Source organism: Flavobacteriales bacterium (genome assembly GCA_016124845.1).
Classification (GTDB): Bacteria; Bacteroidota; Bacteroidia; order UBA10329; family UBA10329; genus UBA10329.
The window spans coordinates 1-108,778 of sequence record WGMW01000010.1; the positions used below are offsets into that span (position 1 = coordinate 1).

Genomic DNA, 108,778 nt, shown 5'->3' on the forward strand with positions numbered 1-108,778 from the left:
AGAAAGGAAAATCACTCAGGATGACCCGCGCACTCCTTTGCGCCCCTGCGTCTTCACGAGCAACCCACGTGAGCGAAGCGAACCTCCATCTCTCTGCGTCTCCGCGTGAATAAAATCTGTGAGCGAAGCGAACCCTGTCTCGAATTCCTCCCCTTGGGGGAGAGCCTGCCCTGAGCTTTGTCGAAGGGTCAGGAGGGGTCAATTCCTTTGCGTCTTGGCGGCTTTGCGAGAACCGACCGTGAGCGTAGCGAACCAAATCTGCTTCTCTGCGGCTCTGTGTGAAAAATCCTTCGATACAATTTTCCCGAGAAAGGAAAATCACTCAGGATGACCCGCGCACCCCTTTGCGCCCCTGCGCCTTTGCGAGACCTAAACGTGAGCGCAGCGAACCAAATCTGCTTCTCTGCGGCTCTGTGTGAATAAAACCCATTCGCGCAGCGAACTCTTTGCGTCTTGGCGGCTTCGCGAGAACCGACCGTGAGCGAAGCGAACCCTCTCCGTGCATCTCCCATCCTCCATTCCCCTCCGTGCAACAACACCGTGAGCGAAGCGAACCCTTTGCGTCCTTGCAACTTTGCGAGACCTAAACGTAAGCGAAGCGAACCTCCATCTCTCTGCGTCTCCGCGTGAATAAAATCTGTGAGCAAAGCGAACCCTTTGCGTCTTGGCGGCTTTGCGAGAACCGACCGTGAGCATAGCGAACCCCTATCTCGAATTCCTCCCCTTAGGGGAGAGCCTGCCCTGAGCTTTGTCGAAGGGTCAGGAGGTGTCAATCCCCATTATTTCATCGCAAGACACAATTATTCCCATGCAGACCCCGACAATTTTACCGCAACCCACGATAATTTCCGTGCAGATGGCCATCATTTCACTGTAGCAACCGACAATTCCAGTACAAATGCCAACAATTCCAATGTAAATGGTCATCATTACATAGTAGAGACCGATAATCCCCGTGCAGCAGCCGACCGTTCCAACGCAACTCCAGACAATTTCCCTGTAAGACCCATAAATACAGCCGCGTCCCGCAATAATGCAGCCGCCAGTCCAAATAATGAAACCCCGCATGTTTTAACATTCATTCACGCAACTCATTAAATCTTGCGACCTTCGGCTCGTTAGCCAACGACCAATACACCAGCATTGTCCGTTCTAAAGAAACTCGCAGGCCAGACCGCCATCTATGGATTGAGTTCCATTGTGGCGCGGTTTCTCAACTACCTGTTGGTACCGTTGCATACCGCTGTCTTTGTGCCGCAGCAATATGGCATCATCACCGAGATGTATGCCTACGTGGCCTTCCTCATCATCCTGCTCACCTACGGAATGGAAACGGCTTTCTTCCGTTTTAACTCAAAGGAAGGGCAAGAGCCGAAAACCGTATTCTCCACCATCCTGAGTTCGCTGCTCGGAACCACTTCCATGTTCATTCTGATGGCCGTGGTATTTGCCCAACCCATTGCCGATTGGTTGCTGTATCCCGACAATAAGGAATACGTGGTGTGGTTCGCCATCATCGTTGGTCTGGATGCCGTTTCGTCAATCCCATTGGCGCGACTCCGTTCGCAGAACAAGGCCAAGACATTCGCTGGGGTCAATATTGCCAATGTGGCCGTAAATGTTGGGCTGAACCTGTTCTTCCTCAAATACTGTCTGCCCTTGGTGAAAAGTGGTGGCGGCAACTGGCTTACCGACACGTTCTACGACCCGAACACAGGGGTCGGCTACGTGTTCATTGCCAACCTTTTGGCAAGTATCGTCAAGTTCCTGCTGCTGTCGCCAACCATGATCAGCGGGTTTGTCCGCCCTCATTTCCAACTGCTCAAACCCATGCTCATTTATGCCTTGCCATTACTGGTGGCAGGTTTGGCAGGGATGATGAATGAGATGTTCGACCGTGTAATGCTGAAGCGGCTGCTTATCCCGACCAAAGGAATGGATGCGGCCATGTTTCAATTGGGCATTTATGGGGCGTGCTACAAACTTTCCATCATCATTTCGTTGATGATACAGGCGTTCCGCTACGCGGCAGAACCGTTCTTCTTTTCGCAAGAGAAGGAAGCTGGCAGCAGACAGCTCTACGCCAAGGTCATGACCTATTTCGTGTGGGTATTGGCGGGCACCTTCCTGTTCGTGATGCTCTATCTCGACCTCTTCAAACACTTTATTCCGAACAAGATATACTGGGAAGGGCTCAAGGTCGTTCCGATATTGCTCATGGCAAACATTTTCCTCGGCATCTATTATAATCAGTCGGTGTGGTACAAGCTCACCGACAAGACCAGCTATGGCGCGGGGTTGGCCATCTTCGGGGCCATCATCACCTTGGTTTTGAACCTCCTCTTCATCCCCAAATACGGGTACATGGCATCGGCCTGGGCCACATTTGCCTGTTACGGTTCCATGATGGTGGTGTCTTATCTGCTTGGCAGGAAGTTCTACCCCGTTCCGTACGAGTTGGGCAAACTGACGCTGATGGTCGGTGGGGCCGTGGTTTTATACTGGGCAAGTGTCGTTCTTCGCGTTTCCGAAATGCCGTACGCCTTGGCCATCAACGTGATATTTTTACTGAGTTATGCGGCACTTTCGTGGTTCTTGCTCCGCCCCAATTTCAAGCTGAACAGGTGAGGTTCATTGCAGTCAAAAACCGTTTTAAACCAATGAGATGCAAGACATGATTTTTTGTAATAGCCCAAGCTCTTTCAACAAAATCATAACGAAGTCAGATCGTTGGTTTTGGGAGGTTCCGAAAGGGTTTCCACAGTCTAACGCATTCTTCCTCAAAATTTTTTGCATTATCTCGATAGTGCTTCAAAATTTTGAGTTGACTTCGAAAAGCCTGTGGAAATTTTGACGCTAATGAACCCCATCTGTTCAGCTTCCGTAGCTTTGCACGGCTTTTCACGAACCGAAACTGAATGGAAGTAGAAGTAGTCAATCGTTCAACCCACCATCTGCCCAATTACGAAACGGAGCTTTCGGCAGGCATGGATCTGCGGGCGAACATTGAAGTGGACATCGAACTGAAAAGCCTGGAACGCGCATTGGTACCAACGGGGCTGTTCATCGCGTTGCCCAAAGGAACAGAAGCGCAGATACGTCCGCGAAGCGGTATGGCCTACAAGCACGGTCTGACGGTTTTGAATTCGCCCGGAACCATTGATGCAGACTACCGTGGCGAGGTGAAAGTGCTGCTTGTCAACCTTTCGAACGAACCGTTTGTTATCAAGAACGGTGAGCGCATTGCCCAGATGGTGGTGGCAAAACACGAGCAGGTAGCTTGGAAAGAAGTGGAAACATTGAACGAAACGGTCCGCGGTGCAGGCGGATTCGGACACACAGGAAAGCATTGAGGAGACTGTTGCACATAGTACCGTTGGTGGTGTTGATGTTGGCCGTAAGTGTCGCATCCGCACAGCGGAGAAAGAAGAAGGAGAAAGGCCCCAGCTACGAGGAGCAGCGGCAGATAACCGAACTGTTCTTTGATGCCAGCAAGGAGAAGATGCTCGGCAACTACGAGGAGGCGGCCGCGCTGTACCACGAATGCATCAAGATCTATCCGAAACATGCTGCCTCGTACTACGAGTTGGGAAACCTGCTCACCATGAGCCAGCATGTAGACGAAGCGCTGCCCTTTGCCAAACGCGCGCTGGAACTCGACCCCGACAATGAGTGGTATGCGCTTTTTGCCGCAGAGATCCTTATGAATCTGAATGATTTTGAGCTTGCCGCCAAGATCTATGAAAGGCTGGTGGAACAGCATCCCGAAAAGGTGGAATACATGTACGAGCTGGCCACCACGTACATCTACATGAACAAGCCTGAAAAGGCGATTGACGCTTACAACAAGATCGAGGAACAATTGGGTGTGAGCGAGGAGATCTCGGTTCAAAAAGAGAAGATCTATTTGCAACTTGACCGTTTGGATGACGCGGTGAAAGAGCTGGAAAACCTGATCGCGAACTTCCCTGGCGAGCAACGCTATTTGGGTATGCTGGCGGAAGTTTACACCGCCAACGACATGCTGGATAAGGCATACGAAGTGTATGAGCGCATGATCAAAAACGATCCTGATGACCCGATCCTGCATCTGAATCTGGCGGAGTATTTCAAGAAGAAAGATGATTACGACCGTTCGTTCGAGGAACTGAAAGAAGCTTTCGGAAGCCCTGCGCTGGACATTGATCAGAAGATTCAGGTGATGATGTCCTATTACAATCTCACCGAAGGGAACGACAAGTTGCTTTCACAGGCCTATGAACTGCTTGACCTTCTGACCGCAGCACACCCGAAAGACGCCAAGGCATTTGCCATGAAGGCCGATTTTCTGCAACGCGATGGCAGGATCAAAGAAGCACGTGAGTCATTCTACAAGACCGTTGCCTTGGACAGCAGCCGATTCATGATCTGGAGTTCATTGGTGAACACGAGCTATGAGTTGGGCGATTATGACGCCATGGAACGCGACAGTCGCAAGGCGCTGGAACTGTTCCCAAACCAAGGTTTGATGTACCTGATGAACGGCATTGCCAACAACAGCCTGAAGCGGTATAAGGAAGCCACAGACATTTTGAATGAAGGTGAGGTTTTCACCCGTTCGGACACGTACCTGAATGTACAATTGCTTTCTGTTCTGGCGGATGCCTACAACAACTTGAAGCAGTATCAGGAATCGGACGAGGCATTTGATAAGGCGCTTAAAAAAGACCCTGTGAATGCGCTCATTCTGAACAATTACGCCTACTTCCTTTCGCTGCGCGCAGAGAAATTGGATAAGGCCGAAGAGATGTCGCGCAGGTCGAATGTGTTGCAATCGCGGCAGCCATCTTATCAGGACACGTATGCGTGGATCCTTTATCAGGAACAGAAGTACGAAGAGGCTTTGGAATGGATTCTGAAAGCGATGGAGAACGGAGGTTCCACAAGCGGCACCATCGTGGAGCATTATGGCGACATTCTATACAAATTGGGCGAGACCGAAAAGGCGATGGAAGAATGGAAAGCGGCCTTGGAACTGGGCGACCATAGCGATGAACTTCCCGAAAAAGTAAACGGCAACAAATTGCCATAGTTCTGGAATGAAGTTTCGTCTGTACCTTTTTCTGTCCGCACTTTCATTTTCCGCACTTGTGGGTTGCAAAACCACGCAAATGGCCACGCGACCTTCTGGTCTGCCGAGCATTACCACAGCCGCGTTGCTTGATTCGGTAAGGACCAACAGTCCAGAGACGATCGCTGCCAAATTGAGTGTGAATCACTCCACGGAGAAAGGCACACAATCGTTCGGAGCACGCATCCGCGCCAAGCGCGATAGTGTCATTTGGCTTTCCATCACGCCTGCATTGGGCATTGAAGTGGTACGTCTGGTGATCACACCCGACAGCATCAAAATGCTGAACCGCATCGACCAGAAATATTTTGTGGAGAGTTTTGAGAAGACGAACGAACTGCTGAAACTGGAGATCAACTTCCAAGTATTGCAATCGGTGCTCACGGGAGACTTCGTTTCGCTCTATCCCGAAGACCTGTATTTTCTCACACCGCTCGTAGATCTCTACACGCTCGAGGCCGACACGAACAAGGTCAATCACTCCGAATATCCACTCAAATTGAAACAGTACACGGAAGTGGATCCGAGTATATGGCGCGTTACACGATCGGTGCTAAACAATCCTGCACGCGATGAGCGCATATTGGCCGAGTACAACGATTTCCAGCAGTTGGGAACCATTGTTTTTCCGACCACGATGCGTTTCCGTACACAAGGAAAAGAGAATATTGCCGTTGATGTGAACTGGTCAAAGATCGAGGAGAAAACTACCTTGCGATTCCCTTTCAGCATTCCGAACAAGTATGTTCCGTACTAAACTCAGTCTTCTTTCTTTCGCGCTCATTTTCAGCTCGTTGCTGCTATTCGGGCAGAACAAGGACGAACTGAGCAAGCAGAAAGACCAGCTGCTGAAGGACATCGAGTTCACGAACAAACTACTGAGTGAGACCGAGCAGAACAAGAAGGCCACACTGGGCGAACTGAACCTGATCAACGCCAAGATCAATAAGCGGCAGGAGCTCATCAATACCATGCTTCGCGAAGCCGAGATCATCGGACGACAGATCGATGAGACCAAAGGCATTATTGAGTCGTTGGAGAACGACCTTGTCCGACTGAAGGAAGAGTACGCCAAAATGCTGTACTACACGTACAAGAATCAGAGCCAGTACGACCGTTTGATGTTCATTCTGTCTTCGGAGGATTTCAATCAGGCGTACAAACGCATCAAGTATTTCCAGCAGTACGCCAAGCACCGACAGGAGCAGGCTGCAGCCATTGAAACCACACGGAAAGTGCTGGAATCGCGAACGGAAGAACTGGCCGAGAAGAAAAAGAAAATGGCCTTCCTCTTGGAAGACAAGGAGCGAGAGAAATTGCAACTCTCCACCGAAAAAGAAGAACAGGACAAGGTGGTTCAGTCGCTTAAGTCGAAGGAAAGCCAACTGCGCAAGGACCTGAAGCAGAAGGAACGCGACCGCAAAAAGCTGGAAAGCGCCATTGCAAGGATCATTGAGGAAGAGATCCGAAAGGCCAAGGCCAAAGCCGAGAAAACAGGCGCCAAGGTTACAAAATCAGGTTTTGCGCTTACGCCAACTGAAATGGCGCTTTCAGGGAAATTCAACGAGAATGAAGGGAAACTTCCATGGCCGTCAGAACGTGGGGTCATCACTTCGTTGTTCGGTGTGCAGCCGCATCCAACGCTTCGCGACATTAAGATCGAGAACAACGGAATCGACATCACTACGGACAAAGATTCGAAAGCACGTGCTGTTTTTGAAGGCGTGGTAAGTATTGTAATGTCCGTTCCTGGAGCGCACAAGGCCGTAATGGTAAAGCACGGTGAGTTCATTTCGGTGTATTCCAATTTGGAGAATGTAGTTGTGCAGTCTGGTGACAAGGTCTCCGTAAAACAAGAACTCGGCACCATTGTGACCAACCGCGAGGACGGCAAAACCGTACTCCATTTCGAGATATGGAAAGGTGCCACCAAACTCAATCCGAGCAAATGGCTTGTGAGTAAAAAGTAATACCTTTGTCGTATGAATTTCGCATCGATAATCCTTGGTTTTTTCGGCCCTCAGGAGATCATCATCGTCCTGATCATCGTATTGCTTCTTTTCGGTGGCAGAAAAATTCCTGAACTCATGAAAGGTCTTGGAAAAGGCATCAAGGAATTCAAGGATGCCAGCAAAGCCGATGAACCCGATCAAATCTCTGAAAAGAAGGACTGATCTTCGGCCATTGTTGAATGGGCACCATTGCTTCCTACCATCAGGCACTCAAAAACGGCTCGACCACAGTAAGAAAAACGGTTGAAGACTTCTTGGCTCGTATCGAAGCCGAGAAGCATCTGAACGCATTTCTTGAAGTTTATGCGGATGAGGCATTGGCTGCTGCCGATGCGGCCGATCAGAAACTGAAAACAGGCTCAGCAGGAAGGCTCGCTGGTGTGGTCATCGGCATCAAAGACAATATCTGCTACGCGGATCATCACGTTTACGGGTCCAGCAAGATCCTTGGTGGGTTCGAATCACTTTACAGTTCCACGGCAGTTGAAAAACTGCTTGCCGAAGATGCCATCATCATTGGCCGTTTGAACTGTGATGAGTTCGCCATGGGAAGTTCCAATGAGAACTCAGCCTACGGAAATGTGCTCAATCCGCTGGACAACGCGCGTGTACCTGGCGGTTCATCGGGCGGTTCTGCCGTTGCGGTTGCCGCTGGTCTCTGCCATGTTTCGCTTGGTTCGGAAACTGGAGGTTCAGTACGTCAACCAGCATCTTTCTGCGGCATTGTGGGCGTAAAACCGACCTACGGGCGTGTTTCGCGCCACGGGCTTTTGGCATTCGCTTCAAGTTTTGACCAGATCGGTCCATTCGCCAAAAATGTAGAAGATGCAGCGTTGGTTCTGGAAGTGATCGCGGGAAGCGATGCGTTTGACAGCACGGTGTCGAGCAAACCCGTTCCGAGTTACACACCATCGGCCGAAGGCAAAAAGAAGTTCGCTTACCTGAAAGAGTGTGTGGACAATGAGGCCATTGCGCCAGCCATCAAACACCACTTTTTGGAGGTCGTTGAAAAGCTGAAAGCAGACGGCCACATGGTGGAAGCTGTCGATTTCCCTGTGTTGGATTACCTGATCCCGACCTATTACGTGCTTACAACAGCCGAAGCTTCATCCAACCTTTCGCGGTATGATGGCATGCGCTACGGTTATCGCAGTCCGCGCGCCACCGATCTGGAAAGCACCTACAAGCTTTCGCGTTCGGAAGGTTTCGGAACTGAAGTGAAACGCAGGATCATGCTCGGAACGTTCGTTCTTTCAGCAGGATATTACGATGCTTATTACGGCAAGGCGCAGAAAGTGAGACGCCTGCTGAAGAATACGACTGACGAACTCTTCGCCAAGTACGATATGCTGCTCTCTCCCACCACGCCAGATGTAGCGTTCAAATTTGGAGAGAATGCAGATGACCCGATCAAGATGTATCTGGAAGACATTTACACGGTTTTCGCCAACTTGGTGGGCATTCCTGCCATTTCGGTTCCAATGGGCGAAAAAGACGGCCTTCCGTTCGGAATTCAAGTAATGGCCGATCAGTTTGAAGAGGCGCAAATGTTCAGCTACGCCAAATACATAATGGACGATTGTTGTGAGCAACTCGTCTAAAACTCAAGCATCTTGCTGCGCAGAAATTCTGCATCTCGCTCTGGCTTGGATAATTTTGTTAGAACATGCTGCGTTATAAAATCACAAAAGTGGAAATGATGAGGCGCGCGGGATTATCGGTTCTTTTGGTGTTGGCAACGGCTTTCAGTTCGTTTGCTGGCGGTTCGGATACATCAAAGGTCGAGCTACCGAAAGACGACCCGATCCTGGCCGCGTTAGACAGCATGGCCACGGCCCGATTCTTCTTGGCGAGTGAGTTTACTACGGACACGGTTCTGCTGAATAAGCGCAAATGGAAAAAGGATGAAATTCCTGTGTTTGATGACGCGCATTACAGGGAAGCCTTCAAAAAAATGGACCGTGAAAGTCCGTTCAACTTGGTTTACAACGCACCTGTAAAAGCCTACATCGATGCGTATCTGGGCAAGAATCGCGACAAGGTCGGACGCCTTTTAGGATTGGCAGAACTGTACTTTCCGATGTTCGAAGAAACGCTGGACCGTTACGACCTTCCGCTCGAACTGAAATACTTGGCCATTGTAGAATCTGCGCTGAATCCGGATGCACGTTCGCGCTCAGGTGCCATGGGACTTTGGCAGTTCATGTACCGCACAGGTAAAATCTATAACCTGAACTCCACTTCGTATGTGGACGAGCGCAGAGACCCGTACAAATCAACACAGGCAGCATGCGAGTATTTCCGCTTTCTGTATGATATGTTCGGAGATTGGCAGTTGGTTTTGGCGGCTTACAATGGTGGTCCAGGAAACTTGCTCAAGGCCATCAGACGTTCTGGTGGAAAACGCGATTACTGGGAACTCCGTCCGTTCCTGCGTCAGGAAACGCAAGGTTACGTTCCTGCCTTCATGGCGGTGAACTACGTGATGCAGTATGCGGCCGAGAATAACGTTTATCCCGTCCAGCCCAAGTTCTTCAGCTATGAGTTGGACACGGTTGTGGTGCATAAGCACACCGATCTGGTAACGCTTTCGGCTGTCTTACAGATCCCGTATGCCGAGGTAGCTTTTTTGAATCCGATGTACCGCCACAATATTGTTCCAGAGACGGACGAGGGAATGTCGTTGATTCTTCCGAAGGATAAGATCGGAGTGTTTCTCACAAATCAGGCTGATATCTACCAGCTTGGAAAAGAACCGCTGAACATGGCCTTTGCCAACCAGGGCGAGATCATGAAGGAGACCCGAAAGACCCATAAAGTGAAGTATGGCGAAACGCTTGGCGGCATTGCAGCTCGTTATCGCGTCAGCGTTTCGGATCTCCGCGATTGGAATGGCATCCGCGGTAACCTCATTCGTGAAGGACAGACATTGGTGCTTTATACCCAAACGGCAAGCCCATCGCAATCGAGTTCTACCGCAACGGTTTCAGAATCTTCGGACAAAGGTGGCCGCTACCACGTGGTGCAGGCGGGTGACACACTCTGGGGAATTGCCAAGAACAATGGCATTTCAGTGGAGAAACTCCGAGAACTGAACAACATTTCCAATCATTATCAGTTGAAGATCGGTACAAAACTGAAGATCGGCTGATATGGGAATCTTTCAACGCAGAGAAATTGAAAAACTAAGAAATAGGGTCTTCCTGTTTCTGCTTCCATTGTTGCTTTTTGCCTGCAACCCTCCTGAAATGCCTCTTCCGGGCATTACCGGGAAAGCCGGTGAATTGGTGGTTGTGATGGACGAGAAGGAATGGAAAGGTCTACCTGGCGATACGGTTTTCAACACACTTTCGCAGCACGTTTACGGACTGCCTCAACCAGAACCGATGTTCAATGTGGTGCACATCAAATCGGATGCCTTTACCAAGATATTCCAAACACATCGGAATCTGCTGATAACCAGCATCGGGCCTGAATACAAGAAGCGCATTGAACTGAAAACGGACGTTTGGTCCACACCTCAGGTGGTCATTGAAATTGCCGCACCCACAGAAGAGGAGTTCATTGAGCTTTTTTCGGCCAACGCCTCACGCATTATTGGTCACGTGCTGAAAAAAGAAGAAGCGCGCGTCATCAAAAGCTACGCTTCGCAACTGAACAAAGAAGCTGCTGGGAAGATCAAATCCAAGTTCGGTGTCTCACTCAGCCTCCCGTATGGCTACAATATTGCAACCGATGAAGACGATTTCATTTGGGCGCGCTATGAGGACAAGGATATCACGCAAAGCGTTCTTATTTATTCAGAACCTTACGAAAAGGAGAATACGTTCACCAAGGAAGGAATGGTCGAGGCGATGGACCGCTTCTCCAAGAACTATGTTCCCGGGCCTGAAAATGGAACGTTCATGAGCGTTTACACGGATTATCCACCATTGTTTGAGGAAACCTCCATCGGTGGCCGATATGCCTCCAAACTGACGGGAATGTGGACGGTGGAAGGTGCTTTGATGGGCGGTCCGTTCGTCAGTTACGCCACCCTTAACCCCACAGAAACCCGCGTAATCTATCTGCATGGCTTTGTTTATGCCCCAGGCAAGAACAAACGCAACTACATGCGGCAGGTGGATGCCATTCTGAACAGCGCATCGCTGAACTGAGGATTTGTCGTGTAAAGGTTAGTTGAGACCCAGATGAAGAATTTACCTTTATCTGACTAACCAAACGACACATACGATCATGAAACACATTTTACTTTTTGCTGCCGTACTGTTCTCTTTCGGCAGTTTCGCCCAAACATGTACACCAGATGCCAATTATTCGGGTGCACCTGCTGGCCTGTATCCGAGCGGCCCCTTGGGCCCAACATGCGAGCTGATCGCCCCAAAGACCATTGTGAGCCTTACCGACACCACGATGTACAACGCTACAATTTCGCAGAATGTAACGCTCTACATCACGCGGATGCGCATCAATTCGGTGTCCGGTCTCCCAAGCGGACTCGCGTTAAGTACGGATGTGATGGCCTCGGCCGATGCCAACGGGCCTTGGGGTTATTGGGACAACACCGGTTCGGTGCCCAACCAGACCGCAGCTTTCGGATGCGCATACGTTTATGGAACAGGTGGAGATTGGGATGCCGCCATCGGTGGCGGACCGAACAACGATGGTGCTTATCCATTGGTCTTTGAAGTGGATGCTTACATTCAATCCACCAATCCGGCTGGCATTGCAGCATTCATCGGTGCTCCTACCTGGGTAAGTGCGGTGTCTCCAAGTTTAGGAGGCGGAGCGTTTTTCATCTACGATACGCTGGTCGTAGCTTCCGATTATGCCAACATCAGCACCACCATTTCTGGAAGTACGAATGTTGACCCGGTAACCCAATACATGTATTCTGTTCCGCAGGACCCGAATGTGACCTATGCTTGGACAGCAACCAACGGAACGATTGTTTCCGGACAGGGAACAAACCAAGTAACGGTTGAATGGAACGGTAGCGGAAACATTCAGGTTGACCTGACAGATGGCGGCTGCCAAGGAACAGACAACATGGATGTAACGGCCAACCCAACAGGTTTGGATGAGGTTGCAGGCATAAGCGCAAGCATTTACCCAAATCCGAACAACGGTGTTTTCACGCTACGCATAGGAGCTACGGATGCTATTTCTGTACGCGTAATGGATGTTTCTGGTAAGATCATCAGCTCCAAACAGTTCAACGGCAGTGCGCTTTACAGTTTCGACCTGCAGGATGCTCCGGCAGGGGTTTACCTGATGGAGATCGAAACGGAGCAGGGAAGAACCTTCAAACGATTGGTGAAGAACTGATTCATTCCGCTTCTTGAAATTGGAAAGGCGCTCTGAAAATTCAGAGTGCCTTTTTTGTCTTAACGGTGTTGGAAGTGTAATTTATCACAAAAAATTGTTTAGTCATTTGGAATATTGATTATACCTTGTGTCATACTTAACTAAATGACCATGAAAAACAAGACTTTACTCCTACTATTTTCCATGTTGACCATACTTGGTACGGTCCGTTCCAAGGCACAAGGATGTTTTCCCGACCCTAATTTTGCAAGTGAAGGGTATGGCGCATATCCTGCCGGCCCTATGCTAACCGACTGTAGCGGGTCGAATTCTTATAAGACCATTATTTCTGTGACAGATACGGTAATGCCCAACCCTATAAATCCATCTCAACCCATTTCCACTTACATAGATGCCATGCGCATCGTTGGTGATACGGGGCTTCCTGCCGGCCTGATCATCGAAACGGATGTATTGAGCAGCGCAACGGCCCAATCTCCATACGGCACATGGGTCAATGGCGGTTCTGTTGGGCAGGGATTGATCGCTGCTATCGGATGTCTCAATATTACCGGAGATCCCACTGATTGGGCAGCTGCCTCATCAGGAGGCCCCAACAATGATGGGGTTTATCCGGTCACACTATCGATTGATTTGAGAATTGCTGGAACCGTGCCTGATATTTCGTTCCTGATTGCCAATGGCAGTTGGGCTTCTGAAACAGGTGGGCTGGTGGGACCAATCACTTTGGAGCTTGAACTACATGTGAACGACACCGACTGCAACGGAACCCTGTTTGCCTTTCCCGAAGTTGTGGCGGACAATGACACGACCCAAAACTGCGATGGAGAAGTCAACGTGGAGGTGTACAACGGGGTTCCGCCTTACTCATTCACTTTCTCAACAGGTGCAACCGGAAGCTCTTCGCTGACGGGACTCTGCCCGGGACTCTATTCCGTGTCCATAACTGATGCAAACGGAGCTTCTGCGATAACGGATTTTGTGATCGGTTCATCACAGAATGTCTATTCAAACGTTGGTAGTGGCGGTGTTTGGCCTCCTGCTGGTGCTGACACACTTTTCAGTTCTTACGCTACATGTGATATTGATTACAACCTGCCGCTCGATTCATTTGAAATTGTGAGTGCCGTAACCTCTGGACCTGATACATGCTTGGTCACCTGGGTCGTTTGGCAGCAGGGTGCTCCTTATACAGTTACGTCCATCTATCCATTCTTAGGGTCGAACCCAACGGTTTTTTCGTTGATGCTTTGGTGCGAAAACGGTCGCTCCACATTGGGTGAGTTTGAGATCTATGAATTCATGGATCTCTCGGTAGGAATTCAGGAACATGCATCCTCCATCAACGCTGAGGTCTTCCCAAATCCAAGCTCAGGACTTTTCAATTTGAGATTGGAAACGACAAAATGGGCAGCCGTTCGGATATCTGACCTGTCCGGAAGATTGATCGCAAACCGACAGTTCAACGGCAGCACGCTTTACAGTTTCGACCTGCAGGGTGCTCCGGCAGGGGTTTACTTGATGGAGATCGAAACGGAGCAGGGAAGAACCTTCAAACGATTGGTGAAGAACTGATCTTACAAGGTAAGGGCTTCATTGACATGGTTATAGCGATAAATATCCTGAACCTGCTGTTTCCGTGAAATCATTGTTAATTTAGTCCTTCATTTATCGTGATCCAAGGCCATGAAACAAGTAGTTCTTTTAGTGTTCTCTATAATCCTGTACTGTAAAGGATACGGTCAAACATGTGCTGATTCATTGTATGCGCCTAATGGTTTCGGTTTGTACCCAGGCGGATACTTCATGCGCGCATGTAACGAACTGTCAGATGACAAAACCTTCATTGGAAAGGTTCGGCACCTTGCATTATCCCCTTCTTTAGACTCCCAGATAGTTTACTTTGACGCGGTTAAAATCGATACGGTTTATTATTTACCTCCTGGCTTTGAACTCACCACAGATGTTATGTCTTCCGCAACACCGGATGCCCCATACGGAATATGGGAAAGTCCAGACCCAATGAATAATGTTCCTTCCATTGGGTGTATTTCCATCTCCGCGTCCCAATCAGCATGGGATAGTGCCTCAACTTACAGTGGGATATGGAGTTTAACTCCGGGAATAAACACCTTTGCGTTAAGACTGGGTTATAGGGTTTTATCCACCGACCCTGATATTTCCTTTCTTTATCCTCCGGGCGTATGGACCTCTGAATCAGACCCTTTTCTTCTATCAAATGGTATTGATCGACTTGATACGGCAATCAATGCAACAATCTGCGGAGATATTTGGGCTTACCCTGAAGTCACTCCTGACAACTTTTTCTCATCTGCATGTGAAGGCACGGTTGATGTTACAGGGCTGAATGGAACTCCTCCATATTCTTATCAGTTTTCCAATGGCATTACGAACAGTACAGGACAACTTGATTCTCTATGTGTTGGGGTCTATACTGTAGAGGTGACAGATGCCAACGGCTATACAGCGACAGCCACTTTTGCAATCCCTGCCGACTCCAGTATCTACTCCAATATTGCTGCTTCTCAGATATGGATTCCATCGGACACATCCTACGCATATGCTCAGACGTGCGATCTTGACTACACTCTTCCTGTTGATTCTTTTCTATTGGTTGATTCTGTTCAGATAACTGCGGATACTATGATTGCGACTTGGATTGTTTACCAGTTAGGCGATACATTTACTATAACTGGTTTCTACCCATTTCAAGGCTATGGTCCTTCTACCTTGGCATTAGTGGTCTTTTGTATGAATGGCCGATCTCAGCCTGGCGTATTTGCGTTTTTCGATTTCGTAAACATTGGAACAGGTATTTTACCGGAAGAGCCCAGAATTGTTTCTCAGGTCTTCCCAAATCCAAGCTCAGGACTTTTCAATTTGAGATTGGAAACGACAAAATGGGCAGCCGTTCGGATATCTGACCTGTCCGGAAGATTGATCGCAAACCGACAGTTCAACGGCAGCACACTTTACAGTTTCGACCTGCAGGATGCTCCGGCAGGGGTTTACCTGATGGAGATCGAAACGGAGCAGGGAAGAACCTTCAAACGATTGGTGAGGAACTGATCTTTCCGCTTCTTGAAATTGGAAAGGCGCTCTGAAAATTCAGAGTGCCTTTTTCATATCAATCCTCTCGATTTGAGTTCCAAGTACTTATTGACCGTGTTGGTGGTCAGGTCTTCCGGTCGGGTCTTAATGGCCTGAATTCCCGCAGTTCGCAATTCATAGACGATCTGCGTAAGCTCCTCACTCAACTTATCGGCCATGACCTTCGATGCCATATCAAGGGTTGTTTGTATCGGCTCTTGCCGGAATGTCTCAAGCTCCGTGTTCTCAAAGAATGTGACCACCAACAGATGGTCGCGATTCAACCGTTTCAATTGCGGCAACACCCTTTTCAGCGCATTCAAACTCTGAAAATTGGTGAACAGAAACAGCAGCGAACGGTTGCGGATGCGGGTTTTAATGGACGTGAAAAGCTCTGCGTAATTGGCTTCGTTTGTGCTGCTTTCCTGATTGTAAAGCGCATCCATAATACGGCTCAGTTGGTTGTTCTTTCGCTGCGCGGGAACATAAACACCGAGAGTCTTTGAGAATGACATGAGCCCAGAATGGTCCTGGTTCTTCAACGCAATATTGAGAATGGCCAAGCTGGTATTGATGGCGTAATCCATCAGGCTCATTCCATTGAACGGCATGCGCATGGTGCGGCTCTGGTCGATGATCGCATACACTTTCTGCGAGCGCTCATCTTCATAGTTGTTCACCATCAGTTCGCCCATACGACTGCTTGCCTTCCAGTTCACGCTTCGCGGATCGTCCCCGATAACGTAATGACGGATGTCGCTGAACTCATATCCGTGTCCGATCCTTCGAAGCCTTCTGATTCCTTCATCCTGCCGCACAGAGTTGAAAGCCATCATCTCGAACTTCTGCATCTGTTCAAACGAAGGGTACACTTTCACCCGCTGCTGCTGCTCAATGGTCTTCCGGTATTCCACCAATCCCAATGGTGCTTCAAACAGGATATTGATGGAATTGAAGATGAACTCGCCCCGCTTTGCAGGAGTTAGTTGGTATTGAATGCTTCGTTCGTCATTGGCAGGCAGCTCTTCTCTCAACAGAAAATCCCGAACCTGAAACTGAACCGGAATCTCATCAATGATCCGCACCTGTATTGGCCGACCATTCCCATTTTTCATATACAGCTTTACAGAATTGGAATCGCTCAGAGAAAAATGTGGAGCTACTTTTCGTTCTACTTCTATGTTCTGTGCCAGTTGTTGGGCTGAGCGAATATCGACCGCTACGGCAACCAAGATCATCGCCAAAAGCAGAAATCCCGCATAAACCAGCCCGCTGAACGAAAAGCCCAATGCGAACACCGTTATGCAGAATCCGAGCAGATAGAACACCCGGTTGGTAAGGAAGATCGGTCTGAGCAGCCTCATCTCGGCACCTCGATCTCTTCTAAGATACCGTCCAGAATATCAACCGAAGTAAAGCCTTCCATCTCTGCCGTTGCACTCGGAATAAGACGATGGTTCAATACCGGAACGCAAGCGCGCTGCACATCGTCCGGTTTCACGTAATTGCGCCCCGCCAATGCTGCAAATGCTTTGGCCGTGCGCATAATGGCCAAAGACGCCCGCGGGGAGGCTCCCAAATAGATGGAGGCGTGATTGCGCGTGGCATTCACCACCTGCGTGATGTAGCGCAGGATGAGAGGTTCGATATGTACGCTCTCGATGAACCGTTCGCATTCCTTCATTTTATCGGCATTCATTACCGCATTCACCGTTTGGGAGATCGTCTGGTCAAAATCGCTCTGGAAACGTTCCAAAATGGCCATTTCCTCTTCTTCCGAAGGATAAGGAACCTTGATCTTGAACACGAAACGATCCAGTTGTGCCTCTGGCAGTCGGTAGGTTCCTTCCTGATCGATCGGGTTTTGCGTTCCGATAACGAGAAATGGATACTGCAACGCGTGCGTTTCTCCTTCCATGGTCACCTGTCGCTCCTCCATCACCTCAAAAAGCGCGGCCTGTGTTTTGGCCGGGGAACGGTTGATCTCGTCAATAAGCACGAAATTGGAGAAGATAGGCCCTTTGTGGAATGAGAAATTCCCTTTCTTCTGATCGAAAACCATGGTTCCCAACACATCCGAAGGCATGAGGTCCGGTGTAAACTGAATGCGTTTGAAATCCACGCTCAAGGTTCGGGCAATGAGTTTCACCAGCAGGGTTTTGGCCACGCCTGGAAATCCTTCGAGCAACACGTGCCCGTTGGTGAAAAGTGCTGCCAGCGTTTCCTCAATGGCGCTGTCCATACCCACGATCACCTTTTGCACTTCCGTTCTTATCTGACCCAGACTTTCTGATACCGGGTTATAGATCTTGGCCTGTTGCGCCAGCGTTTCTTCTACCGCAGTTACCTGTGGTTGTTCCTTATCCGTAGCTGCTGCTTCTTGCGGAGTTGGCGCGTTTTCGGGCGTTTCCTGTCCGTCTGTTGCGGGCTTTTCTTCTTCTGTCATCTTTTTGCCTGTTTGTAGTAATCTTCTAATCGGTTGTAGAGTTTGACCACTTCCTTCACCTTGGAAATGGGATTGTAAACAATGGTTCGCTCCAAGCGGAGAATGTCTTCTACCAACGCCAGATCGACCCGTGCCTTCTTAGAAATATGAAGGGCCGTTTGCTCGTCTTTCTTGTTGCGATTGTACCGGTAATGCCTACGGTTGAAATTATCGAACATCCGCATCAGTTCCACCGCCAGAAACCGGCCGCTGGTGGCGTTGTGGTACAGCACGCCAAGCGACTTTGCAAATGCAATGGACGTATTCTCCACCGCTGGAATGATCGGTATGGGTTTCTGCTCGCGCTTGCTTCTGAACATCAGAAACAGAATGACCGAGGCAACCAACGTCAACCACGCATATTTGAGCGGAGGATGTGCAAAAATGAATCGCAACGGGGTCCGTGCCTCATAGGTCTCTTCTCCGGGTTTGGGCCGATAGACCAAGTGATAGTCATCCCAAACAGATGGGCGGCTGCCCAAACTGGAAAGCACTTCGTTGGTGTACTCAAAACCGTCCTTCTTCATCAGGAAAAAGTTAGAGAACATGATGGGATTGGTGTGCAGGTACAGTCGTCCTTTGCCAATATCTGTGGCCAAAAAGTTGATGAACATGGTGTCTTTTCCTGTTTCGGTGCGGAAAAAACCCATCACCTCCATGTATTCCCAATCTTGGGTCTCGGTTGTAAGGCTGTCTGAGGTTTCGGCCAAATATGTGCTGTCCTGTACCTGTCCGAGTGAATCGATGATCAGGTCAGCAACATAGGCCGTGTCTTCTTCAACCGATTCCGACACTTCCTCTTCCGAGTATTCCTCATCATATTCTTCGTCATCGTACTCATCATCAAAAACGTAATTGGGGTCGGTGTTGATGAAACTCCACCATTTGTCGTCTATTCCAAACGGACCTTTATAACCATACTGGTGCGTATTGCCGAAGTTGGATGCCACCGGAAACACCGTTGAGCCTTCCGCCCAGTCCTCACCTCCAATGAAAATATTTCGGTCCGATGCCTCATCGAACAATTCTTGGGGCATTCGATTTGCGGCAATGAAAACGTTGTTTCCGCGTTCCATGAAATGGAAAAGGGCGGCCACCTCCGCAGAATCGAAATAGGCATTGTTTCCGAACAGGAAATAGTTGCAGCCCTGTGCCGTATCGAGCCAATCGGTTATCGGAATATCGGTGGTTATGAGTTCGCCTGTTGTTGATGAATCGAGCAACGCCTTGAACAGCGTCAGGTCGTAGGGTTCATCAGCATGCGTACTGAGGGTTTCATTCCAGTTGTGTTTGGGCATGAGGAAATACACCAAGGCGATCATGCCTACCACCACCAACACAACAAGCACTATGATGCCGATATTACTTCGGTTCCCCATTGGCAATTGTTGAGTTGAGTTGATCGAGAGAGGCAATGATGCCACTGTACTGCGAAGCATCGATCAGCAATTCTCCATACCACACATCATCAAAGGTCTGCACCGCGCTTCTGAACATCCTAAAAATGTTCTCGTCCTGTAATTCGTGCAGATACTGTTCGTTGGTCTTCCGCTTTTTCCAAACGATCATGCGCGCATCGATCAAACTCTGTAGCACCATCAGAAACTTGATGCGCAGCGCCTTTTTAAAATCGGACATGGCCATGGCCTCCTCGTAGATCCTATTGAGCGTGACCATGGGCAAATTCTCTTCAGCCTCCTCCAACGTCTGCGCTTCTATGCGCTCATGTTTCACTTCCTCCACGGGTCGCGCGTTGCGCAGAATAAGCACAAGCAAAACCACCACTATGAGCACGACCATTCCATAGGCCACATACTTGAATCCGGAAAGATCAGGAAGCGTGGTCTCCTCAGCCTCACGGGGTTTGCGTTCCCTTTTCTTATCCGGCTCATAGTTCATGTTCTTGATGCTTTTCTCCCAGGCCGTCCTATCAAGTTGAAGCCCATCATCCTCCGCCTTTCCAACGGAAGCCAGCAACAGAAAAAACACACATAAAACCACGACCCTTTGCATCAGCTGAACACGTCTTTTCTGAGAATCGTTACCGAATGCCGAGCGTCATCATCTCTTACAGGGAACAGCGCATCGATGCGCTGGCTCAATGAGGTTGCGGAGCGGATCTCCTTCAGGCTGTAGTAGCTCAAATGCATGGCGATATGCACAAGTGCGCTGAAAAGGAACAGCGTTGCCGCTGCGATCATTGCGGGCATCAGATAAAGTGCCAGAACATCGCTATCTGGCACCACGAAATAAGAGATGAACTCTACCAGTAGATCGCCTACAAATTCGCGCGTAAGCAGGGCTACCAGCATTATGGCAAAGCCATAGAACGCCACCAGCGCAAGCAACTTGCCGTAGTTTCTGCCAAGCATCTGTCGGGTTATCGTCCACGGACTTTCACCTTTGCCGGTATGGAAGACAAGCACCAGTAGCAGCCCGATAACGGGATACAGGAACGCGAACAGGAACGTCACTCCCAAGTTGATAAGAACGGCCGTTTCAATGACCGCCAACAGAATGGAGATCAGTATCACATTCCTCCAATTGAATGTGAACGTTGATGCTGCGCCTTCGGAACGGACGCGGTTCCAAACCGCCCAATGCGCAACCAGGAGCGAAGACAGAATGACGAGGAAACTACAGGCCATCCGTATCACATTTCCATCGGTGTGCAGGTACCAAATAGACGCATTCATGGCATACGCGGTGCTGTTCATCTTACCCTCGGCATTCACTCCCAAAACCCACCAGACCACGGTAAGCAATATGCCGAGACCTGACATGACCAACATGAGCAATCGTTTCTGGGCAAACAGAACCCGAATGGATTCCCAAAAAATGGCCGCGTTGGTCCGAATGCCTGTCAGTGAAAACTCGGAAGTGACCATGGGTTGTGCCGCCACGGATGGTGTCTCTTCTTCCCGTGTTTTGGCAACCATTCTCGGATAGACCACGAAGTAGGTAAGGATGAACGTGAGCGAAATAAGAATGGACAACAACCGAATGCTCCAATGTGCATCGGTAAATCTTGTCACGTAAGCCTCAATGGCTCCCGAGAGCACCAACAGCGGCATAAGTCCGAGCATGATCATCAGGCTTTTGCGACCGTTGATTCTGAAGGAATCCAGCCGTGAATACGAACCGGGAAACAGAATTCCTTTGGCAAGCACAAGACCAGCTGCACCGGCCAGCACGATGCACGAAATTTCAATCACCCCGTGCTGCCAAATGGTTAGAAACGACTCGAAGAACAGCCCTCGCTCAATGAAGAAATACTGGAAAACTCCCAGCATTACTCCGTTGTAGACGATGATAATGATGGTGCCGAACCCGATGAACAAACTGAGCACAAAGGTTCGGGCAGAGACCAAAATGTTGTTCAAGGTGATCTGAAAGAACATCTGCCCCATCTCGGGTCTCTTGTAAATGGCAAGCGGATCGCCTTTTTCAATGTTTTCCAGCGTGGTCTCTATGTATTCGGGGCCAAGAATGTAGGTGGCGAACGTCTTATCGTGCATACTGGAGAATATGCCGATGCCAATGGACACACATAGAATGATGAATGAAAGCAGAAACTGGCGCCTCCCTTCATAGATGGCCAATGGCAGATCGGTTTTCCAGAAGGCCACGATGTTCTTCCGGTAATTGCGCTGCGAGCGTTGCACCATAAGCGACAGGACCTCCACCACACCGTTGAGGTAGGCGCGCACCATCCGGTTCGGGTAGGTGGTGCGCGCAAACGAAAGGTCATCCACCGAGTCGATATACAGATGCGTAATGCTGTCGGGCCTTGCTTCCGTGCCTCGTTGCAGTTCCGCTTCCAGATTCTGCCACTTCTCCTTATTTTGCTCGATGAACTCGGTCTCCTTCATTTAGCTAAGCGAACGATAAAAAAACATCTTTAAGCACTAACTTGCAACAATGAGTGTACTTGAATTTGAGAATACACAGGGCATTATGCTCACTTACAGCACGGCCTCTGTTCTCCATCGGCTTGCAAGTTATTTCATTGACATGGTAATACTTGGTGTTACATTGGCTTTTCTGAGCATTTTCATTGCCGCGTCTCAAACATTCGGTTTCGCCATCATGGCCTTGGTATTCATTTTCTACACGCTTTTAATGGAGATATTCAATGATGGGCGGTCGTTGGGAAAAATGGCATTGGGGCTGAAAGTGGTGCGGATCGATGGCAGACCCGTAACAGGTTATGACTGCCTCATGCGTTGGATGTTCCGTTGGGTGGACATTTACATGAGTTTGGGAAGTATGGCGGCAGTTCTTGTTTCGGCCACACCACGAAGCCAACGCATAGGTGACCTCTTGGCCGATACCACGGTCATCCACACCAAAAATCTCCGTATTCCGCTAAAACGCTTGATGGACCTCAACAGGCTTTCTTCTTACAAACCTGTTTACAATGGCGCGGCCCAACTGAGCGAGGAGCAAGTACTGCTTGCCAAAGAAACCATGCAGCGCAGCCTCAAATACAAGAATCAATCTCACAAGGAGGCATTGCACACGGTTGCCGATCGGATTGCGGACATTCTTGGCGCTCCAAGACCTGAAAATGCACAGCAGTTTCTCCAAACGGTCATTAAAGATTATATCGCGCTTACGCGGTAACCCTATTTAGGAACCCTGATCACGTAAGTATCGGTCCACTTGTCATGCCACATGATACCGGAAGAGGAAAACCCGGAAAAGAATTCGAACGGCTCCGCTCCGGAAAGACTTCGCCTTAAAGCCGTTCTGGAGCTTGCAAAGGCGGGGATTTTTAGCACAAAATCCAGTGGAATTACTGCTGTTGAACCTTTCACAAATGTTCAATCTAAGCTCTTAAGCCCCGCTTTTGGCAAACCCTTGTTACCTGCTGGCTTTTCGTAATTCATCGTTTTTAATCAACAAAATTTTCCCGGTTCCAATTACTTTGTCACCTTCTAAAAATTCAAAATTGCTTCCTTCTATCAATTTTCCATTCAAATGGGCCTTGGTCGCCAACTTAATTAAAGCATTTAAATTGTCGCCTGGAAAAGCCATTTTATTGTCTACGTATGTTTGTTGCCCCGAAGTTTGCATTTCTGTAAAGCCGAATTTCACTTGAGGTCTATATCCACTTATAGCAAAACTTGTCCTTCCTCCATCTTCTGTTTTCTTAAAACAAAGCCGAGCAACAAAGTCACAGTCATTCTCTTCACATTCAAGTCTATTAGCACAAAATATTTCATACGCTTCGCCTTCAATTTCGCCACATTCAGAAATTATTTTACCATCCTCCCCTGTTATTGTAAAGGTCTCTTGTCTTTCACCAATAGAAGCAGAACCGTCAAGCCCTAACAAAACTCCATAAAATGTGTCCGTCAATAGTGCTGAAATAATATGTCTTAGTTTTTCGGTTTGTTGTTCGTCTAAGTTTAGGTCTTGAGTCTTAGTTGAAACATAGCTTCGTAAATCCTGCCCGAAGTCAAGCGAACTTTCAATAATTCGCTTTCTTTCATTGTAGAAATTCTTTACAAATTCTTCTGATGTCATATTCTCTGTTGTATCGTTCTGTTGTGCTGGCAGGCAACTGTGGCGTTTACTACCATCGTTCCTGTAACGTACTTGCCAAGACTTCTGCTGGTCAGACCTTCCCAAACAGTAAAGTAGGTTACAAGAGAAAATATTCCGATCAGTCTGTCCACCAGGGATTATCATCAAGATCTATGATCTCTTCACTCATAGCTTCGAATTTTCAGGCAAAATAATAAAGTCATTGACGTTTTCAACAAGGCCACATCGAATGCCTCCGTTCAACTATTGCACTCAAATAATACCCAACCTTTAACTTTACGTGCTTCAATCTAAATCCAAGTTCCATGAAAAAACTGTTACTCCTTATCATCACTGCTCTGTCGTTCAGCTACAGCCAAGCACAGGTCTGTAACCCGGATATGACCTATGCTTCATCTGGTCCGGGCGTTTATCCCTTCACCATTGCAACGCCCGATTGCAGCGATACGCTCGGTTTCAAGACCATCGTAAGCATTTCAGACACTACGGTTCATGTTACCAGCCCTATAACACTTGATGTTTCCATCTACTACGACTCTACACGGGTGGTAAGTGTATCTGGGCTTCCTACCGGCCTGTATTTTGGAACGGACGTGGACGGCATGGCCAACTCATTTGCGCCTTATGGAGCTTGGGTCAACAGCGGTACGGTTCCGAATGTGACCCCTGCGATTGGTTGCGTTTATGTGCATGGAAGTCCAGCAGCATGGCAAGCTGCGCAGTTGGGAGGAGATACCGGTGTTTACGTACTGCAAGTTGAGTATGATGCACGCATTGTACAGACCGTTCCAGATGTAAGTGCATTCGGTATTCCTAATGGAACATGGCTTTCGGATGTGGATCCGCAGTATGGTGGTGGTTCCATCATAATCCAAGTTCCAATGGACACAGATCCGATCACCGACCTTCAGGTACCGACCGTTTCAGGAAATGCCTCTGCTTTTTTGAACACTTCCGAGACGTACACCGCTTCATCTGGCGCAGCATCTTACAACTGGACGGTTGATGGCGGCACCATTCAAAGTGGCCAGGGAACAGAATCCGTGACCGTGATCTGGGACGGTGGCGTTTCTGATGGCAGCGTAACGGTTGAAGTTGGCGATGGCGAAGGCTGCACCAAATCTCAGACCTACGATGTGGCTGTTGCCGGAGTTGGGATTTCCGAAGCCGATATTCTCAACACACATATTTTCCCAAACCCAAGCACCGGTATTTTCAATGTAGGTGTTGAAACCAACGGAGCAGTTCAACTGACCGTTTTCGACCTATCTGGCAAACTGATCCGTACCGAACAGTTCAGCGGTTCGGTTTATCGAATGGATGCCTCCGAACTTCCTGCTGGAGCATATCTGTTGAAACTGCAAACCGAAGAAGGCACTTCCGTCAGCAGGATCATCATCGAGTAATTCAATTGAATTCTAAGGGAAAGTCCCGCCAGTTTTTGGCGGGACTTTTTTTATTCCACCAAAGGAATTTTCAGTTGTTTTCGGAATGTCGTTCCTTCAACGGAAAGAACATACAATCCTCGTGATAGGCCAACGGTTGGCAGAGTCGTCCTCAAGGTCTGTTGAACGAAGGTTTTTCGCATGATCTCTTTTCCATCCACCGAACGAAGAACCAGATCGAACCGTTCGTTTGTGGGAAAACCGACCTCAACGGTCAGTTGGTCTTTGGCCGGAACGGGATATGCTTTGAATGTTATTTGGGTTGTACCAAAATCTTTTGAGACACCAGTTCCGATATCCGATGTATTGAAAGAATATAAAGGATGTGTCAGATTTTGAATGGTGTCCAGACATCGGTAGTCGACAAACGGCTTACGGACACGAAGCTTGATCACAACATCCGATTCCAACAAATTATGTCCATCCTCCAGCAAAGGTATTGCAACCCACATGGCATCTTTATAGACCCTCCGCTTGGCCGGATCGCCTGGATTAAAACCATTCTCCGACAATTTGGAATAGATGAATGAACCCTCATCGTAAAGTGGAACATCATCATTTGGGGAATCTCCATTGTGACCGAAAACATAGATATAATGACCACCTCCGAGAATCGGGTCTCCCGTGGGCGTGCCCACAGTTGATGTCGGATTCCAAACCATGTCTGCGCCATTGTCGGCCTGTAACCATGAATTCTCCCCGAAAGCCATGTTTAAGCGTTCCCCAGTTTCGAGGTTTACCGCATATCCTGGAAACCAACTCATGCCCATAGTACCAGAGCCATCTGGAAGGCCATCCTTGCCAACCGAAGGAGACATACGAAGGTTGAATCTGTCGGTATTGCCAACCGAAGGCAAGTAACTGTCGGCAATTTCCAGTACTGGACATCTCGTCCATTTATTCTGATCGGAAGTTATTACAACATCTACGGAACTAAGATTATCGAGCTTATTCAAGGATTTGAATTTGTTCCACGAAGGGGAGGCTACACTATCAGCGTCACTTGCCAATCTCCATGGGGCCCAAGTCCCGTCAAGGATTCGTTCCAGGCAACTTGCCGTATCAGCATCGTAATCTACCAGCCCACTGGATGGGGGCCATATCCAATTAGAATACTGCAATGATGTACCCGAATCACTAAGAAAGCCCAACCAGGGAGTTCCACTAAATTCCAACGAACAGTCCAGCATATAGTCGCATTCCTCATTCCATCCTTCAACCTGCTTTACCTGAACAAGAAGACCCCATTGCGAGATGATCTGCTCGGCACCAACACCAATGGTTGTGTTTGAGTAAACGGTATCATTCCCACCTGCCACATACATTTTCCACCCACAAGAATCCGCTACACCATCAAGTGAAATGAACATCTCCGCATTCGGAACAACGGAAGGGTCTATAATTTCAACTCTAACCGGGCCTTTGTTAAAGTCGTATGTAGGTTGAAAAACCCTATCCCCTGTCGTTTGGAACAACGAATCATGAACTCCTGAGACAAAATCAAGCGTTCTTCCCATGTTCCCCGAACCTTCGATTCGTTTGATTTTGAAGGTGGATTGTGCACTTGTTACAGCGGTTAGGAACAACAGAAAGAGGAGGTTCAAAAGTTTCATGATTTCAAGTTCATGGATGCCCGTGTCTTATCCAAACAACTGACTGCCAGTTTACTCCAATAAATTACACTCCTAACCAAAATTTTACATTGACCGTTTGGTCAGTTAAAAAATTTACCATTCCTTTGACTGACCGTTTGGTCAACCAATAACAATGATTGAAACCACAACCAGCACCACCATCCAAGCTGAGGAACTCAAAAACATTTTGATACAGGAAACCGAAACGGGATTCTCCGTTTCGTTAATCGATAATGAAGGGGATGAGATCGTAAGAGGTTTCGGGACCTCGGTAACGGAAGCATTGAACGACCTGCACAGCAATCTGATATAATGACGCCACGCTCACCAGAACAGTTTGCACAGATACGCGAAGAGCGCAGGAAACAGATATTGGATGCAGCCCTGAACGTTTTCGGTGAGGACAGTTACCACTTGGCCAGCATGGCAAGTGTTGCCAAGCGCGCCAACGTCAGCAAAGGGCTCATTTACAACTACTTTGAAGGGAAAGAGCAGATTCTCGTCACATTGGTGGAAGGACTTTTTGATGAGGTTTTCGATAGCCTCGAACTGAGCATGGACGTACCGCTGACGCGGGAAAAATTCGTTCACATTCTCGAAAAGACCATTGAGATCGTGCTTGCCAACCCCAAGCGTTGGAAGCTTTACATGGCGCTTTCATTTCAACCGGATGTAACGCCTGTGTTGATGGAGCGCATGATGCCAAGGATCCAACCGTTCATGATGCTGATGTACAATTACTTTTCTGAACGCGGCCACAAAGACCCGATGACCATGATGCGGTATTATTCGGCCATATTGGATGGCGTACAGTTCCATATTCTCCTCGACCCCGAGAATTTTCCGATTGAAAAAGTGAAACAAATGATGATCGACCAATTTGCTTAAGGTTACCAATTACGAATACACACGAATATGACGAACAAGAGAACATTGATGGCACAAAAGGAACCGACAACTAAGGACGTTTTGCAGAACGCAGTTCCCCCTTTAAAAGGGGGTGCCGAGGAACGAGGTGGGGGATTTTTTCACGTTGCGTCCTTGCGTCTTTGCGTGATATTCTTATTTCTATTTCCCCTTGCGGGAAATGCCCAAACTGCCAAGGAGATCATTGAAAAGGCTGATGAGTTGACCCGCGGACTGTCCTCGCAAGGATCCATGACCATTCAGATCGTGCGCCCCAAATGGAGCCGCGAAATGACCATGAAGAGTTGGACGCTCGGAACGGAATACAGCCTTATTCTCATCACTTCTCCCGCCAAGGAAAAAGGCACCGTTTTCCTGAAGCGCGAGAAGGAGATATGGAACTGGGTTCCGTCCATTGAACGCACGGTTAAACTCCCGCCAAGCATGATGATGCAAAGCTGGATGGGCACCGACCTCACCAATGACGACCTCGTGAAAGAATCATCCATTGTGGTGGATTACACCCACAAACTCGAAAAAGACACCACCATGGATGGCCGCAACTGCTGGAAATTGGTGCTTACTGCCAAGCCAGATGCACCCGTAGTTTGGGGTAGTATCATTACCTACGTGGACAAAGACACCTACATCCAGATGCGTAGTGAATTCTACGATGAGGATGGTTTTCTTGTGAATGTATTCTCCGCCTCGGACATCAAAGAAATGGGGGGCAGAACCTTGGCGGGAAGAATAGAGATCGACCCCGTGGACAAACCCGGTCAGAAGACCGTCATCATCCAAAACGACATCAAGTTCAACACAGGCATTCAGGAGGATTTCTTCACTACGAACAATATGAAACGTGTGAAATGAAAGCCCGCCAAAGGAGGGGAAACCGACAACGATACAGAAATGAGGGTAACTGAATCACATACAACTCATAGAACTTCCCCCTTTGGGGGATCAAGGGGGCTGCCATGTTGCTAAAACTCGCGTGGCGGAACATTTGGCGCAACAAGCGCAGAACGGCCATCACCGTGGCATCGGTGTTCTTTGCCGTATTCTTTGCCGTATTCCTGCGCAGCATGCAATTGGGCACGTACGCCAAAATGATCGACAGCGTGGTGCGGTTCTACTCGGGTCACATCCAAGTACACGCCAAAGGGTATTATGACGACCAGACCCTTGACAATTCCTTTAACCTGACTGACGCGCCCATTGAACAGATTCGAAACACCGAAAATGTAGAACTGGTGGCCGAGCGGTTGGAAGGTTTTGCGCTTTCCTCGTTCAACGAAGTGACAAAGGGAGTGCTGATGGTGGGAGTTCAGCCTGCGGTTGAGAGCCAACTGATGGAGCTTGATTCCAAGATCATTGCGGGTTCGCTGTTCTCTGCTGATGACCGCTCCGTACTGGTGGCCGAAAAGGTGGCCGAGTTCTACAAGCTGAATGTGGGTGATACATTGGTCTTCCTCTCGCAAGGTTATCATGGCGTGAGTGCCGCAGGGAAATATCCTGTAGCGGGTGTTGCCAAATTCACAGCCGTGATGCTCAACGAAAGTGCGGTATTGCTGCCGCTTAAAGAGGCGCAATATTTCTACGGAGCCGATAATATGGCCACATCATTGGCTGTCATTCTTCGGAACCAGAACCGACTGAAGCATTCCATGAAACAGATCGAGGCCGAGGTTGATACTTCGCAGTTTGAAGTGATCGATTGGCAGACTTCCATGCCCGAACTGGTGCAGGCCATTCAGGCAGATAGTGCAGGCGGCATCATCATGCTTTTGGTGCTTTACATGGTCGTGACCTTCGGGATGTTCGGCACCATTCTGATGTTGATCCAGGAACGGACGTACGAGTTCGGAGTGCTGGTCTCCATCGGCATGTCGCGGTTACGCATCTGGACGGTTGTGTTCCTTGAAAGTCTGATGACAACCTTAATGGGCGCGGTTCTGGGCGTGCTTGGAGTTTTTCCATTGGTGCTCTATTTCAACCATCATCCTTACGAATTCACGGGAAAAGCGGCCGATGCCATGACCGAACAAGGTTGGGAACCCGTAATGCCCGCTTCGCTCGACCCTTCTATTGCAATGACACACATGCTGCTCATCATCGTCATTTCCATTCTGATCACCGCGTATCCTGCGTATGTGATCCGTAAACTGAAACCCGTAGAAGCACGAAGATGACAGCGGCAAATGTCATACGAACCGATGCGGTGACCAAACACTTTGGCGCAACCAAGGCGCTGGACAACATTTCCATTGAAGTGCCGCAAGGCGAGGTGTACGGTTTCATCGGGCTGAACGGGGCAGGAAAGACCACGCTCATCCGCATTCTGCTGGGAATGATCTGGCCAGATGGAGGAAATGTTTCGCTATACGGAAAGCAGCTTACGCGCTCGTTCGACCGATGGAACGATGTGGGTTATTTGGTGGAAACGCCTCATTCGTATCCCAACCTGACAGTACGTGATAATCTGAGGATATTTTATCATCTGCGCAAGCTGACCGAGCCGAAACTGCTGGACACCATCATTGAAAAGCTCAAGTTGAATGCTTATGCGAGCGTGAAAGCTGGGCATCTTTCGTTGGGAAACCAGCAGCGACTGGGAATTGCCAAGGCGCTGATGCACCGCCCGAAACTGATTATTCTGGACGAACCGATCAACGGCCTCGATCCCGAAGGAATTGTGGAAGTACGCGAACTGCTGAAGGAACTGGCTGCCAACGGTTCTACTATTTTTCTTTCGAGCCACATTTTGGGCGAAATGTCGAAGGTGGCAGACCGATTGGCAATCATCCACCAAGGCAAGCTAAGAACGGAACTGACACAGGCTGAACTGTCCCAGCGACTCATCCGAAAAATCGTTGTCAGCACGTTGGACAATTCGCAAGCGTTGAGCCATCTGAAAGATGCCGAAATCCTTGGTTCATTGAGTGAAGATGGAGAAATTGAGATCATGGATGAAGAGTTGATCTCCAGACCCGAAACGGTAACGCAACTTCTAACGGAAAAAGGCCTTCCGCCCAAGCTGCTTTTCACCTTTACCGAAGACCTTGAAAAGTTCTTCCTACGAACCATCAAGAACTGAGAGATGAGCACGCAGATAGGAGCACTTCGGGCAGAATTCATCAAAAACACGCATGAGAATATCCTGTGGCTAACGTTTGTTGCCTTCGGAATTGCGCCTGTTATCGGTGGCGTTTTCATGGTCATTATGCGAAACCCCGATGCGCTGGCAAATGCGGGTGCGCTAAGCGCCAAGGCCGCAGCCATGAACTTTACAGACAATTGGGGTTCTTACTTCGGTATTCTGACCCAGGCCGTTGGCGTGGGCGGTGTAATGGTTTTCGGGTTTGTTGCCAGTTGGGTGTTTGGCCGCGAATACACGGACGGAACCGCCAAAGACCTGCTCTCGCTTCCCACATCGCGCACCCATATTATCCACTCCAAGTTCTTTGTGTATGTGTTCTGGTGCTTGGCGCTTGTTGTTTCCAACCTGCTGATCGGGTTCATCATTGGCACGGTACTGCATATTCAGACAGATTCAGGGTTTTCGCTGTCCGAACTGTTATCAACTTATTTCATTACGGGTGTGCTTACGCTTATGTTGGGAACGCCCATCGCGTTCTTTGCTATGTGGGGCAAGGGTTACCTCGCGCCCTTGGCGTTTGTGGCACTTACGTTAGTGTTCAGCCAGATCATTGCTGCCGTTGGCTTCGGGGCTTACTTCCCGTGGGCCATACCAGGATTATACAGCGGGGCGGCTGGAGAATATCGCGATCAGCTTGATTTTATCAGTTACTCCTCAGTGGTTTTGACCTTCGTCATTGGCTATGCACTCACGGTCAGGTACTGGAAATACGCAGATCAAACGATATGAAAAATAGACAGGACGGACGATGACCCTAAAGCTCGCATGGCGGAACATATGGCGTAATAAGAGGCGAACGGCCATCACGCTCACATCCGTGATGATGGCGGTTTTCCTGTCCAATTTTATGATCAGCCTCAACGAAGGTATTTTCGGGAACATGCTGGATAACATGACACGGGCATTCCTCGGTCATGTTCAGATACATGAGAAGGGATTTTGGGACGAACCTGTTCTCGACAATTCGATGGAAGCGAGTCCCGACATTGTCCAAATCGCCTTGGCATCAAAACACGTGACAGCGATCACGCCACGGCTGCAATCGTTCGGGTTGGCCGCGTTTGGAACACAGACGCGTGCCACACAGGTGATCGGTGTCGATCCCATTAAGGAAGAACAATTGATGAACCTGCAGAAACACCTTTTTTCTGGCAGCGCCATCACGGAGAATGACAACGGCATCATGCTCGGATACAAATTGGCCGAGTATCTGAAACTCAGCATTGGCGATACGTTGGTAATCATCGGCCAAGGGTATCATGGTATCAGCGCAGCTGGAAAATATGAGGTTGTCGGACTGCTGAAGTTGCCATCGCCCGCGCTGAACCAAAGCGTGGTAGTGATGACACTCGAAAATGCGCAATACCTCTACTCTGCCGAAAACCGCCTGACGGGCTACACACTTGTGGTGGATGACAGCGACCGACCCGAAAAGGCCGCAGCCGACATCATTCCGAATATCGACACAAGCAAATATGAAGTGATGACCTGGCCAGAACTGCTTCCAGAGATCATCCAGATGCGTACGACCAAGGTGGCAGGTTCGTACATCTACATTGGCATTCTGTATCTCATTGCGGGCTTCGGCATCTTCGCAACCATTCTGATGATGATGGCTGAGCGCTCGTACGAGTTCGGTGTGATGCTTTCCGTTGGGATGGCCCGCACGCGCCTCATGGTAATGATGGTGGCCGAAACCTTCATGATCACAGTACTGGGAATTCTACTCGGAACGATCATTTCGTACCCTGTGATGTACTGGATGAAAGTCAGCCCATTTCCGCTCACAGGCGATGCGGTGGAGATCTACGAGCAAATGGGAATTGAACCTTTGATCATGACCTCCACAGACCCGAGCATTTTCATCAACAATGCCGTAATCCTGTTCGTCATATCAATCCTCATTGCATTTTACCCGGTACACGTGATCCGAAAAATGAACCCCGTGAAAGCGATGCATAAATAAGATGGAACTCAACGAAACAAACATTAAGACCTCATTGCCATGTTAACGAAGATCGCTTGGAGAAACGTTTGGCGGAACACGCTCAGAAGTGGCGTAGTTATCGCGTCCATTGCGCTGGGAATTTGGGCCGGGCTGTTCGTCATCAGCATTTCTGCCGGACTGAACGAGCAGCGGACCAAGGACGCGCTGGACACGTACATCTCGCATATCCAGATCCACAACCCCGATTTTGTGAAGGACAATAATGTAGAATATCGCATTGACAACATCGATGCGGTGCGGGAAGACCTCAAAAATGACCCTGATGTGCGTGCGTTCTCTGAACGCGTGGTGCTCAGCGGCATGGTGTCTTCATCAACCGGAGGTTATGGCGCGCGCATTACAGGTGTGATTCCTGAGCACGAGAGGCAGGTTTCCATCATGTACGAGAAAATCGTGGACGGAGCGTATTTCGAAGGCATCAGTAAGAATCCTATCGTCATCGGTAGAAAACTGGCAGAAAAACTCAATGTGGACGTCCGCAAAAAAGTGGTTCTCACCTTTCAGAAAGACAATGGCGACATCGTGGCGGGAGCGTTCCGCGTAGCGGGAATTTACAAGACAAGCAACTCCAAGGCCGATGAGATGAATGTGTTCATCCGTGCGTCAGACGCCAACCGATTGTTGGAGGGAAGCGCAGGTTTCCACGAAGTGGCCGTGATGGTGAACAACTTGGAAAACGTGGATGCCATTGCCGACACCTTGGCTGCGGAACTTCCCAACCTGAAAGTGCAGAGCTGGCGCGAAGTTTCGCCCGACCTCGGCTACGCGGATGAGATGATGATGCAGATGCTGTACATCATCATCGGCATTATTCTGATGGCGCTTTCATTCGGAATTGTGAACACCATGCTGATGGCCGTTCTGGAGCGCAAACGCGAACTCGGCATGCTCATGTCGGTGGGCATGAACAAGACCAAAGTGTTCTTTATGATCGTCATCGAAACCGTGTTCATCTCGCTGGTCGGTGGACCGATCGGTGTACTGCTCGGATATGTCACCGTCACCTATTTCGGACATCGCGGTATCGACCTTTCCATTGTTGGAAAGGGGTTGGAATCGTTCGGCATCTCAGCCATCATCTACCCCAGTCTCGAACCGAATTTTTATCTCAATGTGTCCGTGATGGTCATTGTGGCGGCCATTCTTTCATCCATTTATCCCGCGCGGAAAGCGTTACAACTGAAACCGGCCGAAGCGGTTCGGGCACTCTAAATTGATGTGAGTTGAAAAGATGACGAGAGAAGTAATGCACAGAATCGAATCAGCGCGGATCCTCCTTTGTAAAGGAGGTGTCTCAGCAAGTAATATGATTACCTCCCCCAACCCCTCCTTTCCAGGAGGGGAGTTGCTGCTTTTCTCTAAGGTTGGAGGAGCACCAATTCTCCCCCTTGAAAGGGGGAGTGTCCGCCTGAGGCGGACGAGGGGGTCAGTCTCCGCAATCACCAACACAATCACCCCAAAAACCATGAACCAGATACAACTGTGAGTCTCTCGCAGTTCGAATCATAAAAAGAAAGAACATGACAGCAGTAATAAAGACAAACGACCTCAAGAAATATTACAATCCAGGCGAGGAGATCGAGGTTCGCGCTTTGGATGGCGTTTCCATCGAAATTGAGCGTGGCGAGTTCACGGCCATTGTCGGGCCTTCAGGTTCGGGAAAGACCACGCTTCTTAACATCATCGGTGGGCTGGACCATCAGACCGAAGGTTCTGTCCATATCGGTGAAACCGAGATAACGGCTCTGAGCGACAATCAACTCATCGATTTCCGATTGAACAACATCGGGTTCGTATTTCAGGCGTATAACCTCATCCCTGTTCTTACGGCCGAAGAGAACGTAGAGTTCATCATGCTTTTGCAGGACCGCCCGAAGGAGGAACGCCACCAACGCGCTTTGGAACTTCTTACCGCTGTGGGTCTTCAGGATAAGATCGATAATCGCCCCGGTGAGATGAGCGGTGGCCAGCAGCAGCGCGTGGCCGTAGCGCGGGCATTGGCTTCCAAGCCACAGTTCGTTCTGGCCGATGAACCTACTGCCAACCTCGACAGCCAGTCAACGGCAGACCTGCTTGACATCATGGCAGAATTGAACAGAAAAGAGAACATCACATTCCTGTTTTCAACGCATGATCAACGAGTAATTGACCGCGCGCGCAGAATCATCACGTTGGAGGATGGAAAAGTGATCTCTGACGAACTGCACGACCGTTGAGGTTTCTTCGAACGATCCGTTGAAAATTGTGAGTATGAACGCTCGTGAAACAAATCCCCCGTCTTCTCCCTGCGGTCGAAGCCACCCCCTTTCTAAGGGGGAATTCACGCTTCGAAACCTCAGTTCCCCCTTTCAAAGGGGGTGCCGAGGAACGAGGCGGGGGATTGTGATTCTGCTTTTGTTGAATATGGTCCTCTGTGGTAAAATATTCGCCCAGCAGGACAGTACCCAGACCAAACCGAAGCGAAAATTCAAAGACATTGTTCAAATCTATGGCTACATCAAGAACCTGAACATCGTTTCGCTTTCCAGCAATCCGCTTATCGGCAACTCCAACGAGAACTTCATTCACAACAGGATCAACCTGCGCATTTATCCTGTGAAAGGGCTGACCGTGGGAGCCGAGTTCCGAAACCGTTTCTTCTATGCGGGAAGAACGGCCACAACGCCTGCTTTGAAACAGAATGTGGGCAGCGATGCGGGGCTGATCGACATGAGTTGGAACATTGGTAATGATGTCAACCCGTTTCTGCTCAACTGCACGGCCGATCGTCTTTGGGTCGCTTATGGAAACGACAAGATCGACCTGCGGGTTGGACGGCAGCGCATCAATTGGGGCATCAATACGGCTTGGAATCCCAACGATATTTTCAACGCATACAGCTTTGTGAACTTCGATTATGAGGAACGACCTGGGTCAGACGCGGTGCGGTTCCAGTATTTCGGTAAGAACATGAGCGGGTTCGAGGTGGCCGTGGCCCCGCGAAAAGACTGGAAGCAGTCCACGGCCGCGATCATGTACAAGTTCAACGCCAAGCAGTATGACTTTCAGTTCATTGCTGGTCAGTACCGAACCGACCTTACCGCTGGTTTCGGCTTTGCCGGAAATGCAGGGAATGCAGGACTCAAAGGCGAGATCCAATGGTTTGGACCATACCAAGGTTTTACGGATAGCACGCATACGGTAACCGGTTCCGTTTCGGCCGATTATTCTTTCTCGAACTCGCTTTACATCAATGGAGCCGTTCTCTTCAACAGCAACGGAATTGACAACAGCGATCCGACAAAACTCGCCAAGTTTTTCTCAGGCACCGCACTTACAGCCAAAACGCTGATGCCCACGAAATACAACGCCTTTCTGATGATGAGTTACCCGATCACACCATTGCTCGGTAGCAGCTTTGCCGTCATCTATGGTTATGGCCCGAACCTTCTGCTGCTCAACCCAGGTCTCACCTATTCGCTTGCAGCTAATTGCGAGATCCTGCTTGCAGGACAGCTCTTCTTCACCGAATTCCCCGAAGTGAAAGATGGCACACTCACAAGCAGCTATCAGAACATTTCAAACAGCGTTTTTCTGAGGTTGAAGTACAGCTATTGACCTACGCGCATTACCTGACGTAAGTATTTCTTCCGTCTGACATGTGTCATATTCCTTCAAGAAGGGAACGTTCAACTTCGATGAACTGAACTGACCATTCCATGAGACGACTTTTTACCATCAGCTTTTTATGCCTTCTTGTGCTGAACGCATTCGGTCAGGCTCCAGAAAAATTCAATTATCAGGGCGTTGCCCGAGATGCCAATTCAAACATCCTTGCCAATCAGAACATATCGCTTCGGTTCAGCATCATCAACGGCTCCAATGCCAATGTAGAATACCAGGAAGATTGGTATGTGCAGACGAATGACCTCGGTCTCTTCAATGTAGAGATCGGAGGTGGGCTTTGGGTTCAAGGCTCGATAAGCGGAATTGATTGGGGCGCAACCACCTACGGCCTCAAGGTTGAAATGGATCCAGCAGGCGGTACCAACTTTCAAAATATGGGTGCCTCGCAATTACTGTCCGTTCCTTACGCACTTTATGCTCAGAACACTCCGCCTGACGAAGGCTATCATCCTGGCGATTTTGCGCAGGGTGGCATTGTCTTTTGGGTGGACAATTCGGGACAGCACGGATTGGTATGCGACAAACAGGATCTTGGTGTAGGTCCGCGCTGGTACTTGGGAACTTATGGAAACACCTACGCAACTGGTGACGGCCCATTTTCTGGCGAGATGAACACCATGCTGATGATCGCAGGTCAGATGGCCATTGGAAATGATGGCGGTGGCAACGCAGCTACTTACTGCACAGATCTTGAAGTAACCCAGGGAAGCGTTTCTTATGCCGATTGGTACTTGCCATCTAAAGATGAACTCGCCAAAATGTATCAGAATCGGGTATTGATAAACTCTGTGGCGCAGGCCAACAGCGGCAATGCCTTCAGCACAACTGATGCTTACTGGACCTCCACGGAATACAGCAACACCGATGCGTACATCCAGAATTTTGGAACAGGTGCTTCAAGCCACGCTAACAAATCGGGATTCTATGCTGTAAGGGCTATTCGCTCGTTTTGATAATTCAGAGCGCATCGCCCTGAACCTATGGATCAGTCCTTCACACAACGGATAGAATGCCCTTCAAACTTCCCTGCCGAACCGGTCCAAACTCCGTTGGATGTGTAATAGAGTATGCGATGATTCAGCACAGAACTGTTCCCCGTTGAGGTCCACCAATAACCGGAACCATAGATCTCTTGGAAATCGCCACCACCCAATCGCTCTCCTCCAGGAAGCGCGGTGAATCCGCTTGAGTTGGTGGCTCCTGTATTTGGCGATAACCAAATGGTGATTCCCGTTGCTTTCAATGCACCGCCTCCATATGAATATCCTCCGTTTACGGCATGAAGCGCATCCCACTCAGTTGAGCTGGGGACATGCCAACCATCTGGACAAACGTTACGTGAATCCTCCACAGCCCAACCATTATAGAGTTTCCCGAATACATCCATGTTCTGCGGGTTATTGTTGTAAGCACACCAAGCACCATCTGAAGATGATGCCCAGTCCACGTTTGTTTCAAGGTTCAGAATGGAATCACCATTCGCATATCGACACACCTTGAGGTTCTCAGCCATCCATGTCTGTCCTGAACTGGCAAGGATGGTCGGATAGACATTCCCGTCAATATCCACCAAACTGTCTGCTGGCTGATAAGGGTCGTTGGTCACCTGAAAAACGATTTCATTTCCGTAGGCCGTACCGGCATTGTTGATGGCATAGGCCCGCGCATGATAGACAGAATCAACCGAAAGACCGGTCAGCATGCTTTGGAACGTTCCGGTACCTTGTCCATCCTGAGTCGTATTGTCGGCAGTTGTGGGATTGGAATTTGTACTCCAGCAAACACCTCTCTGAGTTACGGAAGTCCCTCCATTGGCATCTACAAAACCTCCCAATTCGGCAGTTGAGGCCGTAAACGCGCCAAGCGGAAGCGTGGTAACCAAAGGCAATGCTCCCGGATCACCTACTGCTGTATAGGTAATGCTGTCTATATCATTGATCGGGATCTGGATAAGCGGCTCATTCGCCTGATAAATGTTCATCAATGCCTGACCTTGCGCATCAAGCACCATTAGAACAACCGAAAGAATTGAGATCAGTTTTTTCATGTTACCTGTTTATGATCAGTAATTTGTTGAACTGTGCATTGCCAATTGCCACACGCACCAAATACGTTCCGTTCGAGATCGAGCCGATATCGGATTCATTGCATGACCAGTTGAAATTCTGAATTCCCGCCTGTCTGGTCCCGGCAAAAACGGTCTTGACCAGCGCACCGCTTATGGAGTAAATGTTTATTTGCAAAGGTGTGTCCTGCAGCAGGTTGAAACGAATATTCACCTCATCCGATGCCGGATTTGGAAAAACATTCAATCCTTGATCATCAACCACCAATCCGTCTGGAACAGACAGATACCATTGATCATACTCATAGAATTTAACTACCGAGATGTTCCAACTGACCGTATCGTCAGTGATCAGGTTCAAGTTCATCACATTGTCCGAGAATGTGATACTGCTAACGTCTATCAACGGATAGGTGTGTGTGGCTCCATCGGTGGTATGAACATAGATGTTCTGACCAAAACCAACATGAAAAGAGAGGAGGCTAAAAACCCAACAGACCAACTTTTTCTTCATCTGCCATCGAGTTTAGAAATGCACGTTCAAAGATAAATGATATTGTTTTTTTGCAAAAACGTCTTTGGAACAAACAATTGTTGATCCCTGGATATCAAAGTACGTCCTCTCCACAACGGGTTTTTGACCCATCTTTGACCCGATGAAATCGGCCCGCATCGCTTCGCTTACTCTTTTCCTACTTGCATTCGCATTCAATGAATGGGCGTTCCGGTTCATTTTTCCACTGGAGCCGATAGACAGTTTCCTGCGGCTGATGACCCTTGTGTTGGACGGGTTTGTGCTTGTGGCCGTTATTGCTCTTGGTTGGAAGAATCAGAACTTCATGATGCGTGTGAAGGAAATTGCCAACTCCTTCCCGCGTAGCGTATCCATTTACTTCGGATTGTTTGTGGCCTACTGCTGCGTGATGGCATTGGAATTCGGCTGCCGCTACTATTTCAAGCATGGTTACAAGGCTCCTTATACCGAAGCAACATATTGGGAGCCAAGTGCGGTGGTTCCCGATTCGATTCTTGGTTCGGCTCTGCTCAAAGATTCGGTCATCAGCCATGCGTATGTGGTCAACGATTCGCTCATCTACAAGCAGTATTATCATACAGATGAATTTGGAAGGCTCATCAATCCTGCTACGCATGCAGACTCAACTTATCGTGAGTTTGTGATGGTTACCGGCTGTTCCTTCGCGTTCGGTTATGGATTGAACGACCATCAAACACTGAGCTACTTTTTGGATAGCATCAGCAACATGCGCGGCTATAACTATGGCATTGCTGGCCACGGAACGCAACAGACACTGGCGTTGCTCCGATCGCGAAACCTCCACCAAGAAATCTCTGAACCCAACGGCACATTGATCCATCTTTTCATTGACGACCACATTGCACGGCTCATTGGTTCGCGCAGACTCATTAAGCTTTGGGCGATAAAATATCCATACTACCGACTGGAAGATGGAACGCCTGTACGCCACGGCAACTTTTGGACGGGGCGACATCTTCTTACACGCTTCTACCGTGCCATCAGCCAAAGTGCCATTATCGATCTGTTCGACATTGACATTCCCTGGTATGTGAGCGATGAACATTTGAAGCTGTTTGCTTCCGTGCTGAAGGAATCGCAAAGTGAATTCAAAAAGCAATATCCCGATGGGACCTTTCTGGTAGTGATCGGTCCTGGAAGTAAATATGGCAAAAGGGCTGTGGCTGCGTTGGTGGAGGCAAACGTTCCCGTTCTTGACCTCTCAGAACTCCTCGACCCGAAGACAAAGCGATACCGGATCCATTGGACGGAAGGACACCCGAACGGGAATTACTACCGCGAACTGGCGGACACGATCACGAAAGCACTTCCTCCAGCACCTTATGCGCATTGATCTCTTTGATGCCGTGCAAATGCAAGCGGTAGTAATCGATCAATTTCTGAAGTAGCTGACGCCTGATGTCATTGGTCATCCTCACTGTGGAATGTGCTGACATTTCAATTTCTACCAGTTCGTGGAACCGTTGGGTGACCAAACCTTCCATGAAATACGGATGTATCGGTTCGAAGGCGGAGAACTCACCTTCCATCAGGTCGAAATAGCTTTCGGTTGCTGAACGCTGGTGCGGATAGAAACCGAGGTAACGGGAGAATTCGACCAGAAACTTCAGATGGAAATTATTCACGGAACCTTCCGTGTGGTCAAGCAACAGAATCGCGTTTTTCAGAAAGGAGAACATACCTGCATTTCCTTCCTCTTCCGCAATGGCGCGGCCAATGACCTCTGCCATGAAGAGGGCAATGCAGGTCTTCATCGTATCGAACGGAATGCCGTTCAGCGCCACCTCTCGTTCCATTGAGCGCAGATTCTTCAGCGACTTCCGGTCATCGTTCGTAAAACTGACCTCCACCAGACTGAGCGGCTGCAGCATGGCCAATTTGGGCAGCGCGTTCTTTCCTTTTCCGGTACGCACCATGCACGATTGCAGCCCGGCCTTTTCCGTATAAATCTTGGCTATGACCGAACTGTCTGAATACCGAATGGTACTCAGAACAATGCCGCTGGTCTTGATGATCATGGGTTATTTAATGAACAGGATCTTGGTAACGATGGTCTGTTTGCCGTCACTATTGGTGGCAAAGACCATGTAAACTCCGCTTTGCGCGCGTTCGCCATTCAAATTGTTCCCGTTCCAAATGGCCTGGCCACCGTAGGCAGTTGTGGCAAAAACAACCCTTCCGGACGCATCGGTGATCTTCACATCCGCATTGCGCGTGAGGCCTTTAATGGCGATCGGCCCCTCGTAATTCGCCTCTACCGGATTCGGATAAGCATATACATCGTCTTTCGTTATTGTTTCCACTCCCCAAGTGGCCGTACTCTTGTATGATATGAGTCCCTTGTCTGTTCCGATAAAAACCTCTCCGCTGAGATGGTCTATACCAAGTGACGTGATCTGATTGCTGAAAAGCGGACTGTTCTCCTCCGTAAAATGATAGATCTGCTGCGTGCCATCGGCCGACATCAGGAAAACCCCAGCGTTTCCGGTTCCGATCCATTTTCGGTTGGCACCATCAATGGCAATGGCCGTTACGCTTTCGTTGGCCAACAGATACTGCACGTAACCGTCCTGCTCCACAAGAATCTGCTGAGAATCGAAATTACCACCGGAGAAAACACTCTCCGGAGAGTAGAAGACCGATATTCCATTGTCGGTACCCACCCATATTTCACCGTCAAAATCAGAGGCAATGCAGAAAACGTTATTGCTTGCCAGATTCCCGTTTCCGGTACTCTGGTTCAACTTTTTCGACTGATCGTCACTTGTGTAAGCCAGCGTGCCACCATCATTGAAAACAACCACACCGGTACCTCGTGGAGCTACCATCCATTTCTGACCGCTGTTGTCAATGGCAATATCCCCAATGGTGATGGCACCGACACCTTGAACATGAAAACCGTACCAGTTGCCTTCTCGGTCTTTGGCATGTAGCAGCTTGTCCGTCTCAGATTGGGTCATCCAGAGCGTTCCTGTATTACGGTCTATTTCCAACCCGCAAACCCTTACCAAACCAGGAACAACTTCAAGTGTTTCCAAACTGCTGTTCGTAGAATCATAATGCGCAGCAAACTGGTTGTCGTAGTATTCGATAACACCCGAACCCCAAGTACTTGCATACACCCTTTTGCTGTCGAAAGGATCGACCAGCACACGGATGAAGTCACCCATTCCGGCTGTTTGAGGCATGGAGCTCGGCAGCAGATTCACCCATTCATTGTCGATGTATGAAAAGACCCCATTGGGATTATATCCTGCACCCCACAATGAGGTCAAACTTCCAGAGGCCACGTAGCATCTGCCATCCCAAATACTGATGTCGGAATTTAGAATTGAGGCGGGTCCATTGACCGATACGATCTGGAAACTGAGATCCAACGGATGCCTCACCAGTCCAACGTTCCTGTCGGCTATCCAGATGATGCCATTAGAATCGATGATCGCATGATTGGGATATGCGTCAATTCCGTTGTAGGAGTAAGCAAGCCGCTGTCTTACCTGATTCACGTCATACTCGGCCACATTGCTTACTCCGATAACGAGCAATCGGTCGTCCGTGCTCTCAAGTGCTTTGACCATTGTAGGGTCTGTCAGCTGAAATGTGCTCCACTGACCATTGTGATACCAAAAGACCGTGTCGCTGGTCCCGTCCGTCCAGTTGGCATACAGCCCATTGTTGAACCATGCACAGGTATTGTAGCTTCCTGCCGGAAGGCCACTGAAAAGATTCCAATTCTCGTAATTGGCCAGATTCGGGCTATTGAGAGGTGCGTGGTAGATGCCCTCTTCTGTGCAGGCAAAGATCTCATTGGCGGAAGTTGACACATCCTGAATGTCCAAACTGGTTCCATTGGGACCGATGTAATACGTGTCCTTTATCTCATGCTTTACGATATCCAGCACAACCACACCGAAACCGCATGCCAGATATGCATAATCGCCATTCACGTGCATATTATTGATGGTCTTCAACCCGAGAATCGATTTATCCTTAATGTCAGGAATATTGATGACCTGCCCATCCTGAAGAAGGTCAATGTTTGTATTGGAGTAAGCAATGATCAGCGTTTGGTTGTCATCGCTCCAAGCAATGGATGAGAAACCGATATCTGAAAGACCGCTCACCTTCGACCATCGTATAATGTCTCCTTCGGTTTTGTGATGCTGGAAAAGGCCACTTCCCGAAGCTGCGAAGATCCAGTCTCCGGCATCTGCCACCTGCACACCATCATTGTATGGAAGATGGTCGCGCCATTGCCCAATGGCTATCTGCGCAAAGAGCGGACAGTTGATCAGAAAGACCAACGAAACAAGGAAGAAGCTTCGCGACATGAGTCTGGTGACGGTTTCTATCATCAAGGAACAAGTATAGTTGTTGCGTGGCGAATTAACTGCAAATGCCGCGATATATTGTGCCGAGCGGGTACACCTTTTCCCATAGCTTTGCCTTGAAGCATGAATCACCTGCGGCAAATAGGCGTTCTGGCCATTCTGGTTCTCGTTTGTGTTGGAGCTTATTGGGAGATCGCCACCTTTCAGAATTCCCTCAAATGGGACATGCTCGACTGCTACTTCCCGTGGCGATTTATTGTGGGAGAAAGCATTCAGCACCGCATTTTCCCTTTCTGGAACCCGTACCAACATCTCGGTTACCCGATCCATGCCGATATGCGTTCGGTCTTTTATCCCGAAGCCATCTTGGTCGGACTGTTCGGTGGCTACAACCTCAAGGTCCTCCATTTCCTGTTCATCTTTTACATCAGCATGGCGGGGCTGGGCATTTACACACTGGCGGGGCTGTTCTTAAAACGTGAGTTCCCCAAGTTGCTGGCGGCCATCTCGTACGTGCTTTGCGGCTTTTTTGTGGGGCACGGACAGGAGATGTTCGGCATTATTGCCGCCACGTGGATTCCGTGGGTGCTGCATTACTTCATCCGGTTTCAGAGACATGGTATGTGGGCCGACCTTTGGAAACTGCTCTTCTTCCTGTTCCTGCAATTGACGGGCGGATATCAGGCGCTCAGCCTCATGCTTTTCTACCTGCTTCTCGCGTTGGGCTTGGCCGAGTTCATCCCCCAAGTAAGAACAGGCCAATGGAAAAACCTGCTGTTCAAGAATCTGGCGTTGGCCAGCGTGCTGTTGGTATCGCTTTCCGTTCTTATTGTCACCTACGTTCAGGTTTCCCCCAATGTGGACCGCCTGACCGGCATGTCGCTTCAGGACACCTATTTCGGTTCGCTCACACCCCAGTCGTTGCTATCGCTGATCGCCCCGTTCTCGGTGGCGGCCGATGGCTCGTTTCTCGGTACCGACAGCACCATGGCCAATGTCTATGTTGGGTTGTTGGTGATGGCGCTTTTCCTCGTTGGGCTGTTCCAACGAAAGGGACTGCTGCTGAACATCATCCTGATCTTTGGAATCGTGTGCCTACTGGCAAGTTTGGGGCCGAGCACACCTATGCGGGCATTCCTGTACCACTATGTTCCCGGCATGAACCTCTTCCGCATGTCGAGTTTCTTCTCATATTTCAGCCAGTTGGCGTTCATTCTTGTTGCCGCGCATGGCTTTGAACAGATGCTGAAAAAACCAGAGACCCGCTCAAAATGGCTCTTGCGCAGTTCGGTGGTCGTGCTTCTGGCAACGCTCGTCATTGCCGTCACCACTTACTTCGATCAGGCATCGGGAGCCAATGTTTCGCTCGATCTGCTTTTGGGGCCTTTCCGCTTTACGCAAGACATGAGCTACCACCAACGCCTGTTCATGCACACAGCGTTGCAGGTGATGCTTCTGTTGCTCTTTATCGGTTCGCTGCTGGTTATCCGAAGGAGACCAACGGCCATCGCCCCCACCATCTTGGTGTTTGTCCTGGTGGAAATGTTCATCTCTGCCCGACTGAACTTTCCCGCCACGGTGGGCGACCACACGCCTCCGGCCCAAACGCAGGCCAAACTCGACCGCCAGCCAAAAGGTTTTCCGTTCCCAAGTTTGGATGGGTCCATCGCACAGAACACGGAGTACAAACCCGAGATCAGTCCGCTCTACCACAACACCAATACGTTCACCAAGACCAATTCGTGGGACGGGTTCAACAGCTTTCAATTGGCGCGGTTCCAGAATTTTACCGGGAAGCAGGAAGCAGATTATCTGAACGACATCAAAAACCCCTTCCTGTTCAGTACTGCTGAGAACACTTCCATCGAATTCCTGGAGTATGGGCCTGATGAAATGCTTTGCGAGATAAATGCGCATTCGGCCATGGAGATTGTCCTCCAGCAGATCTTCTATCCGGGTTGGGAAGTTCGGGTAGATGGGAATCCTGCGGAGTTGAACATCTATCATGATGCCTATTCATCGGTGCGAGTGGAAGAAGGAAAACATACGGTCACGTTCCGATACGTGAATGCACCCGTCAAGTACGGCTTCTTCATCTCCTACCTCCTCTTCGGGCTCATCGTGGCGGCCAGCATCTTTCATCTGCTGAGAACTTATACAGGTTTCGGACAGGCCATGGGTGGAACCGTGGTAATCGTACTTGTTTCGATCGGATTGCTGGGTTTCGAGTGGTCGAGAACAGCTACGATGGCCTCTCACAGAATGGAGGGTTACCATCGTCTTTCGTCTTTGCTTAGTGAGCAGCTATCATCTGGCGACAGGCTTTTCCTACAGGTGGAGAGACCAGAAGTGATGGACAGCGTGCTGAGATCATTGGGCGTTTCCGCCAAGGCCACGTTCATTAACGGCCGAACACGTGTCGGACAGGCGGAACTTTTGACCGCGTTGGGTACGGATTCCTCCGCATCGCGGCTCATCTATGCGGGCAGCATGCTTCCAACGGATGAGACCACTTTGGCCTACCTCCGCGCCCATTTTGCGTTGGAATCAACCACGGAGGTCGGTCGCGAGTTCATCCATGTCTTCAGCAAGAACCCTCCATCCGAAATGGTGTTCCATGCCTTGAATGATTTCGAGGGACCGAACGCTGCGTGGAACTACGATCTCATACGTGTTGACTCTGCTGCACAGGCTTTCTCGGGCCGGTTCGGGTGGCGCATCCGTTCGGAGCAACCGGGAAGTCCTGGCCTCACGATTCGAGTGGGAGATGTGACCGATGACCCCAAACCGACCTTGCTTTTCGGACTGAAGGCATTGGTACCATCCGATAGCGTAAGCAATGCGGGCCTATGGATGGTTGTGGAACGTGATGGCAAGCAGCATTGGAGCCGTGCCAAGGACATTAAACCGAGTGCGCCTGATGCGGAACATTGGTTCGAGACCGTGTTGATGGTAAAGCCGGATAGCGAACTGAAACCCGATGACACCATTAAGGTGTTTGTGTGGGGTGGCGAGGGCGATGCCTTGCACATAGACGACACGTGGTTCGCCCTTTTCCCAGCCAAATAACCTTTCGGTGTCGCTCCTCCAGAGCTCTGGTCAACCTTGATCATCCGTTGCTACCAAAATAAACGTCCCGATGGGACTATCAGAGTTCCGTAGGAACAGGATTATGGTAGAAAAATGTCAGACAGGCCCAAGTCCCGTAGGGACGACACCTACCTGTAGCCGTTCAAGTCACTTCCGCTTGCGGATGATGTAGGTCGGTCTGCGCTTGCCTTCCATAAACCCTTTGCCCACGTATTCGCCCAGTATACCGAGCATCACCAGCTGAACCCCGCCAATGAAAAGCACGCTGGCGGTGGTACTTGCCCAACCCGTTACGGCCTGGTCGGTAAAGGCGAAGATGTAGATGACGTAAATGCCGTACAATCCCGCAAGGGAGGCAATGATAAGCCCCAGCAGGATGGAAAGTTGCAGCGGACGGATGCTGAAGGACGTGATGCCCGAAAGCGCCAGCGAGAACATCTTGCGGTACGTGTAATTGGACTTTCCCGCGAAGCGGTCGCTGGCCTTGTAGCTGATGGCGGCCTGCCGGAATCCGACCCAGCTTACCAACCCTCTGAAGAAGAGGTACGACTCATCCATTTCCTTCAATACGTCCACCACTTGCCTGTCGAGCAGGCGGTAGTCGGCTGTGCCGGGATGTATCTGCACGGAGGAGAGGCGTTGCGCCAAACGATAGAACATGCGGGAGGTGGTGCGCTTGAGCCACGAGAGGTTCTTGTCCTCTTCGCGCTGCGTGAACACCACTTCGTAGCCTTCCTGCCATTTGGAAACCAACTGCGGAATGAGCGCGGGCGGGTGCTGCAGGTCTGCATCCATGCTGATGACGCAATCGCCATCCGCGTTATCGAGCCCTGCTTTAAGGGCGGCCTGATGACCGAAGTTTCGGGAGAGTTGCAGCAGCTTCACATTCGCATTCTGCTGCGCGATGCCGTCTATCAGCCCAACGGTGTTGTCTGCGCTTCCATCATCCACAAAAAGGACCTCATACCTGCTGAACTTCGCGAGTTCGGGAAGCAATTGGTCGTAGAGCGCTTGGATGTTGCCTTCTTCGTTGTAACACGGAATGACAATGGAAACAAACGGCTGGTCGCTCATGTGGCTAAAGGTAAAAGTCTCGTTCGTTTGAGATGCACACTCACCCAAACTTGCTGTCATGCTGAATACTTCGACCATGCTCAGCACAGGCTTGTTTCAGGGTCTGTTCACAGTAGCATTAGATGCTGAAACAAGTTCAGCATGACGGAGGTGATTCCGACAATCGAACTTCTTATTCCCCGTAACCGGTTACGGCAAGGTCTATCTGGCGTTTCTCCAATGATACGCGTAGCACCTTCACTTTCACCGCATCTCCCAAGCGAAATGCGTTGCCGGTGGTGGAACCTATCACACTCATCGAGTCCTCATCAAAATCGTAGAAATCGTCTGGGAGGTCTTTGAGGCGAATCATGCCCTCGCACTTGTTCTCCTTTATCTCCACAAAGATTCCCCATTCGGTAACACCTGATACCAGCCCATCGAACTCCTCTCCGATGTGGTCTTGCAGGTACTTGGCCTGCATGTACTTGGTAGATGCTCTTTCGGCTTCCGTTGCCTTCTTCTCCATGTCGGAACTATGGATGCAGAGGTCTTCGTAATCTTTCTTGTAGGCCGATTTGCCGCCATCGAGGTAGCGCTGCAACAGGCGGTGCACCATCACATCCGGATATCTACGGATGGGTGATGTAAAGTGCGTGTAGTAATCGAACCCGAGGCCGAAGTGCCCGATGTTGTCGGTGGTGTATTCGGCCTTGGCCATGCTGCGGATGGCAAGGGTGCTGAGCATGGTCTCCTCTCCCTTTCCTTTAACGTCATTGAGGAGTTTGTTCAGCGAATCGGTGAGGATTCTGCGTGGACCGAGCTGCACCTTATAGCCCAACTGGCCGGCAATGGTGACGAGCATTTCCAGTTTTTCCTGCTGTGGGTCGTCATGCACACGGTACACGAAGGTCTTTGCCTGCCCCTGCTTCGGCTTGCCGATAAAGGCGGCCACCTGACGGTTGGCCAGTAGCATGAACTCTTCAATGAGCTTGTTGCTGTCCTTGTACTGCTTGAGGTAGAGTTCGATGGGGTTGCCCTTGTCATCCAATCGGAACTTCACTTCCTCCTTCTCGAAGGCGATGGCCCCGTTTTCGAAACGCTTGGCGCGCAACTGCTGCGCCAGTGCATGCATGGTAAGCACCTCATCCTTCAACGGACCGTTGCCTCCTTCGATAATGGCCTGTGCCTCATCGTACGTAAAGCGTTGGTCGGAGTTGATGATGCAGCGTCCGAACCACTCCTCTACCACGTTGGCCTTCCCGTCCATTTCGAACACGGCCGAGAAGACGAGTTTCTCCTCATTGGGACGCAAGGAACAGACCTTGTTCGAGAGTTTTTCGGGAAGCATGGGAATGACGCGGTCCACGAGGTAAACGGATGTGGCGCGGCTGATGGCCTCATCGTCCAAGGCGGTGCCGGGCTGCACGTAGTGCGAAACATCGGCTATATGCACACCTATTTCCCAGTTGCCGTTCTCGAGTTTTCGGATGCTGAGAGCATCGTCAAAGTCCTTGGCATCATCCGGATCGATGGTGAAGGTGGTTATCTCGCGGAAGTCTCGCCTCATGGCTATCTCATCCTTGCTTATCACTTCGGGTATCTCCTCTGCCTCGCGCTCCACAGCTTCTGGGAAGTAAAGCGGGAAATCGAACTCTGCCAAGATGGAGTGCATCTCGGTATCCATGTTGCCCGGACGGCCCAGCACGGTGATCACATGCCCAAAGGGGTTGTGTGCACGCTCCGGCCAGTCGATCATCTTTACAATGACCTTGTCTCCATCCTTGGCACCCTTGAGTTCGTGCATGGGGATGAAGAAATCGATAGGCATGTTGCGGTTGTCGGGCACCATAAAGGCCACTTTGCTTTTGGTGTTGATGGTGAGGGTTCCGACAAATGTTTCGCGGGCGCGCTCCAGCACTTCCACTATTTCGCCCTCCACGCGGTGGCCCTTGTGGTTGGCATATACGTGCACCTTCACGGTGTCTCCGGGCAGTGCCTGCCGCACCTTGCGCGGTGAGATGTAGACATCGCGGTCGAACTCTTCTACGGTTACGTAGGCGGCCCCGGTGCTGGTCATATCGACCTTGCCTACCAACTTAGGTGCTGGCAGGTGTTTGAGCTGGTATTTGCCTCTTTCGGTTTCGCGCAGCAGGCCCTCTCCCTTCATTTGGTTGAGTTCCTGCGCCAGGCGGGTGCGGTCCTGAATATCGTTAACGCCAATACGCTTGGCTATCTGTTTGTAATTGAGTGCCCGGTCCGGACTTTTGCGTAGGACCTCTAAGATTGGTTCTTGGTAGATCGCTTGGGAACGGCCTTTTTTCTTTCCGCTTCCTTTCTTCTTCTTTTTCAATGAGTTGTATTCAAATTATGGTGGCAAAGGTAGGGAAATGCGGGGTGGAGTGAAGAGTGGGATTTCTTGAAGCAGGAATTGTTCATCGTGGATAGTTGCTTTTTAATTCCGTAAATAGTTTACGGTCTGATGTCCCTGATTTGCGATGCGATCATAATGACAAATCACCTTGGGTTCAACTTCTGTGGACAAAGACAAGCCTAAGCAGATGCTAACAGTCCAACGTGTAGAAGTGTTATACTTGGAGAATTTAAGCCGCATGGGAATCATACATTTGTTTAAGAGAATGTTGAACAACTGCAATTCGGGTTCAGCCGTGCAGATTACATAGTCTCATCGGTCAATTTAGATGATGGAACACAGGAAATTCTTTCAGGCCTTAGGGTTCATCCCAAAGGAGAATACTGCGGAAATCTATACCAAGCGGTATGCTGGAGATTACACGATAGATATCGATTTTGCCAAGGAACAGATTCTTTACGGAGATAAGATCGTGTGCGAGAGTAAGACCACACAGAACTTCTCGCAGCCTGAGAATTTTGTGGTGTTGGAGTGTGTGAACCGTCTGCTGGAGAAAGGATACAGACCAGAGAACATCATACTTGAGAAAACATGGGGCGCAGGGCATGGTACAAGTGGCAGACTCGACATCTGCGTGACCCGCGATGACGGCTCGGAATATCTACTTATCGAGTGCAAGACGCGTGGAAAGGAATTCGAGAAGGAACTGAAGCGGATGGCGAAGGACGGTGGGCAGCTTTTCACCTACTTCAAGTTCAGCAACAAAGCCGATTTGCTGATGCTCTACGCCTCTGAGGTAAAGAGTAAGGAGGTGACTTATCAGAATGAGATTGTCAAGGTGGAGGACGATTATCGGGTGGGTGATGTCAAGGACTTCTACGATAAATGGAACAAGCTGACGAAGGATAATGGAGTGTTCGACTTATGGGTGAACCCCTACCAATTTGTCAGCAAGGCACTGACCCCGAAGCAACTCAAACCCATACAGCAGGAGGACAGTGGCTTTATCTTCAACCGTTTCCTGGAGATACTTCGGCACAATGTGGTATCTGACAAGCCCAATGCCTTCAATAAGATATTCACCCTCTTTCTGTGCAAGGTGTATGACGAGAAGAGTACCAAGCCGAATGAGGAACTGAAATTCCAGTGGCTGGAGGGTGTGGATGATGATGTGAGCTTCCAGATACGCTTGACTGATCTCTACAAGAATGGGATGATGGAATTCTTGGAGAAGGAGGTGACTGACTTCTCAGTAGAGGAATTCGAACGGGAATACGTGGACTTGGATGAAGTGCTGAAAAAGCGTCTATTGACCAAGATCAACAAACTGCGGTTGGAGAAGAACAACGAATTCGCCATCAAGGAGGTGTTTGATGAGAAATCATTCAACGAGAACGCCAAGGTGGTGAAGGAGATCGTGGAACTGCTACAAGGTTACCGTCTACGCTACAACAAGCGGCAACAATACCTGAGCGATTTCTTTGAACTGCTACTGACCACGGGACTGAAACAGGAATCGGGTCAGTTCTTCACGCCTGTGCCCATTGCCCAGTTCATTATCAAGAGCCTGCCTATCGACACCATGGTGGACGAGAAACTGGAAAAAGGCGAACGGAATAACCTGCTGCCCTATATCATTGACTACGCGGCAGGCAGCGGACATTTTCTGACCGAAAGCATGCACGAGGTGCAACGACTGGTGGATGCAAAGAACCCATCCGACTATATTGAAGACACCCGCAAAAAGGTGGACAACTGGCATGGCAATCATTTCGACTGGGCCACGCAATACGTCTATGGCATTGAGAAGGATTACCGACTGGTGAAGGTGGGCAAGGTGGGCTGCTACCTGCACGGTGACGGCCTTGCCAATGTGATATTGAGCGATGGGCTGGGCAGTTTCAGGAACAACACGGAATATAAGGAACTGCTGCGGAAGACCGACCCCGACTTTCCGCAGGACAACCGCCAGTTCGATATGCTCGTTTCCAACCCGCCTTATTCGGTGGCGGCATTCAAGAATGCGGCAAGGCAGTATTACCGCGATGAAGACTTCGCCTTGTATGACAGGCTCACAGACAACAGTTCGGAGATTGAATGCCTCTTTGTGGAGCGCACCAAGCAACTGCTGCGTGACGGTGGCGTGGCGGGGGTTATCCTGCCCAGTAGCATCCTAAGCAACTCAGGTATTTACACCCGTGCAAGGGAGGTGATATTGAACTACTTCGACATCATTGCCATTGCCGAGTTGGGCAGCAATACCTTCATGGCAACAGGCACCAACACGGTGACCCTGTTCCTGCGCAGGCGCAACAATTATATCCACATCAATCTGCGCAAGGCCGTGGAACGCTTCTTTGGCAATGGGCAGGAGGTGACCATGAACGGGGTGGAGCATCCTGTACAGAAATACGTGACCCACGTGTGGGAAGGGCTATCTGTGTCCGATTACCTCACCCTCTTGCAGCAGAAGCCCAACGGACAGGCAGCCGTCCATGAGCTCTATAAGGACTATTGCAGGAAGATAAAGGCCAAGACCGACAAGGAGTTTTGGGAGAAGTTGCTACGGACGGAGCAGGAGAAGCTGTGTACCTTCCTCTTGGTTTGGGCACAGCACACCGTAGTGATAAAAAGCGGTGAGAAGGCCGCTGAAAAACGCTTTCTCGGCTATGAGTTTAGCTTCCGTAGGGGCAGCGAGGGCATTCACCCCATACAGCGGGGCAAGAGCATTTCCGAATGCACCCAACTCTTTGATGAGGACAGCTTTGACAACCCTGAGAAGGCCGCCACATACATCCATCGCGCCTACAAGGGCGACTACACCTCTGAGGTGCATGATAGCCTTAAAGCGAACATCACCCGACACCGTCTGGTGGATATGATAACCTTTGACCGTGCCGATTTTGAGAAAAGCATCTCGTTGGCGGTTAAAAAAAAAGTCACGATTGAAAGTAGATGGACCCTTGTCAGAATTGGAGATGTATGCGAAACCGGTTCAGGAGGAACCCCATTATCAGGCACCACTGAGTATTATTTGAATGGCTCCATCCTTTGGATAAATAGTAGTGAGGTCAGGCAAGGTGTGATATTGGACTCAGAGAACAAAATCACCGAAGCTGGGCTTATTAACTCTTCCGCTAAAATTTTCCCTAAGAATACTGTTCTGCTGGCCATGTACGGAGCAACTGCGGGACAGGTAGGGATTCTTGGAGTTGAAGCGTCTACAAATCAGGCCGTTTGCGGCATTATGCCAAGTGAGCGGATCCTTCCCTACTATCTGTACTATGTCTTACGAGAACAGTATGAGAATATACTCAGCCTAAGAAGCGGTGTTGCAAGATTGAACATCTCTCAGGAGATTGTAAAAGATATGAGAGTGCCTCTACCTCCTCTGTCGGTGCAACAGCAGGTTGTGGGTGAAGTGGAGAAGATCGAGAAGCGTGAAGAGGAGTTGAGGGAGGAAGTCGGTAAGTTGCAAGTTAAGATTGATACCATTGTTACAGCGATGGATCATCCTACATCTACTTTAGGTCAAATAGCGTCATTTAAAAACGGCCTTAACTATTCAAGAAATAGTTCTGGAGAGTTGGTCAGTATTGTTGGGGTCGGAGAGTTCCAAGAGAATTTTTCGCCTGATATGGGTAAGCTGGAAAAAGTACAGGTCGAGGGCAAGTTAAGCGAGGAATATGAACTGCGCGCAGGTGATATATTGGTGGTGAGGTCAAACGGATCTGCAAATCTTGTTGGAAGGTTTCTCTTCATCTCCAAAGTGCTTGAGAAGACCTCATATTCGGGATTTACCATTCGCATACGTACCAATCCCGAAGAGGTAAACTCTAAATTTCTCTGTCATTGTTTACGCACCAGTGCGGTCAGAGAGAAAATGACCACAGACAGTAAAGGGTCTAATATCAAGAGCCTGAACCAGACCCTACTTGCCTCAATCCAAGTGCCTTTGCCTCCTCTCTCAGAACAGCAGCGTATCCTATCTGAGATAGAAGCGATAGAAACCCGTATCCAAAATTTGGAGGAGGAACTTGCGGCACTTCCCCCCCAGAAGCAAGCAGTACTGAAGAAGTACCTCTGAACCAAAACATTTTTTTGAAGGCAGGGCAGACCATAAATAGGTTATGGTCTTCGGCTGGATTTTTGATATGTTGAATCAACTCTCAAAACATGGCTATTAGAAAAGAATTCACGTTGGAGGAGCTTTACTTCAATGGCTTCTCAGAAAGGGAAGTGGCAATCATGGACTACATACTTCTTGCGGGAACAGATGACGTAGGTCGCTGTGCCGCGTGTTTCAGACGAGGGCAGTCCTTAACGATAGATGGCGTGCCGACCCCATCAGTCCTTACCGAAAAGTGTCTTCAACTGCTTATTGATGTCGGATTGGTGCACGACACTCACGAGAGAGGCAATGATGGAACCAATCACGTGTCAATTCATGGGGATCACTATCTAACGATCAAAGGCCGTACTTTCTCCTGCCTTGGGGGCATGAGGCATTACATTACAGAGATGAACAAGGATCGCGAGGAGAATGAGCGGGCACGTGCGGCTTCGATAGAGGCAGTGGAATATTCAAAACGAGCGAACGTCATCTCCGTGGTTTCTGCTGCTGTTTCCGCAGTATCCGTTTTAATTGTAATTCTAACGTCTGTTTTTTGAGACGCCCCCCGCCCGAGCAACGGTTCTGAAGGGTCTCTTGCTCATAATCAGCACGATCAGCTTATAATTGATCTATAAACTCGCTTCTCCAAACTCACTTCTCGCAGCTCACCCACCCCTCTCAATCCTCCTCAGAATCTCCTCAATTTCCTGAGGCGATTTACCAGCAAGCAGCCGCGCCAATTCAGGAAAATCAGATTTCTTCAACGCATTCAGGTGGCTCTTACGGTCGCCAATCCAAGTAAATAGATCATTCGGTTGGCAATGGAAGGTGTTGCACAACCGCTCCATGGTTACCAGCCGTACCTCTTTGGCCTCCGTGTGCAACAGACCCCGTGCCTCGCTCGGTGTAAAACCATGGTTGATCAGAAAAGAACGGCCATAACGGATGTTGTTCAGGGCTAATAGTCGGTGAATGTCAAGACGTATCATCGCAGATAGATTTATTCCATCACAACGTCTTGCAAGTTGAGTTTCGTATATCACTACCCACTCTTTTTGTTAAAAAATGCCTCACATTGGTATTTCAATCGCCAACAGGTGCTTTTCAACCACCAACAAGTGTCGTTGAATCACCAACCATGCATTTTCAACAACCAACTCCAGTTGTTCAATAACCAACCTTGGTTGTGCAATCGCAAACAGAAATCGTTCAATCGCCATCCGTGCGTTTGCAATAACCAACAGTAATCGTGCAACAGCCATCCACAAGTGTGCAATCACCAACCAGTGGTTATTCAGCACACCATAAGTTTCGGCCAATGCAATGCCCGCTTTTTCACCATCGTTAATGGAGCAGAGGGCGCAAGCTTCCTAAAATGCAAAAGCAGCCCTCCCAAAAGAAAGACCATGAATCATTAAAAACTGGAAATCATGACAGACGATCAATCAAATCAACTCGACATGCTCCTTATTCTTAAGGACTTCTACACCGCCAATCAAGTGACCATAGACGCAGTACCCATCCTCGCGCTCAACTTTCCCAAGCTCGCCACCAACATTGCCGTTATCAACAGCAACTTGGCGGGGCAATCGGCCAATATCAAGGGGGTTGCACAGACCAAGACCAACCTCCGCACAAACCTCAACGAACTCACATTCAACATCCTTGGTATCGCACGCGCTTGGGCCGTGGCCGAGGGAAATGCAACGCTGGCCGAAGAGTTCAAGGTCACAGAATCGGGCCTCGAGAAAATAAAGGACGACACCGTTGCCGCCTACTGCACCCATCGCTACATCTTGGTCAACGATAACTTGGCCTCCATGGCCGATTACGGCATTACCGCAGCCACCATGACCACATGGCAGGACGCCATCACCGATTATGAAAGTGCCGTGGCAACGCCCCGCGAGGCCGTAAACACACGAAGTACGCACACAAGCAATCTCAAGACCGTCTTCGATGATACCATGAAGCTCCTCAAAGAGAACATCGACCCCGTCATGCTCAACTTCAAAACCTCCGACCCCGACCTCTACAACGGGTACACAAAAGCCCGAATCGTCATCGATCGCAAAGGACCTGGAGGTGGCACCGATCCTTCTTCAACAGATGCCAAGCTCTCAGGACAGATAACCGATGCCAACACGCTTACTCCGATCGTTGAGGTGGCCGTTACGCTAACTTCCTCTACCTCGGGTACGGCTACGCCTCCCGTAACCGTGCTTACGGATGTCAATGGAAATTACGTGTTTGAGGGCATTACGCCCGGTGGGTTCTCCTTTTTGGCTGAGAAGGTCGGGTATGAGTCGGTGAGCAATTCGGGTACGCTGGGGGATGGCGAAAGTGCTGTTTATGACTTTCAGATGACGCCTGTGGTGGTGCCTTGATGTTTCTCTTATTCTTTTGGCTTGATGCTTCGATAAACTCAGCACAGGTGCTACAGGAACAAAAGATCAAGACTGGCCAAAATCAATTAGGGAAATGCTACGGCTCCCGCCAACCACAGATGAAAAGAACTCGCTTCGCTCAGACAGCTTTTCATCTAAAGCCCCTCCCTGCAGCCTTGATTTCTAAATTGATTTTGGCAGGTCGGTTGGTGGGCGAGCAATTGCGTTTGCTATGGTCGAGGGCAATAGTTCTCTGGAGTAAGCACTTCCAACTTCGTGCAAACTGATTATCTTAGTCTGTACCAATTCCAACATCATGGACCTGAACCATTATCCAAACATTTGGCCTGACCTGCTTCCTGTCTTGGAGGCTGCCCTACAGAAGCATGAAGAGGCCACGGCCAAAATGGCCGATTTCAGAAAGAAGTACACCTCCGTTAAGAATAAAGCGAAGCGGGTAGAGAAGTATCTGGTAACCATGGATGAGGAGATGAGAAAATACCACGAGCTCTACATGCTTGACTGTTTGCGTTTGGCCGAGAACAAATTCGCACTCATTGACAAGAAACTGAAGCGTTTCAAGCAGCACGAGCAACTGTATTGCAATCAATCGCTCAAGCTGCTCAAGGGTTCAAGGGCCATGGAACCCAATACCACACATTGGCACATACAAAGGATATCGACTTACCTCTATAGATCAAATGAACTTATCAGAGATGTTTCCGATATGCTCCGTATTGCCAAAGGACATCTGGACAAAGTAGACCACATAAAGAAGTATTGGGCTCAGATCCGTAAACGAAGAAGACCATCATAGCCGTCACCAACTAATTGTAGACACCGGACAGACGAAGAGGATGGGCAATGGTAGGTGAATTTATTTGAAGCCGCAGGGTGTTTGATTGTTTCTTTACCTTTAACAGACAAAACCTTCCTCATGAGCCGCTCGTCCTCCCGTCTTTCCAAAAGACTGTTGTTTCTTTTTTCAAATCTCTTGGTTTCTTCCCATGCTTTCTCTCAGATAGGACCGGAGCATGTTCTTACCGACCCGATATTGGAATATCCGCGAGTAATGCATGTTGCCGATCTGGATGGAGATGGGCTGGAGGACATTATTGCTGCAGGAGGCGACAATTACTATGGGGCAGCCACGGTGATGGTTTGGTGGCGAAATACGGGGAACAACGAATTTACCGATATGGACACCGTGGCCATCAACACGCAGCAGGTAAGTGATATCCATGCGGCCGATCTGGATGGGGATGAGGACATCGATATCATCTGTACCTACAACAAGTATTACTGCAACCCGGACAGCTTGATGGGAGAAGAGAACAGAAATTCCCACATTCCACCGCCACCTCCGCCACCAGTGGAGGGTCGCTTAGTTTGGTTTGAAAATTTGGGGAACGGACACTTCGGGCCAAAGAACTTCATTGAAGACACCATACCTATTGCTGCTTCCGCTTACGCGGCCGACCTGAATGGTGATAGTTTGGTAGATGTGCTGCTCGGGGCCAGAAGCGCAACAGAGTTTGACTGTCATCCGGATGTTGGCTTTGCCGCCTGGTACGAGAACCTTGGTAGCGGTCAGTTTGGAGCAAGGCAATTGTTTTCTCCCTTATCGGATGAGTTTTCGGTATCCGTTGTCCGCAGTGCCGACCTTGATGGGGATGGGGACATGGATGTGGTTGCCACGCAGAACAGGGACGGGCAGGTGGTGTGGTATGAGAATCTCGGTTCTGGGGCATTCGGAACGCAGCAACCGATCGATAGTTCTCTTGCCTTCAACTGTAATCTATTGGAGATCTCGGATATTAATAATGACCACCGACCCGACCTTCTGTTGGGGGAATACGGCAAGGTCTTCTGGCTGCAGAATGACTCCGCCAGCTTCAGTAGCGTGCCGCAATCCATCATCAGCACCGAGGTGGATTATCTAAAATCCATTTACCCGGCCGACTTGGACAATGACGGGGATATTGACGCCATCTCGGCCTCCAAGTTTGACTCGAAAGTGGCCTGGTACCCGAACCTTGGTCAAGGTATATTCGGGCCGCAGTTGGTCGTTGATTCGGTGGTTAGAGGTGCCAATCAGGTCATGTCCGTCAATGCGAACACGGATGGAAATCTCGAAATCGTAAGCTTGGATTCCTATGGTGATAATGAGGTCTCTTGGTACAAGAACTTGGGTTATTGGACGTTTGACCGGGAAAACATCATTACACCGGACCTTTACAGGCCGCTCGATTTTCTTTCCGCTGATATTGACAGTGACTCTGATAAGGACATCTTCGTGGTGTCTTACAACAGCGACAGGCTGAGCCTTTTCGAAAACTTGGGTGGAGGTCTCTTTTCAGACCCCAAGATCATTCTGAAAGGTATTGATGGTGCAAGCAAGGTCAGGGTTGCCGACCTTGACCTTGATGCTGATCTTGACTTCGTTGTTTACAGCTCCGCTCAACGCAAAATTGACCGGATAGAGAATCTTGGAAATGGCACGTTCAGCTCCTTGGAGTCAATCGATGGGTATGCCAATGTTACTGACATGACCGTAGCCGACATTGATAATGATAATTATCCGGATCTGGTTACGAGCATCAGCGGGGCTGTTTATTTGAATATGACGCCTGATAAGGTCGGATGGTACAAAAACCTCGGTAACGGAACGTTCGGGACGTTGCAACTGTTGACCGATTCCATTGACGGCCCCAGAGGCGTGCTTGCAGCTGACATCGATAACGATCTGGATATGGATCTTCTGGTGGCCGGACACGATGACGACAGAATCTACTGGTTTGAGAACAATGGTGGAAGCCTTGGCGCCCAACAGGTTTTTGCCGATAGCCTGAACAATGTCGCTCGTGTTTTCTCAACAGACCTGGACCATGATGGCGATGTGGACATCATTTCTGACGGCAACGCTCATCTTTACTGGTTCGAAAATCTCGGAGGCGGAACCTTTGCGCCACTGGTCATTTCTACCTTGGAAATCAGCGATATGGACATTGCCGACATCAATGTGGATTCAGCATCAGATATTCTGGTTGCCAATGATCTTGGAGTGTATCTGGAGAATGATGGCACCACCCAGTTCGACTCGATACAGAGTTTCGGTCAAATTCCAGGCATGAGCTACCTCCTTGCTTCCGATGCAGATGAAGACGGGGATGAGGATGTCTTTACACTATGGACCAATGCCAACCGATTGAGTTGGTTTGAGAACACTACTCTGAATGTTGGTGTTGCTGAACATTTTGAGCCTCAGATCAACCTATACCCGAATCCGACAACAGGCCAAGCCGTCATCAAAACCAACGAACCGACCCAATTGACCATCTACAACGCTTTGGGCGAACTTGTGGTGACAAAACGATGCAATGGCTGGGCTTCGATCCACTTGGAAGATCATCCCAACGGAGTTTACCTCGTCAACCTTGAAACTTCTGCCGGCATCATCACCAAGAAGCTGATCAAAATGAAGTAGCGGCTTACTCCGCTTTAAAGAAGCGCTGCGTGCCAACCCGTTCGCCCTGTCCGATTCGCAGGAGGTAGCTTCCTGCCCCAAGGCGTGAAACATCAAGCTGATTACCCACACAGTTGGTGCGCCTTAGAACCTCCCTACCAGCAACATCCAGTATGCTCACATCAAAAGGCGCAGCGTTGGGTAGTTGAATATAGACCCTGTCTCGCACAGGATTCGGGTAGAGATGTATTTCAGGGGGTTCCTCCAAGTGATCATCCACCCCTACATACATGCAATTATGCTCGGGATGAACCGTAGTTGTGTCTACCAGAATCTGCTCATCACCGGGTTCATAAGCCACATAACTGAACAGAATGAGCATCATCTCCTGATCCGAATCATTGCCTGCGCTTACGGTTTGCGGAGGATTGTTCGGGTTATCAGAATTGTTGGATGTGTTGTCATAGGTCGCCTCACCATGGAAAACCGTTCCTCCAGGTATTCTTATCGGTTGGCGGAAGTCATAGAATCCCTGCCAATGAAAATTCCAATGATCGATCTCCATCAGCGGAACCGTTTCGTTATTTGGCAGAACGGCCCACGTTCTGGCATTGTTTCCCAACAGGTGCATATGAATGTTTACGTCCAGCAGCGTAATGTCCTGTTGAAGGGGTAGCGTGTACTGCCCCGTGAATGTCCTGACCTCACTGGCCGGAATGGTCAACGTTCCTTCATTCAAATGGAAATGGTCGATAAATGAATGGATCTGAATCTCACGAAGCGGCTCGGTAGTATAGATCATATTGATCTTCGACTGATCCGTCTGACCGTTTGAGGTTGCCGGGTAGTGAACCTGCATTACGATGGAAGCACCAGCTGGAATCCGCACGCCCATACCATCTGGAAAAACCCTTTTGCCCTGCCCCGGCCCCCAACCTGCTACTGGAACGGATGCTTCGCTATTGGTAGAGCCGAAGCTTGTATATCCAGGTCCTGGTTCGGCCTCATCAAACTGTTGGGGTAGATCTGTCTCGTCATAATAGATCATGACATGATGAACTGCCGCGCGATTGCCTGGTACTACTTCAAGTGCGGTGACATAAATATCCTGCGGAAACGAGGTGGGCACAACGAAACATCGGAACACGTCCTCTCCACTTGTATTGACGATGTATTCCGGCATTGTCAGCACAAGGTCTGGTGAGGATATCTCCTCATCTCCCGAATAAACAGGCTGAACAGGCGGCAACCCATTGCCTTCCGGTGTTCCTGCATTCACCCATTCGGTTATCGTCTGTATCTCCTCATCCGTTAGCATACGCTCATGGGCCAAATGGTTATAATCCGGATTGGGAGGCCAAGGCGGCATGGTGCCCGCATTTACCGATTGCATGACGCCATAAGCTGCGGCCGATGCATCATCATAGCTCATCAATGAAAAAGGAGCGATTCCACCTACATGGTGGCATGTTGTACAATGCTCGAATAAGATACAGGCCACATCTGAATTGTAAGTCACCGATTGCGCAGAACCATGAATCGGACCGACAAACGCGCTCATTAACAATATTATTTGGACAACCTGTCTCATGTGACAACTGAACGAAGTTACGGTATAAATACGCTTTCGCTGATGAGATGCGGTTCATCCACCCAGACACACTGAATACCGGCACCGGCCATACCAGATGCTGACCGCTAATACCTAAAAGCTAACAGCTCTCAGTAAGCCCTCACATTCTTGCCCTCCATGTAGTTGATGAAGGCGCGATGCCCATAAGATTCTATCAATCTCTCGGTGAGTTGAGAAGCCTTATCTTGTAACAGTCGTTTCCGAGTGGTGTGCCTTTTTCAGGGTTCTCTGATAATTCATCGATCAACGCACCCAGATCGCTTTTTAGGGAACGGTGTTTTTTAAGAAGACGTTTGAGTTTTCGCTTGAACGGCTCGGTGGCAACAACCTCAAAGCTCATCCAACAGGTCTTTGGCAGACTGGGGTGTCTTCTTGCCACTCAGATGGGCATTCACATCCTCGAAAGCCTCTTTCAGATCCTGCACTTGCTTTAGTTTTTTCTTCTCTTCAATGGTTGACTCAACCTTTACAAAATCGAAGCTCTTCAGCAACTCCATGAAAAATGAACTGCGACTGTCCTTTATGTCAAGAATGACTTTCATTACGCTAAGATAATCAATACGCTCTCACGTTCTTGCCCTCCATGTAGTTGATGAAGGCACGGTTCACCACGCGGTTACCGCCTGGTGTGGGATAGTTTCCGGTGAAGTACCAATCTCCCAAATGCTCGGGGCAGGCAGAATGCAGCCCTTCAATGGATTGGAAGATGAGTTTCACCTCGGCCTTGATGCTCGGAGGCGAAATGATCTGGGCTGATTTGTCAGACAACTGCTCGGCTGTGAACGGCTTGTAGATCTCTTTCACCACGTTGACGGTGTGTTCCAACGGAAGCTCCATCTGTGCTTTCGCCTTCTCGTACACATCGTCCAGAATGTTCTCCTGCTTGGTCTCCTTAAGGAGTTCCACCGCTGCCTTGAATACCATGAAATCGCCCAACTTGGCCATGTCGATACCGTAGCAATCGGGGTAGCGGATCTGAGGCGCGCTCGAAACGATCACGATCTTCTTCGGTCCCAGTCGGTCCACAATTCTCAGAATGGATTGCTTCAGCGTGGTTCCGCGCACAATGGAATCATCGATCAGCACCACGTTGTCTTCTCCTCTTCGCACCGCACCATAGGTGATGTCGTACACGTGCGAAACGAGGTCGTCTCGGTGCACATCGTCCGTAATAAAGGTGCGCAGCTTGGCATCCTTGATGGTGAGTTTCTCCACACGTGCGCGCATGCTCAGAATCTCACGCACCTGCTTTGCATCCAACGAACGTTTCCCTTGCAGGATCATATCGGTCTTCAGCACGTTCACGTAATCCTCCACTCCTTTCACCATACCATAGAATGCGGTTTCGGCCGTATTGGGGATGTAACTGAAAACGGTGTTCTTGATGTCGTAATCGATCTCGCGCAGCACAGGCGCCACCACCAAGCGGCCCAGTTCCTTGCGCTCTTCGTAAATGTCCTTATCGCTACCGCGAGAGAAATAGATGCGCTCGAACGAACATGACTTCCGTTCCAGCGGCTCCCGAAATGGTTTCTCGGAAACGCTTCCATCCTTCTTGATGATGAGTGCGTGCGCGGGTTGGATCTCCTTTACATCTTCCCACTTCACATTGAAGGCCGTCTGAATGGCAGGACGCTCACTCGCCACCACAATCACCTCATCATCCATATACCAGTGCGCGGGGCGGATACCTGCCGGGTCGCGCATCACGAATGCATCTCCATGTCCGATCATGCCCGCAATGGCATATCCTCCATCCCACTTCTTGGCAGATTCTACCAGAATCCTCTGGATGTCCATGTTCTCCGCAATAAGCGGTGTGGCCATCAGTTTGCTGATGCCCTGCTTCTTGTACTCGTAGTAAAGTCGGTCGTTCTCCTCATCAATGAAGTGCCCGATCTTCTCCAACACGGTAATGGTATCGGCCATCTCCTTCGGATGCTGACCGATCTCCACCAACTGCTGGAAAAGCTCATCCACGTTGGTCATGTTGAAGTTGCCTGCCAACACAAGGTTCCGTGTCATCCAGTTGTTCTGGCGTAGGAACGGATGGCAATGCTCAATGCTGTTTCCACCGAAGGTGCCGTAACGCAAATGTCCGAGGAAGATCTCTCCAGTAAAGCCCAAGTTCTGCTTCAACCATTCGGGGTCCTGAATGTGTTCGGGATGCTTCTCAAACTCATCCGCGAAGCGCTGATTGATGTACGCAAACACATCTTTAATGGGTGTGGATGAGTTGGAACGATGGCGGCTGATGTACCGCTTTCCGGGTGGCATATCGAACTTGATGTTGGCCAACCCCGCGCCATCCTGCCCGCGGTTGTGCTGTTTCTCCATCAGGAGATACATCTTGTTCAGGGCATAGAAACTCGTACCGTATTTTTCCTTGTAGTAGCTGAGAGGTTTCAGCAAGCGGACCATTGCAATTCCGCACTCGTGCTTTATAGCGTCACTCATGGTGGATTCTAAGGCGCAAAGTTACGGTTTTGGAAAAAGCCACTATCGTTTTGCGGACTGTTTTACCTTTAGCATGAAATGAGGCTCAGAACGATTCCGCTCATCCTTCTCTGTTGTTCGGCATGGTTGGTCGCGCATGGGCAAACTCCGCTTGCCGACAGTCTTAAACGTGAGTTGAGTACGGCTCAGGCTGCCGCTGTGCAGATGGAGCTTTTGGGAAAGATATCTGATGAACTGTTGGAGGCTCATGCTGATTCTGCCCTTGCCTATGCCGAAAAACAGCTGGAACTGGCGCAACGGTCGGGCAATGACGTGCAAAACGCGAAGGCGCTGGCGAGCAAGGCGGCTGCCATTGCCCGAAATGGAAACGACTCGCTGGCCATTGTCATTTACAGAAAGGCATTGGCGCTCCGCATTCCTGCATCTGAAGTACGCCTGAAGGCCACGTTGAACAAGGAACTCGGAAGAGCATATTACCACTTGGCGCTTTACGAAAAAGCCACCGAGGCATTCTTCGAAGCCCTTTCTTTTCTCAAAGGCGATTCGTTGAAAACAGAGCGTGCGTCCGTGCTGAACAGCATTGGCAACGTCTTCTACTTCACAAACATGCCCGAGGCGCTTCCGTATTACCGTCAATCGTTAGAGATCCATCAAAGCATGAACAACCTGGATGGCATCGCCTCGCAATTGGGCAATCTGGGCCTGGTCTATATCAAAATGAATGACTATGACAAGGGAATTGATTACTCCGAAAGGTCGTTGGCCTTTTACAAGCAGCTTGGTTACGAGCGCAGTATCGCCCGTTCGGAAGTGAACCTGGCGCAGGCCTATAAAAACGTATCAAAGACCGCGCAGGCATTGGCCCATGCAAAAGAGGCGCTACGCATCACACAGGAACTGAACGATCCACGGGGCATTGCCACGGCCACTATCACGTTGGGAAGTATCTACTTTGAACAGGAAGACTTTGGTGAAGCCATCAGGTATTATGAGCGCGGACTGGAAATGGTAAAACAACTGGGAATGCGTTCTTACGTGTGGGAGGCCATGTACTTTCTGGCCAAATGCTACGAGAAACTGGGGTTGAACGAAAAGGCCATGAGCCTGTACGCGAAGGTCATTGAGCTGCGAGACAGCATTTACAAGCAAGAGATGCAGTCGATGCTGACCGAAAAGGATGCACGCTACCAAACGCTTGAAAAGGAGAACCAGATCGAGCTTCTGACCGCCCAGGCAGAAGTTGCGGACCTGCAACTGCGCAAACGTGAAACTTACCTGACCACCGCTGTCATTGTCACCTTTCTGCTTGGAATCATCTCATTGATCCTCTTCTTTTTCTACCGCACCAGAACCAAGGCCAACCTTGTCCTGGAAAGAAAAAATGCAGAGATCTCGGAGCAGAAGTCCATTATTGAAGAGAAGAACGAACACATTACGGACAGCATCCGCTATGCCGAACGCTTGCAGGCGGCCATCCTTCCCAAAAAAGAGATGTTTGCCAAGCACTTCTCCGAATTCCACATCCTTTATAACCCAAAGGATATTGTTTCGGGCGATTTCTACTGGATGGAAAGCCTCCCCCAAACCTCCCAAGAAGGGGGAACCACCATCTATTTGGCCGTGGCTGATTGTACCGGTCATGGTGTTCCTGGGGCGATGGTGAGCATGGTCGGGTTTCAGGGATTGAACAAGGCGGTGCTGGAGGAAAAGTTGACCTCGCCTGCGGCCATCCTTCAGCAGTTGAGCGACCACGTGGAGGACGCTTTCGGCAAAAGTGGGGGAAGCGTGAAGGACGGAATGGACATCTGCTTGGTGGCCATCGACCCTAAAAAACGGACCGTTTCGTACGCTGGTGCCCACAACGCGCTTTGGATACTTACATCGAAAGACGATCTGCCAAGTGGCAATCTTCGGGAAGAGGAAAAAGGGATGCGCATGTTTGAGTTGAAAGCCGACAGACGCTCCATCGGTGGTTTCATGGATGCTGGAACTTTCTCCGAATCAACTGTTGAACTGAACGAAGGCGACCGCCTGTTCCTGTTCTCTGATGGTTTTGCCGACCAGTTCGGAGGACCGCAGGGCAAGAAACTTGGCAGTAAGCGCATGCGTGAAATAATCCGCCAGATGGCCCTTTCGGGAAATCTCTTAGCCCTGAATGTCATCTTCGAAGATTGGAAGGGAAAAGAGGAACAGGTGGATGACGTAACCGTTATCTCAGTTACTGTTTAGACCAGTACCTCCTCTTCCAGCAGGGCTTCCACCTCGGTGTAAGGAAGATTGAATGCTTCGGAAACGCCTTTGTACACCACTTCCCCATTCACCACGTTGAGGCCTTTTTTCAGTTCCTCATTCTCGGCACAGGCTTTCTTCCAGCCTTTATCTGCCAATTGAAGCGCGTATGGAAGCGTGGAATTTGTCAACGCAATGGTAGATGTTGCAGGAACCGCGCCTGGCATGTTGGCCACGCAGTAGTGCACCACATCATCAATAATGAAGGCAGGGTCTTGGTGCGTGGTCGGTGTGCAGGTCTCCACACAACCTCCCTGATCCACCGCTACATCCACGATCACAGTCCCGGGTCTCATCAATTTCAACATGTCTTTCGTTATCAGCCTTGGTGCCTTCGCTCCTGGAATAAGCACCGCCCCAACAATCAGGTCATGTGTTTGTATATGCTTACGGATGTTGTACTCGCTGCTGAACTCCGTTACCACATGGTGTGGCATGATGTCGTTGATGTAGCGCAAGCGCGGAAGGCTCACATCCAGAATGGTCACGTGCGCTCCCAATCCGGCCGCCATCTTGGCTGCCTGCACCCCAACGATACCTCCACCAAGGATCAACACTTTGCCTGGTGCCACTCCCGGAACACCTCCGAGCAACACCCCACGACCTTTCACTGGCTTCTGCAAATAGCGCGCGCCTTCCTGAATGGCCATTCTTCCTGCCACTTCCGACATCGGCACCAACAATGGCAATGAGCCAGTTGCAGTTTCCACGGTCTCATATGCCAAACACACCACCTCACTTGCGATCATAGCGTGCGTCAACGGTTCGCTGGATGCAAAATGGAAATACGTGAAGATGAGTTGGTCCTTTCTACAACGAGCGTACTCCTCTGCGATCGGCTCTTTTACTTTCATGATCATTTCGGCTGAGGCCCAAACCTCATCAGCCGTAGCAAAGATCTCAGCACCAACCTCACGGTAATCCTCATCTGGGAAACCGCTTCCGTGACCTGCGAAGGTTTCAATGATGACCTTGTGGCCTCTCTTAATGAATTCATGTGCGCCAGATGGCGTAAGTGCCACACGGCTCTCATTATTCTTAATTTCTTTTGGAACCCCTATTACCATGATGTTGATTTTTGAAATTTTTACAAATTTTCAATCATTATGCCCAATAATAATGGGGGTATTGCGAATTATTTTCACAAATTTCCGTGCATAACCCCTCTTTACATGTCAAATCAACCTTTTCCTGATTTTTCTCAGGATGCACAACGCGGTAAAACGTTCTAACTTGCCGCGGATTCAAAAGTGAAAAAGAGATGTCTGAAGAACTGAAGCCCTGCCCAGAATGCAAGTCGCCCTACGGTTATGCGATGAGCGATGCCCTCTACGCGTGTCCGGAATGCGGCCACGAGTGGAATCCGGAAGAACAAGCCGCTGAAGACACGCTTGTTGTGAAAGATTCTAATGGTAACCTTTTGCAGGACGGTGATTCGGTTGTGGTGATCAAAGACCTACCAGTAAAAGGAGCCAAAGGACCTATCAAGGCTGGCACCAAGGTGAAGAGCATTCGTCTGGTAGATGGCGACCACAATATCGATTGTAAGATCGATGGCTTCGGAGCCATGGCGCTGAAGTCGGAGTTTGTGAAGAAGGCTTAGGCTTAGGCTTCGACTGCGCTCAGCCTACACTCAGCCTACGGGTCATCCCAAATGCTTCCAGCCCTGAGCTTTCAGCTCGATCATCTGTTCGCCTGAAACAAGGTTGTAGCCATCGCTCTTCTCGGTGATATGACCAATGATTCGGATAGCGGGATTGGAACTGATCTTGTCGTGGTCCTTGATATCTACCGTGAACAGTAGTTCGTAGTCTTCGCCACCATTCAATGCACACGTGGTTGGGTCGAGATTGAGTTCTTCCGCTGCCAATCCTGAAGTGTGGTCCACTGGGATCTTATCCAGATAGATGCGGCACCCCACTTCGCTTTGGGTGCAGATGTGCAAAAGGTCGGAGCTGAGACCATCAGAGATGTCGAGCATCGCAGTTGGAATCACCTTTTCAAGTTCCAGAATGTCGATGATGTCGGCACGCGGTTCTGGTTTCAGTTGGCGTTCGAGCACGTAATCGTGTCCGCTCAAGTCGGGCTGCACGCCTGGATTCTCTTGAAAGATTCGCTTCTCGCGCTCCAACAATTGAAGTCCGAGATAGGCCGCGCCCAGATCGCCTGTAATACAGATGAGGTCGGTTTCCTTGGCCCCGCTGCGATACACCACTTTTTCCTCATCCACCTCACCAATAGCGGTGATGCTGATGGCCAATCCGCTTTGCGAACTGGTAGTATCGCCACCTACAAGATCCACATTGTATTTCTCGCAAGCGAGTAGAATTCCCGTGTAAAGTTCATCAATAGCCTCTACCGAAAACCGACTTGATAGCCCGATGGAAACCGTGATCTGTGTGGGCTTTCCGTTCATGGCATAGATGTCGGAAAGGTTGACGGCCACCGCTTTGTAGCCCAAGTGTTTGAGCGGTACATAGCTGAGGTCGAAGTGAATTCCTTCCATCAGCATGTCGGTAGTGACGAGGGTTTTCATTTTGCCCGTTCCGAGAACGGCCGCATCATCGCCAATTCCTTTGATGGAACTCTTCTGACGGAGCTCCACACTTTCCTTGATCTTCTCAATAAGTCCGAACTCTCCGAGTTCGCTCAATTCGGTTCTATCCGTGTCTTCAAACATGGGGCAAAGGTAAGTTAGGGTTTGATGCATCAAACCCTAACTTACTGGATTAAACCTTACCCAGTTTCTTGCGCTCGTGCTCTTTTAGGAATGTCTTTCTCAAACGGATAGACTGTGGAGTTACCTCCACGTATTCGTCCGACTGAATGTATTCCAAGGCTTCCTCCAACGAGAATTTGATGGCCGGAGCGATTCTGATCTTATCATCCGCACCAGAAGAGCGCATGTTGCTCATCTTCTTGGTCTTGGTAAGGTTTACGATCATATCGCCAGCGCGGGTGTTCTCGCCAACCACCTGACCTTCGTAGATCGGTGTTCCCGGATCGACAAAGAACTTACCTCTGTCCTGAAGGTTGCTCAATGTATAAGGAATAGCCTCGCCCGGTTCCATTGAGATCAATGAACCGTTCTGACGACCAGGAATAACTCCTTTATATGGTTGATATTCTTTGAAACGGTGGCTCATGATGGCCTCTCCAGCGGTAGCTGTCAGCAACTGGTTTCGAAGACCGATGATGCCGCGTGATGGAATAACGAATTCGAGCAGCATGCGGTCGCCTTTCGGACCCATGTTCACGATCTCTCCTTTACGGTTCGTTACCATTTCCACCGCTTTTCCATGCACTTCTTCTGGAAGGTCGATGGTCAGATCTTCTACCGGCTCGCACTTCACGCCATCGATCTCTTTGATGATAACCTGCGGCTGTCCGATCTGAAGTTCGTAGCCTTCTCTTCGCATGGTTTCGATAAGAACCGAAAGGTGCAACACACCACGACCGAACACTTGGAAACTATCTGCTGAACCTGTTTCATGCAGTCTAAGCGCAAGGTTCTTCTCCAACTCCTTTTCCAACCGCTCGCGCACGTGACGTGACGTGACGAACTTGCCTTCCTTACCGAAGAACGGAGAATCGTTGATGGTGAAAAGCATGCTCATGGTCGGCTCATCGATGCTGATCGGTGGCATTGCCTCTGGATTTTCCACATCGGCAACCGTGTCTCCGATCTCAAATCCTTCAAGACCAACAAGCGCGCAGATCTCTCCGGCCTTCACCTCCTGTACTTTGATCTTACCCATTCCTTCGAACAGGTAAAGTTCCTTCAGTTTTCCTTTCACTACGGTTCCATCGCGCTTGATCATGGCCACTTGCTGCCCCTCTTTCAGCGTACCGCGATACAGACGCCCGATGGCGATTCGACCGATGTACGGAGAGTGATCCAACGATGTGATCTGCATTTGCGAAGTTCCCTCGGCCACTTTCGGCTCTGGGATGTGCTCGATCACCTGCTCCATCAAGTAATCGATGTTTCCAGTTGGCTCGAATGGCTCTGGACCCATCCAACCCTGCTTGGCAGAACCGAAAACGGTTGGGAAATCCAACTGTTCCTCCGTGGCGCCCAAGTTGAACATGAGGTCGAAAACTGCTTCCTGCGCCTCATCTGGCGTACAGTTCGGCTTATCTACTTTATTGACAACCACGATCGGTTTCAAGCCAAGTTCAATGGCTTTCTGCAACACGAAACGTGTCTGTGGCATCGGCCCTTCGAAGGCATCCACCAACAGCAGCACGCCATCGGCCATGTTCAATACTCGCTCCACTTCGCCACCGAAATCGCTGTGTCCAGGAGTGTCGATGATGTTGATCTTGGTGTCTTTCCATTTCACCGCCACGTTTTTGGCGAGAATGGTAATTCCGCGCTCCCGTTCGAGGTCGTTGCTGTCCATAACGAGCTCGCCCATGGTCTCGTGTTCCTTAAAAACTTTCGCTGCCTCCAGCATACGATCGACCAACGAGGTCTTTCCGTGGTCAACGTGTGCGATGATGGCAATATTCCGTAGTGATGTCATACCCTTTTTGAAAAACGCGCGCAAAGGTACGCTTATGTTTGTAGCGAACTTCAGATTATCTCAATGAAAAACCCATCACCCATTCTCAGGGGTCTTTTTATCTGTGGCGTTGGTGCGCTACTGGTAAGTGTACAGTTCTCAATTGTCGGTTGGCCCGCTGCGGATATCTTCTCATGTTTAGGTGGCATTTCCACGCTGGTGTTCTATTTCCTGTTTGATCGCGTAGCCGTGGTGAAACGGAAAAGTCGATTTCCCCGACATGTAACGGTTGTGGCGTTGATCACGGCCATTGTCTTGAAATCATTTGAAATAGCAATCGGTTCGTGGTTTTTCCTGATCGCCTTCATGGCGTTTTTGGTGTGGTTGGCGTGGTCCGTTTTAGAGGAGCTTCCGCCCTCGTCCGATTAAACCTTCGAGGTTTTCGAAACCTCGAAGGTTTCGCTTTTATCTTCGCGGCATGAGCGCAGGCAAACTCATCATTTTCTCTGCTCCGAGCGGATCGGGCAAAACCACCATCGTACATCATCTTCTTTCCAAACCTGAACTGAAACTGGCCTTCTCCGTTTCGGCCACGAGCCGCGCCAAGCGCCCGAACGAAGTAGACGGAAAAGATTACTATTTCCTTTCGGCAGATGAGTTCAAAACTCGCATTGCTGCAGATGATTTTCTGGAGTGGGAAGAGGTTTACGAGAACCAGTTCTACGGAACGCTGCGTTCGGAGATCGATCGCATTCATGCAGAAGGAAAGCATGTGGTTTTTGATGTGGATGTGGTCGGAGGGCTGAACATTAAGAAGCAGTTCGGTGATGCTGCATTGGCCGTATTCGTTCAACCGCCATCATTGGAAGAACTGGAACGAAGACTTCGAAGCCGATCCACCGAAAGTGAGGAAAGCTTGGCAAAACGGGTTGGCAAAGCGGCCGAAGAATTGGAATATGCTGAACAGTTTGATGTGATCCTTGTGAATGATGATCTGGAAGTTGCAAAGCGAAAGGCGGAAAGGCTTGTGATGGATTTTATTGGTAAATAAACACACCCCTTACCCCTCTCAAGAGGGGAATTTAATGATGAAAAAAGTAGGTCTGTTCTTCGGTTCGTTCAACCCGATACACATCGGGCACATGATCATTGCCAGCTACGTGGCCGACAACACCGAGCTGAAAGAGATCTGGTTCGTGGTCTCCCCACATAATCCATTAAAGAAGAAGAGTTCGCTTCTGGAAGACCACCACCGTTTGGCCTTGGTGAGGCGTGCCATTGAAGATGATATGCGTTTCAAAGCATCCGACATCGAATTCCATCTGGAGCAACCGAGTTATACCACCGTTACGCTTGCGCATTTGAAGGAAAAACACCCGAATGTGGCGTTCACGCTGCTGATGGGTGGCGACAATCTTGCATCGCTCACCAAGTGGAAGAACTACGAGACCATTTTGGAGAATTATCCCATTATCGTCTATTCGCGACCGAATTTTGACACCACCGAAATGGCGCAGAAAGGAAATATCTCTGTTCTGGACGCACCGCAGATGAACATCTCATCAAGCCTCATCCGCCAGTTGATCACCGAAGGAAAGACCGTGAAGTATCTGATGCCAACAAAGGCGTGGGAATATTTAGACGAAATGAACTTCTACAAATAGGCCAGATAGTTTTACATTTAATGCGCTAATGACCTCTACCGTTGACCTGATACATTGGGGTGTCCCGATCATATCCATCTTCATTCTGTTGGTGGCCTGGTGGCTGCTGAATGGACGTTTGAAACGCCAGCGTCTGAACGATGAACTGGCATTGGAGAAATTGGAAGCCGAGCGCTTGAAGCAGCTTGACCTTGTAAAATCTGACTTCTTTTCGAACGTTACGCATGAGTTCCGCACGCCTCTGACGCTTATTCTCGGCCACTTGGACCAAGTGATTCCTACCATTGCAGACGAGCGTGCCAAGAAGGAACTGGTGGTTGTGAAGCGCAACGCCAAATTGCTCGAAAAGCTCATCAACCAACTGTTGGACATCGCCAAAATTGAGGCTGACCGCATGGATCTCGACCTCCGCAAAGGCAATATTGTTCCGTTGCTGAATGAGATTCAAAAATCGTTCTCATCCCTTGCGGAGCGGAAAGGAATCGGTTTGAAGTTTGAAGTGGAGGAAGAGACCATCAACATGGATTTCGACCCAGACAAAATTGAGCTTGTGTTTTACAACCTGCTCTCCAACGCTTTCAAGTTTACCGATCGCGGTGAGGTAGGCCTCAAGGTCGGACGGATAGAGAAGAATGGGAAACAGTACTGTAAACTGGTGGTTCAAGACACAGGAATCGGCATTGTGGAAGAACAGATTCCGAAGGTGTTCGACCGTTTCTATCAATCTGAGAATTCGCGCTGGCGCAAGAACAAAGGAACAGGCATCGGCCTCGCGCTGGTCAAAGACCTTGTAGAACTGCACAGCGGCAGCATCGACCTGAAAAGTATTTCGGGGGTTGGAACGGAGATAACGATTCTTCTGCCCATCGATCAGGTCATGGTAAATACCGATTCAGGCCTGGAGATCCCCGCATTGGACACCATCGATCCTGAATTGGAGATGTCATTCGATTTCCCCGCAGAAAAGCAAACGCTTTCAGAAGAGGAAATGAACGCACAGAATATTGTGCTGGTCATTGAGGACAATGACGATATCCGCAACTTCCTGCGATTGACATTGGAGCCTAATTTCCGTGTGTTTGATGCCATTGATGGCGAAACAGGAATTGAAAAGGCCTTGGAGATTGTTCCTGATGTAATCGTGTGTGATGTAATGATGCCTGGAAAGGACGGTTTTGAGGTGACCAAGATCCTGAAGAAGCAGGAAAAGACCAGCCACGTGCCCATCATTCTACTTACAGCAAAGGCCGGGGTCGAGAACCGTATTACTGGACTTGAGACGGGCGCAGATGCGTATGTTCCGAAGCCGTTCAGTTCGGATGAGTTGCATGCGCGCATCAACAACCTGATTGACAACCGCAAGAAGCTGAAGGAAAAGTATTCCCGTTCATTGCTTGTCAAACCAGAGGTGACAGCAGAGCCATCGATGGAGGAGAAATTCCTGCTACGGGTGAAAAACGTGGTGGATGCGCATTTGGATGATGAGAACTTTAGTGTGGAAGAACTGAGCAAGGAAGTAGGCATGAGCCGTGCCCAGTTGCACCGTAAACTCATTGCGCTTACAGGAAAGAGCGCCAGTCGCTTTGTACGCAATTACCGATTGGAGCACGCCTATCAATTGTTGGAGAACAGGGTTGGAACGGTTTCCGAGATCGCTTACCGTGTCGGATATAGCAGTCCGGCCTATTTTACCAAGTGTTTTACCGAAGATTTCGGCATCTCGCCAAGCCAGGTAAAGAAGGAGGTTTGAACCCCTATCAATTTTGTCTCTATCAGGGTTTTGCAACCAATTTATACTCCCGTTGCAACATTTTTCGCATAAAATCGGGCAAACGACATGGTTATCATCTATGTCACCCATTTGTATGAAACGCCCGTCTTAGCTCTTGGCACCAAACTCGTGATCGATGTTGAGGTAGTTGCTGACATTTGAATCAGTCACTCACTTAATACTGACGGTCATGAAAAAGCAAACGATCAACTCAGGACAGCAACCGGCCAAAATGGGGCTGGGAAAAGACAATTTCTCGCGCGTACTATTAATAGCAGCCGTTATCCTCTACTCCATCTCGTTGGTGCTTTTGGCCAACTTGGCAATGGCAGAAGGGGCCACGGAAGTGTCTGGGGCGTTAATAAAGGTGAACAATCGCTTGGACGGTAATGCGCTGGACGGGCTGAACCTTTCAGTTAAGTCGGTACATGGCAACGTTCTTTCAATAGACATCAGCATGGCGGATTACGTAAAGCTGAATGATATGAAAGGGGTCTGTAGTGCGCAATTGGATCACAACGGTGGTTCCGCTCCCGCAACGGCAAACGACCTTATCCGAGTAAAATATGCCAATGCCAGTGTAGTGGTAGGTGTTCTCGACAACCAGGGCGTGATGAGCGAGGCCGACCGTGCCGATCTTAAAAAAGTGGAGCCGAATGCCAACGTGGGATTCATCTCCTACCGCTCGGACGACCCATCATCTACTGTCATCATCCGCAACTTGAAAGGAGGAGAAAGCAACTTGGTTCAGGCTTTGGCCTACATGCAGGAATATGCCGCAACTGTAAATAAGCCGTTGGTGATAGAAATCGCATTGAGCGGAGCAGAGCTTCAGAACCCACTATTTGTACAAGTTTGCCAACGAGTGGCAGAAAGCGGTGTTCAGTTCTTGGGTGCACCAGACTTCGCTACGGGTTATGCGCAAGAAAATGCACCTATGCAACTGGCGTTCAGCATGTTCAATTCCGAAACAGGGCAGATCACCGACCAGTCCGATTTCTGGGCTATCAGCGAAGTAAAAGGCCAAGAAGTGATGATGCTGGGTTCAGACAACCAAACCTGTAGTATCCGTTTTGAAAAGGAGGCAGAGATGGGCAAGGTTTACCTGAGCAATGCCTCAAACGATCTGGTAATGGTCTCGGTACTTACATCTGATGGCGATGTGAACTACTACCACGTGGAGAACAAGGAAACAGCCCTCATTCCACGAGAACTGTTGAATGGTACCCCCGTTCTGGAAGACGGTTTGGCCGGCATCTACCCGTTCCACACCAAGAAGGCGTTGTACAACAATGCTGTTGCCGAGAACCAGTTCGTAGCATTGAGCCAAAACCGTAGAGAGGTGCAATTGGGAAACAATAGTGGCATGGCCCTGAACGTGGCTGCTCCTGCACCCCGTACATTGGCGATGGCCCTGAGCAATATGGACCGCCCCGTGAATATTGAGATACGCGATGAGGACGGCAATGTGGTTTACAAGAATCAGCCGGATGCTGACACGCAAAGCATCCAAACGAAGATCGATCTATCAGAAGGCGCGGAAGGTCTGTATTTCCTTGACCTGACATCCCCGCACTACCACCAGACCTTTGCGCTGCTGATGGATTGACAGCAAAGCCCCGACAGGAAACTGATCGGGGCTTTTTAGTTAGAATAATTACCGCGCTGTTAACAGCGTTAGAATTAACACTACTTTTGGGCTTTATTTTTTAATTATTACCCATTATGAAAAAAGGAACAGTAAAGTTCTTTAATGACTCCAAAGGCTATGGATTTATTATTGACACCGAAACAAAAACAGAATACTTTGTCCATGTCTCTGGATTGGTAAGCGAAATCCGCGAAGATGACGAAGTAGAGTTCGAACTGAAAGAAGGCCGTAAAGGACTGAATGCAGTAAACGTGAAGGTTGTCTAACGCCTACGAGTGAACTGAAAAAGACAAAGCCCCGCAATTGCGGGGCTTTTTTGTACCCCCTCCCCGCTTCGCGGTACTCCCCCTATCATAGGGGGAGAGTTGGTGCATTTTACAAACGTTTGCAAATGACAACCGCTCCGCTTCCTTCGACAGGCTCAGGACAGGCTCTTGTAATAAAGAGTTGGTTGAGGTAGGTCAAGTTCCTTCCTTCGCCCAGAAGACAAAAAATACGTTAGGCGGTAATGCCTGCCAAGATGGATTCGAACAGGGCCTTGCCGTCCTCATTGGCGAGGTTGGCATCGGCAGCACGCTCAGGGTGCGGCATCATACCGAACACATTGCGGTTCTTGTTGGTGACGCCTGCAATGCTTTGCAACGCCCCGTTCGGGTTGGCCGCATCATCCAGTTTGCCGTCCGCATCGCAATAGCGGAACAGCACCTGATCATTGGTGTTGATTTCGGCCAAGTTGGTCTCATCGGCATAGAAACGACCTTCGCCATGCGCAATAGGCACTTTCAGCACCGCTCCTTTCTGTATCTGGTTGGTGACCATTGAATCGGTGGTCTCACAACGGATGTTCACATTCTTGCAAATGAACTTCTGGTTGTCGTTGTGTAAAAGAGCACCTGGTAGCAGACCTGCTTCGCACAGCACTTGAAAACCGTTGCACACCCCGAACACGTAGCCGCCCTTGTTCGCAAACTCGATCACTTCGGTCATAATGGGCGAAAAGCGCGCAATGGCGCCAGACCGCAGGTAATCTCCGAAGGAAAAACCTCCAGGAAGCACTACAAAATCAACGCCTTGCAGGTCGTGGTCCTTGTGCCAAAGCTCCACCACCTCTTGGCCCATGATGTTGCGCAGCACATAGATCATATCCTGATCGCAGTTGGAACCTGGGAAAACGACTACACCGAATTTCATTGTCTTGGGAATTTGCCTGCAAAATTAGGCCTTTCGTTTCCTTGTCACCGCCCATAGAAAGGTATTTTTGAACTGTTGTAAACAGGATGGTCCATAGTCGATGGTCAACGGTCGAAAAAAAAAGCCTTTGAATGGAACTGTGGACTGTTGACCATGGACTGATAACTGAAAAAATATGAACAGACGCGAAGCGATACGAAGAAGCCTGATGAGTGGTGCCGGATTGGCCATGATGCCTTATGCATCAGCCCTTGCAAAGGAGTACGGCCTCGGATTTACGGCCGATGATTTCGGAAAGGACTTTCTGTGGGGCGTGGCCACAGCGGCCTACCAGATTGAAGGTGCGTGGAATGAAGACGGCAAAGGACCTTCCATTTGGGACACGTTCACGCATAAGGGCAATCACATCAAACACCACGATACGGGCGATGTGGCCTGCGACTTCTACAATCGCTATGCGTCCGACATCGGGCTCATCAAAGAAATGAACATGGATGTGTTCCGATTCTCTACGGCTTGGTCGCGCGTGCTGCCCAACGGAACGGGACAGGTGAACCAGAAGGGCATCGACTTTTACCACCGCGTGATCGATTCGTGCTTGGAGCAGGGCGTGCAACCTTGGCTTACGCTTTACCATTGGGACCTTCCGCAAGCATTGGAAGACAAAGGCGGCTGGGAGAACCGCGATGTGGTGGGCGCATTTGAGGAATACGCCAACCTCATTACCAAAACCTATGGCGATAAGGTGAAGAACTGGATGGTGCTCAACGAACCCATGGCGTTTACGGCCATCGGTTACCTGTTGGGCATTCACGCGCCAGGGAAAGCCTGGCCAAGGAATTTCGTTCCAACTGTGCATCATGCCTCGCTTTGTCAGGCTGAGGGCGGAAGAATCGTCCGCGCCAATGTACCCGATGCCAACATCGGCAGCACCTTCAGTTGTTCGCCTGTGGAACCGATCAACGAAAAAGGAAGGCACGATGAGACCTTGAAACGTTTCGATGTGCTGATCAACCGCCTCTACATAGAACCTCCACAAGGCTTGGGCTATCCCACAGATGACCTGCCAATGATCCGCAAGATCGAAGATTACATGCAGGAAGGCGATGAGAAGCGTTTGGCCTTCGATTTCGATTTCTATGGCTTGCAGAACTACTCACGAATGATCGTGCGGGGCAACGGCATCATCCCTTATGTTGTCGGAACGCCTTTGAACCCGAAGAAGATGAAACCGAAACCAGAGATCACCGACATGGGCTGGGAGGTTCATCCCGAAGGGATCTACAAAATGCTGAAGTACTTTGATAAGTATGATGGCATCAAGAAGATCATTGTAACGGAGAACGGGGCTGCCTTCCCCGATGTGGTGGAAAACGGCCAAGTGCATGACGCCAAGCGCAAAGAGTTCTATCAGGATTACCTGCGTCAGGTGCTGCGCGCCAAGCGCGAAGGCGTGAATGTGGGCGGATACTTCTGCTGGTCGCTGATGGACAATTTCGAGTGGGCCGAAGGTTACGATCCGCGCTTCGGACTGGTGCATGTTGACTTCGAAACGCAGGAACGGATCATCAAGGATTCTGGCCTTTGGTTCAAGGAGTTCCTCGCTCATCGATAGTTTGGAACTATTCTACGTTTTACACGTAGCATCCACCACTTGGTCAATTCCAAGTAGTGGACGCGTTTGAGAAGAGGGCTACTAAGTTTATGTTTTCTGTTGTTGGTCGTTGGCTGTTTGAACACAGTTTATGGCCAGTCCTACGACCTGGAGATTCTTGACTCCGAGAGCGGCATTGTGGGTTCTCAGATCAACGGACTTACACAGGACAGTCATGGTTATGTGTGGATCGCCACCAACTCAGGCGTAAGCCGTTTTGACGGCAAACATTTCAAAAACTATCACAAAAAAGATGGAATGGCTGAGAATCACAGTTCGGCCATCCTGTGCGATAGCGATGACCATATTTGGGTCGGCCACCAATCTGGGGGCATCTCCATCTTTTACGGAGATTCCATTGTTTCCATAACCGAAAAGTCGGGTCTTGCGAACAACGAGGTACACGACATTTTTCAGGACAGAAGCGGCAATATTTGGATCGCCACATTCGGGGGACTTTCCAAGTTTGATGGGACAAATTGGAGTTCGATGACCACTTCTGACGGTCTTTCCTCGAACAATGCGCGATGCATTGCAGAGGATGCCAACGGAAACATCTGGGTGGGAACGTATGGCGCGGGCATCAACATTCTGGAAAACGGCCAAGTGAAAAGTCTTTCCGTTGTGAACGGGCTGGTGAACAACTACGTGACGGACATCTGCGCTTACCGCGATCAGATGATGATCGGTACGCTGAACGGACTGAGCACGTGGCGTTCGGGCAGATTCCATGAACCATCATTCTCAAACAAGCTGATCAACAGCCAGATCAACCGAATTTCGTGCAACAAGAACGGAGACCTCTGGCTTGGAACATTCAATGGGGCAACCCGTGTGCGCAACGAAACCGTTTTCAATCTGACGGAGGCAAATGGCCTCACAAGCAATGAAGTGCTGAGCATACTGAATGACCGCGAGGGAAATACGTGGCTTGGTACCCGAAAAGGATTGGTGCGCATTAAAAACCTGGCCTTTGCCCACTTCTTTTCCTCAGACGATGAGGAGATTGAACCGACCTGCATCTTTAAGGACAGCAAGGGAACCATCTGGGTAGGGAATGAAAGCGGTGGCGTGCTGAAATTTGACGGCAGTCGGTTTGTAAAGGCGTTTGCCGACCCCGACATCAACGACCGACAGATAAGTTCTATTGGCGAAGACGGTGACGGAAACCTATGGTTCGGCACCATGGATTTTGGAGGTATTTTCCAATGGAACGGGAAGAAACTCTACATATATTCTGACGAGTTCGGTTTGGCAGACAACAACATCAATTGCCTGGCGCGGGATGCTGACGGGAACCTCATAATCGGCACCCCGAGCGGCCTGAGCATTTATGATGGGATGGATTTCAGCATGATCCCGATAAGTGATGATCCTGCAGAAAACCATATTACCACGCTTCAGACCACTTCCAACGGCACGGTGGCCATCGGAACTTCGGACGGGAGCGTGTTCGTTCTGGACGGCATGTCGGCAGAAAAGATCGAAGGCATCAGCGCCAGCTCGCCCATTACCGATATATGTGAGAGCAGCTACGGCCTGACCATTGCCTCACAAGTGGACGGGATCTATTTTGTCAAAGACGGAAAGATCCGTCACTTGGATGAAGGAAGTGGCCTTCGCGGTTCTTCGCTACGATCGGTGGCCCAGCTGGGTAAGAATCTCTATGTAGGAACAACCCAAGGCCTGCAACAGCTTTGGTTCATAGGCGATTCGCTCATTGTCCGAACCTTCGATTATTCGCACGGTTTTTTGGGAAAGACATGTAAACGTGGCTCCATTCTCTCCGAAGGAGACAATCTGTGGGTTGGAACCACAAAAGGGGTTACCCGATTTACCACCAAAGAGCGTGGAGACGACCTGAACGAACCATTGACCTTCCTTACAAACATTCAACTTGAACAGCAGGACGTGAATTGGGAAGAACTCGGGTTTGAAACAGACAGCGAGGGTCTTCCAAAAAATCTGGTGCTCGATTACACGCAGAATTCGTTGACCTTCATCTTTAAGGGAATCAATCATCGCCAACCAGAAGACGTTACCTACCGCTGTATCTTGGAAGGGAACGAGCACACCTGGAACCCACCAAGCTCACAGGCGTTCGTTAGCTATCCCAATCTACAGCCAGGAAAATACACCTTTAAGCTTGTAGCCTGCAACAGCGCAAACATCTGTAATCAGAATCCGATCACCTTCTCGTTCGAGATCACACCACCTTTCTGGAGAACTTGGACATTCTACATCATCTTCAGTCTGATTCTTCTGATTGCAACCTACCTGTACATTCTGCTGCGCGAACGAAGACTGAAGGAGGAAAAGCGTCTTCTCGAATCAACGGTGGAGGAACGCACCAAAGAACTTCGTGAGCAGAAGGAAATTGTAGAAGGTCAGAACAAGCACATTACAGAGAGTATCGATTACGCGCGGAACATTCAGATGGCGGTGCTGCCTTCTGAAGATGAATTGAACCGTGCGTTTGATGACCATTTCGTTTTCTACCGTCCGAAAGATGTTGTCGGTGGAGATTTCTATTGGGTTTTCGTGGATGGCGATATCACATGGGCCGCTGCTGTGGATTGTACAGGCCATGGTGTGGCGGGTGCATTCATGAGCATGATCGGAACCGACCTGTTGAATCAGATCATCATCGAGAAAAAAGTGAACGACCCAGCAGTGGTGCTCGATGAAATGGACAAAGGGATCAAGCTGGCCTTTGCCCAGAGCGCCAAGGAATTTGAGACCGATCAGGGAATGGACATGGCCCTGGTACGGATTGACCGTAAGAAGAAGGTATTGGAATTTGCGGGAGCGCAACGGCCGCTGTACCTCATGCAAGGCGGAACGCTGCTTCACATAGAAGGCAACCGACATTCCATCAGCTGCGCGGAACAGCGCGGTGCTGAACCGTTTGTGAAACACACGCACAAGGTCCATGGAAACACGGTTGCTTACCTGTTCTCCGATGGAATTGTGGATCAGTTCGGTGGACCGAATGGTAAAAAGTTCATGATTCGCAGACTCCGTGATTTCATTGAAAAGAACGGCTCAAGGTCCATGAAGGAGCAGCTTGCCGAGTTGAGCCATGAGTTCGATACGTGGAAAGGGTCCGATATGATGCAGGTGGATGACGTGATGCTTTTGGGAATTCAGCTTTAACTTTAGGCTTCATCAAGCTTATGAAGAGGTTTCTGCTTTTCCTTTCTATCCTGTTGGTCGCCATGCAAACGTTGGCTCAGCAACAGGAAGCAGACAGCCTTTCTCAGCTTCTCCAAACCAAGTATTCGAAAAACGACACGGCCCGTATTCGCATTTTGGTGGCAACCAGCGAATCGCTGTTGCGCATAGACCCCGACCGTTCGTTGGAACTGAGCAAGGAGGCACTCCGACTGAGCATTCTTCTTGGTTCCGAAAAGTACGTCAGCACTATTTACAACAACACGGGCACGGCCAACCGCATCAAGGGCGATTACACCAAAAGCCTCAGCTTTCACAATAAAGCGTTGGAGAATGACCGTAAGAACGGAAATCGAAAGGATGAGGCGCTCTCGCTCAACAACATTGGCAATGTTTATCTGAAAGAAGGACACTACAAGGATGCCATCCTGAATTACGAACGGGCACTGGCCATCCGTCAGGACATCAACGATCTGGAAGGCGTGGCCAGCTCGCTCAACAACCTGGGGCTGGTATATAAGAACCAAGGCGACCTCGACCGCGCATTGTCCTACTACCAGAACTCCTTCAAGATATTTCAGCAGATGGGCGACCGCGTGGGACTTGCCAATGCCCTCAACAACATGGGCATTGTTCATCGTTCGCACGGAAACCGAGAACGGGCGCTTGACAACTTCCTGACAGCGCTGCATCTGTTCCGCGAGCTTGGGAACAAGGTCGGTGAGGCCAACACCCTCAACAACATCGGCAACATCTACTACCAGCAAAAGAAATACGATCAGGCGCTGGGCTTCTATCAGAACTCGTTGCAGATAAGCGAATCCCTTGGCGACCAGAATTCTACAGCAGGAAAATACTCGAACATCGGTGGGGTTTACCTCATGTTAGGAGACAAGGAGAAAGCGTTGGAAAGCACCGAAAAGGCACTTTCGTTACAGAAGAACATTGGCGATGACCAAGGGCAGATAAGCACGCTGAACAACTTGGGTGCCTACTTCATGGAAACGGGCGACCTGAACAAGAGCCTTACATATTTTTTGGAGGCGGAGAAAGTGCAAAAGCGTATCGGTGATCACAATTACAGCACCATTACGCTCACCTCCATCGGTGACATTTACAAGCAGAAAAAACAACCGAAGCTCGGACTGAACTACCTGACCCGTGCGCTTCGTGAAGCCAAACACTACGGAAGTACGGAAGATCAGATCAACGTCTATGAAAAGCTCTCGCAAACGTATGCAGATGCTGGGGATTTCCAGCGGTCATACCAGTTTCAGCAACAGGCCAAAGCGGTAAGCGACAGCTTGGACCGTGTGGTGAGCGCACGCGAACTGGCAGAGATGCAGGTGAAGTTTGAGAGTGAACAGAAACAACGCGAGATTGAACTTTTGAGCAAGGAAAAGGAAGTGCAGGACCTGCGACTTACCAAGCAGATAACGGTGCGCAACACGGTAATTGCCATTGGAATTCTGGCATTGCTGATGCTCGGCCTGATCTACTCGCGCTACCGAACAAAAAAGAAGGCCAACGAGGAGTTGGACCGCAAGAACCGAGAGATCGAGCTCCAAAAGAAAACAGTAGAGGAAAAAAACTGGGAGATCACTTCGAGCATCGAATACGCCAAGCGGATTCAAGACGCGATAATGCCTTCAATGAATGAGATACGTAAGGCACTACCAGAAAGCTTTGTGTTCTATCGCCCGAAGGGAATTGTAAGTGGAGATTTCTATTGGTTCTCCAAACCGAACGATATCAGTTTTATTGCTGCTGTTGACTGTACGGGTCATGGTGTTCCAGGTGCATTTTTAAGCATGATCGGCAACGACCATCTGAACCAAATTGTAAATAGCGAGCATCGCACCAAACCTGATGAGATCCTGAACCGACTTCATCATGAGATTCAGGCCACTTTGCGGCAAAAACATGGCGTTACCGAAAACCACGATGGCATGGACATCGCGCTATGCGCCATTCATCACAAGGAGAACAAACTGGCTTTTGCTTCGGCCAATCGCTATCTGTACCTGATACGAAATGGAGAACTGACCGAAACCAAAGGCGATCATTTCAACATTGGTGGCATCATGCACGAGGATGTGCGCCACTACACGCTGCACGAAATGGAATTGCAGCAAGGCGATACGTTCTATGTTTTCTCCGATGGTGTTTCAGACCAGTTCGGTGGAGAAGACTCCAAAAAATTCGGATACAAGCGTCTTAAAGAACTACTGCTAAGCATCCACAAATTACCAATGGACGAGCAGCATAAAAGGTTTGAGAAGGCCCTTGCGGAATGGATGGGCGACAGCACCCAAATAGATGATTTCCTACTTATTGGAGTTCGCGTCTGACGGCTGAAGCGTCATCATTTTACGCTCCACATAAACGAAGAACGAGCGGTACGCTTCCGATTCCTCATCCCAACCGAAACGCTGGCCGAGCAATGTCAGGTAATGGCCCATTTCCTCTGCGCTGGCAGCGTTGTTCAACTTCAGAACAGCATCACCGAAATCTGATGCGTTTCCTTTGAACAGGCTACGGATAATGCCGAACTTCTCGTTCAACGGAATACCCGAACGAAGGTCTTCCAACGGTTTGTGGTTCAGTTTTCCTGCCAAGATGTTTCTATCGTCAGCTTCTGCGTTCCCATCAGCTTTGCCGATCAACGGCTCCTTTTTCGGAGCTGGTTTTTCCTCTTTAGGAACTTCCGCTACGGGAACAGGTTCTGGTGTTGGCTCCACAGTTTCTTCAACTACCATTTCCTCTTTCACCTCTGCAATCGGCTCAGGAACAACTTCAGGTTCTGGCTCCGATTCAACCTCTACGGCAGGTTCGGCAGGCGTTTCTGCAACTGGTTCTGGCGCAGCAATCTCCTCCACAATAGGCAATTGAGCGGTTTGCAATTCGGCCGCCTTCACTACATCGTAAAACGCCCGAACCTCTGCCAATAGGTTGTCCTTCGTCAGTTCAGAAGGGTTCTTTTCCAGTTCCTCTACTCTCTCATTCAACTTGCTCAACCTATTCTTCAATTCACTCATTTGTTGGGGATTTTTACGATTTCTTCTCTAACGTGCTTTCGTAGCTTTGTATTGCCGCGCGAGCCCTTCAAAAGTAGAGATCAATTGCGCTCCGCTGCGTTAAATTCAGGTAAGTAATTGACAGGTTATCGTTAATGTTCGGCTTTGTTCCGAGCCGAAATTTGGTTTTGAATTTGCCATATTCGTAGCGTTTCAGTAGAGGGATGTTCTTAGAGAATTCAAGGGGAAAAGCAGCAAAAAAGGGATGGATCGAGGTGATCTGCGGTTCCATGTTCTCGGGAAAGACCGAAGAACTGATCCGTAGACTGAAGCGTGCCCAGTTCGCCAAGCAGAAGGTCGAAATTTTCAAACCTTCGGTTGATACGCGTTATGACGAGAATGAAGTGGTCTCGCACGATGCGAACGCCATTCATTCCACGCCCGTACCCAACTCATCAAACATTCTGATTCTGGCGGATGATGTGGATGTTGTGGGTGTGGACGAAGCTCAGTTCTTCGACATGGGCTTGGTGGATGTCTGCAACCAGCTGGCCAACAGCGGTGTCCGCGTCATCATTGCTGGGTTGGACATGGATTATCGCGGCAAACCTTTCGGGCCGATTCCGGGGTTGATGGCCACGGCCGAATACGTCACAAAAGTTCACGCCATCTGCATGAAATGTGGTGAACTGGCCAACCACTCGCATCGTTTCCTGCAACAGGACGGATTGGTGGTTTTGGGCGAAAAAGAGAGCTACGAGCCGCTTTGCCGCAGCTGCTACCAGAAGGCCGAAAAGAATCCGACCAAGGTCGAAAAACCGAAACAGGAAGAAGGATAGATGGAAGAACTGGATTCATTGAGAGGCATTGCTTCGGCCCTCGAAGTTCCATGTCCGTTCGAGTTTCAAGACGTCATCATCAAGGAGCTGGCAATTGACAGCCGCAAGGTGGTTTTGCCCTCGCAATCGTTGTTTTTTGCCATCCAAGGCGATCGCCACGATGGCCACAGTTTCATTGAACAACTGTACGAAAGTGGTGTCCGCGCATTTGTGGTAAGCTCCGATTATTCGGCTCCCGAAAAATTGGATGACGCGTTCTTCATCCGCGTAGAAAATACGCTGACCGCCCTTCAAACTGTCGCGGCCGCCAAGCGCGCCATGTACAATTATCCTGTAGTTGGTATTACGGGCAGCAACGGCAAAACCATCGTCAAAGAATGGCTCTATCAATTGCTTGATTCAAGCTACAATATTATACGAAGCCCCAAGAGTTACAATTCGCAGGTGGGTGTTCCACTATCCGTCTGGCGCATGAAATCGGAGAACAATCTGGCGCTTATCGAGGCGGGAATTTCCATGCCTGGCGAGATGATCAAACTGGAACGCATCATCCGTCCGACCATTGGAATTTTCACCAATTTGGGACAGGCACACGATGAGAATTTTGCAGACGCGAACCAAAAGGCGCGCGAAAAACTCGATCTCTTTCAGAATGTAGACACGCTGATCTACTGCAAGGATTACCTCATCATTCAGGAAGAATTGGAGCATTATCCGTTTGCATCCAACCCAAAATTGTTTGCATGGAGCAGACGAACTACAGCCGATCTTCAGATCGGGCGTATCGAGAAGAAGGATGGGCAAACCGAGATCCAAGGAATCTACCAGCACAATTTCATTCGCATCAAGATTCCGTTTACGGATGAGGCATCTATTGAAAATGCCATTCATTGTTGGGCAACGTTGCTGTTGCTTGGCTTGGAGAATGACGACATCGCGCAGCGCATGGAACAGCTTGTTCCTGTTGCCATGCGTTTGGAACTGAAACAGGGCATCAACAACTGTTCGGTCATCAACGATTCGTACAATTCCGATCTACAATCAATTTCCATTGCACTCGATTTTCTTCAGCAGCAACAACAGCATCCTAAGCGAACGTTGGTGCTTTCGGATATCCTTCAAACAGGTCGTTCGGATGATGAATTATACGGTGAAGTGGCGCAACTGGTGCGCGAAAAGAAAGTAGACCGTCTCATCGGCATCGGGAAACACATTTCCACGCAGTCTGCACAATTTGCCCAAGGCAGCGAATTCTACGAATCAACCAGCGCGTTTTTGGAAGCATATCATCACGATATGTTCCACAACGAAACCATTCTGTTGAAGGGTGCGCGAACGTTCGGTTTTGAGGCCATCAGTCGTATCATTCAGCACAAGACACACCAAACCGTTCTGGAGATCGACCTGGGCGCCATGGTGCATAACCTCAACCTCATTCGCTCGCTCCTAAAACCTGATACCAAGCTGATGGCAATGGTAAAGGCTTTCGGCTATGGAAGCGGAAGCTTCGAGATTGCTAACGTGCTACAGTTCCATCACGTTGGTTACTTGGCCGTGGCTTATGCCGATGAGGGGATTGAACTCCGCAAAGCCGGAATATCATTGCCCATCATGGTCATCAGCCCAGAAGAGCAAAGTTTTGACGCGATGATCCAATACGGATTGGAGCCTGAGATCTTCAGCGTGCGCTCGCTACAGCTTTTAGAAAATGCCATCAAACGCAAAGGCTCGTTGGATGCTCCATTGAAGATCCACATCAAACTGAACACAGGCATGAATCGCCTTGGTTTCTCCGAGCGCGACCTGAACCAATTGATGGTGCGCGTGAAGAATAATTCGCAGTTGAAAGTGGCCTCGGTTTTCTCGCACTTAGCCGCCAGCGAAAACCCTGATGAGGACGATTTTACTCGCAGACAGATCGCGCAGTTTGAGGTGATGAGCAAGCAACTTTTGGATTATTTCGGGTATCCGATTCTCCGTCATATCTGTAATTCGTTCGGTATTATCCGCTTCCCCGAAGCGCAGTTCGACATGGTGCGGTTGGGTATTGGTCTGTATGGTGTGGCTCCAGAAAGTCCCATCACCGACAAGCTTCGCAACGTAAGCACACTCCGTACAACTATCACGCAAATGCACGAACTCAAAACGGGTGACACCATCGGTTATGGCAGAACGGAGAAAGTGGTCGGTGAAATGCGTTCGGCCACACTTCCCATAGGTTATGCCGATGGGCTAAGCCGCAAAAACGGGAACCGTCAGGGCTGCGTGCTCGTGAATGGCCACCGCGCTCCGATCGTAGGCAATGTTTGCATGGACATGTGCATGGTGGATGTAACAGGAATTCCCTGCAAAGAGGGCGATGATGTGATTGTGTTCGGTGAAAGCTATCCGATAACCGAATTCGCCAAAAGCTCGGAAACCATTCCGTACGAAGTGCTTACAAGTGTTTCTTCGCGCGTGAAGAGGGTTTACTTTCAGGAGTAGTGGTTACTTCCTGAAGTATTTGAACTGCTCCCGTTTCGCCTCAAACTGTTGATGGTAATCGAGAATTCTCGGGTCGTTCGGAAAAAGCGCATAAGCTCTTTCGGTGACCTGTTCCCCCAACATAAGCTTGTTCACTGTAATGCAAAGCGTGATGTATTTCTGGTAAAATTCCACATTCGATGATGCGAATTCCTCTCCTTTTTCAAATACCTCCAACGCTTTTTCGGGTTGTCCATCTTGATAAAGCGACAAGGCCAATTTTAGACAGGCATCGGAATTCGCGGTGCCTATCTCGGTAGCCTTTGTGAAATAATACACGGCCGAATCGTATCGATGTTCCATAAAGTAGAACGAGCCCAATTGCATGCTGGGCTTGATGAAGTCTGGGAATAGCTCCACCGCCTTTCTGAATACAGCAGCTCCCTGTTCGGGCATGCCGAAGCGCATATAGGCATTCCCGGCAGCGATATGAAGATTGGCCAATCGGTCTCCATTTTTCAAAGCACGCCCGTAATATTTCAGCACTTCCTCTTGCGTTCTGGCGTTTCTGATGCGCGGATTGTTGTCATAGTTCTGGTGCAGGTACAGCGCATAGTTGTAATTGGCCCTTACGCAGTCTTCCAAATTGTCGACATCCGTTTCCATAAGCGTTTCCGTATTCTCCCAAGCGGGACAACGCTTGAACGTCAGGACCACAAGCAGCAGTCCCCAGAATCCGTAGAGGTACATCGTTCTCTTCTGAATTGATGGAATGATGGAGATGAGAACGACCGTGATAAGTACCAACCCCAACGAAGGGGTGAACAGGAACCGCTCGGCAAAGATGTCTGTGGCAGGTCGCACCAGACTCAGATAGATGCTGATAGTGGCGAAGAACCAGATGGAACCCAATGCAACGGATGGTCTCTTCTTCACCCCATAAAAAACCGCCACCAAACCCAATAAGACAATCATAATGCCCACATAGGCTTGTGGAGACGACCAATCTACCAGCGGAAATTGGTTGTAGCTGTAATCGTGAACCAAAGGATAAGGAACAAGGAATATCTTGACCGATTGATAAATGATATTGAACGCGTTGGCCAAAAGCGTTGGAAAATCATGCACATCGAACAACGGATTTCCAATGAATCCATCCCAATGATAAGCGCCCAGATCCTGAAGATCCTGTTGCTTGTTCTCATAAAAACTGTCCGAATAAACAAATAGCCTCACAAGTATCATAACTGCGAAGGCTGCAACGGAACTGATGGATTGGTAAATCCTCTGCCGAATAGGAAGTTTAGAGGTCATGATCCAAAGACCAAGTGCAATTCCCGCAAATGTGATGGCACTTTCTTTACTGAGAACGCCTAACAGATAGACGAGCGGTGCCAAAAGCAGCATCCATATTTTCCGCGTGTGGATGTATTTGGCCTGAAGCCAAATGAACAGTACTCCGAAGAGCATACTCAGGATCTCATCCCGGCCTTTGATGTTGGCCACAGCCTCTACATGCAGCGGATGAACTGTAAAAATCCCTGCAACGATCAACATCAGCAGTCTCTGCTCTGGAAAAAGCTCACTAAGCAACTTGAGAATGAGCAAACAGAGAATGGCGTAAAGAATGATGTTAGTACGGTGCATTGCCCTTGGGTCGACACCAAACAGCTGTACCTCGGTCGCGTAACTGAGAAGCAGTATTGGGCGGTAGCCTGTCTTGTACTGTAGTTCTCCCGTTTCTTTGTTCTCGAACAGGCTCGGAATGTCTTTCAGCCCATTCTTAACGCGAGGGTTCTTGGTAATGAAGATCGAATCGTCCAGTGCAAAATCGAACTTGGCGGTCTGCATATAAGGTATGATGGCAAGCAGTGCCACAACCACATATCTCAAATACCCCTGTTCAAAATTCAATTTCATTGGGAACTAAGGTGCTGATTTTACTTCATACCAATTTTAAGAATAAGCGTTGGATTTTAACGCTGTCGTCTGTGACCCGTGACTACCCTCCCTTCTTCTCCAGATAATTGGCATTGAAGAACTCCATATAAACAGGCACTTCTTTGCTCTGATAGAATTTGGTGAAGTTATCGGTGGAGATGATGAACTGGCTGGTCTTTGGGAGGTCGATGCCCTGAAATACGGTAGTGTCCGATCTGATCGCCCCGTAGTAATCCATCGCCTTTTTGGTTTCTTGAAAACCCTGAACGAAAATCAGATCCTCCTTGTTCGACAACTTCAGGTTCTTGATGCTGAGGGTTTCTACCGAGAAGTTGGTGGTATTGAAATTGGAAATACGTCCTTTCAGGCCGGCCAGGTCCTGTAGATCTTCAACAACAAGCCCATAATAGTGTAGCGCTTCGGGGTCGTAGGTGTAGCCGGGATCGGGTTTCTCTTCCTCCTTTACCGGTTCATCGGCAACCGTTTCGCCCATCAGCCCTTTCACGTATTCGAGCAATTCCTCTGCCCTCGCTTTTTCAGGCGCAGCCGTGTACTTGGCAATGTAATCTTCAAGTGCCTTTCTGTAAACGATAAGCCGTTCCGTAGCTCCGATGGTCATCACTTTCAGCAAGGCGAACTTGGAGAGAATATCATCATCCTTGAACTTGGTGAGGGCACTATCACAAGCCTCCAGCGTACGTTCGTACTCGCCCTTGTGGAAATTGGCAAAGGCCATATCGTACATCTGACCCAAACGGCCACGCATGGTCTCCAATTTCTCCAAGTATTTCGGGTCGCGGATGATCTTGGCGTATTCGCTGTCCGGATATTCGCGCAGAATGCGGTTGGCGTACTCCTGGGCTTTTCGGTCGTCACCTATGCCTTTATACAATCTGTAAAGCTGGTAGTAGGTTTCCAACGTCCATTTTCCATGCGGATACTTCTGCAACAGTTCCTCGAAGGTATTGATGGAGCGTTGGTCCTCACTCAGCTGTTCCTTGTAAATGGTTCCGAGGTCGTAGTATGCGGTCTGGATCATTGCGCGTGCGCTGTCTTTCTGCTCCGGTGTTCTCGGAATGTCCTTTTTGTAGAACTCCGGGTCGAGCAATTGATCCGCAGTTACTGCGGTGGTGTCACCATTCTCATCAACCAACTGATCGATATTGGTCGATGCCTTGTTGCTCCTGCGCCAATCGTCCTCATTTCTACGGTCGCCCCACTTTTGGCGGAAATTATTGGCTCCAAAGCTCAGCGCGGTGGTGTTATAGAAATACCAGCCCGATCCGGTGGTGGAACCGCTACCGCTCGGATTCTGCGACTGATTCTGCTGCTGTTGTAAATTGTTCTGGTTGTTCTGCGCATTCTGCTGATCGAACTTCCGCTGTTCCTCATCTTGCTTCGCCTGCTCCACTATATCCGCGATCATCGCATCCAGCTCGGTGTCCGACATTTCGCCAAGCTTCAGCAAGCTGTCCTGCCGCGCAATGATGCGGATGTTCTTCACCAGTTCCGCCAAACTTTCCTGACGGGCCTTTACGCGCTCGTATTCCTTGTTCTTTTCGGGGAGAATGGCCAACGAACTGTCGTAATAGGCCGAAGCCAGCTCGTACTCAGGTTTATCGAAATAAATGTCGGCCATGGTGTAGTACGAGACCGCTTTCTGCGTGAAATTCTGCGTGGAGGAGGCCACCGAGGTCTTGAAATACGTGAGTGCGAGGTCTTCGTCATTCTCCTTCATGGCAATGTCTCCCAAGGCGTAGTAGATGCGGTCGAAATAATCGCTGTTCTTCTCATCCTTCGACATCTTGACAAGCTCGTGCTTGATCGCTTCCAACGAACCCGATTCGGCACTTGCCATCAGCGCGCGGTTGATGCGCGCATTGAATTCCATGACGTACGGCACGTTTTTGCGCAACACTTGCGAATAGCAAATGGCTGCGCTGTCGTTGTTGTTCAACTGTTCGTACAGCTGCGCCAGAATGTAGGTGTAACGCGACTTGTTCTTCCGCTTCTTGGTGGTATTGATGGCCGCACGCAATTGGTTCTTGGCCTTTTCGTAATCGCCTTTCTTGATGTAGTAATCGGCCTTCACGGCAGCCAGTTCGCCCAATTTTTTCTTGGGGAAATTCTTCTCTTCCTCCAGCGTAGTGATGATCTTCTCGGCATCCTTGAATCGTGCAAGCTCCGTGTTGGTACGGATGAGCCACATGTAGCCATCAAAGCGGATCTTGTTCTTCTTGTACTGCTTGATCACGTACGTGAACATTTCCAGCGCCTGCACATAATCGCGCTTATAGAAATGCGCCTTGCCAATGAGCATGTACGAATCGTCAATGCTGCTCACATACTCCTTTCCTTTAAAAAGCATGGAGTGCTTGGCAATGGTGAGCGATGCTTTCTCAATACCATAATCCATCTCAGAATAGACCGACTTGGCCGACTCGGACGACCCGATGGGAAAGACCTCCAGTATCTGCTCATAATCGTCAGAGTGACTCTTCTCCAGCTTGGCCACGCCTTCCTTCAACGATTCCTTCCCGTTCCAATACACGTTGTATTTGGCCGTAAGGTTGTGGTAACCTCGGCTCAGGAAATTCTTCTTCTTGGTCGAACAACCGCTTATGGAAACGGTGAGTGCGACAAGAAAGAGAAGGGAGATATAACGGATATTCCGATTCAAAGTAGCGTGCGCAGCCTTAACTGAAAGTGCGCAAAAATATTTCATTTTAACCAATAAGTCTGAACAAGGCAAGTACGTTGCCCCAACCTCCATCACTCAACCTCCTTTTATTGCGATATTTGGAAGCTTCATGGCAGAAAAAAAGGAACCGAAAGAGAAGCTGCGACACCGACTGCGGGTCAAGTATCGCTTGGTGATCATGAACGAGGAAACGTTCAAAGAGCGCGCAAGCTTGCTGCTTACACCTCTGAACGTGATCATCTTCGGAGGCTCGCTGGCCATTTTCCTCATCGTTTCGGTCATCTACCTCATTGCCTTCACTCCGCTGCGCGAGTACATTCCTGGCTATGCCGATACGAACCTGCGTCTACAGGTGTATGAGAACACGCTCCGCACCGACTCTTTGGAGCGCGAACTGGCCATGAAGGACCTGTATCTCCAGAACATCAAGATGATCATTTCGGGAGAAACCCCCGACCAAGAGACGCGCGAACCCGACACCACTAAGAACTACGCAGACATTGATTTCAGCACTTCCAAGCAGGATTCGATGCTGCGCGCGATGGTAGAACAGGAAGAGCGATTCAATATTCAGAACCTGCAGTTGGGCGCCAAGTCGTCCATGGACGACAACATCCGCAATCTCTTCTTCTTTGCGCCCATCAAAGGCGAGGTTACGGCAGGATTCGATTCACGTGAAAAGCATTATGCCGTAGACGTGGTTGCGAAAGAGAACGAGCCCATCAAGGCCTGTTTGGACGGAACCGTGATCTTCTCTTCGTGGACGTACGATTCAGGTCATGTCATCGCCATCCAGCACTCCAGCAACCTCACTTCGTTTTATAAGCATTGCTCTGTACTGCTCAAAAAAACGGGCGAATCCGTAAAAGCGGGAGAAGTGATCGCGGTGGTTGGCAACTCTGGCGAGCTTACAACAGGACCTCACCTTCACTTCGAACTCTGGTTCAATGGAAGGCCTGTGAACCCGCAGGATTATATTGTGTTTTAGCTTCTGGCTACAAGCCTGTTTTGACAACCTTTTTGGTCAAACGACCTGTTTCGATTTCCACCACAACCATGAGAATTCCATTGGGAAGGTGGTTCAAATCAATGGTTTGGTTATCTGAGTTAATACGTTCCTTGAACAGTTCTTTACCCAGAATGTCGTAGACGTGGAGAGTCGAATTGGGCGCGTTTTGAATCTGAATCCGATCCTGCAAAGAAATTATTTCAGCCCGAGCTATTTCTTGTACAGGTGCGTCAAGAAATAGATTACATGTATCGGGATAAGTAGCTGCGAGTTCGTCATCTGTGTAGCATACAAACGAAGCTGGGACATATTCTACAAACGTATTACCATCCACACACGACAGGAACAGATCTGTAGGGTGATCGGCCATCAGACCTATTCGTTCCACATACATTCCATTTCCACCGCCAACGTAATAAGCCTCCATTATACCGTCCATTGAATCCAGTTGGTCATCTAACAGCAGGGAAAAGTAATAACTGGTCAACTCTTCACCTTGATAATTCAATGTTCCTACAGAATCAATAAGCATTGTATCTTGAGTTTCTGAACATCCGAAGTCAAGGTTAACAATACGGGTGTCTCCCGCCTGAACATTGAAGTCAAACATGAACTTGAACTCACCATCAACAAGTTGAAGAATGGAATCATTGCTTTGCCTGAAATAACTGTTCGACTCATGATATTCCGTCTGTGTAGGACTCCAAGCAATCCTCCTTTCTTTTTTTAGGACCTTAACATCAGGGAACCCATTTATTAACGTATCACCCACATACAAATAATGATATAGCTCTGGAGGACTTGCTGACCCAGGATTGTAATACACCCACCTCGCGCCTGGTAAACAAAAATCCGTCTGCGCAAATATGTGAGTGTTCACAACAATGATGGAGAGGAATGCGAATAGCTGTTTCATAACACTAAAGCTACAGATTTCCCCAACAAAAAAGGCCGCATCCCTGCGACCTTTTTCGTTTTCTCATTTTATCGTTTATCAGTCCTCGCTCGTAAGTGAAGCTGAAAGATATTCTCGGTTCATCCGGGCAATGTTCTCCAAGGAGATTCCTTTCGGACATTCCACCTCGCAAGCGCCTGTGTTGGTACAGTTTCCGAAGCCTTCTTCGTCCATCTGCTTCACCATGTTCAGAACACGTGCTTTGGCTTCCACTTTTCCTTGTGGCAACAAGGCCAACTGAGAAACCTTGGCAGAAACAAACAGCATGGCCGAGGAGTTTTTGCAAGTAGCAACACAAGCACCACAACCGATACAAGTTGCAGCATCGAAAGCCTTGTCTGCATCATCCTTCGGAATTGGAAGTGCGTTCGCATCCTGCGTGTTTCCTGATGTGTTCACAGACACGAAACCCCCTGCTTGCTGAATACGATCGAACGCGCTACGATCAACCATCACATCCTTGATAACTGGGAACGCAGCCGAACGGAATGGCTCAATGTAGATGGTTTCGCCATCCTTGAACGAACGCATGTGCAACTGGCACGTAGTGATCAATCGACCTGGTCCGTGCGCTTCTCCATTGATGTATAGCGAGCACATGCCACAGATTCCTTCACGACAATCGTGGTCGAACGCCACAGGGTCTTTTCCTTCGGTGATGAGCTGCTCATTGAGCATGTCCATCATTTCCAAGAAAGATGAATCAGGCGAAACGTCCTTCAGCTCGTACGACTCCAGCGCACCTTTAGCTTTTCCGTCTTTCTGTCTCCAGACTTTGAGTGTCAAATTCATCCTTTATATGATTTCGGTATAAACGTTCTGTTTTATTATCAGGTCATTTCCAACCTTTTTCATCAGGTCTTTATATGCCTTTGTGTTCTTGGTAATCTTAGGAGCAGGAAATTTGGAAACCACCAAACGTGCCTTCTTTTCTTTTTCTACAAAGCACCGTTGCGTTACCAATATCGTTGCCAGCAACTGCTCAATTCCTTTTTTTACATCCGAACCCTTCAGCTCAACGAAATAAAAATTCTTATCGGTTAAAAATCCTATATCGCATTTTGTGTCTTCAGGCTCGTTCGCAAAAACACATTCTTCAAAATCTACCTTACTGAAGGTCTTTTCGCCCTTATTATCAATCACATACTTACTCTTGCCACCCTTGGAATCAACATACGCCCCAGTTCGCTGACGGCTTTCCTCTGAACAGTTCTCAATTCGTTGGCAGATCATGATTTACCACCGTTTTCACGTTCCACGTCAATTGACAGCAAGTGGTCAAATTCAGCATTCAGAATGTTTGAAACGCTGTCGATATATTCCTTATCAATCATCGGTTCATCTCTGAGAACTATACTTCTTGCGCCACCATTCTCCAAAGCATAAACACTCACCTCGTTCTGGTCGATCCAGTATTTTTCGGCAATGATATTTTCAACCCTTTCCGCATATTTTCTTCCTTCAATATTTCCCAGTTTGTGGGCATACATCAGGTTTTCCAACGCTGAGAGGATGTAAGGGCTGTGCGTGGTGAACAGCATTTGATGTTTGTCGTTCACCGCTGCGTCAACCAGAAATTCAACCAACTTTTTTTGTGCTTCAGGAAAAAGGTTCTGCTCAGGCTCTTCTACAACGAAGGTTCTCTTTCGGCTAATTGTAGAATAATAATCGACCGCCAAAACAATCGGTGTAGCCGACTGATAGCCACTTGCACCGCTGGAAAGCCGATAAAACCGTTCCTCAGATTTTTTTTTCACGTAACCAACACCATTCTCGTTCCTGTATTGAATGTTTAACGGCTCTATTTCGGTTTCCGAATTGTATTCTTTAGAGATTCGATCCAACAACGCAAATTGATTGTAAAGAGAATCGGAAAGGTTTTGAATAGATGATTTTCCCAGGGAAAAAATAGACTGTAAACCGCGTTCCGTGGGAAAATAGAACGGATTGTTCATTACCCGTTTAACGTCTGTGGTCAAAAAAGAGTGAGGGATACTCCAGTCACCAGGTATAGCAAACTTGGATTCTCTGCTTGGTTTTAGTTCCTCGAAACGATTCAACAACTCTTTAAACCTATCGGATCTGGGAGTCAGATTGGGTATCAGAACGTCTATTTCGAAATCATGTGATTCCGTTGGCGATTTGGAATCGTATGAAACCGCAAATGAACTTCCACTAATGCGATGTTGGTCAATTACAACCGAATAGTCAGGGCAATCATACTTGATATACGTTTCAGGCGTCTCGTACTCTTCAAGTCCCCACTCAACGAGCGCGGTTCGACTAAACTCACTTCTGCCATTTACAATGTTTCGAGAGTCCATGACCAAGTATGAAAAATACCGACACATTGCAAGCACCTTTGCCACAGTACTTTTTCCCGATGCCTGCTCACCGATAAGCACAGTAACCTTACCCAAATCAAGTTCCATATCCTTGATAGGGCCAAAGTTCCTTATGATGAGTTTTTCACCCACAGGGTTTTTACTCTCGTTACTTGTAACTTCTTTGCTTGAGTTCAATATCGTGGAACTCCAAATTCTCCTTGTGAAGTTTAGCTTCACGTGGGTCTCCTGTCCACTCCCAAGCAGCCACATAAGCGAAGTTCTTATCGTCCCGCTTGGCCTCGCCTTTCTGCTCGCCTTCAAGCTCCACAGATTCTTCACGGAAGTGACCTCCGCAGCTTTCGTTTCTTTCCAATGCATCCTTGGCGAAAAGCTCTCCCAATTCAAGGAAATCGGCCACACGACCAGCTTTTTCCAACTCAGGGTTCATCTCATTCACACCTCCAGGAACACGCACATCTTTCCAGAATTCCTCACGGATCTGACGAATTTCGTCCATCGCTTCTTTCAAGCCTTCCGCATTTCGCGCCATGCCCACGTTGTGCCACATCACATTTCCCAAACGCTTGTGGAAGTAATCCACAGACTTGGTTCCCTTAATGTCAATGAATTGCTGAAGACGGTCTTTCACTTCTTTCTCAGCTGCAACAAACTCAGGCGAATCCGTTGGGATTTTTCCAGTACGAATCTCAGCCGCCAAGTAATCTCCAACCGTGTAAGGAAGCACGAAATACCCATCAGCCAGACCTTGCATCAAGGCCGAAGCTCCCAATCGGTTTGCACCGTGATCGGAGAAGTTTGCCTCACCTGCTGCATAGCAACCCGGAATGGTTGTCATCAAGTTGTAATCAACCCAGATACCACCCATTGTATAGTGTACCGCTGGGTAGATCATCATAGGCGTTTTGTACGGGTTCTGATCCACGATCTTCTCGTACATCTGGAAGAGGTTTCCATACTTGGCCTCAACGACTTTCTCGCCCAACTCACGAATCTGGGCATCCGTTGGGTTGTGAAGTCCTTGCAAGTGTGCCTCTGTTTTTCCGTAACGCATAATTGCTGAACTGAAATCCAGATAAACGGCCTCGCCTGTTGCGTTCACCCCGAAACCTGCATCGCAACGCTCTTTCGCTGCGCGAGAAGCAACGTCACGCGGAACAAGGTTACCGAACGCTGGGTAACGTCTTTCCAAGTAGTAATCGCGGTCTTCTTCCTTTATCTCGGTTGGCTTCAATTTGCCTTCGCGGATGGCTTTTACATCCTCCACTTTCTTCGGAACCCAAATTCGACCATCGTTACGCAACGACTCTGACATCAACGTCAGTTTCGATTGGTGGTCTCCAGAACGCGGAATGCACGTTGGGTGAATCTGCGTGTAGCAAGGGTTTGCGAAGTAAGCGCCCTTCTTGTGGATCTTCCACGAAGCGGTAACGTTCGATCCCATCGCGTTTGTGCTCAGGAAGAACACATTTCCGTAACCTCCGCTGGCAATGATCACCGCGTGAGCCGAATGTCTTTCAATCTCACCCGTCACCAAGTTACGAGCGATGATTCCACGGGCTTTTCCGTCAACCACAACCAGATCCAACATCTCGTGGCGGTTGTACATCTGAATCTTGCCTTTGGCGATCTGGCGGTTCATTGCAGAATATGCTCCCAAAAGCAACTGCTGTCCTGTCTGTCCTTTCGCGTAAAACGTTCTCGAAACCAAAACCCCACCGAACGAACGGTTGTCCAAAAGACCTCCGTATTCCCGCGCAAACGGAACACCTTGCGCCACGCATTGGTCGATGATGTTGGCCGAAACTTCTGCCAAACGGTAAACGTTCGCTTCACGAGCACGGTAATCGCCACCTTTCACCGTATCGTAAAACAAGCGGTAAGTCGAATCGCCATCATTCTGGTAATTCTTGGCAGCATTGATACCACCTTGTGCCGCAATAGAGTGCGCTCTTCGTGGACTGTCCTGATAGCAGAAAGCCTTTACGTTATAGCCCAACTCGGCAAGCGAGGCCGAAGCGGAACCTCCCGCCAAACCTGTTCCCACCACGATAATATCGATGTGGCGCTTGTTGGCAGGATTTACAACGTTGATGTGATTCTTATGGTTGGTCCATTTATCCTTGATCGGACCTTCAGGTATCTTGGCATCCAATGACATTGGCGTAAGATTTTATGATTGTGTAGCAAAGTGATAAACCGCGATGATGATGAATCCCAACGGTACCACAACTGCGTAAATGTTCGACAATTGCTTGATAACAGGCGTGTACTTGCGGTGGTTGAAACCAACCGACTGGAAGGCCGACTGGAAACCGTGCATCAGGTGCAGCGCTAAGAAAACGAAAGCCAGCACGTAAATTCCAACACGGATCGGGTCGTGGAACTTGTGGTGAAGTTCTTCCCAATATCGGTAACCTCCATCTGGAAGCATTCCAGACATATCGCCTTGAACGTACTTCACATTCAATTCTGGGATCCAGAAATCGTAAAAGTGAAGTCCCAAAAAGAGCAATACCATGATCCCTGTGATGATCATGTTTCGGCTCATCCAAGTTGAGTTCGCATTGCCTTTGTTCATCGCATACTTGATGGGGCGCGCTGAGCGGTTCTGCAACTCCAAACGGATTCCCATGGCCAAGTGAAAGACCACCGCAAAGGCCAAAATGGGCTGCATTACAAACTGTATAAGCGGGTTGGTTCCCATGAACTGGGATGCTTCGTTGAAACCATCAGGACTTATGACCGAAATGAAGTTGACGGTCAAATGCTGAAGAAGGAACAATAGCAAGAAGAAACCCGACAGGGCCATTGCTATCTTTTTACCTACTGAACTTGACATTGATGTCTGATTTTGTGTTAAACCTTGCAGGTTGAGCGATTCCGCGCAAATGTAACATCTGCGATTTTCAGCGGTTTTCAATCTTTGCTATTTAGAACGATTCTTAATAAAGGCCGGTCAAATTTGCTTCGATTTGCGAATACCCTACATTTGGCATTATGAGATACGACCGTATAGACAACGAACTCTTCATCGATAACCGAAAGCGATTTATTGAAGGAATTGTGCCACAGAGCGTGGCGGTTTTCAATAGTAATGATGTGATGCCGACCAACGCGGATGGCACTATGAAATTCAAGCAGAACAGCGACCTGTTCTACCTTACTGGTGTCGATCAGGAAGAGTCGATCCTGGTACTCGCTCCGAATGCGCGTGATGAGCATCATCGCGAAGTGCTTTTCCTGAAAGAAACCAATGAGACGATTGCCATTTGGGAAGGTGCCAAGCTGACCGTTGAACAGGCACAGCAGGTTTCAGGCATTCAGACGGTTTATTGGTTGAAGGATTTCAACCGCGTGTTCAATATGCTGGTCAATGAAGCCTCGCACATTTACTTGAATTCCAATGAACACGGCCGCGCCACCATTGAAGTTGAAACGCGTGATGCACGCTTTGTGAAATGGTGCATGGAGAAATATCCGTTGCACAAGTATCGCAGATGCGCTCCCGTGATGGAACGCATCCGTGCGGTGAAATCAAAGTTTGAAGTGATGCTTTTGCAGGAGGCCTGCAACATTACCGAAAAGGGTTTCCGCAGATTGCTGGATAAGGTGAAGCCAGGCGTTTGGGAATATGAGATTGAGGCGGAACTGTGGCACGAATTCATCCGAAACCGAGCGCAGGGATTTGCCTACGAACCGATTATCGCATCAGGCAGAAGCTCTTGTGTGTTGCATTATATTCAGAACAATCAGCAATGTAAGGATGGCGATATATTGCTCCTCGATATTGGTGCAGAGTACGCGAATTATGATGCTGATCTGTCGCGGACCATTCCTGTAAATGGTAAGTTCTCGCAACGTCAGAGAGACGTATACAACGCGGTTCTGCGAGTTCAGAAGGCCGCGATTGAAATGCTTCGCCCGGGTACATTATTGAAGGATTACCACAAAGAAGTTGGCTTGCTGATGCAGGATGAATTGCTGAACCTGAAACTCATCGACAAGGCAGACATTCAAAACCAAGACCCGAAATGGCCTGCGTACAAGAGGTACTTCATGCACGGCACCAGCCATTTCCTTGGGTTGGACACGCATGACGTAGGAAATTGGGATGCCCCGATGCAAGAAGGAAACGTGTTCACCTGCGAACCAGGCATCTACATTCTGGAAGAAGAGATCGGTGTTCGGATTGAAGATGATATTCTCGTGACCAAGAACGGTCCGCATAACCTCATGAAAAACATTCCGAAAGAGGTGGAGGAGATTGAGGAGTTGATGAATGGATAGTCTCTCGCAAAGGCACGAACACGCAAAGAGAACAATTGACAATAGAATGAAAATCCCCGCCTTCGGCACCCCTTTGAAAGGGGCATGGCGACAGTTCCTCCTTCAAAAGGAGGTGTCGAGGAACGAGACGGAGGATTTATTTAAAGAATCCCAATGAGCAGAAAACTATTGATGATCCCGGGGCCGATCGAGTTCGACCCGAGTGTGATGGAGAAAATGGGTCAGCCGACCTTGAGTCATGTGGCTCCTGCATTTATTGAATCGTTTGGCCGTGCATTGGAAATGATGCGCGAGGTTTGGTTGGCACCAAGCGGACAACCATTCATCATTGCCGGTTCAGGAACCTTGGCCATGGACATGGCGGGAGCAAATTTGATTGAGGCTGGCGATAATGTGTTGGTGGTTTCCACGGGCTATTTTGGAGAACGCTACGCGGAACTACTGAAACGCTACGGAGCGAATGTCACTTTCCTGCAATCGGAAGTGGGTGATGTCGTCCCTTACGAAACTGTTGAAGCAGAACTGAGCACGGGAAAATACAAGCTGATGACCTTCACGCATGTGGACACCTCAACAGGTGTTCTGGTAGATGCCAAGAAAATGGGCGAACTGGCACAGAAATACAACGTGATCAGCATTTTGGATGGCGTTTGTTCGGTTGCTGGAGAAGAGATCCGACAGGAAGAATGGGGAATTGATGTGGTGGTCACGGCATCGCAAAAAGCTGTTGGTGTTCCGCCCGGGTTGGCGCTTTTGGTAGCTTCAGAAAAAGCCATGAACGTTTGGAAAAACCGCAAAACTCCAGTTGGCAATTATTACTGCGATTGGAGTTTGTGGCTGCCGATCATGCAGGCTTATGAGGGCCGAAAACCCTCTTACTTCGCAACACCTCCGGTCAACCTCATTCAAGCATTGGAAAGAAGCTGTGAATTGATGCTGGAAGAAGGAATGGATCCGCGCTTTGCTCGCCACAAACGATTAGCGCAGAAATTCCGCGATGAAATGCGCTCGCTTGGACTTTCGTTCATTCCAAAATCGGAAGAAATAACGGCCAATACCCTTTCAGCCCCTTATTATCCTGAAGGGGTAATTGGAGGTGAATTCTTAGGAAAGGTGGGGGAGAACGGAGTGGTTATCGCTGGTGGTCTGCTACCATCACACAAAACCCAATATTTCCGCGTTGGCCACATGGGAATTGTGAATGATGAGCATATTGAGCAAACGGTTGGGGCGATAAAAACTGCGTTGCGGGTCGTTGCCTGATCACTGCCCGTACATGTCCTTCAACTTCTCCATGTCCACATCCTTGTACATCTTTTCGCAGTCTTCGATGAGACCACCTTTCCTGTTGCTACCGCAGCCAACGAAGTAAAACACAACCCCCACATTCACATCAAAGAATCCATCTTTGAACTTCGGGTTTCCGCGCATTTTGCCAGGTGTTGAGACGCTTCCGGGATCGCTGTAAAAGTCCCTATTGGCGTCTCCGGTAGGAGCAATGTAGTTTCCGCTCACATCATCCAAGTAATCGGTTATGGTCCAATGGTAAAGCACCTCGCCCTTCAGCCCCCAACGGCAGTTGATCTGGTATTTCAAGCCAAGTCCTGTTGGGATGCTGACCGTCCAATTGGAATATGCGACACCTTCGGTCTGAAGCGGACGTAGCGCCACGCCATCGCGTTTAGGTTCAAAATTCAACGCACTTACCCCTGCGGTGATGTATGGCAGGAACTTCCATTTATCGTTTGGCAGAATGTCGAACGTGCCACGAAGACCGATCTCATGCACCAGCGAACGGAAACGCAGGTCACGGTTTTTCCTCCAAGCAGCCGCAGCAAATTGGTCGCTCGCGGTTATCTCGCCCAGCGTATAGTTGAGTTGCAGCCCCCAACGTCTGGTGATCTGCCAATGAAGCCCTGCATCCACCGTCCAGCGCATGGTGGCCGGATGCGGCCACAGATGCTCCTGAAGGTCGCCACTGTAAAACATGGTTCCTACCCCAACAAACACCCCCAACTTGCCTTGGGCATTCGCTTCTTCGGTAAACGAAATGATGAATAGGGCGATAACAATTGGAAGGAAACGTTTCATGGCTGGTTGGTCAGATACTTAGAACGGGCGGTTGTTGTGCGTAGTATGTACTTTTGACGGCCTCACAAAATTAGGTTGCGAAAGTCGGTACGGCATAAAGGTGTTGATGTGGTTTATTCACAACGTAGCGTTGGCGAAACCGTGCTGCTGTTACATGGTTTTTTGGAAGAGCGCGGCATGTGGAACAATTACGCTGATGAGTTAAGCAAGAACTACAACGTAATTGCGGTGGATCTTCTTGGGCAAGGCGAAACGGGAAGTATCGGTTACGTGCATTCCATGGAAGACCACGCTGCGGCCGTGGCTGCGGTGCTTGATACGGAGACTGTGGAAAGCTTCACGGTTGTCGGTCATTCGATGGGCGGTTATGTGGCGTTGGCGTTGGCCGAGCTGCTTCCAGCCAAAATCCAAAAATTAGTTCTGTTCCATTCTACCGCTTACCCCGATTCTGAAGAACGCAAGAAAGACCGCGAGCGCGTGATCGACCTTGTGAAACGAAACAAGGGTGTTTATGTGCGAACCGTCATCCCTTCGCTGTTTGCCGAGCATTCGCGAACAGAACTGAAAGATGAGATCCAAGACATTATTGACATTGCGAATGGTTTTACTGAGCAGGGAATTGTTGCTAACATCCGCGGCATGATGGAACGGAAGGACCGCTCAGCCATCCTCAAGAGTATATCTTTCCCAAAATTGATCCTGCATGGCGAACTGGATTCGGTGATCCCGACCGAAAGTGTAGAGAAATTAGCTGCGCTGAATTCAAATATTTCGCTTCAGGTGGTGAGCAACATCGGCCACATGGGACATTTGGAAGCTCCCGAAAAATGTCTCCGAATCCTTTCTGATTTTATTGCGAACTGATGGCAGAGGAATTGAAAATAACGGCCTCGGCCAACCGCAAGGAAATGTACGACCAACTCCTTCCGCAAATAGAAGTACTTGTAGAAGGTGAGCCATCACTTGTGGCCAATCTCGCCAACGTGGCTGCCGCATTGCGCCAAACATTCGGGTTCTTTTGGGTGGGGTTTTATTTGGTCGATGGCCGAGAACTGGTGCTCGGGCCCTTTCAGGGCGACATTGCCTGCACGCGAATCCGTTTTGGAAAAGGTGTTTGCGGCACTTCGTGGAAGAAGAAAAAGACCGTTATCGTTCCGAATGTGGATGAATTTCCAGGCCACATCGCATGCAGTTCCGCATCCCGTTCCGAGATCGTAGTTCCGATCATTTCCAATGAAACCGTAGTTGCCGTTCTGGATGTGGACAGCGACAGATTGGATGATTTCAGTGAGGTGGACAAGCTCGGTCTGGAACCGATCGCAAAGCTTCTAATTCCATTTTTCGGATGAGAAGAACGCTGCGCTACATAGCCATTCTGATGCTGTTCGGTTGTGCTCAGCAGGTAGCACCAACGGGCGGCCCGAAGGATGAAACGCCCCCGAAGATCCTGAAGGAAATTCCAGCCAACCTTTCCCCCGATTTCAATGCCAAGCAGATCATCATTTTCTTCGATGAGTTCATTCAGTTGAAATCAACCTCAGAGCAAGTGGTCATCTCGCCACCTATGCTGCAACCTCCCACTTACCAGCTGAAGCAGAAATCGTTGGTGGTGAAATTTCAGCAGGAACTGGCTCCGAACACGACTTACACCATCAACTTCGGTGAGGCCATTGCCGACAACAACGAGGGCAACTTTCTTGAAAACTACACCTACGTTTTCAGCACCGGTGCGCATCTCGATAGCATGCAGGTGAAAGGACGATTGATCGATGCGCTGACCGGAGACCCTGAACCGGATGCGCTCGTCATGCTTTACAAAAACAATAACGATTCGCTGCCGCTGGATACAATTCCGGATTACTTCACGCGAACGCTGGAGGACGGCACGTTCCACATCAAGAACGTGGCGGACCGGCCGTTCAAGATCTTCGCTCTGAAAGATGAAAACGCCAACTATCGGTTCGATGTCCCGACCGAGAAGATCGGATTCATCGACTCGCTCATTCTGCCTTTTACTCCGCCAGTGCCTGTTGCGGCAGACACAACCGCAACCGATTCTCTGAAGGTCGATTCCATCCCAACGGACACGTTGAGTTCGCTTAAAAAGTCTGGTGGAAAAGCGATTCCTTCGTATGAGATGCGCATGTTCGTGGAAGAAGACACGACACAATTCCTTAAAAAGGGTTACTGCGATTATTATGGCAAGCTGGTTTTCATTTACAATCGACCTGTAGAGGATTTCGAAATCAAAATAGATGGCGTTGAGTTCAAGAAGCAATGGAATTTGGAGGATTTCAGCGCTTACCGCGATACGATAAACGTCTGGACTACCGATGTGGTGCCAGACACCATGAAGCTGTTGGTGACCGCAGACAACCACCCACGAGATACGGTGGAACTGACCATGAAACCGCGAACGAATGAGGTTGAAGTGAAACATACCTCCAAGGGAAAAGGCGCCAAGAAACTACAGGGCGAAAAGTTTGCGCTCACCGCCCAATTCCAACCTCCTGCCGGACGTTCGCCAAAACCGGGTGGTGCACTTACTTTGGTTTGGAATCATCCCGTCATCGGAACCGACCTTTCAAGAGTGAAACTGTATGAAGATTCGGTGCGGGTGATGTATGATATCGAAGCGCGCGATGCCGCCCTGCGCAAATTCAGCATCCGCTATCCCTGGAAAAAGGACCATAATTACCGCCTTTTGGTACTCGATAGCGCTTTCACCGATCTCTACGGACTTCAAAACGACAGCATCGAAACCAGTTTCAAAGGCACGGACAAGGAAATGTTCGGTGAGCTCAGTTTGAAGATCACCGAACAACCGCAAACTCAACTGTTGGTGGAGTTGCTCAATTCTTCCAACGTGATTCTCGATGGTCGCGCCATCTCTAAAAAGGAAACCATCATGTTCGAGAAACTCGATCCCGGCAAGTACAATCTTCAGGTGGTTACCGATCTCAACAGAAATGGTAAATGGGATAGCGGCCGTTATTCGGAAAAGCGCCAGCCAGAACCCATCAAGATCATCCAGCAGGGAGCGGAAGTGCGGCAGAATTGGAACTTCGAGCTGGAGTGGAACCCGAACGAAACGCAGTAACGAGCGGCTTCATCTATATTTGCCGCGCCAATTGAACACATGAAGAAGCTTCTACTTGCGCTTTTCCTAACACTCAGTTTCGGAGCATCCTTTGCTCAGAATACTGACCAGACCGTGGCGGATGAAAAGCCGAAGAAGAAAAGACGCATGCCATCCACGCGCGAAATGGTGCTGCTCAACTTCAATTTCGATAGCTGGCTGAACACGCCATCGACCGTCAAACCCAAATGGTTTGCTTCGCGGGGCGTGGACGTGGCCGTACTTTACGACTACGTGATCGCCAAAAGCACTTTCAGTCTCGGTTTGGGCGTGGGGTTCAATTCGCACAACATTCAAATGGAAGCCTTCCCAATTGAATATCAGGTGAAGGACAATGGTCGAGCGAACACGGAAACGCACTCCTACACCATGCTCGACCCGAAGTTCTTCGATGGCCAGAAGATCACGGTGAATAAGATCTCTACCAATTTCATCGACATTCCATTTGAGGTCCGATTCCGTTCAAAATCCCCAGCAGACAGGAAGAAACTCACGGCAGCCATCGGTTTCAAGATCGGTTGGTTGGTGCAGAGCCACACCAAGACCAAGGTAGATGAAGACTACTATTATCAGGGTGTCAATTTCGGCCGTAAGGTGAAAACCTACGACATTCCCAACCTGACAAAATTCCGATACGGAGTTTCTGCCCGCATCGGCTACGCGAATTACTACGTTAGCTTCTTCTACTCACTCACGCCACTTTTTGTAAAAGGCAAAGGAACCGAGGCCACACCCATTTCAATTGGTATTGGCGTAAGTCCTTTTTAAATTAGGGGATGCTTAAACTGCGTCCTGCTCTCATTTTACTTGTTTCGGTCACTGTTTTACTGGTCGGCTGTTTTCACCTTCTGCCAAAAGGAACGGATGTTCACTTGAACGAAAGCTATGGCCCTGATCAACGGAACAAACTCGACATGTATCTGCCCGATGTCCGCGATACATCCACCAAAACCGTTATGCTTATACATGGTGGTGCTTGGGTGGCAGGCGATAAGGGTGGCGCTGAACTCAAAGATGTCCGAAATCAGCTTTTAGAGGCCGGATATGCCGTTGCCAGTATGAATTACCGCTACGCATGTGGCGACTACCATAAGCAGATGGAAGACGTGGGAAATGCGCTGAATCATATTGTAGCTCACGCTGATGGCTGGAAAATCGGTTCATCGCGCTTTGCGCTGATGGGATACAGTGCAGGAGGCCATTTGGCACTCTTGTATGCACATGTCTTCGATGAACAGAACCTCGTGCAAACGGTGATCTCGAATGTAGGCCCTACCGACCTGACGGATTCACTGTTCCGTCAATACGCTGCCAATTACAACCTCAGTTGGACATTGGAACAACTCATCGGTGCTACGTATGAAGAAGATTCTTCGCTTTATGCCGAAGCAAGCCCACTTTTCAACTGGTCTGATTGTCCCACGTTACTCATCTATGGCGGAATGGACGACCTCGTTCCGGAGGAGCAGGGAGTTGCCATGTTTGACACCCTGATGGTAAATGGTGTCATCACCGACACAATCATCCCTATTCAGGGAACCCATAATGTTTACGGCCCGAATAACATCTACAAGCAGCGGGTAGACCAACGGGTTTTGGATTGGTTGCAAAACCACCTTTAATCGAATCGTTGTTCGTCATTTTCTTTATTGAACCACTCTCTATAGCTTTTTCAGCATTATAGAGAAACAATCTTGTTTAACTAAAGACTCACTATTATTTGATTAAAGGATCAAATACTGAACTCCAATTATCATTTTATTCCTTGCCATGTTCAAACATCAATTCAGTTATAAATAATACTTATGTTACACCTAAATGCTTTCAACATTATACACTTTAATGACACATTAGTTATATTTTTATACTTTTGTTTCAATTTATTTAGAATTTCGTGAATTCAATCGATAATGAATAGATTTTACCTTATTACTATTACAGTATTATTCTCTGTGCCCCAGTTGTTTGCTCAGAACGTAGGGGTGGACGTATCGACCCCTGTACAGAAGCTTGATGTCGCGGGCGGTCTGCGTATCGGCAGCACCTCCAACGGGGTGGCAGGTTCCATGCGATGGGACGGTACCAACTTCCAGGTGCATGACGGTTCCCAATGGATCACCTTCGGGGCGGGGACAGACCATG

General features: G+C 49.3%; 87 protein-coding genes. 53 read left to right on the plus strand and 34 right to left on the minus strand.

Annotated features, from left to right (window positions below):
• Window positions 1–759 precede the first annotated feature (759 nt).
• The gene (locus GC178_05225) at window positions 760–1,068 is read right to left on the minus strand and encodes a hypothetical protein (protein ID MBI1286962.1); all 309 of its coding nucleotides are present in this window, start codon (window positions 1,066–1,068) and stop codon (window positions 760–762) included.
• Between the two features lie 75 nt (window positions 1,069–1,143).
• On the opposite strand from GC178_05225, the gene GC178_05230 reads away from it, so the two are divergent.
• From GC178_05230 to GC178_05285, 12 genes are all read left to right on the plus strand, one after another.
• Window positions 1,144–2,628 carry an oligosaccharide flippase family protein gene (locus tag GC178_05230; GenBank protein MBI1286963.1) on the plus strand — a complete coding sequence of 495 codons (1,485 nt, stop codon included), beginning with the start codon at window positions 1,144–1,146 and terminating at the stop codon, window positions 2,626–2,628.
• A 290-nt stretch (window positions 2,629–2,918) separates the two neighbouring features.
• Window positions 2,919–3,353, plus strand: a complete 435-nt coding sequence (locus GC178_05235; GenBank protein ID MBI1286964.1) for a dUTP diphosphatase — start codon at window positions 2,919–2,921, stop codon at window positions 3,351–3,353.
• The gene (locus tag GC178_05240; GenBank protein ID MBI1286965.1) at window positions 3,350–5,071 is read left to right on the plus strand and encodes a tetratricopeptide repeat protein; all 1,722 of its coding nucleotides are present in this window, start codon (window positions 3,350–3,352) and stop codon (window positions 5,069–5,071) included. Before GC178_05235 ends, GC178_05240 begins: the two co-directional genes overlap by 4 nt.
• Window positions 5,072–5,078: 7 nt before the next feature.
• Entirely contained in the window at window positions 5,079–5,867 is a 789-nt protein-coding gene (locus GC178_05245) for a DUF4292 domain-containing protein (GenBank protein ID MBI1286966.1), read from the plus strand.
• Window positions 5,854–7,080: a peptidoglycan DD-metalloendopeptidase family protein gene (locus GC178_05250; GenBank protein MBI1286967.1), complete on the plus strand. Its 1,227-nt coding sequence runs from the start codon at window positions 5,854–5,856 to the stop codon at window positions 7,078–7,080. The genes GC178_05245 and GC178_05250 overlap by 14 nt, the downstream gene beginning before the upstream one ends.
• 12 nt (window positions 7,081–7,092) lie before the next feature.
• Window positions 7,093–7,284, plus strand: coding sequence for a twin-arginine translocase TatA/TatE family subunit (tatA, locus tag GC178_05255; GenBank protein MBI1286968.1), 192 nt, complete (start codon window positions 7,093–7,095; stop codon window positions 7,282–7,284).
• Between the two features lie 17 nt (window positions 7,285–7,301).
• Window positions 7,302–8,723: an Asp-tRNA(Asn)/Glu-tRNA(Gln) amidotransferase subunit GatA gene (gatA, locus tag GC178_05260; protein ID MBI1286969.1), complete on the plus strand. Its 1,422-nt coding sequence runs from the start codon at window positions 7,302–7,304 to the stop codon at window positions 8,721–8,723.
• A 65-nt stretch (window positions 8,724–8,788) separates the two neighbouring features.
• Window positions 8,789–10,273: a LysM peptidoglycan-binding domain-containing protein gene (locus GC178_05265; GenBank protein ID MBI1286970.1), complete on the plus strand. Its 1,485-nt coding sequence runs from the start codon at window positions 8,789–8,791 to the stop codon at window positions 10,271–10,273.
• Window position 10,274: 1 nt separating this feature from the next.
• Window positions 10,275–11,279 (plus strand): DUF4837 family protein, encoded by a 1,005-nt coding sequence (locus GC178_05270; GenBank protein ID MBI1286971.1) that lies wholly within the window; start codon window positions 10,275–10,277, stop codon window positions 11,277–11,279.
• A 79-nt stretch (window positions 11,280–11,358) separates the two neighbouring features.
• Entirely contained in the window at window positions 11,359–12,450 is a 1,092-nt protein-coding gene (locus tag GC178_05275; GenBank protein MBI1286972.1) for a T9SS type A sorting domain-containing protein, read from the plus strand.
• A gap of 144 nt (window positions 12,451–12,594) precedes the next feature.
• Complete coding sequence (locus GC178_05280) at window positions 12,595–14,025, plus strand: T9SS type A sorting domain-containing protein (GenBank protein MBI1286973.1); 1,431 nt, start codon at window positions 12,595–12,597, stop codon at window positions 14,023–14,025.
• A 111-nt stretch (window positions 14,026–14,136) separates the two neighbouring features.
• Window positions 14,137–15,540, plus strand: coding sequence for a T9SS type A sorting domain-containing protein (locus tag GC178_05285; GenBank protein ID MBI1286974.1), 1,404 nt, complete (start codon window positions 14,137–14,139; stop codon window positions 15,538–15,540).
• A gap of 53 nt (window positions 15,541–15,593) precedes the next feature.
• On the opposite strand, the gene GC178_05290 is transcribed toward GC178_05285, so the two are convergent.
• Genes GC178_05290 through GC178_05310 form a run of 5 tightly spaced genes read right to left on the minus strand, consistent with a single transcriptional unit; the run spans window position 15,594 to window position 21,918 of the window.
• Window positions 15,594–16,925 (minus strand): DUF58 domain-containing protein, encoded by a 1,332-nt coding sequence (locus tag GC178_05290; GenBank protein ID MBI1286975.1) that lies wholly within the window; start codon window positions 16,923–16,925, stop codon window positions 15,594–15,596.
• Window positions 16,922–18,007 (minus strand): AAA domain-containing protein, encoded by a 1,086-nt coding sequence (locus GC178_05295; GenBank protein MBI1286976.1) that lies wholly within the window; start codon window positions 18,005–18,007, stop codon window positions 16,922–16,924. Before GC178_05295 ends, GC178_05290 begins: the two co-directional genes overlap by 4 nt.
• Window positions 18,004–19,425, minus strand: coding sequence for a hypothetical protein (locus GC178_05300; protein MBI1286977.1), 1,422 nt, complete (start codon window positions 19,423–19,425; stop codon window positions 18,004–18,006). Before GC178_05300 ends, GC178_05295 begins: the two co-directional genes overlap by 4 nt.
• Window positions 19,409–20,023 carry a hypothetical protein gene (locus GC178_05305; GenBank protein ID MBI1286978.1) on the minus strand — a complete coding sequence of 205 codons (615 nt, stop codon included), beginning with the start codon at window positions 20,021–20,023 and terminating at the stop codon, window positions 19,409–19,411. Before GC178_05305 ends, GC178_05300 begins: the two co-directional genes overlap by 17 nt.
• Window positions 20,024–20,058: 35 nt before the next feature.
• Entirely contained in the window at window positions 20,059–21,918 is a 1,860-nt protein-coding gene (locus GC178_05310) for a hypothetical protein (GenBank protein ID MBI1286979.1), read from the minus strand.
• Between the two features lie 49 nt (window positions 21,919–21,967).
• Between GC178_05310 and GC178_05315 the strand changes: the two genes are divergently transcribed.
• Window positions 21,968–22,672, plus strand: a complete 705-nt coding sequence (locus GC178_05315; GenBank protein MBI1286980.1) for a hypothetical protein — start codon at window positions 21,968–21,970, stop codon at window positions 22,670–22,672.
• A gap of 240 nt (window positions 22,673–22,912) precedes the next feature.
• On the opposite strand, the gene GC178_05320 is transcribed toward GC178_05315, so the two are convergent.
• Window positions 22,913–23,578: a hypothetical protein gene (locus tag GC178_05320; GenBank protein ID MBI1286981.1), complete on the minus strand. Its 666-nt coding sequence runs from the start codon at window positions 23,576–23,578 to the stop codon at window positions 22,913–22,915.
• Between the two features lie 326 nt (window positions 23,579–23,904).
• Here GC178_05320 and GC178_05325 point away from each other — a divergent pair, with 326 nt between their 5' ends.
• Entirely contained in the window at window positions 23,905–25,005 is a 1,101-nt protein-coding gene (locus GC178_05325; GenBank protein ID MBI1286982.1) for a T9SS type A sorting domain-containing protein, read from the plus strand.
• A 50-nt stretch (window positions 25,006–25,055) separates the two neighbouring features.
• Here the strand turns inward: GC178_05325 and GC178_05330 are convergent, their stop codons facing one another.
• Window positions 25,056–26,657 (minus strand): hypothetical protein, encoded by a 1,602-nt coding sequence (locus GC178_05330; protein MBI1286983.1) that lies wholly within the window; start codon window positions 26,655–26,657, stop codon window positions 25,056–25,058.
• A gap of 154 nt (window positions 26,658–26,811) precedes the next feature.
• On the opposite strand from GC178_05330, the gene GC178_05335 reads away from it, so the two are divergent.
• The 11 genes from GC178_05335 to GC178_05385 all read left to right on the plus strand — a co-directional run bounded on the left by GC178_05335 (window position 26,812) and on the right by GC178_05385 (window position 37,371).
• Window positions 26,812–26,991, plus strand: coding sequence for a hypothetical protein (locus tag GC178_05335; protein ID MBI1286984.1), 180 nt, complete (start codon window positions 26,812–26,814; stop codon window positions 26,989–26,991).
• Complete coding sequence (locus tag GC178_05340; GenBank protein MBI1286985.1) at window positions 26,991–27,566, plus strand: TetR family transcriptional regulator; 576 nt, start codon at window positions 26,991–26,993, stop codon at window positions 27,564–27,566. The genes GC178_05335 and GC178_05340 overlap by 1 nt, the downstream gene beginning before the upstream one ends.
• A 48-nt stretch (window positions 27,567–27,614) precedes the next feature.
• The gene (locus GC178_05345) at window positions 27,615–28,457 is read left to right on the plus strand and encodes an outer membrane lipoprotein-sorting protein (GenBank protein ID MBI1286986.1); all 843 of its coding nucleotides are present in this window, start codon (window positions 27,615–27,617) and stop codon (window positions 28,455–28,457) included.
• Window positions 28,458–28,561: 104 nt separating this feature from the next.
• A complete protein-coding gene (locus GC178_05350) occupies window positions 28,562–29,776 on the plus strand; it encodes an FtsX-like permease family protein (protein MBI1286987.1) in 1,215 nt (404 codons plus the stop codon).
• Complete coding sequence (locus GC178_05355) at window positions 29,773–30,681, plus strand: ATP-binding cassette domain-containing protein (GenBank protein MBI1286988.1); 909 nt, start codon at window positions 29,773–29,775, stop codon at window positions 30,679–30,681. The genes GC178_05350 and GC178_05355 overlap by 4 nt, the downstream gene beginning before the upstream one ends.
• Before the next feature lie 3 nt (window positions 30,682–30,684).
• Window positions 30,685–31,473 (plus strand): ABC transporter permease subunit, encoded by a 789-nt coding sequence (locus tag GC178_05360; GenBank protein MBI1286989.1) that lies wholly within the window; start codon window positions 30,685–30,687, stop codon window positions 31,471–31,473.
• Window positions 31,474–31,492: 19 nt separating this feature from the next.
• Window positions 31,493–32,710: an FtsX-like permease family protein gene (locus tag GC178_05365; GenBank protein MBI1286990.1), complete on the plus strand. Its 1,218-nt coding sequence runs from the start codon at window positions 31,493–31,495 to the stop codon at window positions 32,708–32,710.
• 39 nt (window positions 32,711–32,749) lie between these two features.
• A complete protein-coding gene (locus GC178_05370) occupies window positions 32,750–33,964 on the plus strand; it encodes an FtsX-like permease family protein (GenBank protein MBI1286991.1) in 1,215 nt (404 codons plus the stop codon).
• Between the two features lie 308 nt (window positions 33,965–34,272).
• Entirely contained in the window at window positions 34,273–34,968 is a 696-nt protein-coding gene (locus tag GC178_05375; GenBank protein ID MBI1286992.1) for an ATP-binding cassette domain-containing protein, read from the plus strand.
• Between the two features lie 181 nt (window positions 34,969–35,149).
• Window positions 35,150–36,349 (plus strand): hypothetical protein, encoded by a 1,200-nt coding sequence (locus GC178_05380; GenBank protein ID MBI1286993.1) that lies wholly within the window; start codon window positions 35,150–35,152, stop codon window positions 36,347–36,349.
• Window positions 36,350–36,450: 101 nt separating this feature from the next.
• Complete coding sequence (locus tag GC178_05385) at window positions 36,451–37,371, plus strand: DUF1566 domain-containing protein (GenBank protein ID MBI1286994.1); 921 nt, start codon at window positions 36,451–36,453, stop codon at window positions 37,369–37,371.
• A 32-nt stretch (window positions 37,372–37,403) separates the two neighbouring features.
• On the opposite strand, the gene GC178_05390 is transcribed toward GC178_05385, so the two are convergent.
• On the minus strand, window positions 37,404–38,465 hold the full coding sequence (locus GC178_05390; protein ID MBI1286995.1) for a hypothetical protein: 1,062 nt from the start codon (window positions 38,463–38,465) through the stop codon (window positions 37,404–37,406).
• Between the two features lies 1 nt (window position 38,466).
• Complete coding sequence (locus GC178_05395) at window positions 38,467–38,997, minus strand: T9SS type A sorting domain-containing protein (protein ID MBI1286996.1); 531 nt, start codon at window positions 38,995–38,997, stop codon at window positions 38,467–38,469.
• A 142-nt stretch (window positions 38,998–39,139) separates the two neighbouring features.
• Here GC178_05395 and GC178_05400 point away from each other — a divergent pair, with 142 nt between their 5' ends.
• Window positions 39,140–40,372: a hypothetical protein gene (locus tag GC178_05400; GenBank protein MBI1286997.1), complete on the plus strand. Its 1,233-nt coding sequence runs from the start codon at window positions 39,140–39,142 to the stop codon at window positions 40,370–40,372.
• Here GC178_05400 and recO read toward each other — a convergent pair.
• Together recO and GC178_05410 are read right to left on the minus strand one after the other, a co-directional pair.
• Window positions 40,335–41,057 carry a DNA repair protein RecO gene (gene recO, locus GC178_05405; protein MBI1286998.1) on the minus strand — a complete coding sequence of 241 codons (723 nt, stop codon included), beginning with the start codon at window positions 41,055–41,057 and terminating at the stop codon, window positions 40,335–40,337. The two genes, GC178_05400 and recO, sit on opposite strands and share 38 nt — an antisense overlap.
• 3 nt (window positions 41,058–41,060) lie before the next feature.
• A complete protein-coding gene (locus GC178_05410) occupies window positions 41,061–43,778 on the minus strand; it encodes a T9SS type A sorting domain-containing protein (GenBank protein MBI1286999.1) in 2,718 nt (905 codons plus the stop codon).
• Here GC178_05410 and GC178_05415 point away from each other — a divergent pair.
• Window positions 43,707–46,439 (plus strand): hypothetical protein, encoded by a 2,733-nt coding sequence (locus GC178_05415; protein ID MBI1287000.1) that lies wholly within the window; start codon window positions 43,707–43,709, stop codon window positions 46,437–46,439. The two genes, GC178_05410 and GC178_05415, sit on opposite strands and share 72 nt — an antisense overlap.
• Before the next feature lie 168 nt (window positions 46,440–46,607).
• Here the strand turns inward: GC178_05415 and GC178_05420 are convergent, their stop codons facing one another.
• Together GC178_05420 and rnr are read right to left on the minus strand one after the other, a co-directional pair.
• Window positions 46,608–47,534, minus strand: coding sequence for a glycosyltransferase (locus GC178_05420; GenBank protein MBI1287001.1), 927 nt, complete (start codon window positions 47,532–47,534; stop codon window positions 46,608–46,610).
• 172 nt (window positions 47,535–47,706) lie between these two features.
• Entirely contained in the window at window positions 47,707–49,866 is a 2,160-nt protein-coding gene (gene rnr, locus GC178_05425) for a ribonuclease R (protein ID MBI1287002.1), read from the minus strand.
• A 352-nt stretch (window positions 49,867–50,218) separates the two neighbouring features.
• Between rnr and GC178_05430 the strand changes: the two genes are divergently transcribed.
• The gene (locus GC178_05430; GenBank protein MBI1287003.1) at window positions 50,219–53,974 is read left to right on the plus strand and encodes an N-6 DNA methylase; all 3,756 of its coding nucleotides are present in this window, start codon (window positions 50,219–50,221) and stop codon (window positions 53,972–53,974) included.
• 89 nt (window positions 53,975–54,063) lie between these two features.
• A complete protein-coding gene (locus GC178_05435; GenBank protein ID MBI1287004.1) occupies window positions 54,064–54,558 on the plus strand; it encodes a hypothetical protein in 495 nt (164 codons plus the stop codon).
• A gap of 108 nt (window positions 54,559–54,666) precedes the next feature.
• Here the strand turns inward: GC178_05435 and GC178_05440 are convergent, their stop codons facing one another.
• Window positions 54,667–54,990 carry a helix-turn-helix domain-containing protein gene (locus GC178_05440; GenBank protein MBI1287005.1) on the minus strand — a complete coding sequence of 108 codons (324 nt, stop codon included), beginning with the start codon at window positions 54,988–54,990 and terminating at the stop codon, window positions 54,667–54,669.
• 81 nt (window positions 54,991–55,071) lie between these two features.
• Window positions 55,072–55,320 carry a hypothetical protein gene (locus GC178_05445; GenBank protein ID MBI1287006.1) on the minus strand — a complete coding sequence of 83 codons (249 nt, stop codon included), beginning with the start codon at window positions 55,318–55,320 and terminating at the stop codon, window positions 55,072–55,074.
• 111 nt (window positions 55,321–55,431) lie between these two features.
• Between GC178_05445 and GC178_05450 the strand changes: the two genes are divergently transcribed.
• The 3 genes from GC178_05450 (at window position 55,432) to GC178_05460 (ending at window position 59,875) form a co-directional block, all read left to right on the plus strand.
• Complete coding sequence (locus GC178_05450) at window positions 55,432–56,388, plus strand: hypothetical protein (protein MBI1287007.1); 957 nt, start codon at window positions 55,432–55,434, stop codon at window positions 56,386–56,388.
• Between the two features lie 316 nt (window positions 56,389–56,704).
• On the plus strand, window positions 56,705–57,205 hold the full coding sequence (locus GC178_05455; protein MBI1287008.1) for a hypothetical protein: 501 nt from the start codon (window positions 56,705–56,707) through the stop codon (window positions 57,203–57,205).
• A 120-nt stretch (window positions 57,206–57,325) separates the two neighbouring features.
• Window positions 57,326–59,875: a T9SS type A sorting domain-containing protein gene (locus tag GC178_05460; protein ID MBI1287009.1), complete on the plus strand. Its 2,550-nt coding sequence runs from the start codon at window positions 57,326–57,328 to the stop codon at window positions 59,873–59,875.
• 4 nt (window positions 59,876–59,879) lie between these two features.
• Here GC178_05460 and GC178_05465 read toward each other — a convergent pair whose 3' ends face one another.
• The 4 genes from GC178_05465 to GC178_05480 all read right to left on the minus strand — a co-directional run bounded on the left by GC178_05465 (window position 59,880) and on the right by GC178_05480 (window position 63,944).
• Complete coding sequence (locus GC178_05465) at window positions 59,880–61,445, minus strand: T9SS type A sorting domain-containing protein (protein ID MBI1287010.1); 1,566 nt, start codon at window positions 61,443–61,445, stop codon at window positions 59,880–59,882.
• A 196-nt stretch (window positions 61,446–61,641) separates the two neighbouring features.
• Window positions 61,642–61,827: a hypothetical protein gene (locus GC178_05470; GenBank protein MBI1287011.1), complete on the minus strand. Its 186-nt coding sequence runs from the start codon at window positions 61,825–61,827 to the stop codon at window positions 61,642–61,644.
• Window positions 61,817–62,029: a hypothetical protein gene (locus GC178_05475; protein MBI1287012.1), complete on the minus strand. Its 213-nt coding sequence runs from the start codon at window positions 62,027–62,029 to the stop codon at window positions 61,817–61,819. The genes GC178_05470 and GC178_05475 overlap by 11 nt, the downstream gene beginning before the upstream one ends.
• A 13-nt stretch (window positions 62,030–62,042) precedes the next feature.
• Window positions 62,043–63,944: an amidophosphoribosyltransferase gene (locus GC178_05480; protein ID MBI1287013.1), complete on the minus strand. Its 1,902-nt coding sequence runs from the start codon at window positions 63,942–63,944 to the stop codon at window positions 62,043–62,045.
• A gap of 78 nt (window positions 63,945–64,022) precedes the next feature.
• Here GC178_05480 and GC178_05485 point away from each other — a divergent pair, with 78 nt between their 5' ends.
• Window positions 64,023–66,173, plus strand: a complete 2,151-nt coding sequence (locus GC178_05485; protein ID MBI1287014.1) for a tetratricopeptide repeat protein — start codon at window positions 64,023–64,025, stop codon at window positions 66,171–66,173.
• Here GC178_05485 and ald read toward each other — a convergent pair.
• Window positions 66,170–67,300, minus strand: coding sequence for an alanine dehydrogenase (gene ald, locus GC178_05490; GenBank protein MBI1287015.1), 1,131 nt, complete (start codon window positions 67,298–67,300; stop codon window positions 66,170–66,172). The two genes, GC178_05485 and ald, sit on opposite strands and share 4 nt — an antisense overlap.
• Before the next feature lie 194 nt (window positions 67,301–67,494).
• Between ald and GC178_05495 the strand changes: the two genes are divergently transcribed.
• Entirely contained in the window at window positions 67,495–67,836 is a 342-nt protein-coding gene (locus GC178_05495; GenBank protein MBI1287016.1) for an alkylphosphonate utilization protein, read from the plus strand.
• Window positions 67,837–67,878: 42 nt separating this feature from the next.
• Here the strand turns inward: GC178_05495 and thiL are convergent, their stop codons facing one another.
• Both thiL and typA read right to left on the minus strand, forming a co-directional pair.
• Entirely contained in the window at window positions 67,879–68,913 is a 1,035-nt protein-coding gene (gene thiL, locus GC178_05500; GenBank protein MBI1287017.1) for a thiamine-phosphate kinase, read from the minus strand.
• A gap of 49 nt (window positions 68,914–68,962) precedes the next feature.
• On the minus strand, window positions 68,963–70,762 hold the full coding sequence (typA, locus tag GC178_05505; protein MBI1287018.1) for a translational GTPase TypA: 1,800 nt from the start codon (window positions 70,760–70,762) through the stop codon (window positions 68,963–68,965).
• A 63-nt stretch (window positions 70,763–70,825) separates the two neighbouring features.
• Here typA and GC178_05510 point away from each other — a divergent pair, with 63 nt between their 5' ends.
• The 6 genes from GC178_05510 to GC178_05535 all read left to right on the plus strand — a co-directional run bounded on the left by GC178_05510 (window position 70,826) and on the right by GC178_05535 (window position 76,093).
• Entirely contained in the window at window positions 70,826–71,170 is a 345-nt protein-coding gene (locus tag GC178_05510) for a hypothetical protein (GenBank protein MBI1287019.1), read from the plus strand.
• A 49-nt stretch (window positions 71,171–71,219) separates the two neighbouring features.
• A complete protein-coding gene (locus tag GC178_05515; GenBank protein MBI1287020.1) occupies window positions 71,220–71,792 on the plus strand; it encodes a guanylate kinase in 573 nt (190 codons plus the stop codon).
• Between the two features lie 37 nt (window positions 71,793–71,829).
• On the plus strand, window positions 71,830–72,405 hold the full coding sequence (locus GC178_05520; protein ID MBI1287021.1) for a nicotinate-nucleotide adenylyltransferase: 576 nt from the start codon (window positions 71,830–71,832) through the stop codon (window positions 72,403–72,405).
• 28 nt (window positions 72,406–72,433) lie between these two features.
• Complete coding sequence (locus GC178_05525) at window positions 72,434–74,155, plus strand: response regulator (protein MBI1287022.1); 1,722 nt, start codon at window positions 72,434–72,436, stop codon at window positions 74,153–74,155.
• Between the two features lie 211 nt (window positions 74,156–74,366).
• The gene (locus GC178_05530) at window positions 74,367–75,785 is read left to right on the plus strand and encodes a hypothetical protein (GenBank protein MBI1287023.1); all 1,419 of its coding nucleotides are present in this window, start codon (window positions 74,367–74,369) and stop codon (window positions 75,783–75,785) included.
• A gap of 116 nt (window positions 75,786–75,901) precedes the next feature.
• Window positions 75,902–76,093: a cold-shock protein gene (locus tag GC178_05535; protein MBI1287024.1), complete on the plus strand. Its 192-nt coding sequence runs from the start codon at window positions 75,902–75,904 to the stop codon at window positions 76,091–76,093.
• A gap of 232 nt (window positions 76,094–76,325) precedes the next feature.
• On the opposite strand, the gene purQ is transcribed toward GC178_05535, so the two are convergent.
• A complete protein-coding gene (gene purQ, locus GC178_05540) occupies window positions 76,326–77,018 on the minus strand; it encodes a phosphoribosylformylglycinamidine synthase subunit PurQ (protein MBI1287025.1) in 693 nt (230 codons plus the stop codon).
• Window positions 77,019–77,250: 232 nt separating this feature from the next.
• On the opposite strand from purQ, the gene GC178_05545 reads away from it, so the two are divergent.
• From GC178_05545 to GC178_05555, 3 genes are all read left to right on the plus strand, one after another.
• Window positions 77,251–78,633: a beta-glucosidase gene (locus tag GC178_05545; protein ID MBI1287026.1), complete on the plus strand. Its 1,383-nt coding sequence runs from the start codon at window positions 77,251–77,253 to the stop codon at window positions 78,631–78,633.
• Between the two features lie 117 nt (window positions 78,634–78,750).
• Entirely contained in the window at window positions 78,751–81,828 is a 3,078-nt protein-coding gene (locus GC178_05550) for a SpoIIE family protein phosphatase (GenBank protein ID MBI1287027.1), read from the plus strand.
• Between the two features lie 20 nt (window positions 81,829–81,848).
• Window positions 81,849–84,197, plus strand: coding sequence for a tetratricopeptide repeat protein (locus GC178_05555; protein MBI1287028.1), 2,349 nt, complete (start codon window positions 81,849–81,851; stop codon window positions 84,195–84,197).
• On the opposite strand, the gene GC178_05560 is transcribed toward GC178_05555, so the two are convergent.
• A complete protein-coding gene (locus GC178_05560) occupies window positions 84,174–84,884 on the minus strand; it encodes a hypothetical protein (GenBank protein MBI1287029.1) in 711 nt (236 codons plus the stop codon). The two genes, GC178_05555 and GC178_05560, sit on opposite strands and share 24 nt — an antisense overlap.
• 203 nt (window positions 84,885–85,087) lie before the next feature.
• On the opposite strand from GC178_05560, the gene GC178_05565 reads away from it, so the two are divergent.
• A complete protein-coding gene (locus tag GC178_05565; protein ID MBI1287030.1) occupies window positions 85,088–85,702 on the plus strand; it encodes a thymidine kinase in 615 nt (204 codons plus the stop codon).
• Window positions 85,703–88,186: a bifunctional UDP-N-acetylmuramoyl-tripeptide:D-alanyl-D-alanine ligase/alanine racemase gene (locus tag GC178_05570; GenBank protein MBI1287031.1), complete on the plus strand. Its 2,484-nt coding sequence runs from the start codon at window positions 85,703–85,705 to the stop codon at window positions 88,184–88,186. It begins immediately after the preceding gene.
• A gap of 3 nt (window positions 88,187–88,189) precedes the next feature.
• Here GC178_05570 and GC178_05575 read toward each other — a convergent pair whose 3' ends face one another.
• Both GC178_05575 and GC178_05580 read right to left on the minus strand, forming a co-directional pair.
• Window positions 88,190–90,085 carry a hypothetical protein gene (locus GC178_05575; GenBank protein ID MBI1287032.1) on the minus strand — a complete coding sequence of 632 codons (1,896 nt, stop codon included), beginning with the start codon at window positions 90,083–90,085 and terminating at the stop codon, window positions 88,190–88,192.
• A gap of 82 nt (window positions 90,086–90,167) precedes the next feature.
• Entirely contained in the window at window positions 90,168–92,879 is a 2,712-nt protein-coding gene (locus tag GC178_05580; GenBank protein ID MBI1287033.1) for a tetratricopeptide repeat protein, read from the minus strand.
• 37 nt (window positions 92,880–92,916) lie between these two features.
• Between GC178_05580 and GC178_05585 the strand changes: the two genes are divergently transcribed.
• Complete coding sequence (locus GC178_05585) at window positions 92,917–93,795, plus strand: peptidoglycan DD-metalloendopeptidase family protein (GenBank protein ID MBI1287034.1); 879 nt, start codon at window positions 92,917–92,919, stop codon at window positions 93,793–93,795.
• Window positions 93,796–93,802: 7 nt separating this feature from the next.
• On the opposite strand, the gene GC178_05590 is transcribed toward GC178_05585, so the two are convergent.
• The 6 genes from GC178_05590 to GC178_05615 form a co-directional block, all read right to left on the minus strand.
• A complete protein-coding gene (locus GC178_05590) occupies window positions 93,803–94,732 on the minus strand; it encodes a T9SS type A sorting domain-containing protein (protein MBI1287035.1) in 930 nt (309 codons plus the stop codon).
• Window positions 94,733–94,810: 78 nt separating this feature from the next.
• Entirely contained in the window at window positions 94,811–95,563 is a 753-nt protein-coding gene (locus GC178_05595; GenBank protein MBI1287036.1) for a succinate dehydrogenase/fumarate reductase iron-sulfur subunit, read from the minus strand.
• A gap of 3 nt (window positions 95,564–95,566) precedes the next feature.
• Window positions 95,567–96,004 carry a hypothetical protein gene (locus GC178_05600; protein MBI1287037.1) on the minus strand — a complete coding sequence of 146 codons (438 nt, stop codon included), beginning with the start codon at window positions 96,002–96,004 and terminating at the stop codon, window positions 95,567–95,569.
• A complete protein-coding gene (locus GC178_05605) occupies window positions 96,001–97,368 on the minus strand; it encodes an AAA family ATPase (protein ID MBI1287038.1) in 1,368 nt (455 codons plus the stop codon). The genes GC178_05600 and GC178_05605 overlap by 4 nt, the downstream gene beginning before the upstream one ends.
• Window positions 97,265–99,277, minus strand: coding sequence for a succinate dehydrogenase (quinone) flavoprotein subunit (gene sdhA / locus GC178_05610; protein MBI1287039.1), 2,013 nt, complete (start codon window positions 99,275–99,277; stop codon window positions 97,265–97,267). The genes GC178_05605 and sdhA overlap by 104 nt, the downstream gene beginning before the upstream one ends.
• A 12-nt stretch (window positions 99,278–99,289) precedes the next feature.
• Window positions 99,290–99,958, minus strand: coding sequence for a succinate dehydrogenase (locus GC178_05615; protein ID MBI1287040.1), 669 nt, complete (start codon window positions 99,956–99,958; stop codon window positions 99,290–99,292).
• A 158-nt stretch (window positions 99,959–100,116) separates the two neighbouring features.
• On the opposite strand from GC178_05615, the gene GC178_05620 reads away from it, so the two are divergent.
• Both GC178_05620 and GC178_05625 read left to right on the plus strand, forming a co-directional pair.
• Window positions 100,117–101,406 (plus strand): M24 family metallopeptidase, encoded by a 1,290-nt coding sequence (locus GC178_05620; protein ID MBI1287041.1) that lies wholly within the window; start codon window positions 100,117–100,119, stop codon window positions 101,404–101,406.
• 153 nt (window positions 101,407–101,559) lie between these two features.
• Window positions 101,560–102,669 (plus strand): aminotransferase class V-fold PLP-dependent enzyme, encoded by a 1,110-nt coding sequence (locus tag GC178_05625; GenBank protein MBI1287042.1) that lies wholly within the window; start codon window positions 101,560–101,562, stop codon window positions 102,667–102,669.
• On the opposite strand, the gene GC178_05630 is transcribed toward GC178_05625, so the two are convergent.
• The gene (locus GC178_05630; protein MBI1287043.1) at window positions 102,670–103,497 is read right to left on the minus strand and encodes an outer membrane beta-barrel protein; all 828 of its coding nucleotides are present in this window, start codon (window positions 103,495–103,497) and stop codon (window positions 102,670–102,672) included. It lies immediately after the preceding gene.
• A gap of 75 nt (window positions 103,498–103,572) precedes the next feature.
• On the opposite strand from GC178_05630, the gene GC178_05635 reads away from it, so the two are divergent.
• Genes GC178_05635 through GC178_05655 form a run of 5 tightly spaced genes read left to right on the plus strand, consistent with a single transcriptional unit; the run spans window position 103,573 to window position 108,258 of the window.
• Complete coding sequence (locus tag GC178_05635) at window positions 103,573–104,361, plus strand: alpha/beta fold hydrolase (GenBank protein ID MBI1287044.1); 789 nt, start codon at window positions 103,573–103,575, stop codon at window positions 104,359–104,361.
• A complete protein-coding gene (locus GC178_05640; protein ID MBI1287045.1) occupies window positions 104,361–104,846 on the plus strand; it encodes a GAF domain-containing protein in 486 nt (161 codons plus the stop codon). Before GC178_05635 ends, GC178_05640 begins: the two co-directional genes overlap by 1 nt.
• Window positions 104,843–106,597 carry a hypothetical protein gene (locus GC178_05645; GenBank protein ID MBI1287046.1) on the plus strand — a complete coding sequence of 585 codons (1,755 nt, stop codon included), beginning with the start codon at window positions 104,843–104,845 and terminating at the stop codon, window positions 106,595–106,597. Before GC178_05640 ends, GC178_05645 begins: the two co-directional genes overlap by 4 nt.
• Before the next feature lie 39 nt (window positions 106,598–106,636).
• Complete coding sequence (locus GC178_05650) at window positions 106,637–107,404, plus strand: outer membrane beta-barrel protein (GenBank protein MBI1287047.1); 768 nt, start codon at window positions 106,637–106,639, stop codon at window positions 107,402–107,404.
• A gap of 8 nt (window positions 107,405–107,412) precedes the next feature.
• Window positions 107,413–108,258, plus strand: a complete 846-nt coding sequence (locus tag GC178_05655) for an alpha/beta hydrolase fold domain-containing protein (protein ID MBI1287048.1) — start codon at window positions 107,413–107,415, stop codon at window positions 108,256–108,258.
• Window positions 108,259–108,778: the final 520 nt, after the last annotated feature.

Bases quoted from the DNA above. Each gene is read 5' to 3' on its own strand.
- GC178_05225 (MBI1286962.1), bottom strand. From the start codon at position 1,068: ATGCGGGGTTTCATTATTTGGACTGGCGGCTGCATTATTGCGGGACGC.
- GC178_05235 (MBI1286964.1), top strand. From the start codon at position 2,919: ATGGAAGTAGAAGTAGTCAATCGTTCAACCCACCATCTGCCCAATTAC.
- GC178_05245 (MBI1286966.1), top strand. From the start codon at position 5,079: ATGAAGTTTCGTCTGTACCTTTTTCTGTCCGCACTTTCATTTTCCGCA.
- GC178_05250 (MBI1286967.1), top strand. From the start codon at position 5,854: ATGTTCCGTACTAAACTCAGTCTTCTTTCTTTCGCGCTCATTTTCAGC.
- tatA (MBI1286968.1), top strand. From the start codon at position 7,093: ATGAATTTCGCATCGATAATCCTTGGTTTTTTCGGCCCTCAGGAGATC.
- gatA (MBI1286969.1), top strand. From the start codon at position 7,302: ATGGGCACCATTGCTTCCTACCATCAGGCACTCAAAAACGGCTCGACC.
- GC178_05265 (MBI1286970.1), top strand. From the start codon at position 8,789: ATGCTGCGTTATAAAATCACAAAAGTGGAAATGATGAGGCGCGCGGGA.
- GC178_05270 (MBI1286971.1), top strand. From the start codon at position 10,275: ATGGGAATCTTTCAACGCAGAGAAATTGAAAAACTAAGAAATAGGGTC.
- GC178_05275 (MBI1286972.1), top strand. From the start codon at position 11,359: ATGAAACACATTTTACTTTTTGCTGCCGTACTGTTCTCTTTCGGCAGT.
- GC178_05280 (MBI1286973.1), top strand. From the start codon at position 12,595: ATGACCATGAAAAACAAGACTTTACTCCTACTATTTTCCATGTTGACC.
- GC178_05285 (MBI1286974.1), top strand. From the start codon at position 14,137: ATGAAACAAGTAGTTCTTTTAGTGTTCTCTATAATCCTGTACTGTAAA.
- GC178_05290 (MBI1286975.1), bottom strand. From the start codon at position 16,925: ATGAGGCTGCTCAGACCGATCTTCCTTACCAACCGGGTGTTCTATCTG.
- GC178_05295 (MBI1286976.1), bottom strand. From the start codon at position 18,007: ATGACAGAAGAAGAAAAGCCCGCAACAGACGGACAGGAAACGCCCGAA.
- GC178_05300 (MBI1286977.1), bottom strand. From the start codon at position 19,425: ATGGGGAACCGAAGTAATATCGGCATCATAGTGCTTGTTGTGTTGGTG.
- GC178_05310 (MBI1286979.1), bottom strand. From the start codon at position 21,918: ATGAAGGAGACCGAGTTCATCGAGCAAAATAAGGAGAAGTGGCAGAAT.
- GC178_05315 (MBI1286980.1), top strand. From the start codon at position 21,968: ATGAGTGTACTTGAATTTGAGAATACACAGGGCATTATGCTCACTTAC.
- GC178_05320 (MBI1286981.1), bottom strand. From the start codon at position 23,578: ATGACATCAGAAGAATTTGTAAAGAATTTCTACAATGAAAGAAAGCGA.
- GC178_05325 (MBI1286982.1), top strand. From the start codon at position 23,905: ATGAAAAAACTGTTACTCCTTATCATCACTGCTCTGTCGTTCAGCTAC.
- GC178_05330 (MBI1286983.1), bottom strand. From the start codon at position 26,657: ATGAAACTTTTGAACCTCCTCTTTCTGTTGTTCCTAACCGCTGTAACA.
- GC178_05335 (MBI1286984.1), top strand. From the start codon at position 26,812: ATGATTGAAACCACAACCAGCACCACCATCCAAGCTGAGGAACTCAAA.
- GC178_05340 (MBI1286985.1), top strand. From the start codon at position 26,991: ATGACGCCACGCTCACCAGAACAGTTTGCACAGATACGCGAAGAGCGC.
- GC178_05345 (MBI1286986.1), top strand. From the start codon at position 27,615: ATGGCACAAAAGGAACCGACAACTAAGGACGTTTTGCAGAACGCAGTT.
- GC178_05350 (MBI1286987.1), top strand. From the start codon at position 28,562: ATGTTGCTAAAACTCGCGTGGCGGAACATTTGGCGCAACAAGCGCAGA.
- GC178_05355 (MBI1286988.1), top strand. From the start codon at position 29,773: ATGACAGCGGCAAATGTCATACGAACCGATGCGGTGACCAAACACTTT.
- GC178_05360 (MBI1286989.1), top strand. From the start codon at position 30,685: ATGAGCACGCAGATAGGAGCACTTCGGGCAGAATTCATCAAAAACACG.
- GC178_05365 (MBI1286990.1), top strand. From the start codon at position 31,493: ATGACCCTAAAGCTCGCATGGCGGAACATATGGCGTAATAAGAGGCGA.
- GC178_05370 (MBI1286991.1), top strand. From the start codon at position 32,750: ATGTTAACGAAGATCGCTTGGAGAAACGTTTGGCGGAACACGCTCAGA.
- GC178_05375 (MBI1286992.1), top strand. From the start codon at position 34,273: ATGACAGCAGTAATAAAGACAAACGACCTCAAGAAATATTACAATCCA.
- GC178_05385 (MBI1286994.1), top strand. From the start codon at position 36,451: ATGAGACGACTTTTTACCATCAGCTTTTTATGCCTTCTTGTGCTGAAC.
- GC178_05390 (MBI1286995.1), bottom strand. From the start codon at position 38,465: ATGAAAAAACTGATCTCAATTCTTTCGGTTGTTCTAATGGTGCTTGAT.
- GC178_05395 (MBI1286996.1), bottom strand. From the start codon at position 38,997: ATGAAGAAAAAGTTGGTCTGTTGGGTTTTTAGCCTCCTCTCTTTTCAT.
- GC178_05400 (MBI1286997.1), top strand. From the start codon at position 39,140: ATGAAATCGGCCCGCATCGCTTCGCTTACTCTTTTCCTACTTGCATTC.
- recO (MBI1286998.1), bottom strand. From the start codon at position 41,057: ATGATCATCAAGACCAGCGGCATTGTTCTGAGTACCATTCGGTATTCA.
- GC178_05415 (MBI1287000.1), top strand. From the start codon at position 43,707: ATGCGTTCGGTCTTTTATCCCGAAGCCATCTTGGTCGGACTGTTCGGT.
- GC178_05410 (MBI1286999.1), bottom strand. From the start codon at position 43,778: ATGGAGGACCTTGAGGTTGTAGCCACCGAACAGTCCGACCAAGATGGC.
- GC178_05420 (MBI1287001.1), bottom strand. From the start codon at position 47,534: ATGAGCGACCAGCCGTTTGTTTCCATTGTCATTCCGTGTTACAACGAA.
- GC178_05430 (MBI1287003.1), top strand. From the start codon at position 50,219: ATGGAACACAGGAAATTCTTTCAGGCCTTAGGGTTCATCCCAAAGGAG.
- GC178_05435 (MBI1287004.1), top strand. From the start codon at position 54,064: ATGGCTATTAGAAAAGAATTCACGTTGGAGGAGCTTTACTTCAATGGC.
- GC178_05440 (MBI1287005.1), bottom strand. From the start codon at position 54,990: ATGATACGTCTTGACATTCACCGACTATTAGCCCTGAACAACATCCGT.
- GC178_05450 (MBI1287007.1), top strand. From the start codon at position 55,432: ATGACAGACGATCAATCAAATCAACTCGACATGCTCCTTATTCTTAAG.
- GC178_05455 (MBI1287008.1), top strand. From the start codon at position 56,705: ATGGACCTGAACCATTATCCAAACATTTGGCCTGACCTGCTTCCTGTC.
- GC178_05460 (MBI1287009.1), top strand. From the start codon at position 57,326: ATGAGCCGCTCGTCCTCCCGTCTTTCCAAAAGACTGTTGTTTCTTTTT.
- GC178_05465 (MBI1287010.1), bottom strand. From the start codon at position 61,445: ATGAGACAGGTTGTCCAAATAATATTGTTAATGAGCGCGTTTGTCGGT.
- GC178_05470 (MBI1287011.1), bottom strand. From the start codon at position 61,827: ATGAGCTTTGAGGTTGTTGCCACCGAGCCGTTCAAGCGAAAACTCAAA.
- GC178_05475 (MBI1287012.1), bottom strand. From the start codon at position 62,029: ATGAAAGTCATTCTTGACATAAAGGACAGTCGCAGTTCATTTTTCATG.
- GC178_05480 (MBI1287013.1), bottom strand. From the start codon at position 63,944: ATGAGTGACGCTATAAAGCACGAGTGCGGAATTGCAATGGTCCGCTTG.
- GC178_05485 (MBI1287014.1), top strand. From the start codon at position 64,023: ATGAGGCTCAGAACGATTCCGCTCATCCTTCTCTGTTGTTCGGCATGG.
- ald (MBI1287015.1), bottom strand. From the start codon at position 67,300: ATGGTAATAGGGGTTCCAAAAGAAATTAAGAATAATGAGAGCCGTGTG.
- GC178_05495 (MBI1287016.1), top strand. From the start codon at position 67,495: ATGTCTGAAGAACTGAAGCCCTGCCCAGAATGCAAGTCGCCCTACGGT.
- thiL (MBI1287017.1), bottom strand. From the start codon at position 68,913: ATGTTTGAAGACACGGATAGAACCGAATTGAGCGAACTCGGAGAGTTC.
- typA (MBI1287018.1), bottom strand. From the start codon at position 70,762: ATGACATCACTACGGAATATTGCCATCATCGCACACGTTGACCACGGA.
- GC178_05510 (MBI1287019.1), top strand. From the start codon at position 70,826: ATGAAAAACCCATCACCCATTCTCAGGGGTCTTTTTATCTGTGGCGTT.
- GC178_05515 (MBI1287020.1), top strand. From the start codon at position 71,220: ATGAGCGCAGGCAAACTCATCATTTTCTCTGCTCCGAGCGGATCGGGC.
- GC178_05520 (MBI1287021.1), top strand. From the start codon at position 71,830: ATGAAAAAAGTAGGTCTGTTCTTCGGTTCGTTCAACCCGATACACATC.
- GC178_05525 (MBI1287022.1), top strand. From the start codon at position 72,434: ATGACCTCTACCGTTGACCTGATACATTGGGGTGTCCCGATCATATCC.
- GC178_05530 (MBI1287023.1), top strand. From the start codon at position 74,367: ATGAAAAAGCAAACGATCAACTCAGGACAGCAACCGGCCAAAATGGGG.
- GC178_05535 (MBI1287024.1), top strand. From the start codon at position 75,902: ATGAAAAAAGGAACAGTAAAGTTCTTTAATGACTCCAAAGGCTATGGA.
- purQ (MBI1287025.1), bottom strand. From the start codon at position 77,018: ATGAAATTCGGTGTAGTCGTTTTCCCAGGTTCCAACTGCGATCAGGAT.
- GC178_05545 (MBI1287026.1), top strand. From the start codon at position 77,251: ATGCCTTATGCATCAGCCCTTGCAAAGGAGTACGGCCTCGGATTTACG.
- GC178_05555 (MBI1287028.1), top strand. From the start codon at position 81,849: ATGAAGAGGTTTCTGCTTTTCCTTTCTATCCTGTTGGTCGCCATGCAA.
- GC178_05560 (MBI1287029.1), bottom strand. From the start codon at position 84,884: ATGAGTGAATTGAAGAATAGGTTGAGCAAGTTGAATGAGAGAGTAGAG.
- GC178_05565 (MBI1287030.1), top strand. From the start codon at position 85,088: ATGTTCTTAGAGAATTCAAGGGGAAAAGCAGCAAAAAAGGGATGGATC.
- GC178_05570 (MBI1287031.1), top strand. From the start codon at position 85,703: ATGGAAGAACTGGATTCATTGAGAGGCATTGCTTCGGCCCTCGAAGTT.
- GC178_05575 (MBI1287032.1), bottom strand. From the start codon at position 90,085: ATGAAATTGAATTTTGAACAGGGGTATTTGAGATATGTGGTTGTGGCA.
- GC178_05580 (MBI1287033.1), bottom strand. From the start codon at position 92,879: ATGGAGGTTGGGGCAACGTACTTGCCTTGTTCAGACTTATTGGTTAAA.
- GC178_05585 (MBI1287034.1), top strand. From the start codon at position 92,917: ATGGCAGAAAAAAAGGAACCGAAAGAGAAGCTGCGACACCGACTGCGG.
- GC178_05590 (MBI1287035.1), bottom strand. From the start codon at position 94,732: ATGAAACAGCTATTCGCATTCCTCTCCATCATTGTTGTGAACACTCAC.
- GC178_05595 (MBI1287036.1), bottom strand. From the start codon at position 95,563: ATGAATTTGACACTCAAAGTCTGGAGACAGAAAGACGGAAAAGCTAAA.
- GC178_05600 (MBI1287037.1), bottom strand. From the start codon at position 96,004: ATGATCTGCCAACGAATTGAGAACTGTTCAGAGGAAAGCCGTCAGCGA.
- GC178_05605 (MBI1287038.1), bottom strand. From the start codon at position 97,368: ATGTGGCTGCTTGGGAGTGGACAGGAGACCCACGTGAAGCTAAACTTC.
- sdhA (MBI1287039.1), bottom strand. From the start codon at position 99,277: ATGTCATTGGATGCCAAGATACCTGAAGGTCCGATCAAGGATAAATGG.
- GC178_05615 (MBI1287040.1), bottom strand. From the start codon at position 99,958: ATGTCAAGTTCAGTAGGTAAAAAGATAGCAATGGCCCTGTCGGGTTTC.
- GC178_05620 (MBI1287041.1), top strand. From the start codon at position 100,117: ATGAGATACGACCGTATAGACAACGAACTCTTCATCGATAACCGAAAG.
- GC178_05625 (MBI1287042.1), top strand. From the start codon at position 101,560: ATGAGCAGAAAACTATTGATGATCCCGGGGCCGATCGAGTTCGACCCG.
- GC178_05630 (MBI1287043.1), bottom strand. From the start codon at position 103,497: ATGAAACGTTTCCTTCCAATTGTTATCGCCCTATTCATCATTTCGTTT.
- GC178_05640 (MBI1287045.1), top strand. From the start codon at position 104,361: ATGGCAGAGGAATTGAAAATAACGGCCTCGGCCAACCGCAAGGAAATG.
- GC178_05645 (MBI1287046.1), top strand. From the start codon at position 104,843: ATGAGAAGAACGCTGCGCTACATAGCCATTCTGATGCTGTTCGGTTGT.
- GC178_05650 (MBI1287047.1), top strand. From the start codon at position 106,637: ATGAAGAAGCTTCTACTTGCGCTTTTCCTAACACTCAGTTTCGGAGCA.
- GC178_05655 (MBI1287048.1), top strand. From the start codon at position 107,413: ATGCTTAAACTGCGTCCTGCTCTCATTTTACTTGTTTCGGTCACTGTT.